Annotated in this window: 108 protein-coding genes (2 of these 108 cut by a window edge); 59 read left to right on the top strand and 49 right to left on the bottom strand. The window is 48.7% G+C overall.

Annotation, left to right across the window (positions count from 1 at the left end):
• From AAZR23_RS18340 to argC, 3 genes are all read right to left on the bottom strand, one after another.
• Positions 1–431 carry the 5' portion of an argininosuccinate synthase gene (locus tag AAZR23_RS18340; RefSeq protein WP_046892921.1) on the bottom strand. 793 nt of this gene lie to the left of the window's left edge, so 431 of the gene's 1,224 nt are visible here — the first part of the coding sequence; it begins with the start codon at positions 429–431; the stop codon falls past the left edge of the window.
• A 69-nt stretch (positions 432–500) separates the two neighbouring features.
• On the bottom strand, positions 501–1,274 hold the full coding sequence (gene argB, locus AAZR23_RS18335; protein ID WP_054424943.1) for an acetylglutamate kinase: 774 nt from the start codon (positions 1,272–1,274) through the stop codon (positions 501–503).
• Positions 1,275–1,316: 42 nt separating this feature from the next.
• A complete protein-coding gene (argC, locus tag AAZR23_RS18330; RefSeq protein ID WP_434694249.1) occupies positions 1,317–2,327 on the bottom strand; it encodes an N-acetyl-gamma-glutamyl-phosphate reductase in 1,011 nt (336 codons plus the stop codon).
• 97 nt (positions 2,328–2,424) lie between these two features.
• Between argC and argE the strand changes: the two genes are divergently transcribed.
• The 3 genes from argE (at position 2,425) to AAZR23_RS18315 (ending at position 6,899) form a co-directional block, all read left to right on the top strand.
• Positions 2,425–3,585 carry an acetylornithine deacetylase gene (gene argE, locus AAZR23_RS18325; RefSeq protein WP_046892918.1) on the top strand — a complete coding sequence of 387 codons (1,161 nt, stop codon included), beginning with the start codon at positions 2,425–2,427 and terminating at the stop codon, positions 3,583–3,585.
• A gap of 273 nt (positions 3,586–3,858) precedes the next feature.
• Positions 3,859–4,758 (top strand): methylenetetrahydrofolate reductase, encoded by a 900-nt coding sequence (gene metF, locus AAZR23_RS18320; protein WP_046892917.1) that lies wholly within the window; start codon positions 3,859–3,861, stop codon positions 4,756–4,758.
• A gap of 275 nt (positions 4,759–5,033) precedes the next feature.
• Positions 5,034–6,899 carry an autotransporter outer membrane beta-barrel domain-containing protein gene (locus tag AAZR23_RS18315; protein ID WP_434694247.1) on the top strand — a complete coding sequence of 622 codons (1,866 nt, stop codon included), beginning with the start codon at positions 5,034–5,036 and terminating at the stop codon, positions 6,897–6,899.
• A gap of 83 nt (positions 6,900–6,982) precedes the next feature.
• Here AAZR23_RS18315 and AAZR23_RS18310 read toward each other — a convergent pair whose 3' ends face one another.
• The 6 genes from AAZR23_RS18310 to metB form a co-directional block, all read right to left on the bottom strand.
• Complete coding sequence (locus AAZR23_RS18310) at positions 6,983–7,618, bottom strand: hypothetical protein (RefSeq protein WP_434694246.1); 636 nt, start codon at positions 7,616–7,618, stop codon at positions 6,983–6,985.
• Positions 7,619–7,812: 194 nt separating this feature from the next.
• Positions 7,813–8,460 (bottom strand): hypothetical protein, encoded by a 648-nt coding sequence (locus AAZR23_RS18305; RefSeq protein WP_434694245.1) that lies wholly within the window; start codon positions 8,458–8,460, stop codon positions 7,813–7,815.
• A 143-nt stretch (positions 8,461–8,603) separates the two neighbouring features.
• Positions 8,604–8,939, bottom strand: coding sequence for a carboxymuconolactone decarboxylase family protein (locus AAZR23_RS18300; RefSeq protein WP_004240785.1), 336 nt, complete (start codon positions 8,937–8,939; stop codon positions 8,604–8,606).
• Positions 8,940–9,087: 148 nt separating this feature from the next.
• Positions 9,088–11,721, bottom strand: coding sequence for a phosphoenolpyruvate carboxylase (ppc, locus tag AAZR23_RS18295; protein ID WP_218427024.1), 2,634 nt, complete (start codon positions 11,719–11,721; stop codon positions 9,088–9,090).
• 711 nt (positions 11,722–12,432) lie between these two features.
• A complete protein-coding gene (locus AAZR23_RS18290; protein WP_046892913.1) occupies positions 12,433–14,871 on the bottom strand; it encodes a bifunctional aspartate kinase/homoserine dehydrogenase II in 2,439 nt (812 codons plus the stop codon).
• A gap of 8 nt (positions 14,872–14,879) precedes the next feature.
• Positions 14,880–16,040, bottom strand: coding sequence for a cystathionine gamma-synthase (gene metB, locus AAZR23_RS18285; protein WP_218427026.1), 1,161 nt, complete (start codon positions 16,038–16,040; stop codon positions 14,880–14,882).
• A gap of 182 nt (positions 16,041–16,222) precedes the next feature.
• On the opposite strand from metB, the gene metJ reads away from it, so the two are divergent.
• Entirely contained in the window at positions 16,223–16,540 is a 318-nt protein-coding gene (metJ, locus tag AAZR23_RS18280; protein WP_004236602.1) for a met regulon transcriptional regulator MetJ, read from the top strand.
• 120 nt (positions 16,541–16,660) lie between these two features.
• Here metJ and rpmE read toward each other — a convergent pair whose 3' ends face one another.
• Positions 16,661–16,876, bottom strand: a complete 216-nt coding sequence (gene rpmE / locus AAZR23_RS18275) for a 50S ribosomal protein L31 (protein WP_107679525.1) — start codon at positions 16,874–16,876, stop codon at positions 16,661–16,663.
• 304 nt (positions 16,877–17,180) lie between these two features.
• Here rpmE and priA point away from each other — a divergent pair, with 304 nt between their 5' ends.
• From priA to rraA, 7 genes are all read left to right on the top strand, one after another.
• The gene (priA, locus tag AAZR23_RS18270) at positions 17,181–19,382 is read left to right on the top strand and encodes a primosomal protein N' (protein ID WP_434694264.1); all 2,202 of its coding nucleotides are present in this window, start codon (positions 17,181–17,183) and stop codon (positions 19,380–19,382) included.
• 264 nt (positions 19,383–19,646) lie between these two features.
• A complete protein-coding gene (cytR, locus tag AAZR23_RS18265; RefSeq protein WP_046892911.1) occupies positions 19,647–20,675 on the top strand; it encodes a DNA-binding transcriptional regulator CytR in 1,029 nt (342 codons plus the stop codon).
• 77 nt (positions 20,676–20,752) lie between these two features.
• The gene (gene ftsN, locus AAZR23_RS18260) at positions 20,753–21,559 is read left to right on the top strand and encodes a cell division protein FtsN (RefSeq protein WP_054425138.1); all 807 of its coding nucleotides are present in this window, start codon (positions 20,753–20,755) and stop codon (positions 21,557–21,559) included.
• A gap of 100 nt (positions 21,560–21,659) precedes the next feature.
• Positions 21,660–22,190: an ATP-dependent protease subunit HslV gene (gene hslV, locus AAZR23_RS18255; protein WP_046892909.1), complete on the top strand. Its 531-nt coding sequence runs from the start codon at positions 21,660–21,662 to the stop codon at positions 22,188–22,190.
• 11 nt (positions 22,191–22,201) lie between these two features.
• Complete coding sequence (gene hslU / locus AAZR23_RS18250; protein WP_046892908.1) at positions 22,202–23,536, top strand: HslU--HslV peptidase ATPase subunit; 1,335 nt, start codon at positions 22,202–22,204, stop codon at positions 23,534–23,536.
• Positions 23,537–23,649: 113 nt separating this feature from the next.
• The gene (locus AAZR23_RS18245) at positions 23,650–24,579 is read left to right on the top strand and encodes a 1,4-dihydroxy-2-naphthoate polyprenyltransferase (protein WP_046892907.1); all 930 of its coding nucleotides are present in this window, start codon (positions 23,650–23,652) and stop codon (positions 24,577–24,579) included.
• Positions 24,580–24,706: 127 nt separating this feature from the next.
• Entirely contained in the window at positions 24,707–25,246 is a 540-nt protein-coding gene (gene rraA / locus AAZR23_RS18240; protein WP_107679528.1) for a ribonuclease E activity regulator RraA, read from the top strand.
• Positions 25,247–25,685: 439 nt separating this feature from the next.
• Here the strand turns inward: rraA and zapB are convergent, their stop codons facing one another.
• A complete protein-coding gene (gene zapB / locus AAZR23_RS18235; RefSeq protein WP_004236611.1) occupies positions 25,686–25,928 on the bottom strand; it encodes a cell division protein ZapB in 243 nt (80 codons plus the stop codon).
• Between the two features lie 315 nt (positions 25,929–26,243).
• Between zapB and AAZR23_RS18230 the strand changes: the two genes are divergently transcribed.
• The 4 genes from AAZR23_RS18230 (at position 26,244) to glpQ (ending at position 31,434) form a co-directional block, all read left to right on the top strand.
• Complete coding sequence (locus tag AAZR23_RS18230) at positions 26,244–27,062, top strand: MIP/aquaporin family protein (protein WP_218453823.1); 819 nt, start codon at positions 26,244–26,246, stop codon at positions 27,060–27,062.
• A 69-nt stretch (positions 27,063–27,131) separates the two neighbouring features.
• The gene (gene glpK, locus AAZR23_RS18225; RefSeq protein WP_166708836.1) at positions 27,132–28,658 is read left to right on the top strand and encodes a glycerol kinase GlpK; all 1,527 of its coding nucleotides are present in this window, start codon (positions 27,132–27,134) and stop codon (positions 28,656–28,658) included.
• A gap of 326 nt (positions 28,659–28,984) precedes the next feature.
• Complete coding sequence (glpT, locus tag AAZR23_RS18220) at positions 28,985–30,337, top strand: glycerol-3-phosphate transporter (protein ID WP_434694240.1); 1,353 nt, start codon at positions 28,985–28,987, stop codon at positions 30,335–30,337.
• Between the two features lie 14 nt (positions 30,338–30,351).
• Entirely contained in the window at positions 30,352–31,434 is a 1,083-nt protein-coding gene (gene glpQ, locus AAZR23_RS18215; RefSeq protein WP_434694239.1) for a glycerophosphodiester phosphodiesterase, read from the top strand.
• A gap of 69 nt (positions 31,435–31,503) precedes the next feature.
• Here glpQ and emrD read toward each other — a convergent pair whose 3' ends face one another.
• Positions 31,504–32,691, bottom strand: coding sequence for a multidrug efflux MFS transporter EmrD (gene emrD / locus AAZR23_RS18210; protein WP_182106245.1), 1,188 nt, complete (start codon positions 32,689–32,691; stop codon positions 31,504–31,506).
• Between the two features lie 325 nt (positions 32,692–33,016).
• On the opposite strand from emrD, the gene fpr reads away from it, so the two are divergent.
• Positions 33,017–33,766, top strand: coding sequence for a ferredoxin--NADP(+) reductase (gene fpr / locus AAZR23_RS18205; protein WP_107679533.1), 750 nt, complete (start codon positions 33,017–33,019; stop codon positions 33,764–33,766).
• 34 nt (positions 33,767–33,800) lie between these two features.
• Here the strand turns inward: fpr and AAZR23_RS18200 are convergent, their stop codons facing one another.
• On the bottom strand, positions 33,801–34,229 hold the full coding sequence (locus AAZR23_RS18200) for a DUF805 domain-containing protein (protein WP_046892899.1): 429 nt from the start codon (positions 34,227–34,229) through the stop codon (positions 33,801–33,803).
• A gap of 57 nt (positions 34,230–34,286) precedes the next feature.
• Here AAZR23_RS18200 and AAZR23_RS18195 point away from each other — a divergent pair, with 57 nt between their 5' ends.
• Together AAZR23_RS18195 and tpiA are read left to right on the top strand one after the other, a co-directional pair.
• Positions 34,287–34,907: a DUF1454 family protein gene (locus AAZR23_RS18195; protein WP_107679534.1), complete on the top strand. Its 621-nt coding sequence runs from the start codon at positions 34,287–34,289 to the stop codon at positions 34,905–34,907.
• 133 nt (positions 34,908–35,040) lie between these two features.
• Positions 35,041–35,811: a triose-phosphate isomerase gene (gene tpiA / locus AAZR23_RS18190; RefSeq protein ID WP_072125143.1), complete on the top strand. Its 771-nt coding sequence runs from the start codon at positions 35,041–35,043 to the stop codon at positions 35,809–35,811.
• 87 nt (positions 35,812–35,898) lie between these two features.
• Here the strand turns inward: tpiA and pfkA are convergent, their stop codons facing one another.
• Positions 35,899–36,876, bottom strand: coding sequence for a 6-phosphofructokinase (gene pfkA, locus AAZR23_RS18185; protein ID WP_032098022.1), 978 nt, complete (start codon positions 36,874–36,876; stop codon positions 35,899–35,901).
• Positions 36,877–37,778: 902 nt separating this feature from the next.
• Between pfkA and AAZR23_RS18180 the strand changes: the two genes are divergently transcribed.
• Positions 37,779–40,316: an autotransporter outer membrane beta-barrel domain-containing protein gene (locus AAZR23_RS18180; RefSeq protein ID WP_434694235.1), complete on the top strand. Its 2,538-nt coding sequence runs from the start codon at positions 37,779–37,781 to the stop codon at positions 40,314–40,316.
• A gap of 738 nt (positions 40,317–41,054) precedes the next feature.
• Positions 41,055–41,618, top strand: a complete 564-nt coding sequence (locus AAZR23_RS18175) for a hypothetical protein (protein WP_434694234.1) — start codon at positions 41,055–41,057, stop codon at positions 41,616–41,618.
• Positions 41,619–41,742: 124 nt separating this feature from the next.
• Here the strand turns inward: AAZR23_RS18175 and AAZR23_RS18170 are convergent, their stop codons facing one another.
• A complete protein-coding gene (locus tag AAZR23_RS18170) occupies positions 41,743–42,240 on the bottom strand; it encodes a Spy/CpxP family protein refolding chaperone (RefSeq protein WP_052956656.1) in 498 nt (165 codons plus the stop codon).
• A 154-nt stretch (positions 42,241–42,394) separates the two neighbouring features.
• Between AAZR23_RS18170 and cpxR the strand changes: the two genes are divergently transcribed.
• The 18 genes from cpxR to AAZR23_RS18080 all read left to right on the top strand — a co-directional run bounded on the left by cpxR (position 42,395) and on the right by AAZR23_RS18080 (position 61,408).
• The gene (gene cpxR, locus AAZR23_RS18165; RefSeq protein WP_046892893.1) at positions 42,395–43,099 is read left to right on the top strand and encodes an envelope stress response regulator transcription factor CpxR; all 705 of its coding nucleotides are present in this window, start codon (positions 42,395–42,397) and stop codon (positions 43,097–43,099) included.
• On the top strand, positions 43,096–44,466 hold the full coding sequence (cpxA, locus tag AAZR23_RS18160) for an envelope stress sensor histidine kinase CpxA (protein WP_107679542.1): 1,371 nt from the start codon (positions 43,096–43,098) through the stop codon (positions 44,464–44,466). The genes cpxR and cpxA overlap by 4 nt, the downstream gene beginning before the upstream one ends.
• A 508-nt stretch (positions 44,467–44,974) precedes the next feature.
• The gene (gene rfbA, locus AAZR23_RS18155; RefSeq protein ID WP_434694231.1) at positions 44,975–45,847 is read left to right on the top strand and encodes a glucose-1-phosphate thymidylyltransferase RfbA; all 873 of its coding nucleotides are present in this window, start codon (positions 44,975–44,977) and stop codon (positions 45,845–45,847) included.
• Positions 45,844–46,263 (top strand): sugar 3,4-ketoisomerase, encoded by a 420-nt coding sequence (locus tag AAZR23_RS18150; protein WP_218453857.1) that lies wholly within the window; start codon positions 45,844–45,846, stop codon positions 46,261–46,263. The genes rfbA and AAZR23_RS18150 overlap by 4 nt, the downstream gene beginning before the upstream one ends.
• Entirely contained in the window at positions 46,241–46,708 is a 468-nt protein-coding gene (locus AAZR23_RS18145) for an acyltransferase (protein ID WP_052925892.1), read from the top strand. Before AAZR23_RS18150 ends, AAZR23_RS18145 begins: the two co-directional genes overlap by 23 nt.
• 1 nt (position 46,709) lies before the next feature.
• The gene (locus AAZR23_RS18140) at positions 46,710–47,834 is read left to right on the top strand and encodes a DegT/DnrJ/EryC1/StrS family aminotransferase (RefSeq protein WP_434694230.1); all 1,125 of its coding nucleotides are present in this window, start codon (positions 46,710–46,712) and stop codon (positions 47,832–47,834) included.
• An 18-nt stretch (positions 47,835–47,852) separates the two neighbouring features.
• Positions 47,853–49,109: an O-antigen translocase gene (locus AAZR23_RS18135; protein ID WP_434694228.1), complete on the top strand. Its 1,257-nt coding sequence runs from the start codon at positions 47,853–47,855 to the stop codon at positions 49,107–49,109.
• Positions 49,106–50,077, top strand: coding sequence for a glycosyltransferase family 2 protein (locus AAZR23_RS18130; RefSeq protein ID WP_434694227.1), 972 nt, complete (start codon positions 49,106–49,108; stop codon positions 50,075–50,077). The genes AAZR23_RS18135 and AAZR23_RS18130 overlap by 4 nt, the downstream gene beginning before the upstream one ends.
• Before the next feature lie 28 nt (positions 50,078–50,105).
• On the top strand, positions 50,106–51,389 hold the full coding sequence (locus tag AAZR23_RS18125) for a hypothetical protein (RefSeq protein WP_052925895.1): 1,284 nt from the start codon (positions 50,106–50,108) through the stop codon (positions 51,387–51,389).
• Positions 51,382–52,287 (top strand): glycosyltransferase, encoded by a 906-nt coding sequence (locus AAZR23_RS18120; protein ID WP_434694225.1) that lies wholly within the window; start codon positions 51,382–51,384, stop codon positions 52,285–52,287. Before AAZR23_RS18125 ends, AAZR23_RS18120 begins: the two co-directional genes overlap by 8 nt.
• Positions 52,288–53,397 (top strand): glycosyltransferase, encoded by a 1,110-nt coding sequence (locus AAZR23_RS18115; protein ID WP_052925897.1) that lies wholly within the window; start codon positions 52,288–52,290, stop codon positions 53,395–53,397.
• Positions 53,387–54,424, top strand: coding sequence for a glycosyltransferase (locus AAZR23_RS18110; RefSeq protein ID WP_052925898.1), 1,038 nt, complete (start codon positions 53,387–53,389; stop codon positions 54,422–54,424). The genes AAZR23_RS18115 and AAZR23_RS18110 overlap by 11 nt, the downstream gene beginning before the upstream one ends.
• 6 nt (positions 54,425–54,430) lie before the next feature.
• Positions 54,431–55,384, top strand: a complete 954-nt coding sequence (locus tag AAZR23_RS18105; protein WP_434694222.1) for an NAD-dependent epimerase/dehydratase family protein — start codon at positions 54,431–54,433, stop codon at positions 55,382–55,384.
• Between the two features lie 41 nt (positions 55,385–55,425).
• The gene (locus AAZR23_RS18100; protein ID WP_434694221.1) at positions 55,426–56,964 is read left to right on the top strand and encodes a phosphoethanolamine transferase; all 1,539 of its coding nucleotides are present in this window, start codon (positions 55,426–55,428) and stop codon (positions 56,962–56,964) included.
• A gap of 141 nt (positions 56,965–57,105) precedes the next feature.
• Positions 57,106–57,777 (top strand): hypothetical protein, encoded by a 672-nt coding sequence (locus AAZR23_RS18095; RefSeq protein ID WP_052926512.1) that lies wholly within the window; start codon positions 57,106–57,108, stop codon positions 57,775–57,777.
• A 103-nt stretch (positions 57,778–57,880) separates the two neighbouring features.
• Positions 57,881–58,384, top strand: a complete 504-nt coding sequence (gene trmL, locus AAZR23_RS18090) for a tRNA (uridine(34)/cytosine(34)/5-carboxymethylaminomethyluridine(34)-2'-O)-methyltransferase TrmL (RefSeq protein WP_434694218.1) — start codon at positions 57,881–57,883, stop codon at positions 58,382–58,384.
• A 50-nt stretch (positions 58,385–58,434) separates the two neighbouring features.
• Entirely contained in the window at positions 58,435–59,451 is a 1,017-nt protein-coding gene (locus tag AAZR23_RS18085) for an acyltransferase family protein (protein ID WP_434694217.1), read from the top strand.
• A gap of 115 nt (positions 59,452–59,566) precedes the next feature.
• Positions 59,567–61,408 (top strand): acyltransferase family protein, encoded by a 1,842-nt coding sequence (locus AAZR23_RS18080; protein WP_275902733.1) that lies wholly within the window; start codon positions 59,567–59,569, stop codon positions 61,406–61,408.
• 79 nt (positions 61,409–61,487) lie between these two features.
• Here the strand turns inward: AAZR23_RS18080 and cysE are convergent, their stop codons facing one another.
• The 4 genes from cysE to AAZR23_RS18060 form a co-directional block, all read right to left on the bottom strand.
• Entirely contained in the window at positions 61,488–62,288 is an 801-nt protein-coding gene (gene cysE, locus AAZR23_RS18075) for a serine O-acetyltransferase (protein WP_046892881.1), read from the bottom strand.
• Positions 62,289–62,321: 33 nt separating this feature from the next.
• Complete coding sequence (gpsA, locus tag AAZR23_RS18070; RefSeq protein WP_004240117.1) at positions 62,322–63,335, bottom strand: NAD(P)H-dependent glycerol-3-phosphate dehydrogenase; 1,014 nt, start codon at positions 63,333–63,335, stop codon at positions 62,322–62,324.
• Complete coding sequence (secB, locus tag AAZR23_RS18065; protein ID WP_046892880.1) at positions 63,335–63,808, bottom strand: protein-export chaperone SecB; 474 nt, start codon at positions 63,806–63,808, stop codon at positions 63,335–63,337. The genes gpsA and secB overlap by 1 nt, the downstream gene beginning before the upstream one ends.
• Before the next feature lie 71 nt (positions 63,809–63,879).
• Positions 63,880–64,317: a rhodanese-like domain-containing protein gene (locus AAZR23_RS18060; protein WP_036413461.1), complete on the bottom strand. Its 438-nt coding sequence runs from the start codon at positions 64,315–64,317 to the stop codon at positions 63,880–63,882.
• Positions 64,318–64,671: 354 nt separating this feature from the next.
• On the opposite strand from AAZR23_RS18060, the gene envC reads away from it, so the two are divergent.
• Together envC and AAZR23_RS18050 are read left to right on the top strand one after the other, a co-directional pair.
• Positions 64,672–65,955 carry a murein hydrolase activator EnvC gene (gene envC, locus AAZR23_RS18055; protein ID WP_218453865.1) on the top strand — a complete coding sequence of 428 codons (1,284 nt, stop codon included), beginning with the start codon at positions 64,672–64,674 and terminating at the stop codon, positions 65,953–65,955.
• Positions 65,956–65,961: 6 nt separating this feature from the next.
• A complete protein-coding gene (locus tag AAZR23_RS18050) occupies positions 65,962–67,032 on the top strand; it encodes a divergent polysaccharide deacetylase family protein (protein WP_434694213.1) in 1,071 nt (356 codons plus the stop codon).
• Here AAZR23_RS18050 and AAZR23_RS18045 read toward each other — a convergent pair.
• Both AAZR23_RS18045 and AAZR23_RS18040 read right to left on the bottom strand, forming a co-directional pair.
• Positions 66,967–67,509, bottom strand: coding sequence for a hypothetical protein (locus tag AAZR23_RS18045; protein ID WP_434694212.1), 543 nt, complete (start codon positions 67,507–67,509; stop codon positions 66,967–66,969). The genes AAZR23_RS18050 and AAZR23_RS18045 overlap by 66 nt on opposite strands.
• A 434-nt stretch (positions 67,510–67,943) precedes the next feature.
• Positions 67,944–68,873 carry a hypothetical protein gene (locus AAZR23_RS18040; RefSeq protein WP_434694210.1) on the bottom strand — a complete coding sequence of 310 codons (930 nt, stop codon included), beginning with the start codon at positions 68,871–68,873 and terminating at the stop codon, positions 67,944–67,946.
• 213 nt (positions 68,874–69,086) lie between these two features.
• Here AAZR23_RS18040 and rfaD point away from each other — a divergent pair, with 213 nt between their 5' ends.
• From rfaD to rfaC, 3 genes are read left to right on the top strand one after another with little or no spacing between them, the layout of a single operon-like run.
• Positions 69,087–70,025 carry an ADP-glyceromanno-heptose 6-epimerase gene (gene rfaD / locus AAZR23_RS18035; protein ID WP_434694208.1) on the top strand — a complete coding sequence of 313 codons (939 nt, stop codon included), beginning with the start codon at positions 69,087–69,089 and terminating at the stop codon, positions 70,023–70,025.
• Positions 70,026–70,035: 10 nt separating this feature from the next.
• Complete coding sequence (gene rfaF, locus AAZR23_RS18030; protein WP_434694207.1) at positions 70,036–71,097, top strand: ADP-heptose--LPS heptosyltransferase RfaF; 1,062 nt, start codon at positions 70,036–70,038, stop codon at positions 71,095–71,097.
• Entirely contained in the window at positions 71,082–72,059 is a 978-nt protein-coding gene (gene rfaC, locus AAZR23_RS18025; RefSeq protein ID WP_434694205.1) for a lipopolysaccharide heptosyltransferase RfaC, read from the top strand. Before rfaF ends, rfaC begins: the two co-directional genes overlap by 16 nt.
• A 2-nt stretch (positions 72,060–72,061) precedes the next feature.
• Here the strand turns inward: rfaC and AAZR23_RS18020 are convergent, their stop codons facing one another.
• The 4 genes from AAZR23_RS18020 to rfaQ are packed head-to-tail and all read right to left on the bottom strand — an operon-like array spanning position 72,062 to position 76,369.
• Complete coding sequence (locus AAZR23_RS18020; protein WP_434694204.1) at positions 72,062–73,039, bottom strand: polysaccharide deacetylase family protein; 978 nt, start codon at positions 73,037–73,039, stop codon at positions 72,062–72,064.
• An 11-nt stretch (positions 73,040–73,050) separates the two neighbouring features.
• A complete protein-coding gene (locus AAZR23_RS18015) occupies positions 73,051–74,172 on the bottom strand; it encodes a glycosyltransferase (protein ID WP_434694202.1) in 1,122 nt (373 codons plus the stop codon).
• Positions 74,172–75,299, bottom strand: coding sequence for a glycosyltransferase family 4 protein (locus AAZR23_RS18010; RefSeq protein WP_182106293.1), 1,128 nt, complete (start codon positions 75,297–75,299; stop codon positions 74,172–74,174). Before AAZR23_RS18010 ends, AAZR23_RS18015 begins: the two co-directional genes overlap by 1 nt.
• Complete coding sequence (rfaQ, locus tag AAZR23_RS18005; RefSeq protein WP_434694199.1) at positions 75,296–76,369, bottom strand: putative lipopolysaccharide heptosyltransferase III; 1,074 nt, start codon at positions 76,367–76,369, stop codon at positions 75,296–75,298. The genes AAZR23_RS18010 and rfaQ overlap by 4 nt, the downstream gene beginning before the upstream one ends.
• A gap of 225 nt (positions 76,370–76,594) precedes the next feature.
• Between rfaQ and waaA the strand changes: the two genes are divergently transcribed.
• From waaA to coaD, 3 genes are read left to right on the top strand one after another with little or no spacing between them, the layout of a single operon-like run.
• Positions 76,595–77,872 (top strand): lipid IV(A) 3-deoxy-D-manno-octulosonic acid transferase, encoded by a 1,278-nt coding sequence (gene waaA, locus AAZR23_RS18000; protein WP_434694198.1) that lies wholly within the window; start codon positions 76,595–76,597, stop codon positions 77,870–77,872.
• On the top strand, positions 77,872–78,651 hold the full coding sequence (locus AAZR23_RS17995) for a glycosyltransferase family 2 protein (protein WP_434694196.1): 780 nt from the start codon (positions 77,872–77,874) through the stop codon (positions 78,649–78,651). The genes waaA and AAZR23_RS17995 overlap by 1 nt, the downstream gene beginning before the upstream one ends.
• Positions 78,648–79,133, top strand: coding sequence for a pantetheine-phosphate adenylyltransferase (gene coaD, locus AAZR23_RS17990; protein WP_046892869.1), 486 nt, complete (start codon positions 78,648–78,650; stop codon positions 79,131–79,133). Before AAZR23_RS17995 ends, coaD begins: the two co-directional genes overlap by 4 nt.
• Here the strand turns inward: coaD and mutM are convergent, their stop codons facing one another.
• From mutM to radC, 6 genes are all read right to left on the bottom strand, one after another.
• Positions 79,134–79,943, bottom strand: a complete 810-nt coding sequence (mutM, locus tag AAZR23_RS17985; protein ID WP_054425739.1) for a bifunctional DNA-formamidopyrimidine glycosylase/DNA-(apurinic or apyrimidinic site) lyase — start codon at positions 79,941–79,943, stop codon at positions 79,134–79,136.
• A 10-nt stretch (positions 79,944–79,953) separates the two neighbouring features.
• On the bottom strand, positions 79,954–80,664 hold the full coding sequence (locus AAZR23_RS17980) for an O-antigen ligase family protein (protein ID WP_247717485.1): 711 nt from the start codon (positions 80,662–80,664) through the stop codon (positions 79,954–79,956).
• Positions 80,665–81,204: 540 nt separating this feature from the next.
• Positions 81,205–82,113, bottom strand: a complete 909-nt coding sequence (locus AAZR23_RS17975; RefSeq protein WP_434694193.1) for a glycosyltransferase family 2 protein — start codon at positions 82,111–82,113, stop codon at positions 81,205–81,207.
• A gap of 453 nt (positions 82,114–82,566) precedes the next feature.
• A complete protein-coding gene (gene rpmG / locus AAZR23_RS17970; protein WP_004236665.1) occupies positions 82,567–82,734 on the bottom strand; it encodes a 50S ribosomal protein L33 in 168 nt (55 codons plus the stop codon).
• Positions 82,735–82,745: 11 nt separating this feature from the next.
• Positions 82,746–82,982, bottom strand: coding sequence for a 50S ribosomal protein L28 (rpmB, locus tag AAZR23_RS17965; RefSeq protein ID WP_015422374.1), 237 nt, complete (start codon positions 82,980–82,982; stop codon positions 82,746–82,748).
• 247 nt (positions 82,983–83,229) lie between these two features.
• Positions 83,230–83,904: a RadC family protein gene (gene radC / locus AAZR23_RS17960; protein WP_434694190.1), complete on the bottom strand. Its 675-nt coding sequence runs from the start codon at positions 83,902–83,904 to the stop codon at positions 83,230–83,232.
• Positions 83,905–84,099: 195 nt separating this feature from the next.
• Between radC and coaBC the strand changes: the two genes are divergently transcribed.
• From coaBC to slmA, 3 genes are all read left to right on the top strand, one after another.
• Complete coding sequence (gene coaBC / locus AAZR23_RS17955) at positions 84,100–85,314, top strand: bifunctional phosphopantothenoylcysteine decarboxylase/phosphopantothenate--cysteine ligase CoaBC (protein WP_434694189.1); 1,215 nt, start codon at positions 84,100–84,102, stop codon at positions 85,312–85,314.
• Positions 85,292–85,750, top strand: a complete 459-nt coding sequence (dut, locus tag AAZR23_RS17950; RefSeq protein ID WP_434694187.1) for a dUTP diphosphatase — start codon at positions 85,292–85,294, stop codon at positions 85,748–85,750. Before coaBC ends, dut begins: the two co-directional genes overlap by 23 nt.
• A gap of 104 nt (positions 85,751–85,854) precedes the next feature.
• Positions 85,855–86,448: a nucleoid occlusion factor SlmA gene (gene slmA / locus AAZR23_RS17945; RefSeq protein WP_046892863.1), complete on the top strand. Its 594-nt coding sequence runs from the start codon at positions 85,855–85,857 to the stop codon at positions 86,446–86,448.
• Positions 86,449–86,520: 72 nt separating this feature from the next.
• On the opposite strand, the gene pyrE is transcribed toward slmA, so the two are convergent.
• Entirely contained in the window at positions 86,521–87,168 is a 648-nt protein-coding gene (gene pyrE, locus AAZR23_RS17940; protein ID WP_230059887.1) for an orotate phosphoribosyltransferase, read from the bottom strand.
• Between the two features lie 80 nt (positions 87,169–87,248).
• Positions 87,249–87,977 carry a ribonuclease PH gene (gene rph, locus AAZR23_RS17935; protein ID WP_195432610.1) on the bottom strand — a complete coding sequence of 243 codons (729 nt, stop codon included), beginning with the start codon at positions 87,975–87,977 and terminating at the stop codon, positions 87,249–87,251.
• Positions 87,978–88,101: 124 nt separating this feature from the next.
• Between rph and AAZR23_RS17930 the strand changes: the two genes are divergently transcribed.
• Positions 88,102–88,965: a YicC/YloC family endoribonuclease gene (locus tag AAZR23_RS17930; protein WP_046892861.1), complete on the top strand. Its 864-nt coding sequence runs from the start codon at positions 88,102–88,104 to the stop codon at positions 88,963–88,965.
• Positions 88,966–89,016: 51 nt separating this feature from the next.
• On the opposite strand, the gene AAZR23_RS17925 is transcribed toward AAZR23_RS17930, so the two are convergent.
• From AAZR23_RS17925 to AAZR23_RS17910, 4 genes are all read right to left on the bottom strand, one after another.
• Positions 89,017–90,417, bottom strand: coding sequence for a nucleobase:cation symporter-2 family protein (locus AAZR23_RS17925; protein WP_046892860.1), 1,401 nt, complete (start codon positions 90,415–90,417; stop codon positions 89,017–89,019).
• Positions 90,418–90,738: 321 nt separating this feature from the next.
• Positions 90,739–91,731, bottom strand: coding sequence for a dicarboxylate transporter/tellurite-resistance protein TehA (tehA, locus tag AAZR23_RS17920; protein ID WP_218453884.1), 993 nt, complete (start codon positions 91,729–91,731; stop codon positions 90,739–90,741).
• 106 nt (positions 91,732–91,837) lie between these two features.
• Positions 91,838–92,296, bottom strand: a complete 459-nt coding sequence (locus AAZR23_RS17915) for a hypothetical protein (RefSeq protein ID WP_218453885.1) — start codon at positions 92,294–92,296, stop codon at positions 91,838–91,840.
• Positions 92,293–93,225 carry a LysR family transcriptional regulator gene (locus tag AAZR23_RS17910; protein WP_166708874.1) on the bottom strand — a complete coding sequence of 311 codons (933 nt, stop codon included), beginning with the start codon at positions 93,223–93,225 and terminating at the stop codon, positions 92,293–92,295. Before AAZR23_RS17910 ends, AAZR23_RS17915 begins: the two co-directional genes overlap by 4 nt.
• A 98-nt stretch (positions 93,226–93,323) precedes the next feature.
• Between AAZR23_RS17910 and AAZR23_RS17905 the strand changes: the two genes are divergently transcribed.
• Together AAZR23_RS17905 and AAZR23_RS17900 are read left to right on the top strand one after the other, a co-directional pair.
• Positions 93,324–94,352, top strand: coding sequence for a zinc-dependent alcohol dehydrogenase family protein (locus AAZR23_RS17905; protein WP_218453886.1), 1,029 nt, complete (start codon positions 93,324–93,326; stop codon positions 94,350–94,352).
• A gap of 137 nt (positions 94,353–94,489) precedes the next feature.
• Positions 94,490–94,933: a DUF411 domain-containing protein gene (locus AAZR23_RS17900; protein ID WP_247717487.1), complete on the top strand. Its 444-nt coding sequence runs from the start codon at positions 94,490–94,492 to the stop codon at positions 94,931–94,933.
• Here AAZR23_RS17900 and AAZR23_RS17895 read toward each other — a convergent pair.
• From AAZR23_RS17895 to AAZR23_RS17885, 3 genes are all read right to left on the bottom strand, one after another.
• The gene (locus AAZR23_RS17895) at positions 94,927–95,835 is read right to left on the bottom strand and encodes a LysR family transcriptional regulator (protein ID WP_046892855.1); all 909 of its coding nucleotides are present in this window, start codon (positions 95,833–95,835) and stop codon (positions 94,927–94,929) included. The two genes, AAZR23_RS17900 and AAZR23_RS17895, sit on opposite strands and share 7 nt — an antisense overlap.
• A 63-nt stretch (positions 95,836–95,898) precedes the next feature.
• Complete coding sequence (gene accA / locus AAZR23_RS17890) at positions 95,899–96,858, bottom strand: acetyl-CoA carboxylase carboxyl transferase subunit alpha (RefSeq protein WP_434694182.1); 960 nt, start codon at positions 96,856–96,858, stop codon at positions 95,899–95,901.
• Positions 96,859–96,960: 102 nt separating this feature from the next.
• Positions 96,961–98,364 (bottom strand): MFS transporter, encoded by a 1,404-nt coding sequence (locus AAZR23_RS17885; protein WP_434694181.1) that lies wholly within the window; start codon positions 98,362–98,364, stop codon positions 96,961–96,963.
• Between the two features lie 89 nt (positions 98,365–98,453).
• Between AAZR23_RS17885 and AAZR23_RS17880 the strand changes: the two genes are divergently transcribed.
• Positions 98,454–99,113: a helix-turn-helix transcriptional regulator gene (locus tag AAZR23_RS17880; protein ID WP_182106326.1), complete on the top strand. Its 660-nt coding sequence runs from the start codon at positions 98,454–98,456 to the stop codon at positions 99,111–99,113.
• 38 nt (positions 99,114–99,151) lie between these two features.
• On the top strand, positions 99,152–99,580 hold the full coding sequence (locus tag AAZR23_RS17875; RefSeq protein ID WP_127378037.1) for a TOBE domain-containing protein: 429 nt from the start codon (positions 99,152–99,154) through the stop codon (positions 99,578–99,580).
• 75 nt (positions 99,581–99,655) lie between these two features.
• Here AAZR23_RS17875 and AAZR23_RS17870 read toward each other — a convergent pair whose 3' ends face one another.
• From AAZR23_RS17870 to fdnG, 7 genes are all read right to left on the bottom strand, one after another.
• Positions 99,656–100,798: a GT-D fold domain-containing glycosyltransferase gene (locus AAZR23_RS17870; RefSeq protein WP_434694178.1), complete on the bottom strand. Its 1,143-nt coding sequence runs from the start codon at positions 100,796–100,798 to the stop codon at positions 99,656–99,658.
• 24 nt (positions 100,799–100,822) lie between these two features.
• On the bottom strand, positions 100,823–102,685 hold the full coding sequence (selB, locus tag AAZR23_RS17865; protein WP_434694176.1) for a selenocysteine-specific translation elongation factor: 1,863 nt from the start codon (positions 102,683–102,685) through the stop codon (positions 100,823–100,825).
• Positions 102,682–104,064, bottom strand: coding sequence for an L-seryl-tRNA(Sec) selenium transferase (gene selA / locus AAZR23_RS17860; RefSeq protein WP_434694174.1), 1,383 nt, complete (start codon positions 104,062–104,064; stop codon positions 102,682–102,684). The genes selB and selA overlap by 4 nt, the downstream gene beginning before the upstream one ends.
• A 19-nt stretch (positions 104,065–104,083) precedes the next feature.
• Positions 104,084–105,010 carry a formate dehydrogenase accessory protein FdhE gene (fdhE, locus tag AAZR23_RS17855; protein ID WP_054425716.1) on the bottom strand — a complete coding sequence of 309 codons (927 nt, stop codon included), beginning with the start codon at positions 105,008–105,010 and terminating at the stop codon, positions 104,084–104,086.
• A 140-nt stretch (positions 105,011–105,150) separates the two neighbouring features.
• A complete protein-coding gene (gene fdoI / locus AAZR23_RS17850) occupies positions 105,151–105,801 on the bottom strand; it encodes a formate dehydrogenase cytochrome b556 subunit (RefSeq protein WP_004240169.1) in 651 nt (216 codons plus the stop codon).
• Positions 105,801–106,742 carry a formate dehydrogenase subunit beta gene (fdxH, locus tag AAZR23_RS17845; RefSeq protein WP_046892846.1) on the bottom strand — a complete coding sequence of 314 codons (942 nt, stop codon included), beginning with the start codon at positions 106,740–106,742 and terminating at the stop codon, positions 105,801–105,803. Before fdxH ends, fdoI begins: the two co-directional genes overlap by 1 nt.
• 11 nt (positions 106,743–106,753) lie before the next feature.
• Positions 106,754–109,801, bottom strand: a complete 3,048-nt coding sequence (gene fdnG, locus AAZR23_RS17840; RefSeq protein ID WP_434694172.1) for a formate dehydrogenase-N subunit alpha — start codon at positions 109,799–109,801, stop codon at positions 106,754–106,756.
• Between the two features lie 166 nt (positions 109,802–109,967).
• Between fdnG and fdhD the strand changes: the two genes are divergently transcribed.
• Positions 109,968–110,798, top strand: a complete 831-nt coding sequence (gene fdhD, locus AAZR23_RS17835; protein ID WP_218453890.1) for a formate dehydrogenase accessory sulfurtransferase FdhD — start codon at positions 109,968–109,970, stop codon at positions 110,796–110,798.
• Here the strand turns inward: fdhD and AAZR23_RS17830 are convergent, their stop codons facing one another.
• A complete protein-coding gene (locus AAZR23_RS17830; protein ID WP_218453891.1) occupies positions 110,799–111,563 on the bottom strand; it encodes a GNAT family N-acetyltransferase in 765 nt (254 codons plus the stop codon). It lies immediately after the preceding gene.
• Between the two features lie 85 nt (positions 111,564–111,648).
• Positions 111,649–112,089, bottom strand: coding sequence for a hypothetical protein (locus AAZR23_RS17825; RefSeq protein ID WP_247717489.1), 441 nt, complete (start codon positions 112,087–112,089; stop codon positions 111,649–111,651).
• Positions 112,090–112,528: 439 nt separating this feature from the next.
• Here AAZR23_RS17825 and AAZR23_RS17820 point away from each other — a divergent pair, with 439 nt between their 5' ends.
• From AAZR23_RS17820 to AAZR23_RS17805, 4 genes are all read left to right on the top strand, one after another.
• Positions 112,529–113,308 carry a Slam-dependent surface lipoprotein gene (locus AAZR23_RS17820; RefSeq protein WP_434694171.1) on the top strand — a complete coding sequence of 260 codons (780 nt, stop codon included), beginning with the start codon at positions 112,529–112,531 and terminating at the stop codon, positions 113,306–113,308.
• A gap of 63 nt (positions 113,309–113,371) precedes the next feature.
• On the top strand, positions 113,372–114,460 hold the full coding sequence (locus AAZR23_RS17815; protein ID WP_434694169.1) for a surface lipoprotein assembly modifier: 1,089 nt from the start codon (positions 113,372–113,374) through the stop codon (positions 114,458–114,460).
• A gap of 20 nt (positions 114,461–114,480) precedes the next feature.
• On the top strand, positions 114,481–114,723 hold the full coding sequence (locus AAZR23_RS17810; RefSeq protein ID WP_434694167.1) for a surface lipoprotein assembly modifier: 243 nt from the start codon (positions 114,481–114,483) through the stop codon (positions 114,721–114,723).
• Between the two features lie 40 nt (positions 114,724–114,763).
• Positions 114,764–115,343 carry the 5' end (the start) of a TonB-dependent receptor domain-containing protein gene (locus AAZR23_RS17805; protein WP_434694165.1) on the top strand. The gene runs 2,354 nt beyond the window's last position, so the window shows 580 of its 2,934 coding nt (coding positions 1–580); the start codon lies at positions 114,764–114,766; its stop codon lies beyond the right edge, outside the window.

Here is a 115,343-nt window from a genome sequence, read left to right as displayed (position 1 = left end):
GCCAGGGCGGTGTAGGTTCCCTCAAAACGTACCTGGTCATTGCCTTTGCCGGTCGCACCGTGTGCCAGGGCATCCGCACCGACTTTCAGTGCCAGCTCAACCTGTGCTTTGGCGATAATCGGCCGCGCCATGGAGGTGCCCAGCAGATATTTACCTTCATACAGTGCGCCGCTTTTCAGCACCGGATAGACAAAGTCTTTGATAAATTCTTCGCGCAGATCGACGACATAGCAGGAAGATGCCCCGGAGTTCAGCGCTTTCTGCTCGACACCGTCGAGATCTTCCGCGCTCTGACCGATATTGGCAACAAATGCCACCACTTCACAGTTATCATAATGCTCTTTCAGCCACGGAATAATGGCCGATGTATCCAGACCGCCGGAGTAAGCCAGTACGATTTTTTTAATGCCTGTCTTTTTTGCCTCTGTCATAACCCTGTCCTTTCAGTAAATGTTATCCGCCGCAGCGGAGTGATTCTGCCAATGTGCTGATAATCCGGATTACGCGGAAATCCGCGTGCCGATGGCTTCGCCATCAAATAATAAATGCAGCTGATCCGCGTGACGCCAGGAGGCGATATCCACCGGACGCCCCAATGTGGCTGCCGCTTCCAGCGCCGCATTCACTTTCACAATCATGCCGTCGGTGATAATGCCGTCGTCGATCAGTTTCTGTGCATGTACGCCATCGAGTGCCTTAATTTTCTGCCCTTTGCCGTCCAGGATACCGCTGACATCCGACAGCAGTACCAGATCCGCGCCCAGCGTTTCCGCAATGGCGGTGGCCGCCTGGTCAGCATTCACGTTCATCAGCAGCCCGTCTTCCGTGATACCGATGGAACTGACGACCGGCAGAAAACCGTTGCTCAGTAACAGGTTCAGCAGTACCGGATTGCCCGGTGCCGCTTTGCCGACATGGCCCAGTTCGTCGTTTAATGGTGTGACTTTCACACTCTGGCCATCGCCGAGACACAAACCGGTGCCGTTAAGCTGATAACGGGTCGCCCACGCCAGCAGTGTTTTGTTGGCACTACCCGCCAGCGCCCCGGTGATAATGTCGATCTGATCCGCCGGGGTGACCCGCAGTCCCTGTTTTTTCACTACCGGTAACTGTAATTTCGCCATCAGTTCATCCACCACGCAGCCGCCGCCGTGAACGATGACAATGCGGCGATCATTCGACGCCCGGTATGCGGCCAGTGCGGTGAACAGACGCCCCAGCGCTTCTTCGCTGTCCAGTAACACACCGCCTAATTTGATGACTAATGGTTCCATTTCCGTTTTCCGTCAGATAAAAGAGTAAGTCGTGCTGTCTGCTTACTGTGGCAGCAGTGACAGCGTTTCATTAAAGCCAAAACGAATATTCATGCACTGAACCGCCTGAGCCGCAGCGCCTTTGAGCAGGTTATCCTCTGCACCAACGACAATCAGATGCTCTCCCTGCACGGCAAAGCCCAGGTCGCAGAACGGCTGGCCGGTGACCGCTTTCAGTGCCGGTACGCCGCTGTCGTAGACTCTTACCAGCGGCTTGTCGTCATAGGCTTTGTGATAAACCGCGCTGACCTGTTCTGCGGTCACACCGCTTTTCAGTTTGCAGGTGATAGTTGCCAGAATTCCGCGCTTAAAATTGCCGAGATGCGGGGTAAAGATCACCGGTGTGCCGAGATGTGCAGAAATTTCCGGCTGGTGCCGGTGAGTAAACAGCCCGTAGGGCTGCAGACTCACCTCACAAAAACTGTTATTCAGTGCGGCTTTACGCCCGGCGCCGCTCACGCCGCTGGTGGCATTGATAACCGGCCATTGGGTCAGATCCAGTAAGTCATTATCCAGCAGCGGTTTCAGTGCCAGCTGGGAGACCGTCGGATAACAGCCCGGCACCGCAATCAGCTGCGCGGTGCGGATTTTGTCATGCTGCCATTCCGCCAGCCCGTACACCGCCTGTGCCAATAAGGCGGTATGTTTGTGTTCAAATCCGTAGTATTGTGGGTAAAAATTATCCTGCTGAACACGGTAAGCACCTGAAAGATCAAATACCGTGCAACCTGCCGCAAGGAAAACCGGCACAAGGTCATGACTGACTTCATGAGCGGTGGCCAGGAATACCACATCCGTATTTTGTGCAACGGCAGCCGGGTCGGTCAGCGGCTCCAGCGGTAAATCCACCAGACCTCTGAACTGCGGATGCAGATCCGAAAAATATTTTCCGGCATCCGCACTGTTGGCGGATACCATCAGGCCGGTCAGCTCCGTCTGCGGGTGGCGTTGGATATAAGCCGCGAGTTCCGCTCCGGTATATCCGCTGGCACCGATAATCAGCGTTTTCAACATAAGTTATCTTCACCTTGTACCTGAAACACAAACAGTGTATTTTTATTCATATAAACTGCATGAATATTGATACTATTATGACTAAAGGCTGTCAACAGTGAATATTAAATTACCTGCATTTATTGAGATTTATCGTCAGCTCATCGCGGCACCCTCCATCAGTTCCACGGAAGCGGAATCGGATCAGAGCAATGAAACTGTGATCAATCTGCTGGCGACCTGGTTTGAAACCCTGGGATTTGATGTCGAAGTACAACCCGTTCCGGAAACACGCGGCAAATTCAATCTGCTTGCCAGTCTCGGCGACGGTGACGGCGGTCTGCTGCTGTGCGGCCACACCGATACCGTACCGTTTGATGAAGGACGCTGGAGCAAAGATCCTTTCACACTGACCGAGCAGAACAACAAGCTGTACGGGCTGGGAACGGCGGATATGAAAGGTTTCTTCGCCTTTATCCTCGATGCGCTGCGCGATATCAGCGTGAAAGATTTGCAGCACCCGCTCTATATCCTCGCCACGGCGGATGAAGAAACCACCATGGCCGGAGCGCGCTATTTTGCCGCCAATGCTGCTATCCGCCCGTCTTTTGCCATTATCGGTGAACCCACGTCGTTACAACCGGTGCGGGCGCACAAAGGTCATCTCTCCAATGCTATCCGTATCACCGGCCAGTCCGGTCACTCCAGTGATCCGGAGCGCGGCGTGAATGCGATTGAGCTGATGAATGAGTCGATCACTCACCTGATGTCACTGCGTAATGAGCTGAAGGAAAAATTCAATAATCCGGCGTTTGTCATTCCGTATCCGACCATGAATTTCGGTCATATTCACGGTGGTGATGCAGCAAACCGTATCTGCGGCTGCTGTGAATTACATATGGATATCCGCCCGCTGCCCGGAATGACCCTCAGTGATATCGATGATATGCTCAATGCAACGCTGGAACCGGTGAAACAACGCTGGCCGGGGCGTCTGGCCATTGAGGCACTGCACGCGCCGATTCCGGGTTACGCCTGCCCGACCGACCACAAAATGGTCGGTGTGATTGAAAATCTGCTCGGTGAAAAAGCACAGACCGTGAATTACTGTACGGAAGCGCCGTTTATTCAGGATCTGTGCCCGACGCTGGTACTCGGCCCCGGTTCAATTGAACAGGCGCATCAGCCGGATGAGTTTCTCGAAACCCGCTTTATTGAGCCGACCCGCGAGCTGCTGACCCAGCTTGTTACCCATTTCTGCTGTAAAGACCCGGCATAACCTTCTCAGCGGACAGCCTGCCTGTCCGCTGCTTTTCCCTCATCATGACGAACTTTCATACAGTGCGTGAGAAAACCTCACCCGCACTGTGACAATTAGTGGTTGACGTTTAACCAACTCATCCCGTAATCTACATCCAGACGTCTAAACGTATAGACACTTAAACAATGACGTGCCGGGATATATACCCAACGTCATTCAGGATGCAGCCAACGAACCTGCAGTTTGAATGAATAAGGGTATTTGCGCCACGGACGACTGCGGGGGGCAGCGATGAGTTTTTTACATATAGACCAGCACGAAGCACTGAATCAGAACCTGGCAGAACTGGCCGGTCGTGTGGCCGTATCCTTTGAATTCTTTCCGCCGGGCACACCGGAAATGGAAAAGACCCTGTGGCAGTCCATCGAACGCCTCAGTGTACTGAAACCAAAATTTGTCTCCGTCACTTACGGGGCGAACTCCGGTGAACGGGATCGCACGCATTCGGTGATTAAAAATATCAAAGAGAAAACCGGACTGATTGCGGTTCCGCATCTCACCTGTATTGATGCCACCCGCGATGAGCTGAAAACCATCGCCAAAGATTACTGGGATAACGGTATCCGCCATATTGTGGCACTGCGCGGTGATCTGCCTGACAGCAGCAGCAAACCGGATATGTATGCCGCTGACCTGGTCGGTTTGTTAAAATCAGTCGCCGATTTTGATATTTCCGTCGCCGCTTATCCGGAAGTGCACCCGGAAGCCCGCAGTGCGCAGGCGGATCTGATTAGTCTGAAAAAGAAAATTGATGCCGGTGCAGATCGCGCTATCACGCAGTTTTTCTTTGATGTCAGCACCTATCTGCGCTTCCGTGACCGCTGTGCAGCAGCAGGGATTGATGTGGAGATTGTACCGGGCATTCTGCCGGTCTCTAACTTTAAACAGTTACAGCGCTTCGCCGGTATGACCAATGTCCGCATCCCGGGCTGGCTCGGTACCATGTTTGAGGGACTGGATGATGACCCGGAGTCCCGCAAACTGGTCGGTGCTTCCGTGGCGATGGAGATGGTGAAACTGCTCAGCCGTGAGGGTGTGAAAGACTTCCATTTTTATACCCTGAACCGCGCGGAACTGACTTACGCTATCTGCCACACCCTGGGTGTCCGCCCGGCGGCCTGTGTGGCATAGAAAAGATAACGATATCATTGAGTAATCAGTGGTATCGTTAAATTATTTTGCATTACTCCTGTTTTTTTCATCCCCGCACCTGAAACAACCGCACAATGCACCTGCCATAACATATATTACTTTTTATCTTTTATTGCTGCTTTTTACGTAAAAATCCGCATTCTCCTGTCTGTCTGAACAGCTGAAAATACCCGGTCAATTCATAAGAAAGTTTTTATATTTCACACTCTCTCAGCGTGACAGAATCGTCACGGGTATCAGCAGGTCAGAACCACATGAAAAAATTAGTATTAGTTTGTTTAATTGAAGCCATAATTGCGGGCTATTCTGCCGGGGCACTGGCGGACGCCAATGAAGACAGGAATAAAATCATCACCCAAGACAGCACCGGTATTGTTGTTCCGGACGGCCTGCATTTCCATTTAAGCCGCAACGTGACCGGAACAGATTTCATCATTGAAAACGGCGGGCAGCTTTCACTGAATGCAACCAGTGTCCTGAACGGCGCAGTGATCAAATCCGGTGGTGATGTCAGTTTCAGCGAAGATACCCGCTCAACAGGCACACTGGTGATTGAAAAAGGTGCGGAAGCTTTTGCCGGCAATACCAATGAATTTGCCATTGATGTCACAACAAACAACCCTGCCGTACCGGGAAATGTGATATTTGAAACCGTTGATAATGCCGGATTACTGGAAATCGGCCCGGCCTGGACCGGCGGTGCGGATGTCGACGATTTTGCCCCGATGCCGGATAAATTAGGTGCGGATTTGGTCACCACCATTAATACCCTGAATATGAAGGGCGGCATGGTTGCCCTGGAAGCTTATTCTCCGGCGGCTCAGCAAAATCACCTGAAGATCGGTACATTAACCGGACAGGGGGATTTTTATATCTCCACCCAGATGGCGGACGGCTGGGGCGATCATATTACTGTCAGCAATAAAGCCACCGGTAATTTCGGTATTGAATTTGCGGACTCCGGCAAAGAGCCGAAAAGCGCCACCCGCCACACGGTTGTGTCCGTTAACAGCGGTGATGCCGCGTTCCGTCAGCTGAATAAAGATGAGACTGCTGAAATCGGTGCTTATCAGTATTCCCTGAAGAAAACCCAATCCGGCGAAAGCACAGAGTGGTACTTACAGGGCAAGCTCAAAGGCGATAAAGATACCGACAACGGTAATAACGGTAATACCGGCGGCAATAACGGCGGCACCAAACCCGTCCTGAGTTACAGCGCCAAAAATGTGATGGCAATGGCGGCAGCGCCGCGTCAGGTATTACAGACTGAATCCGTTTCCCTGCAGCAGCGTCTGGGGAATTACTACAGTAACCCGCAGCACAGCTACGGATTATGGACCCGTTATCTGCATGACAATACCCGCCTGAATGACAAAAACGATACTGCGTTTAAAAATAAACTCGACGGCATGCAGATCGGTGTGGATAAACCACTCCGCCTGAATGATGCCACCGTACTGGTTGGTGTGTTCACCGGCTTCAGCCGCAGTAAAGTCAGCACCTCTGATTACGGCAACGGTACGGTTGAAAGCTGGCACGGTGGTCTTTATGCCACATATCTGCACGACAGCGGTTTCTACGCAGATACTATGCTCAAAGGCAACCGTCTGGATAACAGCAATAACGGCCGGATGAAAAACAGTAGTGCCGCCCGTGGCGATTATCATCAGAATGCCTTTACTGCCACTATCGAAAGCGGATTTAACTATGAAATCCTGCCTGCCCTGACCGTACAGCCATACGGCAGACTGCAATATGCCCGGATCGGCAGCGCGGATTATGAACTGAGTAACGGTATGCGTGCTGATATTCACAGTGCGGACAGTTTTCAGGGTGAAGCCGGGGCTCTGGCTTCCACATCCTTTGATGTCAGCAGTGCGGTACTGAAACCGTATGTCCGCCTGGCAGTGGTTCATGAATTCACCAAAGAGAATGATGTGACCATCAACCGCGCCAATACCTTCAGCAACGATTTCTCCGGCAGCACCGGTAAATACGGTCTGGGACTGGATGCACAGATCACTCCGCAGGCCGCATTCTATACAGAAATTAATTATCTGAACGGTAATAAGAGTGAAACACCGGTGAGTGCTGATCTCGGGTTCCGGGTGCGTTTCTGATAACACCGCACTCAATAAAACGCCCGGGTGATTTCACCGGGCGCTTTAAGACAGTAAAAAAGTATAGGTCAGTGCTTATTTCATCAACTATTTTGCATCGACTCTAACGTGGCAACATCATATGCATCTAATACAGGGTTGTGTTCAATATGATTAATATCATGTGCCACCAATATGTCAGAAATAACGCCTTTTTTTATTTCATCCACATAGCGCTTAACGACCTCTGTTTCCCTGATATATATACTGCCTGAGTAATTTTCTGCCATCCCCAGTACCGCCCGTATTTTTTTCTGCATCTCTGGTGCAGTGTCCGGTTTCTTCAGTTGTTTGCTCAACATATCATACAGTTCCTGTGCGGAGCACTCTGATGCTTTCAGCACAGATAATCTGCTAATAGACGCACTGCCGGGTACACCCGTTTTACTTCTGGCTAAAATCTTATCAGGCAACGTCATACCCAGTTTTTTTACGCAGCTACCGGTGAATCCCTCTGTATAGTATTCCTGTTTCACCAGCGTTTTCGCCAGTAATGCACCACACGCTTTCATAATATTATGATCTTTCTGTGTGCTGCATCCCGTGGAGAATATCTTGCAACTGTTAACAACTGAGACAAACTCATCCTCTGCCTTTTGAAAAGTACCGCGGACTTGCTCTGTAACCTGATTTACAGATTTTTCACCCATTATTTGCTGCACTATTCCTTTTAATTGCATGATTTCTTCCCTATTTAATTAAAAAAAAATAAATAATAAGGAATGAAACTGTTGCCGTATTTTAAAAAAGCGCCATTTTCTCAGAGTGAAAAAATATGAAGCAATGAAGGAAAGACCGAAACTATATATGTTCCGGCCTTTCCGGTACTTAATCAGTAAGTATCAGAATATCAGTATCCTGTTTAATTCTCTTATTACGAAGATAAACTATTGCTCATTTTTTCAAGTTCTTTAACGATGTCATGATCTAATACTTTACCACCGCCAATTTCACTCCTGCGATGTTCCTTCAGTATATCGGTGCTGATAACACTCTTCAGTTTATTCACTCCACGTTCAACCATGTCAGAGTATGCTTTATCTTTGATGTCATCACTGCTGATACCTATATTAACCATATTCAGTGTCGTCTGTATTTTTCCACGCATCTCCTGCGAAGCTCCGGGTTGATCCAAATGTTTGCTGAGCATGTCATGCAATTCCTGTGCGGAATACTCTGTTGTTTTCAGGACAGATAATTTACCGATAGGCGCAGCACCAGAGATATCCGCTTTAATGCCGACAGAAACCTTACTATCCGGCAATGCCATACCGAGTTTTTCTGCACCCCGCGCCATAGCATCTGTTGTATAGCGCTCCGGTTCAACCAGCGTCAGAGCAGCCAGCCTTTCACACGCTTTTTGTATATTATGATCTTGCTGTGTGCTGCATCCCGTGGAGAATGTCTTGCGGCTGTTCACAAGCGCGACAAACTTATCCGCTATCGTCTGAAAAATATTCCGGCTTTCCCCTGTAATCGGTGTCTCACGAACCGGTTGCTGAGCGATTGCACTTACTGACATGATTCCTTTCCTTATTGAATTAAAAACAAACAGATAGTAAGGAATGAACCGGTTACCGTATTTTAAGAAACCCCCATTTTCTCCCGGTAAAAAATACGGGTTACACACTTTCGCCTGTAACCCGTATCAAAAGAACGATATCTTTATGAGAACTCTTTAAATGCCTTCAGCGTATTCGCCGCATACATCACGGATGGCCCGCCGCCCATACCGATAGCAATACCCAGTGCTTCAGATAACTCCTGTTCTGTAACCCCCAGTTCAACCAGTGTTTTAGTGTGAAAACCAATACAACCGTCACACCGGTTGGCAACGGCAATCGCCACGGCAATCAGCTCTTTGGTTTTTTTATCCAGTACGCCGTCAGCCGTGCTGCTTTGCATGATGGTCATAAACGCGCCCATCACATCCGGAATATTTTTGTGTAATTCCTGCATGTTGCCGGCGATATCTTTGATCACATCTTTGTAGTAGGACATTTGTCACCTCAATTATAGGTATCAATAATATATATTATTATATAATATTAAATCAGATAACATACAACCCTTTTCCGGCAGGAAAATGTCAAAAAAATGGCCGCTGATAAAAGCGGCCATCCGGGGTAAAAAAGACGTACTGATAATATCAGCCGGTGTTACGCATACCGGCAGCAATACCTGCGATAGTCACCATCAGTGCCTGTTCCACCTGCGGGTCAGACTGATCACATTCTCGTGAGCGGTGCAGCAGTTCAGCCTGTAAGACGTTGAGCGGATCGGTATACACGTTACGCAAAGCGATAGATTCCGCAATCCACGGCAGGTCAGCCATTAACTGCTCATCTTTGGAAATCATCAGGACACTCTTAATATCCTCTGATAACTGTTCGCGCAGTTTTGCCCCCAGCGGCCACAGACGCGGCTCGACCAGGCGCTGGTCATAGTATTCCGCCAGCCATAAATCAACCTTGGCGAACACCATTTCCAGCATACCGATACGGGTTCTGAAGAATGGCCACTGGTAATACATCACTTCCAGCATGGCCCGGTTGCCTTCATCCACGGCTGTTTTCAGTGCCGCGCCCGCACCCAGCCAGGCCGGCAGCATCAGACGGTTTTGTGACCAGGCAAAAATCCACGGGATCGCACGGAGTGTTTCCACGCCGCCGGTCGGACGGCGTTTTGCCGGACGGGAGCCCAGTGGTAATTTGCCCAGTTCCTGCTCCGGGGTGGCCGCGCGGAAATACGGGACAAAATCCGGCTGTTCACGGACATAGTCACGATACATTTCACAGGACACTTCAGACAGGCGATCCATCACCGCGGCCCATTCCGGTTTCGGCTCCGGCGGCGGCAGCAGATTCGCTTCCAGGCTGGCGCTGGCATACATCGCCAGGCTGCTGATAGTGACCTGCGGCAGACCAAATTTAAAGCGGATCATCTCACCCTGCTCTGTCACACGCAGGCCGCCTTTCAGGCTTCCCGGCGGTTGTGAGAGCAGTGCGGCATGTGCCGGTGCGCCCCCGCGGCCGATGGTGCCGCCGCGGCCGTGGAACAGAGTCAGTGTCACACCTTCGCGGGCACAGACTTTAATCAGTGCATCCTGGGCGCGGTACTGTGCCCAGGACGCCGCCATTACCCCGGCATCTTTGGCGGAGTCGGAGTAACCTATCATCACCATCTGGCGATCACTAATCAGGTTACGGTACCAGTCGATGCTCAGCAGACGGGTGATGACACTCTCTGCATTATTGAGGTCATCCAGAGTTTCAAACAGCGGTGCGACCGGCAGTGTGACCGGGCTGCCGGATTCTTTCAGCAGCAGTTTAACCGCCAGAACATCTGACGGCACTTTCGCCATCGAAATCACATAGGAAGCGACAGAATTTTCCGGTGATTCGGCAATCACCCGGCAGGTATCAAAGACTTCACGTGTTTCATTACTGCACTGCCAGTTCTGCGGTACCAGCGGGCGTTTTGACTGCAATTCACGCAGCAGGAACTCCTGCTTTTCCTCTTCCGGCCAGTCAGCATAATTCCCGAGGCCGAGGTACTGTGTCAGTTCAGACAGTGCTTCTGTGTGACGGGTGCTTTCCTGACGCACATCAATACGCACCAGTTGCAGACCAAAGCAGCGGATACGGCGCAATGTATCCAGCAGCTGGCCGTTGGCAATAATCTTCATGCCGCACTCAACCAGCGAGCGGTAGCAGAGATACAGCGGCTCCCATAACTCTTCGTTATCCGTCAGCAGGTTGTCCGGTTTGATAGCCGGTTCACCGGCCAGACAACGCTCCAGATAGTCCAGTGTGCTTTTCAGACGGGCGCGCAGCTGTTTGGTGATCACACGATACGGCTCGGCTGCATCCTCACCCACGCGCTCACGCAGCTCCGGCGTGCATTCACTCATGGAAAGCTCGGAAACCAGCACCTGAATGTCATTATAGAACAGATCGGCGGCCTTCCAGCGGCTGAGAGTCAGCACGCGCCGGGTGATATCTGCGGTCACATTCGGGTTACCATCGCGGTCACCGCCCATCCAGGAGGTAAAGCGGATCGGCGTGGCTTCCACGGACAGGTTATAGTCCAGTGACGCCTCAAGCTGCTCATTAAATTCGCGCAGAAACGCCGGGACACCTTCCCACAGACTGTTTTCCACCACAGCAAAGCCCCACTTCGCTTCATCAAGCGGTGTCGGACGGTCTTTGCGGATTTCATCGGTATGCCAGGCCTGTGCCACCAGCTGACGCAGACGGCGCATAATGCGATCATGCTCATAGTCAGCCAGATCATCGTGATCCAGCTGTGCAAGGCAGGTATTCACCGCCACCAGTTTATGGATCAGCGTACGGCGGGCAATTTCTGTCGGATGCGCGGTCAGCACCAGCTCAATGGAAAGCTCATCCACGGCCTTGCGCATCTCTTCATTGGTAAAGTTTTTGGCTTTCAGCTGATCAAACAGCGCCGCCAGAGCGACCGGATTGCTGGCCGCCTCACCATGCGGCGAAATGCTGTGATACTGCTCCGCCACGTTGGTTAAATTCAGGAACTGGTTAAATGCACGGGCAACCGGCAGCAGTTCTTCATTGGATAGATTTTGCAGTGTCATCAGCAGCTTCTGCCGCTGGATTTCATTCCCTGCCTGTGATGCTTTGGATAACTTACGGATGGATTCTACTTTTTCGAGAATATGTTCACCCTGGGCCTCTTTGATCGTGTCTCCGAGAAGTTTTCCCAGCATACTGACGTTACTGCGCATTGCGGAATATTGTTGATTCATACGACCCCTGACCCTTATTGACGGCAGAATCCTATGACCGCCGGTGAGGAACTTTCAGCCGGCAGTTCTCTGTCCTGTACATCTTAGTGATTTCATACGACGGATTAATTCTTATTTTGTGACGCCGTTCCCTTGCATTTATCTCTGCCCTATATTCATATCAAAAAAAACGCGCTTTGAAAGGACTTTATCAGATTTAATTGCCGCACAGACATCATGCGGCACACCGGCTGTCACCGCATTATCGGGTAAAAATCCGTCCCGGCAGCATAATGAAATGGAAAAACAAGCGTTACAGACAGATATCGCGAATTAAGGCAAAAATAGTAACGATTCAGCCTGAGCAAAAATCCTCAGTCCGGCGGGAAAAAAATCAGCAGAAACGTTTAATGTCAGCGGGAAAACAGCAGGGAAGTGAAAATAGTAACGGGATGCAATTAAATCCGTTAATTGCATCCCGCCGGGGTTGTTTCTGTCCTCAGACTGACATCCTGTCAGAAGAAGCACATCCGGTGCATATCCTTACCATGACATCCTGTCACAGCCATCATCCATAATGGTTATATGTCCGTTATGAAACATCACCATGCGTTATTTATATCAATCCTGTATCTTTAACGTAATAAGATAATTCCCGTTATAGTCATCTTTTGTTCTGCCTGCAGGATATTTAAGATTATTTAACCCCGTTAGTTATCACAATCCGACGAATTACAGTAACTGTGCCAGACGGTTTAAATCTGACAGGATCGCCCCGGCGGTGACATCCCGTCCGGCACCCGGCCCGCGGATCACCAGCGGATTATCACGGTACCAGCGGCTTTCCACCGCAAAAAGGTTATCACCCGGTTGTAATGACGCCAGCGGATGTTCAGGCCGGACCGCTTCCACGCCGACCCGTGCCTTGCCGTTAGCATCAAAGCGGGCCACGTAGCGCAGCACCATGCCCATTTCGCGGGCGGCTTCCAGCCGGCAGGCCATCTGTTCATTCAGTGCCGTGACATTCTCAAAGAAGTGATCGGTGGTGCCTTCCTGTGCCGCTTCCGGCACCAGGGATTCCACACGGACATCTTCCGGCTCAATTTCATATCCGGCTTCGCGGGCAAGAATAATCAGCTTGCGCATTACGTCCTGGCCGGACAAATCAATACGCGGGTCCGGCTCGGTCAGTCCCTGCTGCCAGGCCTGCTCCACCAGCTCGCTGAACGGTACGGTACCGTCGAATTGCAGGAACAGCCAGGAAAGTGTACCGGAGAAGATCCCGCTGATCGCCAGGATGCTGTCACCGCTTTCATGCAGATCGCGCACACAATGGTTGATCGGCAGTCCGGCACCGACAGTGGCATTGTACAGCCAGTGACGCCCGGTTTTACGGAAAGCATCGCGGATCTGACGGTAATCCCGGGTTTTGGCCGCCCCGGCAATTTTGTTGGCACTGATAACATGGAAACCGTACGCGGCAAAATCGGCGTAGCTTTCCGCCAGTGCTTTGCTGGCGGTCAGGTCGATAATGACCAGGTCATCAAACGGATGGTTACGCATCCACAGATACAGCGTGTCTTCATCTGCCACCGGCTCCGCTTCTTCATTAAAGAAAGCCAGTGCACGGCTCGGATCAAGCCCGTCATAGCTGAGCAGTGCCCGTTCGCTGTCCGCCACACCGGCCAGGATAAATTCAAACCCGCTGCGGGCAGAGAGATTGCTCTGCTCACGCGCGAACAGCTCCAGCCAGCGGCTGCCGATATTCCCTTTGCCGAAGACCATCAGACCGATTTGTTTTTCCGCACGGAACAGGCTCTGGTGCAGACCCTGAATCACATGTCCGGTCTGGCGGGTACGCAGAATCGCCACGAGGCTGATGCCGTCCTCCGCCTGCCAGATAAATTCCACCGGCTGATCTTTGAGCTGCTGATAAAAACGATGATAATGCAGCAAATTTTTACAGACCCCGGCCCCGACCAGCGCCACCAGCGAGAAGCCGTCACGCAGGGTCAGAGTGCCCGGCAGACCGGCGCTTTCCAGCACATGCAGAGCGCTGTCCGCCACTTCAGCGGTATAACTGAGCTGAATGAGATTGTCATCATTATGCAGACCAACGGCCAGCGGGCGGATCTGGCTGCGTTTAAGCAGCAGATCAATACTTTTATAACGTGCTTTGGCGTCATCCCCGGCCGGCAGGCGGATATCAATCAGGCAAACCTCATCATGGTTTGTCACGATTTTCGCCCCGGTACCGGATGCCAGCACACGCTCAATTTTTGTCGAACCCTGTTCAGGCTGATAGCTGCAGCGCAGCTGTAAATCGATATCACTGACGGACACCGGCTGTAATGTGCGGGTATGCAGCACCGGTGCGGCGAGACGTGCCAGTTCACTGGCTTCATCCAGACGCAGCAGCGGCAGCAGACAGGCATCTTTGACTTTGCGCGGGTCGGAGCTGTACACCCCGGCAACATCGCTCCAGATGGTGACTTTTTTCACTCCGGCCAGTGCCCCGACCTGGGTGGCGGAATAGTCACTGCCGTTACGGCCGAGCAGCACGGTTTCCCCGGCAGCGTTACGGGAGATAAACCCGGTCACCACCAGACGTTTACCCGGATGCAGCGCCAGCAGTTCTGCCAGCAGCGGCTGCGACCGCGCGGTATCCACTTCCGGCTGCGCCGCCCGTTCCGCACACAGGAATGTCCGGGCATCCAGCCACTGTGCGGCCATACCCTGCTCCTGAAGTACCTGAGCCATCAGACGGGCAGACCAGATTTCCCCGTGACCGGTCACTTCCGCGTAAATCACATCATTCAGCGGATTTTCCAGCAATTTCGCCAGGCGCTGAATATCATCATTAAACTGAAAGATCAGGACATTAGCCTGAACTTCCGGCAGTAAGTCACTGATAAGGGTTGTCTGATAGCGTTGCAGGGTCTGCCGCGCCTGTTCTGCGGCAGCACGATCACTCTGACTCAGTTTGACCCAGTTAATCAGCTGGTTGGTGGTACTGCCCGCGGCAGATACAACCATCAGGTCATCCGGCTCACTGTAGTTCGCCATAATATTCGCCACCCGCAGATAACATTTTGCATCTGCCAGGCTGCTGCCGCCGAATTTATGTAACTGACGCCCTTTTACTGATTCATCAATCGCCAACGCACTCATGATTACCCTTACCCCTTAGTCACTGACTGAAATGCGCGATCCAGATCAGCAATCAAATCACTGCTGTCCTCAATCCCCGCAGAAATACGTAATAAGCTGTCTGAAATTCCCGCTGCATGCCGTGCCTGCTCCGGCATTCCCGCATGTGTCATCGTCGCGGCATGGGAAATCAGTGTTTCCACCCCGCCCAATGACTCTGCTAGTGTAAAGAGAGACAGGTGAGATAAAAAGCGGGAAATTGCAGCTTCATCACCATTAATTTCAAAACTGAGCATTGCACCGAATCCTTTCTGCTGCTTTGCGGCCAGTTCATGTCCGGGATGCGTCTCCAGTCCCGGATAATACACTTTCTTCACCAGCGGCTGACGCACCAGATAATCCGCCAGGATGCGGGCATTTTTTTCCTGTAAGGTGATTCTCGGGATCAGGGTGCGGATACCGCGCAACAGCAGATAGCTGTCAAACGCCCCCAGCGTCACACCGATATTATTCGCCCACCACGCCAGCGTTTCACAGTGTTCCGCATCTGCGGCGATCACCACACCGGCCACCACATCAGAATGTCCGTTCAGGTATTTGGTGCAGGAATGAATGACAAAATCCGCGCCCAGCGCCAGCGGCTGCTGTAATGCCGGACTGAGAAATGTGTTATCTGCCGCCACCAGTGCCCCGGCCTGATGTGCTTTTTCACTGACCGCCGCGATATCCGTGATCCGCAGCAGCGGATTGCCCGGCGTTTCAATCAGCACCAGTTTCGGCTTTTCTGCCAGTGCGGCACTGAGTGACGCCTCATCGTTCATATCCGCAAAACGGACAATAAAGTGGCCGCGCTGCTGACAGCTGTCGAGCAGCCGGTAAGTACCGCCGTAACAGTCATGCGGCGCCACAATCACATCCCCGGGTGATAAAAATACCGTGAACAGCAGATGCAGTGCTGACATCCCGCTGCTGGTGACCACCGCCCCGGCACCGCCTTCCAGCTCAGCCAGTGTGCGGCCGGTGATATCCCGGCCGGGATTGCCGCGCCGTGAATAGTCATGTTCACGCGGGCTGCCGAAAGCCGGAAAATTGTAAGTCGACGAGAGATACACCGGCGGTATGACACAGCCGAATTGGTTCTCTTCATTAAGTCCGTTATGAATTGCCGCTGTCGCGGGTTTGCGTGCCATACCTCTTTCCCTGTCAGTAACCGAACGAGTTATCAGCATATCCGCGGTTTATTTAGACGTCAATATGTCTGGACATCCATCCTGCTTTACGGTTATATATACAAGTGGGATAATACCGATATCTGTCTGGCACAATTCTGCGCCCGACCCTCCTCAAACTGACTAAGATAACAAGGTAATCCATGGCTGAATGGAACGGCGAATATATCAGCCCTTATGCTGAGCATGGCAAAAAAAGTGAGCAGGTAAAGAAGATTACAGTTTCTATCCCGTTGAAAGTGCTTAAAATTTTAACGGATGAGCGCACACGCCGCCAGGTGAATAACCTGCGTCATGCCACCAATAGCGAACTGTTATGTGAAGCATTTCTGCATGCTTTTACCGGACAGCCACTGCCCGATGATGATGACCTGCGCAAAGAACGCAGCGATGAAATCCCGGAAGTGGCGAAAGAAATTATGCGCCAGCATGGGGTCGACCCGGATACGTGGGAATATTGAGTTTTATCCGCGTGTTATACGACTTATCCCCCCGGAAACAGACATAAAAAAACGCCCTGTGAAATATTTTCATTCAGGGCGTTTTTTATGGAACAGAGCGCGGCATGCCGCGCTGTGCCATTATTTCTTCGCAGAAGGAACGCTGAAGCGTTTGTTGAAGCGATCAACACGGCCGCCGCTTGCAACGTCACGCTGTTTACCGGTGTAGAACGGGTGGCATTCGCCACAGACGTCCAGGTTAAAGTCGTGCCCTGCGGTTGAGTTAATTTTCATTACGTTGCCGCAAGAGCAGGTTGCAGTGACTTCTGCGTAGTTAGGATGAATACCTTTTTTCATGGGGAAAACCTCGGTTAAGGCCGTGTCGCTATCCGGGCCTTTTTGCCGGACACCACACGTCGTGTTGATGATAAGTTATCGCTGGTATTTTAATTACCAAAGGCGGCGGATCATACAGAAAATCCCGGAACCATGCAATGAAATCCGCTGTCTTTTCGTGGTATTCTGAGTTCTGTTTTACGGATAATTTCCCTGTTTTTACCGGGGAAAAGCTGAAATCCGGTGATTATTCAGACACTTTTGTACCTTTTTCGCCGCTGTGTATTTTTTACGCGCCGGCGCTCTGCCGATGATGGACATTATAATGACAGTCGTCCGGGTGATATTACCAGTACCACTGACACAAACATTTGATTATTTACTGCCTGATGATATGCCCCGCCCGGTGCCGGGGGCGCGGGTGATCGTGCCGTTCGGACGGCAGAAACAGGCCGTCGGTATTGTGGCTGAACTGGCCGAAACCAGTACCTTCAGCCCGGAGAAACTCAAGCCGGTCATTGCCTGTCCGGATGACGATACCCTGTTTCCGGGCGATTTATGGCCGCTGCTGAACTGGGCGGCACAGTATTATCACTACCCGTTGGGCGAAGTGCTGTTTCATGCCATGCCGATCCTGCTGCGCCAGGGTAAAGAAGCGGCCTTTGCACCGCTGTGGCGCTGGGAGGTTACCCCGGAAGGACGTGAGATTGATATCCACACACTCAAACGCTCCCCGAAACAGCAGCAGGCACTGGCCTGCCTGCGCCGTCAGCCGGTTTACCGCCATCAGACCGCAGAATTTGAGCTCAGCGACAGCGCATTACAGGGACTGAAAAAGAAAAACCTGATCACCCTGAACGATGTGCAGCCGGACAACAAACCCTGGCAGCCGGGATTTGCGGTCACCGGTGAACGCCTGAAACTCAATACTGAACAGGCCACTGCCGTGGGGGCGATCCGTGCAGAACAGCATCAGTTTTCCCCCTGGCTGCTGGACGGTGTGACCGGTTCAGGGAAAACCGAGGTGTATCTCAGTGTGCTGGAAAATGTGCTGGCCGAAGGCCGTCAGGCACTGGTACTGGTGCCGGAAATCGGCCTGACCCCCCAGACCATCGCCCGCTTCCGCGCACGTTTTCAGGCACCGGTGGATATTCTTCACTCCGGCATGAATGACAGCGAACGGCTGGCGGTCTGGCTGCGGGCGAAACGCGGGGAAACGGCAATTGTTATCGGTACCCGCTCCGCGCTGTTCACGCCGTTTACCTTGCTCGGCATCATTATTATTGATGAGGAGCACGACGGCTCCTATAAACAGCAGGATGGCTGGCGCTACCATGCCCGCGACCTCGCGGTATTCCGCGCCAAGAAAAATGATATTCCGATTGTGATGGGCACCGCGACCCCGTCACTGGAAACCCTGTTTAATGTCCGGCAGAAAAAATACAAAGTGCTGCCGCTGACGCAGCGGGCGGGAAATGCGCAGCTTGCCGATCAGCATCTGCTCGATCTGAAAGGGCTCCCGCTCACTGCCGGGCTGTCGCCGCCGCTGATCAAACGTATCCGCCATCATCTGGCAGCGGATAATCAGGTCATTTTGTTCCTCAACCGGCGCGGTTTTTCCCCGGCGATGCTGTGCCACGAGTGCGGCTGGATAGCAGAGTGCCCGCGCTGCGACCATTTTTACACCCTGCACCAGAACCACCGCATGCTGCGCTGCCATCAGTGCGACAGCCAGCGTCCGGTACCGAAACAGTGTCCGCAGTGCGGATCCACGCAACTGGTGCCGGTCGGACTGGGTACTGAACAGCTTGAAGAGAGCATCGCTCCGCTGTTTCCGGATGTGCCGGTTACACGGCTGGATCGCGATACCACCAGCCGCAAAGGCGAACTGGAGCAGCACCTCGCGGATGTGCATCAGGGCGGTGCCCGTATCCTGATCGGCACCCAGATGCTGGCCAAAGGCCACCACTTCCCGGATGTTACCCTGGTCGCCCTGCTGGATGTGGACGGCGCGCTGTTCTCCGGCGACTTCCGTGCGGCGGAGCGTTTTGCACAACTCTACACTCAGGTCTCCGGCCGGGCGGGACGTGCAGGTAAACGCGGTGAGGTGATTTTGCAGACTCACCATCCGGAGCACCCGCTGCTGACGGTGCTGCTGGAAAAAGGCTACGCCGCCTTTGCCTCACAGGCGCTGAATGAGCGGCAAAGTGTCTGCCTGCCGCCTTACACCAGCCAGGTGATGATCCGTGCTGAAGATCAGAATAACCAGCGGGCAAATGCATTTCTGCAAACCGTGCGGCAGTTGTTCGAATCCCATCCGCTGCGGGATGAGCATTTCTGGCTGATGGGGCCGCTGCCTGCTATTCAGGCCAAACGCGGCGGACGTTTCCGCTGGCAGTTGCTGTTACAGCATCCGTCACGCAGTCAGTTACAGAAAATTGTCGCACAGGCTATCCCTTATATTCAGCAGATGCCGGAGAGCCGGAAAGTCCGCTGGAATGTGGATGTCGATCCGACTGACGGCTGAGTCTGAGGCCTTACCGTGCGTGCGCTATCTCAAAAAATTGAGATATCTCACAGTTTTATGCAAACCAGGTAACAGATTAATTTTACAAAGGGCTTAGAATAGCCGTTAATAGAATGATTAATAAACCGTCTGAATTTCACTTAAGAAGCTCAGGCGGTTTTTCACAGGTATGTGAAAAGCACGTATGTGAAAAATACAGCGGACCATAATGATCACAAAAACCGCGCAATCGATACACTTACAGGGTAACCAAAGGAATTAATGATGGAACCACGCCGCAACGATACCGGCGCGACAATGAAAGATGTTGCCAGAGCCGCGGGCGTCTCAACCGCAACCGTGTCGCGGACACTGATGAATCCGGAAAAAGTATCCGTGCAGACCCGGCAGAAAGTGGAAAATGCCGTCCTGGAAGTGGGATATTACCCGCACAATCTGTCCCGTGGTATGAAGCGTAATGAGTCCCGAACCATTCTGGTGATTGTACCGGACATCGGTGACCCGTTTTTTACCGATATCATCGTCGGTATCGAAGAGATTGCCGCCAAACACGGCTATCTGGTATTGATCGGCGACTGCCGGTATCAGCACAAGCCGGAACATACTTTTCTGAATCTGATTATCACCAAACAAATCGACGGCATGGTGCTGCTCGGTTCCGATGTGCCGTTTGACAGCCGTCATGATGAACAACGTCACTTCCCGCCGATGGTGATGGCCAACGAATTTGCCCCGGAGCTGGAACTGCCGACGGTAAATATTGATAACCTGACCGCCGCCTTTAATGCCACGCATTATTTACAGTCACTGGGACACACCCGGATCGCCTGTATTTCCGGGCCGGAAGAGCTGCCGCTGTGTAAGTACCGCATCGAAGGCTATATTCAGGCGATGCGCCGCATGGGCATGCCGGTACGGGAAGAGTATCTGGTGCGCGGCGATTTCACCCACGAAAGCGGGGCTGAGTGTGCCGCACAGCTGCTGGCTCTGCCGGAACCGCCAACGGCTGTTTTCTGTCATAACGATATCATGGCTATCGGCGCGATCTGGGCGGCCAGAAAACAGGGGCTGACGCTGCCGCAGGATCTCTCGGTTGTCGGTTTTGATGATTTACCGGCTGCACAATACTGTTCACCGACGCTGACGACTATCGCACAACCCCGTTATGAAATCGGCCGCCAGTCTTTTTTACTGCTGCTGGAACAGTTACAGGGACACACCGTGGCAAAAGGTTCACGCCTGCTGGATTCTGATTTAATCATCAGAGAGAGTGCCTGCGCGCCTAAAAGCTAGGCAAAGACCATAAGGTTAAGTAACATGTAACGCTGAATAATATGTCTCCTTAACCGACTCATTAGTGAATTGAAACAGTGGCACAACGAGATTATGTGGGACGCGGCCGCTCTGCGCCGCGTAAAAAAAGTAAATCACGGAAGAAAAGTCAGGCGAAAGGCCTGCCGTTCACCACATTGGTGATCGCCGTGGCACTGGTGGTTCTTTTTGTCGGCGGCCTGTTCTATCTGGTCTATAACAAAAAAAGTCAGACCACCGCTGACAGCATTGTTCCCCCTGCGCATCAGCAGAGTACCGGTAACGGGCTCCCGCCGATCCCGGAGGAACGCTGGCGCTATATCAAAGAACTGGAAAACCGGGAAGCCGGGGTACCGGAGCAGTATTACTCCAACCCGCAGGCACCGGCCAACCGTATTGATCCGGGTGCAAAACTGACGGAGGAACAGCGACAACTGCTGGAACAGATGCAGTCTGATATGCAGCAGGCTCCGGTTCAGTTACAGGAAGTCCCGGCAAACGGTGCGGTTCCGCGCTCTCAGGTGGTGGTCACAGGTCAGGCTCCGCAGCTGCGTATGCAGCCGGAAACCCGTCCGGCACCGCAACCGGCTGAAAAACCGGCGGAGAAACCAAAACCTGTGCAGGAAAAACCGCAGGCTGCACCTGAGCGCTGGTTAATCCAGTGCGGCTCATTCCGTGAAAGCGGCCAGGCAGAAGAAGTCCGTGCCGGTCTTGCCTTCTCCGGTATCGAAAGCCGGGTCTCACAGGGCGGCGGCTGGTATCGTGTGATGCTCGGTCCGTATGAGAAATCCGCTGCACAATCCGTGAAAAGCCGTGCCGCTGATGCCGGCGTAACAAATTGTATTCTTCGCGCTGCCGGGGGTTGAAATCCTTCAGCCCTCCCCCCATATCTGAAGTTAATTCTGTGCTGCCGGGAATATACCCGGCGGCCTTTCTCTATCCTTTAGCATAACCAGGGGCTGATTCATGACAACAATCGTAAGTGTTCGCCGTAATGGCCAGGTCGTAATTGGTGGTGATGGGCAGGCGACAATGGGTAATACCGTCATGAAAGGTAATGTCCGCAAAGTCCGCCGCCTCTATCACGACAAAGTCATTGCCGGTTTCGCCGGTGGTACCGCGGATGCCTTTACCCTCTTTGAACTGTTTGAACGCAAACTTGAACTCCATCAGGGACACCTGACAAAAGCCGCCGTTGAGCTCGCCAAAGACTGGCGTACCGACCGCATGCTGCGCAAACTGGAAGCACTGCTGGCCGTTGCCGATGAAACCGCATCGCTGATTATCACCGGCCAGGGTGATGTCGTTCAGCCTGAAAATGACCTGATTGCCATTGGTTCCGGCGGCCCGTACGCCCAGGCAGCAGCCCGCGCCATGCTGGAAACCACCGATCTGAGTGCCAGGGAAATCGCGGAGCGCGCACTGACTATTGCCGGTGATATCTGTATCTACACCAACCACAATCTGAATTTTGAAGAATTATCTTCAAAAGCATAAGGATCGACGTTATGTCCGAAATGACTCCACGCGAAATTGTCAGCGAACTCGATAACCATATTATCGGCCAGGATAAAGCCAAACGTGCTGTTGCTATCGCACTGCGTAACCGCTGGCGCCGTATGCAGCTCAATGAAGAGCTGCGTCACGAGGTCACCCCGAAAAATATTCTGATGATTGGCCCGACCGGTGTCGGTAAAACCGAAATTGCCCGTCGTCTTGCCAAACTGGCCAATGCGCCATTTATCAAAGTGGAAGCCACCAAATTTACCGAAGTGGGTTATGTCGGTAAAGAAGTGGATTCTATCATCCGCGATCTGACCGATTCCGCTGTCAAAATGGTGCGTCTGCAATCTATCGAAAAAAACCGTTTCCGTGCAGAGGAAATGGCTGAAGAACGCATTCTCGATGTGCTGATCCCGCCGGCAAAAAACAGCTGGGGTCAGGCTGATACTCAGGCTGAGCCGTCTGCGGCCCGTCAGGCATTCCGTAAAAAACTGCGCGAAGGGCAGCTGGATGATAAAGACATTGAAATCGAAGTGTCTGCCGCACCGATGGGTGTGGAAATCATGGCGCCTCCGGGCATGGAAGAGATGACCAGCCAGTTACAGTCGATGTTCCAGAATCTGGCCGGACAGAAACAAAAACCGCGCAAGATGAAGATCAAAGAGGCCTTCAAACTGCTGATTGAGGAAGAAGCCGCCAAACTGGTGAATCCGGAAGAGCTGAAAGAGCAGGCCATCGAAGCCGTTGAACAGCACGGTATCGTGTTTATCGATGAGTTCGATAAAATCTGTAAGCGCGGCGGCCAGTCCTCCGGGCCTGATGTCTCCCGCGAAGGGGTTCAGCGTGACCTGCTGCCGCTGATTGAAGGCTGTACTGTCTCCACCAAGCACGGCATGGTGAAAACCGATCATATCCTGTTTATCGCCTCCGGCGCATTCCAGGTTTCCAGCCCGTCAGATCTGATCCCGGAATTACAGGGCCGTCTGCCTATCCGTGTGGAATTACAGGCACTGACCACTGAAGATTTCGAGCGCATCCTGACTGAACCGAATGCGTCACTGACTGTTCAGTACAAAGCACTGATGGCCACCGAAGGTGTGGATATCACCTTTACACCGGACGGTATCCGTAAAATTGCTGAATCCGCGTGGCAGGTCAACGAAACCACCGAAAATATCGGTGCCCGTCGTTTACATACGGTGCTGGAACGATTAATGGAAGAAATTTCCTACGATGCCAGTGAAAAACAGGGGCAATCCGTTGAGATTAATGCGGAATATGTGAAAGATCATCTGGATCAGCTGGTCGCAGATGAAGATTTAAGTCGCTTTATTCTGTAATTCGATAATAATCAGACATAATATTATTCAGACTGTACGGGTGTATGCTACCCGTCAGTCTGCGTTATTATTTTTGTCATTATTATTACATTCTGAAAAGTAAGCGAGTTTCAATGTCAGTCACCCCTTCACCGGCCATCAGCCGTACCCAAGCCTGGCTGGAAAGCCTGCGGCCCAAAACATTACCTCTCGGGGTGATCGCAATTATTACCGGTTCCGCGCTGGCTTACTGGACCGGCCACTTTAAATTCCCTGTTGCCCTGCTCGCCCTTATCACTACCGGGATTTTGCAGATCCTGTCGAATCTGGCAAATGACTACGGCGATGCGGTAAAAGGCACCGATACCGACGCACGCCTCGGGCCGCTACGTGGTATGCAAAAAGGTGTGATCACCGCAGCCCAGATGAAAAAAGCGCTGATTCTGACCGTTACCCTTGCCTGTCTGTCCGGGCTGGCGCTGATTATTGTCGCCTGCGAGAAGCCGGAAGATATTGTCGGTTTTCTGGGATTAGGTGTGGCGGCCATTATCGCTGCGATCACTTATACCGTCGGCAAAAAACCTTACGGCTACCTCGGGCTGGGGGATATTTCTGTTCTGATCTTTTTCGGCTGGCTGAGTGTGATAGGCACCTATTACCTTCAGGCCGGTTTTTTCAGCCCGCTGACCATTCTGCCGGCGACCGCCTGCGGACTGCTGTCTGTTGCCGTGCTGAATATCAATAATATGCGCGATATCGAAAATGATATCCTCACCGGGAAGAACACCCTGGCTGTCCGCCTCGGCCCGCTGAAATCCCGCTATTATCATGCGGCGGTGATCACCGTTGCCTTCCTGTGCCTGATTCTTTTCACCCTGCTCTATCTGCACGGCTGGTACAGCTGGCTGTTCCTGCTCGCGGCTCCGGTTCTGTTTATGCATATCAGACGTGTGCTGGGCGATATGACAGCAGCGGGTATGCGTCCGCTGCTGGAACAGATGGTGAAAGCCGCACTGCTGGTTAATATCCTGTTTTCTGCGGGGCTCATCTGCCAGCGTCTGTAACCCGGATTATTGCGGAATCTGCCGCTTTCTTGATTCAGATCGGAAAGCGGTCCGCTGTTGATTTTGCAAACAACCGTGCGAAAGGGCTATACTGATTACATCCGGCAGCAACCAGACGTAAAATCCTATGAAAAATGATACCTTCGACACCTCCGAACTTTGTGACATTTACCAGGAAAATGTGAATGTCGTCGAACCCCTGTTTTCCAACTTCGGGGGCTGTTCATCATTTGCGGGGCAAATCACCACCGTAAAATGCTTTGAAGATAACGGCGTACTTTTTGATCTCCTGGAAGAAGAGGGAGAGGGCCGTATTCTCCTCATTGACGGGGGCGGGTCAGTCCGCCGTGCGCTGATTGATGCGGAACTCGCGGCACTGGCTGTGCAGAACGGCTGGGAAGGTATTGTGGTGTACGGCGCGGTGCGTCAGGTGGATGACCTCGCAGAGATGGATATCGGAATCCAGGCGATGGCTGCCATTCCGGCCGGATGCGGTTCAGAAGGCATCGGTGACAGCGATATCCGCGTCAATTTCGGCGGTGTGACATTCTTCTCCGGTGATTATCTGTATGCCGATAATACCGGGATCATTCTGTCAGATATCCCGCTGACACTTCCGGACGAAGACGAAGATGATGACGATGAAGACGCGCTGACTGAAGCGTAATCCTCATCAGACACACAGACAGCAAAAAGGGCGGAATATCCGCCCTTTTGTCGTTATAACGCAATGCAAAAACCGCGCATTACACTAAATCATTCGTTTGCAGCAAGGCGGCGAAGTGAGGACGACCCCGGGAGCATACACCAGTATGTGACCGGGGCGGACGAACAAAGCCAACGCCGCCGTGCAACAACATCTGTATTACGCTAAATCATTCGTTCTGTGGCAAGGCGGTAAAGCGAAGAGCCCCGGGAGCATACACCAGTATGTGACCGGGGAACTGAGCGAAACCAACACAGCCACAGCATCAAAACCGTGATTACGCTAAATCATTCGTTCTGTGGCAAGGCGGTAAAGCGAAGAGCCCCGGGAGCATACATCAGTATGTGACCGGGGAGCTGAGCGAAACCAACACAGCCACAGGGCGAAGGATGACGCGTAATTACTGGACGTCGTCCATTTTTCCGAGCAACGCCCGCAGACGCTCCTGCCAGCCTGCCTGCTCCTGCTTCAGCTGTTCGTTTTCACGCACCAGCGACTCACGTGCACCGGCAGCATTCTGTACTTCACGGTTCAGGTTGTTGTTCGTTTCTTTTAATTCGTCGATTTCCATCTGTAACAGGGTGATGGTGTCGATAGCCTGCTGGACTTTTGCTTCCAGCTTTTCAAATACTTCAAATGACATCTTGCGTCCTCCTTGTAAGCGATGCTCTGATTGTAAGTAGGTGTTATCCATGTGTCCAGTCACATCCCGTGTATTCCCCATAATGCAGCAGAACAGAATCCGGCTGTTATCAGTCTGAATGTTGATTGCTTGTTATAAAATAAGCGAAATCGCTCAATTTGTTGACGGAATGCACAGTTTTTGATTTCGTTATTTCTCGTTTCCGCTCATTAACGATAAATTCACACTAAGACATACGTCTGATACACGAAGAACATCATTTGTTAATAATTTGCACTTATTTCACCCTAATTTTGCACTATCAGGATTGATACTATGAGTCTAATAAAATCTCCGACCCTCTTCGGACAATGTCTCTCCGAATTCCTGGGTACAGCACTGCTGGTCTTCTTTGGTTTAGGTTGTGTGGCCGCGGTCCGTATCGCCGGTGCACAACTGGGATTATGGGAAGTCAGTGTTATCTGGGGTCTGGGTGTGGCACTGGCGGTGTATCTGACAGCCGGGATCTCAGGCGCACACCTTAACCCGGCCGTGACACTCGCACTCTGGCTGTTTGCCTGCTTTGATCGCCGCAAAGTGCTCCCGTATATCGTGGCACAATTCCTCGGCGGTTTTGCCGCTGCTGCTCTCGTTTATGCTATGTATTACAATGTGTTCCTCGATTATGATCAGGTGCATCATATTGTGCGCGGCTCACAGGAAAGCCTCTTTACCGCCGGTGTTTTCTCCACTTATCCGGCAGCACCGGTCAGCGTGGGTCAGGCATTCTTTATCGAAGTGGTGATCGCCGCTATCCTCGTCTGCCTTATCCTGGCGCTGACCGATGACGGCAACGGTGTGCCGCGTGGTCCGCTGGCACCACTGCTGATTGGTCTGCTGATTGCGGTCATCGGCGGCTCCTTTGGTCCGCTGACCGGCTTCGCCCTTAACCCTGCCCGTGACTTCGGCCCGAAAGTCGTTGCATACCTTGCAGGCTGGGGAGATATTGCCTTCACCGGCGGGCGTGATATCCCGTATTTCCTGGTGCCGATGTTTGCGCCGATCGTCGGCGGATTACTCGGTGCATTTGGTTACCGCAAACTGATCGGCCGTCATCTGCCGTGTGAAGTGTGTGATGTCAGGGAAGAAAAATAACACCGCAGCGAATCGCGTACTCTTACGTTATCGCGTGTTTGTTCACTCAGAAATAAAACAGGTTTAATTATGACAACAGAAACAATCACTCGTGAGAAAAAGTATATCGTCGCACTGGATCAGGGAACCACCAGTTCACGGGCGGTACTTTTTGATCGTAATGCTGATATTGTCGATATCGCGCAGCGCGAATTCACCCAGATCTACCCGAAACCGGGCTGGGTGGAGCATGACCCGATGGAAATCTGGGCAACACAAAGCTCCGTCTTAACAGAAGTGCTCGCCAAAACAGACGTGCACCCGGACGAAGTTTCCGCTATCGGTATCACTAACCAGCGCGAAACCACCATCGTCTGGGAAAAAGAGAGCGGCAAACCGGTTTACAATGCGATTGTCTGGCAGTGCCGCCGGACATCAGATTACTGCACCGGCCTCAAACAAGATGAAGAGATGGTCCGCTATATCCGGGAAAACACCGGTCTGGTGGTTGACCCGTATTTCTCCGGCACCAAAGTGAAGTGGATCCTCGATAATGTCGAGGGTGCCCGGGAGAAAGCAGAGAAAGGCGAATTACTGTTCGGTACCGTCGATACCTGGCTGGTCTGGCGCATGACTCAGGGACGTGTGCACGTCACCGATCACACCAATGCGTCGCGCACCATGCTGTATAACATCCGTAAGCTGGAATGGGATCAGAAAATCCTCGACCTGTTCGGTATCCCGCGTGCCATGCTGCCGGAAGTGAAAGCTTCATCGGAGATCTACGGCAAAACCAACATCGGCGGAAAAGGCGGCACCCGTATTCCTATCGCCGGTATTGCCGGTGACCAGCAGGCAGCGTTGTTCGGTCAGATGTGTGTTCAGCCGGGTATGGCGAAAAACACCTACGGTACCGGCTGCTTCCTGCTGATGAACACCGGCAAAGAAGCGGTGCTGTCTGAACACGGCCTGCTGACGACCATTGCCTGCGGCCCGCGCGGTGAAGTGAATTATGCTCTTGAGGGCGCGGTATTTGTCGCCGGAGCGTCCATTCAGTGGCTGCGCGATGAGATGAAAATCATTGCCGATGCCACGGATTCCGAATACTTCGCCACCAAAGTCAAAGACAGTAACGGTGTGTATGTGGTTCCTGCATTTACCGGTCTGGGCGCCCCATACTGGGACCCGTATGCACGCGGTGCGATTTTCGGCCTGACACGGGGTGTGAACAGCAATCACCTGATCCGCGCCACCCTGGAGTCTATCGCTTATCAGACCCGCGACGTGCTGGAAGCCATGCAGGCCGATGCCGGTACCCGCCTGAAAGCACTGCGTGTGGACGGCGGCGCGGTGGCCAACAATTTCCTGATGCAATTCCAGTCCGATATTCTGGGCACGCCCGTAGAGCGCCCGCTGATCCGCGAAAGTACTGCACTGGGTGCGGCACTGCTGGCCGGGTTATCCACCGGATTCTGGCAGGACCCGGAAGAAATCAAAGCCAAATCCACCATCGAGAAAACGTTCCGTCCGGGCATTGAAACAACAGAACGGAATGTCCGTTACAGCGGCTGGAAGAAAGCCGTTACCCGCGCACAGGACTGGGAAGATCATAACTGATTCCCTTTCCCCTTTCGTTTTAACACTCTGCCGCCGATTAATACCGGCGGTTTTTTATGCGCGAAAATAACAATCAGCATCAGAACAAAGAACCACCCGACCCGGTAAATATACCTATCCGCAGACTAAATTCCCGGAAAGCAGTTGGTGATCACAAAAAACCACTAACTGTAATCAAAATGTAACTGCCTGTGCTGAAATTCACAGTAATAACGAATCAAAACGAATATTCTGTGAGCGCAAAGGAAAACACATGAAGGTAACCGCTGCCATTCCGGTAAACTTCGCCATCAAATACTGACAAATACTTAGCGAGGGAGATGTCTATGCTAAGCCTGTTTAAACCCGCACCACATATTCAGCGGCTCAGTGCTGACCAAATTGATCCGGTATACCGCCGTCTGCGCTGGCAAATCTTTATGGGTATCTTTTTCGGTTATGCCGCTTATTACCTGGTCCGGAAAAATTTTGCCCTAGCCTTCCCCAACCTGATGGAGCAGGGATTCTCCAGAGGCGAGCTGGGTACGGCATTATCTGCGATCTCCATTGCTTACGGTCTTTCCAAATTTATCATGGGATCGTTTTCTGACCGGGCTAACCCGCGCTATTTTCTCCCGACCGGACTTATCCTTGCCTCCGCTGTCATGCTAATCATGGGCTTTTGCGACTGGGCAACCTCTTCCGTCTGGATGATGGCTATCCTCCTGTTTATCTGCGGATGGTTCCAGGGGATGGGCTGGCCGCCGTGCGGACGCACCATGGTTCACTGGTGGTCACAGAAAGAACGCGGCGGGATTGTATCAATCTGGAACTGCGCCCATAACGTCGGCGGCGGCTTACCGCCGATGCTGATGCTGCTGGGGATGTATTGGTTCGGTGACTGGAAAGCGGCGTTTTATATGCCGGCATTTGCAGCCATCCTGGTGGCAATCATCGCATTTGCCCTGATGCGGGACACTCCGCAATCCTGTGGCCTGCCGCCAATTGAAGAGTACAAAAACGACTATCCTGATGATTATACAGAGAACAGTGAAGTTGAACTGACGGCAAAACAGATCTTTATGCAGTACATTCTGCCGAATAAATTACTGTGGTACATCGCTTTTGCTAACGTCTTTGTTTATCTGCTGCGTTACGGCGTGCTGGACTGGTCACCGACCTATCTCCAGGAGGTCAAACATTTCGATATCAAAGGCTATTCTTTTGCCTATTTCCTGTATGAATGGGCCGGGATACCGGGCACGCTGCTGTGCGGCTGGATGTCAGATAAAGTCTTTAAAGGAAACCGGGGCGCAACCGGGGTGTTCTTTATGACACTGGTGACTATCGCCACTGTGGTCTTCTGGCTCAACCCGCCGGGAAATCCGGCTATTGATATGGCGTGTATGATCACCATCGGCTTTCTGATTTACGGCTCGGTCATGCTGATCGGCCTGCACGCCCTGGAGCTTGCACCGAAGAAAGCAGCCGGTACAGCCGCGGGATTCACCGGGTTATTCGGCTACCTCGGCGGCTCAGTGGCAGCAAGTGCCATCGTCGGCTTTACTGTGGATTATTTCGGCTGGGATGGCGGTTTCGGTGTCATGATTGGCGGCAGTGTGCTCGCTGTGATCCTGTTAGTTGTGGTGATGCGTGGTGAGAAAAAACATCACGATGAAATCGCCAGCAATAAAGCCTAAGCGGAGACAGACAGATGAATATATCCCGTCAGTTTTATCTTGTCAGTGCCCTCGCGGGTGCCATGCTCTGCGGCTCTGCCGCTTTTGCGGCAGACAATAAGATTGTGATTGCACACCGCGGTGCCAGCGGCTATCTGCCGGAGCATACCCTGCCGGCCAAAGCGATGGCATATGCGCAGGGTGCTGATTATCTGGAGCAGGATCTGGTGATGACCAAAGATGATGAACTCATCGTCCTGCATGATCATTATCTCGACCGTGTTACCGATGTGGCAAAACGCTTTCCGGATCGCGCGCGTAAAGATGGCCGTTACTATGCCATCGATTTTACCCTCGCGGAAATTAAATCCCTGAAATTTACTGAGGGGTTTGAAATCGAAAACGGTAAAGCGGTACAAAAATATCCGGGTCGTTTTCCGATGGGAAAATCAGATTTCCGTATTCATACCTTTCAGGAAGAACTTGAGTTCATTCAGGGTCTGAATCATTCCACCGGAAAAAACACCGGGATTTACCCGGAAATCAAAGCGCCGTGGTTCCACCGTCAGGAAGGTAAAGATATCACCCGTAAAACCCTGGAAGTGCTGAAAGCCTACGGCTACCAGACTAAAGATTCCGGGGTATTTCTTCAGTGTTTCGATCCGAATGAATTAAAGCGCATCAAAAATGAACTGATGCCGGAAATGAAGATGGATCTGATGCTGATACAGCTGATCGCTTACACCGACTGGCAGGAAACCTTTGAACAGAATGCGGAAGGCAAATGGGTCAACTATAACTATGACTGGATGATGGCTCCCGGTGCGATGAGTAAAATCGCAGCATATGCTGATGGTATCGGGCCTGATTATCATATGCTCATCAGCAAAGAGTCCACACCGGGCCACATCACTCTGACGCCGATGGCAAAAGAGGCACACGCTTCGCAACTGATGATCCATCCGTTTACTGTCCGCGCGGATGCCTTGCCGCCGTATGCGGAGAACACTGAACAGTTATTCGATGCTATTTATATTCAGGCCGGAGCAGAAGGGTTATTTACTGATTTTCCGGACAAAGGCGTACAGTTTCTGCAAAAACATAAACTGCATCAGTGATCACTACTCTGTTGCGAAACAGAACAACGGGCACCGCGGTGCCCGTTTTCTTATTATCAGAAGTCTGACTCAGGATGCCATCGGCTGCTGATTCTGCAACCGGTGAGCCAGCGGCAGCCAGCACAACATCATAATTACAGACACCGCCAGCATCAGCAGGCCGACACTGCCCTGCCCGCCCTGCGGCATCATCGCCGAAATCCAGGTGGCGACACCGGAACCCACATTCTGTAATCCGCCCACCAGCGCACCGGCTGCCCCCGCCAGATACGGGAACGGCTCCATGGCCGCCGTGGTTGCCAGCGGGAACAGCATCCCCGCCCCGAAGAAGAACAGTGCCGCAGGGATCAGTAATGTCCAGACATTCATCACCCCCATCAGCCCGGGTATCCACATCAGTGCCCCGGCTGCCAGGCAGCAAATCACGGCACACCACACCAGAAAGCTGAACGATTTACTGTCCCGTCCGGCAAACCAGGCACCGAAAAATGCCGCAGGAATCGGCAGAATAAACAGAATACTCACCGCCATACTGCTCAGGCCCAGGCCGTCACGCATCAGCACGCCGCTGGATGCCTCAAACACCGCCACCCCGGCCAGACCGCAAATCAGCATCGCCAGATACGGCACAAATGTCCGGTTGGTCAGCAGCAGACGGAAAGAGGCCCACATTTTGGGTTTCTCTTTCATCGGCGGACGGGTTTCCGGCAGTTTATGCCACATGTTGTAGCCCACTGCCAGGCCGAGCAGCAGCAGAAACGCATAACAGGCGCGCCAGCCGAAGAAAAACGCAAGCGCACCGCCGAGCATCGGAGCGATCAGCGGGCTGACCAGAATCCCCATATTCAGCAGGCTGTTGGCATAACGCAGGGAAATCCCGGTATATAAATCACGCGGCATGGTCCGCGCCATCACCCCGGCCACACCGGTGCCCAGCCCCTGTAATCCGCTGGCAATGATCAGCATGGTCAGGTTCGGCGAAAACAGCGCGACGGTCGTGGAGAGTACATAAATAAATAATCCGGTGAGGATCACCGGACGACGGCCGATTTTATCTGAGATCGGCCCGTAAATAAGCTGGGATGCGCCATAGGTAAATAAATACGCTGCCATCACGCTCTGAACGGCACCCGCAGGTTCACCGAAATCCAGCGCAATATCGGTTATTACCGGCACATACACCGTTTGCGTCATTTGCCCGACAGCAATCAGCGCAATCAGCATTACCAGCAGATGAAAGTTTTCCAGTTTTTTCATTTTTATTGTCAGTCTTTACATTGTTACCGGGAGGGCACAGCACAATTCCGGCAGTGATAATTACGGCCGGAATCAGTCATTCTTGCGATACTGTATAAAATAGCAAATTAAAAAAATTTTGGGAGATAGTTCACACATTTATTTTTGTTACCAAACGACCGTTTTTATGCTGTTTCCGGCAACTAAACTGTACACTTCATCCTGATTTATCGTATTCATGCGACAGGATCCTCTGACGCATTTAATCGATACATTTTTCCCCGCCGGCTCATTACACTGGTTTACATATTAATAACGATGACTCTGCGACTGACGGAGGTTATGCATGTCAAACTGGATCACAGGACGTGTCACACGTGTCACACATTGGACTGACACTTTATTCAGCCTGCATGTTCAGGCACCTGTCCGCCCGTTTACCGCGGGACAATTTGCCAAACTCGGCCTGGAAATCAGCGGTGAACGCATACAGCGCGCTTATTCTTATGTTAATGCACCGGATAATGATGATCTTGAATTTTACCTGGTCACCGTCGGCGACGGTAAACTCAGCCCGCGTCTGGCAGCACTGACCCCGGGAGATGAACTGCTCATCACCGATGAAGCATCCGGATTTTTTGTGCTTGATGAGGTACCGGACTGCGATACCCTCTGGATGCTCTCCACCGGCACCGCCATCGGCCCGTTTTTATCCATTCTGCAATACGGCAGGGATCTGGAGCGGTTCCGTCATATTGTGCTGGTACATGCCGTGCGTTATGCCGCCGACCTGAGCTATCTGCCGCTGATGCAGGAATTACAGAAAAAAATCGGGAGTGACAAACTGCGGATTGTGACGGTCGTCAGCCGGGAGCATGCGGAAAGCTCACTGCATGGCCGGGTACCGGCGCTGATACGCACCGGTGAACTGGAAGCGGCAGCCGGATTACCGCTGACCGCCGGCAACAGCCATGTGATGCTGTGCGGTAACCCGGAAATGGTAAAAGATACACAGAATCTGCTGAAAACAGAGCGGGAGATGCGCAAACACCTGCGCCGCAAGCCCGGTCATATCACCAGCGAGCAATACTGGTGAGCCTGTGACAGCGGGTTCTCCCGCTGTCTCTGCTTCAGAGGCTGTCGATTTTATCCACCGGCTGCGTGCTCTCCCCGAAGCGGTTGCCCTCATCAAGGCTTTTAAACACACCGCAGTCGAGCACCATTATCATCACGATAAAGATCGGCAGAAAACGCCCCAGTCCCCACTGCCAGAAATCACCGGCGGGGCTCCAGTCCGGTGTGGTAAGTGCCCACGCCATCACCAGCATTAATGCCCAGCCGCCGCGCTTGTTGCGGTCATGCAGGCGTTTGGTAAAAATCGCGGCGGCGGGATACATCACCACCAGCACCGGCACCATAATCACTTCAACAGGTAACTGAAACAGCCCCTGCAATGACATCAGGAGAAACAGCACTGCGCCGCACACGCCGATCCCCGCCCAAAATGCTTTGCGGCCGATCCGCCCGTGAAACGAAAACGCCCATTGTTGTAGTGTCATTTCTCTTTCCTAATCGTGTACACTGGTTATATTGCAGACGGACCACAGGGAGTCGCTATGAACGCAGTCAAAAAAACCGTACTGACCGCCCTGACAGCAGGATGTACACTGCTGCCCGCCATACCGGCTGCGGCAGGTGACGCGGTACTTATCCCCATCCCCTGCTCACCGGAAACACTCTGGCTTCAGGCGGATGCACCGGCCTTCGGCATCACCATCCCCGTTATGCGCGAACAGTTTAACCGCAACAACCCGTCGCTGCCATTACGGGAATACAAAGTCGTGGCCTCAAACGACATTACCGCCAGCTATCTGCGGGCGGCAACCCGCATCAGCCCTTATATTTACTCCTCTGCCGTTCTCGAACGCGACAGTGAAAAAATCAAAAGCCTCCAGCTGACCCTGTTGCCGGGCGCTGACAGTACAGCGGAAAAAGCCAACCGTGCTCTGATGCTGGCCTATATTAAGGCGCTGATTATTCAGTTTGAACCGACACTTAATCAAAGCAATATTGATGCCGCCCTGAGCAGAGCGCTGGCAACGGATTTCAAAACCGGGACTTATGCCTCTCAATTCGGTGCATTACGCTATCTTCTGGTAGTTGATGAGATAAATGGGGTAACTTTCGCTATTGAACCGATTAAGCTTTCGCTATCTAATAGTGATACGACACAGTAAACAGTGGCCGAAAAGCAAAGCTATTTCGCGCCGGTTTCACTATACTGTCTCTCTGTTTGCCTGTTCGCCGCTCTGCGCGGACAATGGTAATAAAGCTTAAGTCATTTAACTTATTCCGGCAGGAGGAAATACAATGCGACATCCCTTAGTCATGGGTAACTGGAAGCTGAACGGCAGCAGTAAAATGGTTCACGAGCTGATCACCGCTCTGCGTCATGAAATCGGTAATGTCACCGGGTGTGATGTTGCGATCGCACCACCGGCAATTTATCTCTCTCAGGCCAAACAGGTTCTGGCGGGCTCTTCCATTGTACTGGGTGCCCAGGATACCGGTCTGAATCTCTCCGGCGCGTTCACCGGCGAAACATCTCCTGAGATGCTGAAAGACATCGGCGCACACTACATCATTATCGGCCACTCCGAACGCCGTACTTACCACGGTGAAAGTGATGAATTAGTGGCAGAGAAATTTGCTGTCCTGAAAAAACTGGGTCTGACCCCGGTACTGTGCATCGGTGAATCCGAAGCGGAAAATGAAGCGGGTAAAACCGAAGAAGTCTGTGCACGCCAAATTGATGCCGTTCTGAACACTCAGGGTGCAGACGCCTTCCTCGGCGCGGTCATTGCCTATGAGCCTATCTGGGCTATCGGCACCGGCAAATCCGCCACCCCTGCACAGGCACAGGCAGTCCACAAATTTATCCGCAGCCATATCGCGAAGAAAGATGCGAAAGTGGCAGAGCAGGTTATTATCCAGTACGGCGGTTCTGTGAATGATAAGAATGCCGCAGAGCTGTTCACTCAGCCGGATATCGACGGTGCATTAGTCGGCGGCGCATCACTGAAAGCTGATGCTTTCGGCGTGATCGTCAAAGCCGCAGCGGCAGCGAAAGCTGCAAAATAATTCCCGGCCTCCGGACAGCAAAAAGCGGCGAAATCGCCGCTTTTTTTGTGTCTGCTGCTGTATCAGCTGAAGGATAACGAGGATTTTTTAGTAGAGTTTCTTCGCAGTCTCATACCAGTCTTTCTTAAACACCCGCTTCATATTCATCACCGCATCAATAATATCGTGATGAACCAGTTTTTCATTCTGGATACCGACACAGCGGCCGCCGTAACCTTCCAGCAGTAACTGAATAGAATACGCGCCCATACGGGATGCAAGGATGCGGTCATACGCTACCGGCGAACCGCCGCGCTGAATATGCCCCAGTACTGTTGCACGGGTTTCGTGATGTGTTGTTGCCTCAATCTGCCGTGCCAGCTCATACACATCGGTGACATGTTCGGTGATCGCCACAATCGCATGACGTTTGCCTTTATCAATCCCGGCTTTGATTTCTGCAATCAGTTCATCACTGCTGTATTCCACTTCATTCGGCGGCAGAACGATAAATTCACAGCCCCCGGCGATAGCAGCGGACAGTGTCAGGTCACCGCAATAGCGCCCCATCACTTCGACAATAGAAATACGTTTATGGGATGTGGAGGTATCACGCAGGCGGTCGATAGCTTCAACCACGGTTTCCAGCGCAGTAAAATAGCCGATGGTGTAATCGGTTCCCGCCACGTCGTTATCGATCGTGCCCGGCAGGCCGATGCACGGGAAACCTGCTTCTGTCAGTTTTTTGGCACCGAGATAGGAACCGTCCCCGCCGATAACCACCAGCGCGTCGATACCATTTTTGCGCATATTTTCAATCGCGGTTTCCCGCACTTTGTCATCACGGAATTCAGGGAAACGCGCCGACCCGAGGAACGTACCGCCGCGGTTGATCACATCAGAGACACTGAAGCGGTCGAGCTGTTTCATCCGGTTTTCATACAGCCCGAGATAGCCGTCATAAATCCCGATAACCTCCAGCCCTTCTGACAGCGCCGCGCGGACAACACCGCGGATTGCGGCATTCATGCCCGGCGCATCACCGCCGCTTGTCAGCACACCGATTCGTTTGATCTTCTTGCTCATGATGACCTCTGATTTGCAGATGTAATATATGTAAACCTGAGCGGCATGTTATCACGCTTCCACGATCAGGCTTCGGGAATTCACTGCTGTAACCTATAGCTGAATTGATTCACCTAATCCTATAGTAAGATAAGGTTCCGCCGGATGCACCTACCTTTTGCGGATTTTTTTGTCATTTTGAGACTCCGGGAACACAGAATCTCTGCGACCGGAATATTACCCGGCATCCCCGTTAAGGATACCCGAAAAACAAAAAATAATTAGCGTATCTGAAACATTTTTTTCACAAATAATGCGTAACAGGAACATCAGGTATCAAAGGCGGGATCTGAAATTAAAATCATATCCGGGTGAAAATATATATCCGGATTTCCCGTACATTATGTAATTAATAAAAACAAATAGTAACTATTTATTTCTGAAATCATATTGTGACATAAATAATACAATAGAAATTTATATAATATATTTTTGAAATTATTTAATTTAACTTATGGGGAATTTCAAACGAAGAGTATCAGTAACATTCTGACATATCTGACCAATATTTATTACATCGCCATTATTACTCGTGACACGGGTATCTCCATTGGCCTGCTCAAATCAAATATGGAGCTTAGATAATTGATTTACCAATATAATATGTAAATTAAGAGTTTTATCCTGACTAAATAAATAAATAAACCATCAGATTATCTTTATTTACAGCATGAACAACTATTCCTCACCATCTGAGAATATTAAAAAACTCACTTAAATATGCATTTTGCCCCCCATTGCTTAAACAAATCCTAAATAAGATACTTCTCTCATAAATAAAAATTACCACTTAAGAATTTGTCATTTCAAACTGACGAAATGGCTGTCTTTATATTTACCGACACCAGGGAATAACTAATCTAATGAAAACAAAAAAGAAGATTCTGCATCTTTCTGTTCTTGCAGTCCTATGTTCATCAGTGCCGTCATTCGTCACGGCAGCCACATTTTGTGATGGTCAGCTTCATGTCGGTCTGGCGGGTACTCCGCCGCTGACCGGTGAAATGACAGCTGATGAATGTTACGAAATAGGCGCCATAGTAGAAGGGCTGCCATCGGATTTTGTCGGCATTGCGGAAAATCTCACAATGCTGAGCGGCAGCAAACTTAGCGTTATCGGTCTTTTTGAGAATTCACAGGTTCAGAGTGGTGCAGAAGTCTGGATCAGTAAAACCACACAAATTGCAGTAAACGGTTACCATCCGGGAGCACCTGCAACCGGCAGTAATATTGATATTCAGAGTGGTGCCTTAGTTCGTGTTCTGGACGGCGGAACATTAAAAGATTCCGAACTCAACGGCGGAACCGTCTATGTCAGTAATACCGGAAAAGCCGATGATACGGGTAAATCTGAAAATAATACCGTCAACAGCGGCGGAAAATTATTTATTTACCTGGGCGGAGAATCGACCGGTACTCTGGTTAATGAAGGCGGTTATGAATATGTTCAGCAGGACGGTAAATCCCTGAATACGGTTGTGAATAACGGCGGCTTCCAGATGCTGAGATCCGGCGGATTTGCTGACAGCACCATTATTAATGACGGCGGATTACAACAACTGCATAACAGTGGTTTCGCAGATAATACCCTGGTGAATGCCGGGGCACGGCAATATGTTGTTGATGACTCCAAAGCAACCAATACAACGGTTGACGGCGGACAGCAATATATTTTCAGTCAGGATGCCGCAGCCACTGCCGGTATTGCGGAATTCAACCAGATAAAAAATGGCGGCGCCCAGATCATCAGAGGTGGCGGACAAGCCATTGATAACGAATTATATGATACCTCAGTGCAAAGTATCTACAGCGGCTCCTCCGCCACTGACACCACACTGAATGACAGTGCCAAAAGCTGGCTGGCAGCAGGGGCTCAGCTCCTCGGCGTCACCACGGTTAATCAGCAGTCTCAGGTGCAACTCACCGCCGGTGCGGAAGACAGACTGGCTGCGGATGCCGGGGCTTATGCAGAAAACGTTATCTTATCCGGCCCGGACAGCTCCCTGCTGGTGATCACCGGTGATACCGGGAATGCCGCATTTGCCGGTTCTCTCAGCGGACAGGGGCATGTGCGGTTTGTCGCACCGGTCAACGCCGGATACAGCCATCTGACCATTGATAATCTCTCCGGCAGCCAGACATTTCATATGAACACGGCGATTGCGGAACAACAGGGTGATTACCTCACCATCCGTAACGGCAGTGGTGATCATGCACTGAATATTCAGGATTCCGGGGCTGAAATTACCCGTCCGGATGAATCACGTCTTGACCTGATCACAGACGAGAGCAGCAATGCACAGTTCAGTCTGAGTGCCCTCGACGGCACCAATATCAATGCGGTAGACGGCGGTACCTATATGTACTCACTGTACGAGCGTGATGAACAGGACGGTAAAATCTGGTATCTGGCCGCACCGAAAGATGACAGCACCGGTGAACCGGGCGAACCAGAAAAACCGGTTCCGCCGGTCGTACCGGACGACAAAACCACGCCATCCACCGATGCCATGTTATCCATGGCGGCCGCGCCACAGCTGATTTTTAATCATGAACTCGACAACCTGCGGTTCCGCCGTGGTGAATTACGGGATAATCAGGGCGATGCGGGTGTCTGGGTACGACTGACCGGTGACAGAACCCGTGCAGGTACCGGACACACGCACTTTAAACTGAACCAGGCTGGTTTTGAGCTGGGTGCGGATAAATCCGTTCCGCTGGAAAACGGCAAACTGTGGCTCGGCGTCTTTACCGGCTATAACGATGTCAAACTGAAACATCAGCGCGGCGGCGAAAGCAGCATCGACAGTATCACTGCCGGCGGTTACGCCACCTGGCTTTCGGACAACGGCTGGTATATCGATGGTGTACTGAAATATAACCATTTCAACAATGAGTTACGTGCAGTTTCCACCAACCGCAGCAGCATCCGCGGGGATTATTCTCAAAATGCGTACGGGGCATCCGCTGAAGCCGGTTACTCATTTGACCTGCCGGAAGCCTTCTGGGCAGAACCGTATGCCCGCCTGAGCTATATGCGTGCAGACAGTAAATCAGTTCACCTGAATAATAATATGCAGGCAAAATTTGATGCACAGCAATCCCTGCAATCAGAGCTCGGCCTGCATGCGGGTAAAGATTTCACCCTGAACAATCAGGTGATTATCACCCCTTATGCAACACTGGCCTGGCAGCATGAGTTTATCAGCAATAATGATGTGACTATTAACCAGCGCAATACCTTTGATACGGATTTCTCCGGTGACAGCCTGAAAGCCGGCGGCGGGTTAACTGTCCGTTTCACCCCGCAGATTCAGGCATATGCGGAAATTGATTACCGTAACGGCGACAAAACAGAATCGCCTGTACACGGCAATATCGGCGTTCGCTATAACTTTTAATCTCTCGTTGTGATTCATTTACAGCGGCCGCAAGGCCGCTTTTTTTTCATCTTTTTTCACATCGGGGATTCAGAAGACAAAAAAGCCCCCCGGGAGGGACTGTAAGACAAGGAAAAACTTCCCGGGTGCTGCTTAACGACTCTGCTGACTTCACTACTCTGACAAATTATTTCTGACAAATTTTCAATCGCGATTTCCCGCACGTTGTTATCACGCTTCCGCAATCAGGCTTCCGTTAAGGATACCCGAAAAATAATTAGCGTATCCGAAACACTTTTTTCACAAATAATGCAGCAATACAGACCCGTAAATTGTTTTCTGCAATTATTTTCCTGCCCTCCCGGTAAAATACCTGTTTTCACTTCCGGAAAATACACTATGATCCCAGAGATTAAAAACCTTCCCCGTACATCAGAAACAACTCCGAAACCGGAACCTAATAAGTGCAGTATCTTCAAGTCGCTCCTGCGTTTTTTGCAGTGCGCCGTAAACAGTTCCGAACCCGTGCCTCATAAGCCGGAAACACACCACGGACTCACGACTCTCTCTCACTACTTCAGGATACCTGACAATATTCATCCGGCCGTAATATACGGTGACTCTGAAGCACGGACACAATACACATGGTCAGAAAACACAGAACGTTATATTCCGTCCGGCAGTGATACAGAGCTGACCGGAACACCATTTTATATTCCGCCCGGTCACCATCCTTCATCAGATGGTACGGATTGCAGCATGACTGAACAGAAAAAGACTATCGGCCTTTGTTACACGTTTTGTGCTGACTCCGGTTATCCGCAACCGCCTTCCGGCGATCAAGAATACGGACGTATGACATATCATTACATCTCCGGCAACGGAGAAAGCACCCCGCTGAACAGCAACGAAAAAATCAGTCGTTTTTTTTCGGAGATTGGCTTTACTGACGCCACTGAAATCTCAAAAATTGCGCATCAGGGACATGCCAGCATGGCGAATATCCGTTTCACTGAGCTGCTGAAATCCCAAAATGATACCGATGACATCTTGTTTATCGCGCCGGGTGGCAGTAAAGGAAAAATGACTATTCAGCAACTGTCACCGGGTGATTACCAGATAACATCGGAAGCTGACTTTATTTTACGCAGTACAAATCAGGAAGCCGCGTGTTATCAGAACGACATTACGATGAAAGGAATACGTGTAACCCATTTCAGCACCACTGAAACCTTATCAGAAAAAGACGCCTTAACACTCACCCTGGCTGTTTCCTCAGAATCCCGGCTGGCGGCAGACCTCATTGCCCTGAAATTCAGCTAAAAAAAAAGCCCCTCGAGAGGGGCTGTAAAAGACAGGGATGGTGTCTATGGCAAGGAAAAACTTCTTGGGTGCTACTTAACGACTCTACTGACTTCACTACTCTGACAAATGACTTCTGACAAATTCATTCCGGCGTATTTTGCGCGGATGAGGCGGATGAAGTATGGATACTCTCCGGTTCAAAATTGGCATCCAGCTGCATTTTCTGCTCCGGGTTGAGTAACTGATACATCTGATGGTGAACCCGTATCATCTCAACCTGGTAATCCAGCCGCTTGCGCATGTCCTTCTCCAGCTGGTTACGTACCGCCGTTTCATCAAACTTTTCGGCCTTTACCAGCTCATACAGCGCGATATCATCTTCTGCGAGATTACGGACATTCCGTAACTGATCACGATAATTGTGCATCAGATCCCGCAACTGCATCCGTTGTTCTTCCGTTAACCGGATACCGGTCAACATAGAGGTATAACCATCTCCCCCTGATGTCGTTATACCTTTATACTGACTGTGACTCTGCACCGGGGCAACGCAGCTATCACTTTCCGAGTCCTGCGCCAGTCCGGGCGCACTTTGCATCACAAACATTGACGCTAAAGTGATTGTTGCTATCTTACCCATAGTAACTCCTTAAACTTCTGAGTCTGCGTCACCTGACCCGTTGGAATTAACTATACGCACCCGGCTGCAAACATGCGTCAGAGCATGTAAAAGAACGTAAAGTCATGGAATAGAAACGTTTGTTGTCGTATTTTGCACGTGGAGGACGTGAATAATGAATAAAATACTGCTTGTTGATGATGACCGCGAATTAACCTCGCTGTTAAAAGAATTACTCGATATGGAAGGGTTCAACGTTGTCATTGCACATGACGGCGAGCAGGCACTGACCCTCCTTGACGATTCCATAGACTTGTTATTGCTCGACATTATGATGCCGCGCAAAAACGGGATTGAAACCCTGAAAGAACTGCGCCAGAACTACCAGACCCCGGTGATTATGCTGACCGCGCGCGGCAGCGACCTTGACCGCGTTCTGGGACTCGAACTCGGCGCAGATGACTATCTGCCTAAACCGTTTAACGATCGCGAGCTGGTGGCGCGTATACGCGCGATTCTGCGCCGCTCCAACTGGAGTGAGCAACAGCAGCAGAGCGACAGCGGCAGCAACTCGTCCGTGGTGATGGTGGATAAACTCCAGCTTAACCCGGGCCGCCAGGAAGCCAGCTTCGGTGACGAAGTACTGGATCTGACCGGAACCGAGTTCACCCTGCTTTACCTGCTGGCACAGCATCTCGGCCAGGTGGTCAGCCGTGAACACTTAAGCCAGGAAGTGCTGGGCAAACGCCTGACCCCGTTTGACCGCGCCATTGATATGCACATTTCCAACCTGCGCCGTAAATTACCGGAGCGCACAGACGGCCTGCCGTGGTTTAAAACCTTACGCGGCCGTGGTTACTTAATGGTATCTGCAACATGATAAGCAGCCTGACGGCGCGTATCTTCGCCATCTTCTGGTTTACCCTGGCACTGGTGCTGTTACTGGTGCTTATGGTACCGAAACTCGACTCCCGGCAGCTGATGCCGCTCCAGGAGAGCGAGTACCGGCAGGGGATGATGCTGCAGCAACATATTGAATCTGATCTCGCACAAGACCCGGCCAATGACCTGCTCTGGTGGCGGCGGCTGACCCGCGCCCTGGTAAAATGGACACCGCCGGACAAGCGCCTGATTATTGTTACCACGGAAGGCCGGATCATCGGGCCTATCCGCAATGATTCCCAGGTCATCCGCAACTTTATGGGCCAGTCAGATAACACTGACAACCCGAAAAAGAAGCGTTATGGCCGCATTGAGCTGCTCGGCCCGTTTGAGGTTCGTGACGGCGAAGACCGCTATCAGCTTTACCTTATCCGTCCGGCAAACACCGCGCAGTCAGACTTTATCAACTTCCTGATCGACCGCCCGTTCCTGTTACTGGCCGCCACGATGCTGATCAGCACCCCGCTGCTGCTCTGGCTGGCGTGGAGCCTGGCAAAACCGGCACGAAAACTGAAAAACGCGGCGGATGATGTTGCCAAAGGTAATTTGCGCCAGCATCCGGAACTGGAAGCCGGCCCGCAGGAGTTCCTTGCGGCGGGTAACAGCTTTAACCAGATGATCAGCGCGCTTGAACGTATGGTCAATGCACAGCAGCGGCTGATATCCGACATCTCCCATGAACTGCGCACCCCGCTCACCCGGCTCCAGCTGGCCACGGCACTGCTGCGCCGCCGTCATGGTGAGAGTAAAGAACTGGAACGTATCGAAACCGAAACCCACCGCCTGGACGGTATGATCAACGATCTGCTCGTGCTCTCCCGCAGTCAGCACAAAAATGAGCTGCTGCGTCAGAACATCAAGGCCAATGAGCTGTGGGATGACATTCTCGACAATGCGAAGTTTGAGGCGGAACAGCGCCATAAAACGCTGGAGATCACCTCCCCGCCGGGCCCGTGGACGATTTACTGCAACCCGTCCGCACTCGGCAGCGCATTTGAGAACATTGTCCGTAACGCGCTGCGTTACTCAAACCAGCACATCCAGGTGGCATTCAGTGCCGACACCAAAGGCATCAGCATTGTGGTAGATGATGACGGCCCGGGCGTCAGCCCGGAAGATCGCGAACATATCTTCCGGCCGTTCTACCGCACTGACGAAGCCCGCGACCGGGAATCCGGCGGCACCGGGCTGGGGCTTGCGATTGTCAGCACGGCGATCAGCCAGCACAACGGCAAAGTTACTGCCAATGACAGCCCGCTCGGCGGACTGAGGCTGGAAATCTGGCTGCCTCTGCACCCGCGCTGAAACGCTCTGTAGTTACCGGGGAACCCGCCCCGGTAACTATTCTTTCTTAAGCAGAAATAACAAGTAACATCAATATGATGTAATAAAATATTTCTGCTGTGATTATGCATATATCGATTAGAAAAAGTAATAAACCATAGCTATGGCTTAAAGTAACACTTTTTCTGCTGCTAACACAAAAACAGCAGATTTAAAGAAAAAAAATCCCTGATTAAACCGGATAAAGTTCGTTTAATGAAAGACGCGCGAGTGTTATCATGCTTGACCTGTCCGGGTAATCGGACTAGCCTTTGGCAGCAAATATAAACGGCGCTGATTGATTGGGTATAAATCACCTCCCAACATATTGAAAAATCAGCCCTCTGCAACACACCACAACTCTTACTGACTCGATTCCTCAATAGAATCAGTAAGATAAACTCGCAATAGCGCACTCTGGGAGCGGTAACCCAGTGCGGTAGCTATGGCCGAAAGAATACAATCATTATATTAATCAACAAGGTTTACTGTGAAAGGTATTATTTTAGCAGGCGGTTCTGGTACACGTTTATTTCCTATTACATTAGGAATTTCAAAACAACTATTACCTATTTATGATAAACCGATGATTTATTACCCGCTTTCTGTATTAATGCTGGCAGGAATCCGGGAAGTATTAATTATTACAACACCGGAAGATCAATCGGGCTTTCAGCGTTTATTAGGTGATGGCAGCGATTTTGGCATTTCTCTGGAATATGCCGTACAACCTGAACCGGAAGGTCTTGCACAAGCCTTTATCATTGGTGAGACATTTATTGGTGATGACTCGGTGTGCCTGGTACTCGGAGATAACATTTTCTGGGGACAGGGTTTCTCACCTAAACTGCTTAAAGCCGCCTCTTTAGAAGAAGGTGCAGTTGTCTTCGGTTATGAAGTACAGGACCCGGAACGATTTGGCGTAGTCGAGTTCGACGAGCACTATAATGCTGTATCAATTGAAGAAAAACCGATTAAACCGAAATCAAAATATGCTGTAACCGGTTTATACTTTTACGATAACGATGTTATTGAAATCGCTAAAAATATAAAACCGTCCGAGCGTGGTGAACTGGAAATCACAACAGTTAACCAAATTTACCTGAAAAATAATAAATTAAAAGTCGAATTGCTTGGACGCGGATTTGCCTGGTTAGATACCGGCACACACGACAGCCTGCTTGATGCAGCCAGTTTTGTTGAAACCATTGAAAAACGGCAGGGTTTTAAGGTTGCTTGTCTGGAAGAAATTGCTTACCGGCAGGGGTGGCTGACTGAAAAGCAAGTATTAGATGCCGCTGAAAAATCAAAAAAGAATGGATACGGCCAGTATCTTTTTAAATTAATCGAGAATAAAGAATGAGCCTGATAAATTTAATTGAATTTAAGACGCTTGGAGATGACCGTGGCTCTCTGATTTCATTAGAACAGAATAAAAACATTCCTTTTGAAATAAAACGTATCTATTATATTTTTGGCACAAAAGAAAATGTTTCCCGTGGATTTCATGCACATAAAAATCTGCAACAAGTAGCTGTATGTCTCAGTGGTAGTTGCCGCTTTGTTTTAGACAATGGTGAAAAAAGAGAAGATATTATTCTGAACTCACCAGATAAAGGGTTATATATTAGTAACTATATGTGGAGAGAAATGCATGATTTTTCTCCTGATTGTGTTTTGATTGTATTGGCAAGTGATTTTTATTTAGAATCAGATTATATTCGAAATTATGATGACTTTATGATGGCATGCCAAAATGTATATTCATCCATTAAGTGATACTCAATCAGAAAATATTGGTAAAAATACTAAAATATGGCAATTTAGCGTTATTTTAGCCAATGCGACGATAGGTGAAAATTGCAATATTTGTGCTCATACATTTATCGAAAATGATGTAATCATAGGAAACAACGTAACTATAAAATCCGGTGTCTACCTATGGGACGGAATTAGAATCGAAGATAATGTCTTCATTGGCCCAGCAGTTACCTTTGCCAATGACAAATATCCACGCTCGAAAATATATCCATCTGAATTCCCTAAGATATATATCCGTGAAGGTGCATCTCTTGGTGCAAACTCTACTATTTTACCCGGCGTTACATTAGGGAAAAAATGTATGGTAGGTGCTGGTAGTGTTGTCACAAAAGATGTACCCGATTACGCTATTGTATTTGGTAACCCAGCAAAAATCATTCGTTTCTTAGAAGAAGATAAATAAAATGATAAAGTTCCTTGACTTACAGTCTATTAATAAACAATACGAAACAGAATTAAAAAATGTTTGTTCCCGTGTAATTGATTCTGGCTGGTATATCATGGGAAATGAATTAAAAAACTTCGAGAATAACTTTTCTAAATATATTGACACTAAGTATTGCATTGGTGTTGCTAATGGTTTAGATGCATTAACCTTAGTACTGAGAGCCTGGAAAGAACTGAATAAACTTAAACCAGGTGATGAGGTTCTCGTACAAGCTAATACATATATTGCTTCAGTATTAGCAATTACTGAAAATGATTTAGTACCTGTTTTTATTGAACCAAACCCAAATACATACAATTTATCTGTGGAAAATATCAGAAAAGCAATTACAAATAAAACCAAAGCCATATTACCAGTGCATTTATACGGTCAAATTTCACCCATGCCAGAAATAATGGCAATAGCTGATGAATTTAACCTACTTGTACTTGAAGACTGTGCACAATCCCACGGCGCATCTATTGGTGGAAAAAAAGCCGGAAACTGGGGACACGCTGCCGGCTTTAGCTTTTATCCCGGAAAGAACCTAGGAGCACTAGGGGATGCCGGAGTAATTACAACTAGTGACGATGAATTAGCTAATGTAATTTTTGCATTACAAAATTATGGTTCTCACCAAAAATATCTAAATTTATATCAGGGTGTCAATAGTCGTTTAGACGAAATTCAGGCGGCTATGTTAGATGTTAAGCTAAAGTATCTTCCACGTGAAACACAGACCCGACAATCCATAGCTCAGTTGTATCTTGATAATATTAGTAATCCATTAATTAAATTGCCTGTAAACCCGGAAACATATAGACAAAAAATACAAACGCATGTTTGGCATTTATTTGTCATATCTTGTCAATACCGTGAAGAATTAAAGCAACACCTTTCTGATTGTGGTGTGCAAACTTTAATTCATTATCCAACACCACCTCACAAGCAACAAGCTTACCCACAGTATAATTCATTATCATTACCTGTAACAGAAAAAATCCATACTGAAGTGTTAAGTATCCCTATTAGCCCAATAATGACAGAAAAAGATATTCAAGCTGTCATTAAAGCTTGTAATACATTTTCCATTCAGTGCTGATATAAATATGGTGGTGATTTGAATTTCTTTAAAGTAACCTTTCTTAGTGGCCTCTTAACTTTACTTAGATTAATTTGTGGTTTCATAATTTCTAAAATTGTTGCTATGTATACAGGCCCATCTGGTGTAGCTGCGTTAGGGCAATTACAAAGTTTTGTAGCCCTTATTAATGGGTTTGTATCTTCACAAGTCTCACAAGGAGTTACAAGGTATACTGCTGAGAATAACACTAACTATTTTAGCGCCGCTAAATACTGGAGAGCTGCATTACGATTATCCTGTATTGCAGGATGTCTAATTATAACTATTGGTATATTATTTTCATCACGAATATCAACATTTTTATTTCTTAACCATGATTATTACTGGATAATAATACTGGCTCTCTCAGTAGTGCCATTAAATATATGTAACAGTATTATCCTAGCAGTTCTAAATGGAACTTCTAACTATAAAAAATATTTCCTGGCAAACGCGATATCAGTATTTTTATTTTTAATCAGCATGCTCTTGTTTGTATTAGTACTAGGGAAAACTGGAGCACTCATTTCCGCAGCACTAAACAACGCTATCGCAGGATTATATTCCCTATTTATTATCAAAAATGAGCCATGGTTAAAAATAGAATATTGGCTAGGCCCTATCGATAAAGATGCTTATAGAAATATAAGAAACTATTTTTACATGGGTATTATTGGCGCTTTAACAGGGCCGATATCTATTATAATGGTAAGGAACATTATTTCCTCTTATCTCTCTGTAGATGACGCGGGCTACTGGCAAGCAACTTTAAGAATATCTGAAGCTTATTTAGCAGTATTGACCACTGCAATGACTGTTTATTATTTTCCCAAAACAGCGATCGCCAAGACTAAGATAGAACACCTAATAATATTAAAAAAGGGGATTACCTTGATAGTCCCAATGGCGATTACATTGTCAGCCAGTATATATTTTCTTAGAGAATTCATTTTATCCATATTATTTACCAATGAATTTAAAGTAGCGCAATCATTATTTTTATATCAAAACATCGGTGACTTTCTTAGAATAGTAAGTTGGCTCTTTGCTACTATTTTATTAGCCAAGGGTTATTTTAAGTTAAATGCAATATTAGAAATTACGTTTAGTTTATTATTTCCGACTCTTACATACATATTTATTAATAAATATGGCTTTATAACACCATCATTAGCCTACCTAGTAAACTACATAATATATCTTACCTTAGTTGCTTTTATCTATATATGGCACATAAGAAGGCTTCCTCAATGAACCTACCATGCTCTATAATAATACCTGTATATAATGAGAGTAATAACCTAAAAACATGTTTTGATAGCATCAAAAAACAAAAGTATAATAATATAGAAGTGATATTTATTGACGATGGTTCCACAGATAACTCAGCACTACTAATTAACAATTTTATAACTGAAAATAATAACCTGAATATTAAATATATATATCAAAAAAATAGTGGTGCCGCTAACGCCCGATTTAATGGAATCAACCTTACAAATAGTAACTATATTGTTTTTTTAGACTGTGATGACTGGTTAAATGAAGATTCAATACTTTTAGCAATGCGTAAATTCAAAGATGACAGCATTGATTTATCATTATTTGATCTTTATTTTGTAGAGAAAAAAAACCAAGAAGTAAAAAAAATATCTCGATTTATATATTACACCAATGAAAAGAAAATCACAGGTCACGACGGTTTCTTTAATTCTATAAATTCATGGGGGCTACATGGCTGCGGAATTATAAAAAAAAGCATCCTGTTAGGTGCATATAAAAAATATACCTCTATAAATAATAATAACGTAAATTATATAAATAATGATGAAATAATAACACGGCTATGTTTTTTACACTCTCGATACATTTCGTTATCTAGCGGAAAATACTATTATTATAGAAATACAAACTCAACAACAAAAAAAATAAATAATAACTATCACTATATTATATTTAATTCAATAATACTCAATCAATTAATAAAAAATAGTGACATCAACATTGATAGATATATAATAAAAAGCATTGACTTATTAAATAGAACGACATGGGGTGTTTTTTTACGCTATGTAAAATGGAGATCATCTATTGATAAAAAATCTTGGAAAGAATCTATTAGATCTGCATTAAATTACTACAAATGTAATAGTTATAATAAAAAACCAAAACAACTATTAAAGATAATTATAATGAAACTATATCTAAGATTAATTAACTAACTTCAAAACAATAACCAAAAGTATAGACATGATAGCAATTAACTATATATTATTTATTATTTCTATTTTTACGATAATTTTTTTATTAAAAAAAACAAATAGTAATATTTTTAATCCTGGGCCGCTATGGAAATTGATATTACTAGAATCCTTTTTAGTAATATTTGCTCCTATTATAATTATTACCTACCCTGAAGCTATCAATGTATATCAAATGAAAGGAACGAGTTACTTAGGTGTAATTAGTAATAGTATAATATTTTATATTCAATTTATATTACTATTAGTTGGTTTTTGCTTTGGCATCAGTAAATCTTACTTTACAATAAATAGCCCCGCTTCATTTAAAAATGATAAATCATCTCAATATGCTCTTGTACTAACAATGCTCATATTACTTTCGATTATATTAATAAAAGTTTCAACCATTCCATTGTTTTCAGCTATTCATGGTGGAAACCTTGCAATTGAAAGAGCACAAGTTGGGAAACAATTAACTGGTATATATTCAATATTACACACACTAACTCTCATACTATCCTGGCTGTTGATATATACCTCTGCAGCATTAAAAAATGAAAAAAAACATTATATATTTTATTTATTATTAGGTATTTTTGGTTTATCTTGGTTTGGGCATAAATCAAGCATAATACTATCTCTTTTGGGATTCTATTTTTATTCAATTAAAGATAAAAAAACCAATCTTATTTTTATATACAAAAATATTGCAATAATCCTAATCCTCTCGATCTTACTATTTTATATATATAAAAACTCTATCCCATCTAACAGTAATATTACGTTTGAATTTTTAAATAGACTATTCCTTGGTCAATTGCACGGGTTTTATCAAGAGTTTGAATACTTCACAAGCGATGTTGAATATTGGAAATCATGGATTCCTCTTTCAAGTTTTATTTTTGATGGCAATATTAATTATGCACGAGACCTAATGAATTACACTGAGGGAATAACGGCTACCAATCAAATGAAAAATACATTTATCGGAGCAGAAACGCATAGAGTTCTCGGTTTAATTCCCTCTATTATAGTAATGCCATTTTTAGGATATTTTATTATAAAGCTCTCATTCTTTGTTATCAAGATAGCATCAAAATTCCTAGGAAAACCGTTCTATCAGCCAATACTGTGGACACTCCTGTCATCATTAACCTTAACTAACGGAATATATACATATTCCTCTTTTAGATTCATCTACATTTTTATAGCATCAATAACCCCTGTTATCCTAATAAAAATGCTAATAAAAACATGCATTACTAAAATTAAAGTACCCAATCATGACTAAACTCGTAACCATAATAATCCCAAGCTATAATCATTCGAGATATATCGGAAAAACTATAAAAAGTGTCTTATTACAAACCTATACCGAAATAGAGTTAATTATTATAGATGATGGCTCAATCGATAACTCAATTGCAGTTATTAATAGTTATGAGTCAGAATGCCAATCAAAACTTAAGAAGTATACTTTCATCCATCGAAACAACAAGGGATTATGTGCAACATTAAATGAAGCAATCAAAATATCATCAGGTGAATATATTTCGATAATTGCATCTGATGATGTAATGAAAAAAGACAAGACATTAGCACAGGTAAATTATTTAAATAGCAACATAGAATGTGTTGGCGTATTTTCAGGCGCAGATGTAATTAAAGAAAATGGAGAACTTTTAGTAATCAGAAATGGAAGCAATAAAAAATATTACTTTAAAGATATTATAACAAATAACTATCAGTTATTCTCACCAAGCGCCATGTATCGATCTTTAAAAATAAAAGAAGCTGGGTTATACAGGACCGATATCTTACTGGAAGATTGGTATATGAATTTAAAATTAACAGAAAAAACTGGTTACTTAATAGCTTTGCCTGATGTATTAATCTGCTATCGCCGCCATTCAAGTAATACATCGCTTCTTTCACCTCGCCTACATCAAGATAGAAAAAAAATATTGGATCTATTTGCAAATTCTATTTATTATGATCACGCAAAATTAGAGCTAAAATATACCATCGCTTATGAATCTGTTACTTTCAATAAAATTAAAACATTAAAATATTTACTATACTGTATTTTTAAAAACAAAAAATTTGCCCTTCGTCGCCAGACATTAGTCACTATAGCTAAGTTATTTTTTCCTAAAAAATATCTAAACAAAAGATTGACTGGAAAATAAATGAACATACTAATAATTACTACTGGCCTTGGGATGGGGGGAGCAGAAAATCAAATTTGTTCCTTGGCTGACAAATTAGCCAATAATCATAAGGTTGTTATTATTAACTTATCCAGCCAATCCTCGATTCAAATTACCCCTAAAAATAAAAATATTACAATTCATTCTTATGAAATTAAAAAAAACTTTTTGTCTCTCATACTTACACCAATAAAGATTATAAAGTATATAAATGAGTACAGCCCCAACATAATTCATAGCCATATGTTTCATGCAAATATACTATCTCGAATATTAAAATTATTTATACGAAAAACTATATTAGTATGTACTGCACATAGCAAAAATGAAGGAGGGAAGCTTAGGATGTTTCTCTACAGAATAACTGACTCATTAGCAACAATTTCAACAAATGTAAGCCAAGAAGCTGTAGACTCGTTCATCACTAAAAACGCCACCAAGAAAGGAAGAATGATCCCATTTTATAATGGAATCGATATGTCTACTTTTTGTTATAACCCAATTGCCAGAAATATTAAACGAAAAGAAATAAATATCAGCGAAAAAACATCTATCATATTGGCTGTCGGTAGATTAACACCAGCAAAAGATTACTCTAATTTGCTATATGCATTCTCAAGAATAAATACTCCTACCCAACCAAAACTTGTTATTATTGGTGATGGTGAAGAAAAAAATTCTTTATTACAGCTTGCAGATAATCTTAATATATCATCTAACATCATATGGCTAGGTCAACGTTATGATGTTTCAGAATGGATGTCAGCTTGTGATATTTTTGTTCTCTCATCTGCTTGGGAAGGTTTTGGCTTAGTTGTAGCTGAAGCAATGGCTTGTGAACGTCCAGTTATAGGTACTAATTCTGGTGGTGTTAGCGAGGTTATCAATAAGCATGGCTTTATCATTCCCCCCGAGAACCCAGTAGCACTAACAGCGGCTATAGAAAGGTGCTTATCATTAACTAATGAAGAAAGATATACTATTGGACTAAATGCACGAAATTATATTTTTGATAATTTCTCATTAGAAAAAATAAGTCAACAATGGATAGACCTATATACATATCTTATAAAAAAAAATGAAAAATAATATTGCCATTATAATTACTAAGTCTGAAATTGGTGGAGCCCAAACATGGGTTATGGAACTGTATAGAATATTAGATTCATATTTCAATATCATACTTATTACATCAGATAAGGGATGGCTAACGGATCATTTCCCTGACGAAAAAATTTATATTGTACCAAGCTTAGCCAGTATAAAAAATCCATCTTGTATTTTTAAAATATCATCTATATTAAAGAAAAATGATATAGATATTGTTATTTCTAACTCTGCCAATGCTGGTTTATACTCTCGTCTATCAAAGATTATTAAGCCGCATAAAAATATATACGTCTCTCATGGATGGTCTTGTATTTACAATGGCGGTAAATTTAAAAAATTATTTTGCTTAATTGAAAAAATACTGTCCTTTTTATCTGACGAAATATTATGTATATCTGAGAATGATAGAAAGAATGCAATTGAATTTATAGGAATAAAAAATGATAAAATTACTGTAATAAAAAATAAAATTTCGCCATTACCTAAGAAAGTTACTATAAATAAACGGCTAAAAGCCCTTTTTGTTGGTCGAATGACTCATCCTAAAAGAGCAGATTTATTTATTGAGGCAGCAAAAAAAATACCTCACATGGATTTTTACTTAGTTGGTAGTGGGCCATTAATTCGAGAGTTAAGAACATCCTGCCTAGGTTATGACGATAATATATTCTTTCTGGGTGAGGTTGAGAATTTTAATTCCTATTGTGACTTTGATATTTTTGTACTTTGTTCTGACAGCGAAGGATTACCAATGTCAGCGATTGAGGCCGGTTCTGCTGGCTTACCCCTGCTGTTGAGTAATGTGGGCGGATGTTCTGAGTTAATATATTCATTTGATAACCAACAGAATGGCTTGCTTGTAACTAATAATATCGAGAATATCGTAAGTTCACTAACAATGATATCTAGTCATTATTCCAATTATTATGATGCTGCACAAAAATTAAGATATCAATTCGATATCAAATCTACAGCTGATGATTATATTAAATTAATCCAAGGATAAATATTTATGCTCGCAATTATTGGTGGTTCTGGTTTTATCGGCACTCGCTTATCAAATCAATTAAAAGAAAGTAATATTCCGTTTAAAATTATAGATATTGAAAAAAGTTCTGCTTTCCCTGACCACTGGTTTTATGGTGATGTTACTGACCCAGAATCTTTAATCAAGCCCCTGGAAGATTCAGATATTATAATCAATCTTGCTGCCAAACATAAAGATAACGTATATCCAACTAGTCTTTACTATGATGTAAATGTTGAAGGTGCAAGACATATTTGTGATGCAGCCACTAAAGCAGGTGTTAAGTATATTGTATTTACATCCTCTGTTGCTGTTTATGGATTTGTTGAAAAAGAGACAGGTGAAGATGGACAATATAAACCTTTTAATGATTATGGAAAATCTAAATTAGAAGCAGAGTATATTTATGATGCATGGCAACTAAATGGCTCAGATCGCACACTAGTTACCATCCGCCCGACTGTTGTTTTTGGTGAAAATAATCGAGGTAATGTCTTTAATTTATTTCGCCAAATTGCTTCAGGTCGTTTTTTAATGATTGGTAATGGGAAAAATCAAAAATCTATGGCTTATGTTGAAAATATTGCATCATTTATCAATTTTTCAACAACCCTTAGCTCTGGCCGTCATGTTTTTAACTATGTTGATAAGCCAGATTATAATATGGATAATCTAACTGATATTATCTGTAATGCTATGAATAAAAAGAAATCTAACATTCACATTCCTTATGCTTTAGGTTTGCTGGGTGGATATTTTTTTGATTTTTTAGCAAAAATATCGGGTAAAGAGTTTCCTATTAGTAGTATACGTATAAAGAAATTTTGTGCACGAACCCAATTTAAGTCTGATAATATAAATAAAACAGATTTTAAGCCTCCTGTTTCATTAGAAAAAGGTATTGCAAATACTGTTTTATATGAGTTCATGAAAAAATAAAATATTAATTTGTAATTTCATCTGATATGTACAGAATAAAAATGAAGAAATATAAAAAAGATTACCTAAAGTTATTATTAGCGGGCATTTCATTAATAATAATATATTTTGTATCAAAATTAATGCTATTTGGTACCGGATATGGCAGCTCTATTGCAAACAGTATATTATTAAGCATTTTTATTATACTATTTAGCTCTTCTAAAAAAGCATTTTGGTTTATAATATTCCCTATCGGAATTATTTACTCCCTTTATATTCCTATAGGTCTGATTTTTGGAAAACCGACCTACCATTATATGGCATCTGTATTAGCCACTGATTTTCTTGAAAGTAAGGAATTTATAGGGCAAATACCTTTAACCAATTACCTTTATAGTTTATTAATAATCCTAGGCCTAATATCATTTAGATTCATAACTTCTAAATATAACATTCATCTCTATAGAAATAAAACCATTCTTTGTCTGATGATATTTTTTGCAATGTTTAATCAGTCTCCATTCTATTTTCTGAAAGATGTAACTAAATCAACTATAGCAGTAAAAAATGAAATCATTGCACTGAATAAGTTGCTAAAAGAAGATGAATGGGGAAGTGCATCATTAAATGAGAATTCAACCTATGATAATTATATTCTCATTATTGGTGAAAGTGGCAGAAAAGACTATCATCACTCTTATGGCTATCCAATCAATAACACTCCTTTTATGAGTTCATCTAATGGTTTACTTGTTGATGGCCTAACATCTGGGGGAACAAATACAATTTCATCATTAAGATTAATGTTGACTTTGCCTGATAAAGACACATGGGAACCTGATTATTCATTAAATTTTATTGACCTGGCAAATTCTGCCGACATTGAAACTCATTGGATTTCTAATCAAGGTTATTTTAGTGAGTTTGATACTCCTATTTCTGCTATCGCAAAAAGAAGCCATTATAAGTCTTTCTTAAAATATGGAGATTTTGCATCAAAAAATACAAGCGATTTCTTATTATTAGATATACTAAAAAATACGATAAACAATCACGGAAATAAAAAAAATCTAATAGTTTTACATCTATACGGTTCTCATCCTAACGCTTGTGACCGAATTGAAGACTATAATAAAACCATAGAAGCTAGTAAGCCACTATATAACTATATTTCTTGTTATATATCATCAATAAATAAAACTGATGATTTCATTCGGGGTGTTTACTCAATAATGAATGATAATTATCTAACGAATAAAAAATCATTTTCAATTCTATATTTTTCTGATCATGGTTTGATCCATAATAAAATTGGCGATACCATATATTTAAATAATAGTAGTGCAAGCAAATTACATTTTGATATTCCTTTATTTTTGATAGCATCAGACAGCTATAGTAAAAGAACTTGCAGTTCTTTTAAATCTGGTCTTAATTTTACAAATGGTATTGCTAATTGGATCGGGATAAGCAATGCAAAATTAAACCCTACATATAGCTTATTTGACTGCCATGATGACCCGGATGATTATGGCTTAAAGGATAGAATTAACAACATTTCAACCGTGTTAGATCCAGCCATAGACATTTCCAAATAATTAATTTACATTCCCTGACTAAAGTATTTTATGAAAAAAAGTATACGTCTCTACATAATCGCACTATCGATAGTATTAATAATTATTACCTTATATAGTATATTTCGACCTGCTCCAAGCACTCCCCTCCCTATCAAGGAAATGAATGCTTATCATGCTATCGCTGACTATAATAAGCGGAATACTTTTGCATCTCACCGGGTAAACTCGAAAGATAGATTAAGGGAACTTAAATATTCTAATATAAAAAACATCGAGATTGACATCTTCATTAATCATAAAAATGAGTTAATTGTCGGGCATGATGAATTAAATTCATCAGGCCTTAATTTACGTGAATATTTTGATTTTATTAATAAAGAGATACCGGATTTTTCATTTATATGGCTAGATCTAAAAGATCTTAATCCCCAAAATTCAAAATTTATTTATGATGAACTAAAATTTCTTGACGATAAATATAAAATCAAGGGTCGCGTATTAATAGAAAGTAGATATCCAAGTGCATTACAATTGTTTTCAAAAAATGGTTGGAGAACAGGGTACTACTTAAGATACGATCTTAAAAACCAGCCAAATGAGTATTATAATGAAGTTATTAATGACATAAATAAATACAACATATCCGGTGTTACATTTGATTGTGGACATACTGAACTTATACTTTCAAAATTTATAAACACCTATATAAATAATAAAAGAATAGAGTTAAACTGCTGGGATATGACCCAAATTTATCTTGATGAGAAATACAATAAGGATTTTCATGATCTTGATATTATTTTATTAAATGTAATAACAAATAGCAATTAATAGCAATTAATAGCAATTAATAGCAATTAAAAGCAATTAAAAGCAATTAAAAGCAACACTATTTCATTGAACTCTTTACAGATATTAATTTAAGATATTTAACATGCTTAATATAGTTTTATACGAACCTGAAATACCACCTAATACCGGTAATATCATCCGACTATGTGCCAATACTGGTTTTCGGTTGCATCTGATTCATCCGCTGGGATTTACCTGGGATGATAAACGGCTGCGCCGAGCTGGGCTGGATTACAGTGAGTTTGTGGATATCAAGCATCACCATGATTATTATGCCTTTCTCGAAAGTGAAAGGCTAAATCCGGATAATGTACAATCTCCTACCGGCAATCGTGTATTTGCGATGACAACAAAAGGTACACTGCGTCACAGTAATGTCAGCTATCAAGCTGGGGATTATCTGCTATTCGGGCCGGAGACCCGCGGGCTACCACCTCATGTACTGGATAATATACCTGTGAATCAGAAAATCCGAGTGCCGATGCTACCAGGTAGTCGCAGCATGAACTTATCTAATTCTGTCGCAGTTGTTATTTTTGAAGCCTGGCGCCAATTGAACTATGTGGGTGCTTTCATTCAAGATTAATTTAGGCTACTGGTCGACTGACAATAACTCAGAATCTATAGAAATTTCGTATGACTCCTGCCAATACAACACTACATGGACTAACTATCTTTAGATTTGTCGCAGCATTCTATGTATTTATTTTCCACTGTCATCTACGCTTTCCTTTTGAAGGACCTTTATGGCTAACTAGATTCATAGGAAATGGTGCTATTGGAATGACATTCTTTTTTGTCCTTTCCGGATTTGTTATGGCTTGGTCTGCACAACGAGGCCTGCGTTCTAATTATTATAAAGCCAGATTCGCAAGAATATATCCAGCCTATCTATTTATGGGGCTGCTGACACTCCCATTTCTCTATGACCTAAATATTCAAAAATCCTTTGCTTCAATAGTTATTTTTTTATTAAATATTCAGTCCTGGATACCACAAACTTTTTCTACATGGAATTTTGGTGGTTCATGGTCAGTTTCAACAGAATTATCTTTTTATATTTTATTTCCTTTTTTCTTACCTATAATATTATCCAATCCTTATAAATCATTATTTCTATCGATTACCATTTCTGGCGCATTAATTCCTTTAGTCTATGTATACAGTAAAGATTATATATTTCCTACGTATTATGTTGGCCCTATATATAGATTACCTGAATTTATTTCAGGAGTAGCACTTGGTGTGCTAGTAACTAATAAAAATTTACAAATAAAAAACAAAGTACGGTACTTTTCTTTTTTTATCTCTATTTTTTCATTAGTTTTAATATGCCCTATTCGAAATAGTATTTATATGTACAATAACCTTCTAACAGTTGGTTCGACCCTCTCAGTTGTTTATTTTTTATCCACCATTAATATTGATAATAAAAAATACCTACATCCATTCATTTATCTTGGAAAAATCAGTTATTCATTCTACTTAATGCAATTACCAGTATTAATGGTCATTGATAAATATCATCATTTCCTCTCTCATTATAATAAAGGTTTTGTTTTTTTATCTGCCGGGGTGATTAATTTAGCATTGGCCATTTTTTCTTATCATTATATAGAGGAAAAATTCAAATTATCATATAAAAATAGATAATTTATTGCACTAAATGGCATACAAAAACCATAGCTCGCACATATAATTAAAGTTGAAAAATCGGCCCCTCACTTATCCTGATCTAATTTTCTTTCAATTTAAAAGATTACAATTAATGCAGAAAACCTATTTTAGAAAAGACATTAATGGACTAAGAGCACTTGCTGTCTTATCTGTTGTTATTTTCCATTTCAACAGGGATTATCTCCCAGGTGGATTCATTGGTGTTGATATATTTTTTGTTATCTCTGGGTTTCTTATGACATCAATTATATTCAGGGGATTACTAAATAATAATTTTAGCTACACACAATTTCTATACTCCAGAGTGAAAAGAATAATCCCAGCATTGATGTGTATAATTAGCATATTAATTTTATTTGGGTTTCTTTTTTTGGAACCAATGAGTTATCTTTCTCTTGGTAAACATTCATTTTACAGTTTATTATTTTCATCAAATATAGTATATTGGCTGGAATCCGGTTATTTTGATGTTAATTCAAATAATAAATTTCTTTTGCACACTTGGTCATTATCTGTAGAATGGCAATTCTACATGATTTACCCACTTGTATTGTTAGTTTTAAATCGACTCTTCTCGCTTCATGTAGTAAAGTTTTTTTGTATAGTTATATTCTTAATATCTTTTATTTTATCTCTGTATTTTTCTTTCCATACTCCATCATTTTCTTATTTTATTTTGACATCACGGGTTTGGGAATTGGTTATTGGTGGTTTAGCCTTCATTTACCCTATAAAATATGGAAATAAATTAAGATACACGCTGACCATCTTAGGTCTATCACTAATACTTATTTCATTTTTTACTATAAATTATGAAACTTCTTGGCCTGGATATATGGCACTACTTCCTGTTATCGGTACTTATTTATGTATCCTATCAGGTAAAGACTCTCTCTTTTCGTTACCGCCCTTACAAATTTTGGGAAAGTACTCTTATTCTATCTATTTAGTACATTGGCCATTTCTTGTTATATTAAATATCTTTAATACACGTATTGGCTTTTTTTATTATTTTATAATCACATTCATACTCTCTGCTATTCTATTTAATTCAATTGAATCTAAACGTACCTTTGGAAAAAAATACACACTATATTACAGTGTCCTTTTAATTATTTCCTACCTTGTCTCACTTAATGGTGCTGGATTCCGTGTTCCATCTCAATTTCAATATAGCCCATCTGATTACCATAATAAATTTTATGGAGGAACTGGCTATATTGGTGATGGGTTACCCTATAATTACAATGAAACAAATAAGAATAAATTTATAATTTCTGGTGATAGCTTTTCAAGACAATACTCAAATTATCTTTCTCATAAGAATATTTCACTTACTACTATATTTACAGATGGGTGCTTCTCCTCTGACGGCTACTTAAGTAGCCAGGGAGATGCTCACCATAAAACTGTATGCCAGGATAGATATAACAATTTTATTATAGAAATGGATAAAAACCCTACTGCTAATGTAATCTACTCGCAGAATTGGGATGCATATGTATTAAAAAATAAATCTAACGGAAATATTATGAATTCTTCAGAACTATCTGGAGAAATTATTTCGGAAATTGTTAGCAAAGGAGGAAAAGAAAGAAAATATATAATTATTGGATTGCCACCTAAGGCTGAAAGTTATTCTTATTACCAATGTATGGCAAGAAAATCATTACCTATAAATAGGTTAGTTACAAATACAGAGTGTCCTACTTCATTTACAGCTAATAGTAATGAGATTAACTTAGCATTAAAGAATAAATTGGAGGCTAATCCTAATGTTATATTCATTGACCCCTATGACGCTCTATGTCAAAACAACAAATGTCGCTTGATTGATGATGATGGATATCCAATTTATTCTGATGATGCCCATCTTTCTATTTATGGTGCAGAATTGGTTGGGAATAAGCTGCTGAATAAATTTTTACAGTAGTCTACCTGACAGCCTAAATAACCCTGTAACAAAGAGTTAGGCTGTCAGAGATATTTTAAATATATTACATTACAGGAAACTAAATCCCCTCACACCCGTTAAAGTGCTGATCCATATCCAGAGAGGGTTTTTCGCACCCCGGTTTACCGACTATCTTTGCCGGTACGCCTGCAACGGTGGTGTGTGCCGGAACCGGGTGCAGAACCACGGAGCCTGCGCCGATTTTGGCACCGCGTCCGATTTCGATATTACCGAGGATCTTCGCACCTGCGCCAATCATCACGCCTTCGCGGACTTTCGGGTGGCGGTCGCCGCCGGTTTTGCCGGTACCGCCGAGGGTAACGGATTGCAGGATGGAGACATCGTTTTCCACTACGGCCGTTTCGCCGATGACAATACCGGTTGCGTGGTCAAACATAATGCCGTGGCCGATTTTTGCGGCCGGATGGATATCCACACCAAATGTCACTGAAACCTGGTTCTGGAGATACGTTGCCAGCGCACGGCGGTTCTGATTCCACAGCCAGTTAGCGATGCGGTAAGCCTGTAAGGCATGAAAACCTTTCAGGTACAGTAATGGTGTGGAGTATTTATCCACTGCCGGGTCGCGCAGGCGAACAGCTTTGATATCCATTGCAGCAGATTTAATCATCTGCGGATCGTTGTGATAGGCATCTTCCACCACTTCACGGACAGAAATCGCCGGCATGGTCGGGGTTGCCAGTTTATTGGCCAGCATGAAACTGAGCGCGCTGCCCAGGTTTTCATGCTTGAGTAATGTCGCATGGAAAAAACTGGCCAGCATCGGCTCGCAATCAGCAAAGTCCCGTGCTTCCTGCTTTATATAGCTCCAGACTTCTTCCAGTTCTTCGTAGGACATAATTACCTCACAGACTTCGGATAAAAAACGGGATTAAAAGTGCTCACCTTCTTCTTTGGTGGCACGCCCCAACAGGGCACGGGCAGCTTCGAGCACATCTTTATTGCAGTAGAGTATTTGATAGATTTGCTCGGTGATAGGCATTTCCACACCTGCACGCTCTGCCAGCGCACGGACTTCTTTGGTATTACGGTATCCTTCCACAACCTGGCCAATGCGTTCCTGTGCTTCATCAACACTCACGCCCTGCCCCATCATCATGCCGAAACGGCGGTTACGGGACTGGTTGTCGGTACAGGTCAGCACCAGGTCACCCAGACCGGCCATTCCCATAAAGGTAGACGGATCTGCGCCTAATGCCACGCCCAGGCGGGTCATTTCTGCCAGACCACGGGTGATAAGCGCGGTTCGCGCATTGGCACCAAACCCCATTCCGTCAGAGATCCCCGCCCCAATCGCAATGACGTTTTTCACGGCACCGCCGAGCTGGATCCCGATAAAATCCGGGTTTTTATAGACACGGAAGCTTTTGCCGCAGTGGAAAAGCTGCTGAACCTCATCCGCAAAGGCAGGTTCTGTCGCCGCGACAGCAATCGCCGTCGGCAGGCCGGCAGCCAGCTCTTTGGCAAAAGAGGGACCGGAAATCATGGCCAACGGGATTTTATCCCCGAGGACTTCACGCACCACTTCGCCCAGCAGACGCCCGGTTTCCGCTTCCAGACCTTTGGTCGCCCAGATAATCCGGGCATCCGGCCGCAGTAGTGGTTTGACGCGCTTGAGCACGTCCCCGAACACATGGCTCGGTACCACCAGCAGGATATTACGGCTGGCCGCGAGGGCTTTTTCAAGGGAAGCTTCAGGGATCAGGGTATCCGGGAACGGCACATCCGGCAGAAATGCCTGGTTGGCGCGATCCGCTTCAAGCTGACGGATATGTTCCGGGTCATGTCCCCACAGCACCACACGGTGCCCGTTACGGGCCAGTGTGATCGCTAAAGCGGTGCCGTATGAACCGGCACCGAGTACAGTCATAGAAGCGTCTGTCATTATGCTTCCTGTGTATCTTCCTGCGCAGCCTGCTGTTGTTCCTGCTGCTGCAGATAGTTCATGAACAATGCATCGAAGTTAACCGGTGCCAGGTTCAGCTGCGGGAATGTACCACGGCCGACCAGACCGGCGATGCACTCACGGGCATACGGGAACAGGATATTCGGGCAGTATGCACCCAGGCAGTGTGCCAGCTGGGTTCCTTCCAGACCACCGATGGTGAAAATACCGGCCTGCTGAACTTCACACAGAAATGCGGTTTCTTCGCCCATGGTCGCGGTCACAGTGACGCGCAGAACGATTTCATAAACGTCATCTGCCAGTTTGGTTGAACCGGTGTCCAGATCCATCTTCACTTCCGGCTGCCACTCCTGCTGGAAAACGGCAGGTGCATTCGGCGCTTCAAAAGAAATATCTTTGGTGTAAACGCGCTGAATGTTGAAAGACATTTCTGTGTTTTGTTGTTCTGACATAGTGTTACCTTTTGATATCCATATAAAGAGTGTGAGTTACAAAGGGGATGTTCCAATCATCCTTTGCCGGATTACTTTTTGCTGCGGGAAAGCGGCAGGTTATCACCGGTCCAGCCGGAGAGGCCGTCTTTCAGCACAAATACACGTTCAAAACCCGCTTTGAGCAGGCTTTCAGCCGGTTTAACCAGTTCCATACCGTTGGCGGAAACCAGGATAACAGGACGGTTTTTGTGCTTTTCCACTTCACCGAGATTGTTGTCTTTAATTTCTGACGGTGTCAGATTGACCGCGTCAATGATATGACCACGGCGGAAATCGTCCCGGGTACGGGTATCCACAACAATCGCTTCTTCTTTATTCATCAGTGCGATAGCCGTGGAACGCGGAATCGTTTTCACTTTTGAAAACAGTCCTTTAACAGTCAGTACGATGACTGAAATCAGTAACGCAACCCAGACAAGGCTGATAATAGGGTGCTTACTGACAAATGGCATAATTTCTTGCAGCATGGGGGACAATAACTCCCGTTGGTTAATAACAAAGATCAAAGGGCAGAAGTATACCTGTGTGCCGGTTCAAATACAGCCGGTCTTGCCCGGGTTACGGCTGTTTTCATCATAATTTTGCGGCGTATGCCGCGAAAATTCATTTTTCCGTCAGACAGAGGGGTTAATTTACCATTGATTCACGGTTAAGGTAAAAAACAAACGCAACAAATTCACCGTGAATCTCCGCCGCCGGATTGTCCCGAAGTGTAAATCCCGGATAACAGGGCTGGTAACGCTTTAAATGGCATGGAATAATTGTAGTTTAGAATAGTTAAATACGATCGTTTCTTTGGCGCAACGGCAGGGTCAGATAAATTGGCGCATAAGCACGTTTTCCGCACACATTCACGCCGGGTATCTCCCGGTGTCCGCACATTGCTGGCAGCACTGCTGTTACCGGTCTCTTTTGCTGTTTCTGCCGCCAATACAACCACTGCGGATGCCAGCAAAAATGAACTGAAGAATCTCCAGCTGAATATTGCGGAGAAGGAAAAAAGCGTCAAAGAGCAGCAGGGAAAACGCGCCAGTCTGTTAACCCAGCTGAAAAATCAGGAAAAAGATATCGCCGCTGCCGGCCGTGAACTCTATTCCACTCAGAAAACCCTGAAACAGCTCGAGAATGAAATCGCGACGCTGAGCACGGAAATCAAACAGCTGGATTCGAAGCAGAAAGCCCAGCGTGAACTCCTGTCAAAACAACTCGATGCCGCATTCCGTCAGGGACGCCATCAGGGCGTTGAACTGATTTTCAAAGGTGAGGAAGGTCAGCGCGATGAGCGTATCCTCGCCTATTACACCTATATCGGTGCCGCGCGGGAAAAAACCATCGCGGAGCTGGAAGAGACCACTCAGCAGCTGCACGCCCGCCGCCAGACTGAGCAGCAGAAACGTTCAGAGCAGAAAAATCTGCTCGGTAAGCAGCAGACAGAAAAGAAAAAACTGGACAGTGCCCGGGTTGCGCGGAAATCCACGCTGACCGAGCTGGAGCGCTCACTGAAAGCCGATCAGAAAGATTTGCTGGTGATGCGGGAAAACGAAAGCCAGCTGCGTAATAAGATAGCCAAAGCGGAGCGCGAGGCCAAAGCCCGTGCGGAACGCGAAGCCCGTGAAGCCGCCCGTATCCGCGAAAAGCAGGCGCAGGCGAAGAAAAAAGGCTCCACCTATACGCCGACACAGGACGAGCGCTCGCTGATGTCCCGTACCGGGGGACTGGGCCGCCCTGCCGGTCAGGCTGTCTGGCCGGTCCGCGGTCCGCTGCTGCACCGGTTCGGTGACAGCATCTCCGGTGAGCTGCGCTGGAAAGGTATGGTGATCGGCGCACCGGAAGGCACACAGGTAAAAGCCGTGGCCGATGGCCGTGTCCTGCTCGCTGACTGGCTGCAGGGGTATGGTCTGGTTGTGGTGGTTGAGCATGGTAAAGGGGATATGAGCCTTTACGGATATAACCAGAGCGCACTGGTGAATGTGGGTGATCAGGTGAAAGCCGGTCAGCCGGTTGCACTGGTGGGCAACAGCGGAGGTCAGGAAAGACCGGGCCTCTATTTTGAAATCCGGCGCCAGGGACGGACGGTTAACCCGCAGCCCTGGCTGGGGAGATAGCACACAGTGACTTACCGGCAGAAAACCAAAAATATCTTACTGACTTCGTTAATTTTTATCACTTCGTCACTGATAACGTTTTCTGCCGCGGCTGCACAGCTCGCTATTGTGATCGATGATTTCGGTTACCGCAAACAGGATGATAACCGTATCCTGGAACTGCCGCCGCAGGTCTCGATCGCTATCCTGCCGAACTCCCCGTTCGGCAAAGAGATGGCGGAGAAAGCACACCGCCAGGGCCGTGAAATTCTGATCCATATGCCGATGGCACCGATCAGCAAGCAACCGCTGGAACGCGATACCCTGCGCCCGTCCATGAGTGCCGCAGAAATTGATACCCTGATTAAAGCCGCGATTGCCAGGGTGCCGTATGCCACCGGGATGAATAACCATATGGGCAGTGCGATGACCTCTGATCTGACCGCCATGCAGCATGTGATGACGTCGCTTTCCGGCTCCGGTTTTTACTTTCTCGACAGTGTGACCATCGGCAGCACCAAAGTCACACAGGCCGCACAGGGAACACCGGTCCGCGTGCTGCGCCGCCAGGTTTTTCTGGATAACGTGCAGACAGAGGAAGAAACCAGCAAACAACTGAACCGCGCCGTTGCGCTTGCCCGCAAGCAGGGATCGGTGATCGCCATCGGGCACCCGCATCCGTCGACGGTCCGCGCCCTGCATAAGCTTATCCCGCAACTGCCGCCGGATATTCAGCTGGTGTCTCCGGGGTATATGCTGACACATGCCGGTAAGCCGTCCTCCGTGAAACCACAGCCGGAGAAACCGGTCGTGCCGGTTAAACCCGCAGAGCAGGAAAAACCATGGCTGACACCAATGACAGAGCAGTGCGCGGGTCAAGCGGAAATCGGCGGAGAGTTTTACGTCCGCTATATCAATCTGCTGGCCGAAGCCGTTATGAAAGATCAGCTGAACGGTAACGTGGCAGAAGTCCTGTCTTCCATCCGTATGGCGCTGCCGCAGCCGGATGTAACACCGCCTGCGGTAAAAGAATCAGTCAGCACGAACCTGAAAGCTGCGGAAAAAGTACCGGCTGAACCGGCGGCAGAGACTCAGTGACAGCAGAACCGAGATAACCAGCCCAACCGTCAGTATGATCTGCGTATCGCCGGATGTCATGGATGATTCCAGCACCGGGATAAGCCAGAAGACCATCAGTATCAACGTACTGCTGAACATAATAATGCTGTTCAGCAGAATCAGGACAAGCAACCGGCCTGTATGCAGTTTTTCCCCGTAAAAAGTAAATACCGGCCTGAATGTGAAAATGGCAATAACCGCGATAATGATAAACCCCGGGATCACATTACCGGCGTTATCGCTCACCGGTATCGCCCATTCCCGGCTGATGACGGTTAACTGCATAAACAGCGGCATCATCTGTAATAAGAATGTCATTCCGGCGGCTGTCAGTACGGTATAAACCCGGCGGGTGTTGAGTGCTGTCATCACAAAACGGGGAGCGTCTCCGGTTAAAAACCGGCGCAAAGAATAAATCAGCAGCGATAATCCGCCAAGCAGTAAAATACAAGACAAGTATCTTCCCGGCCAGAGCACCCAAAATATCTGATCGTTATTGGTGAGGGTTCCCGCCTTTTTAAGATCATATATGAAAGATATTACGGAGATATCTGCCGCTGTTTTTCCTGCGGTATCCTGCGGTATAAAGAAGCGCTGCGATTATCACAAAAATAACAGTTTTTCCGGACACCCGGTTCAGACACTGCCGGTAAAAAATAAGAGAAATCACCGGGAACAGTAAGACCAGATGGGTCACCACTCTGTTCAGCGTCCATAAAATTCTGTCTCTGAACAGTGGTGCCGCTGTTTTGACCATAAACTCCGGAATAAAAAATAACGTCATTTCTGCTGCGAAAAACACAACGACAAATAACATCGGCAGCCGGAAAAATGATGTGTTATCTGCGGATGATGCTTCCTGCATGACTGGCTCCTTTTATGTCAGATTATCACCGGCGGAACATCGCGCCGGTGACCGCACGGCTTATCCACAGTGTCAGCACGACACAGACCGCCGTTATGATCCATATCCATGCTTCTCCGAAGTAGCGGAAATTATCAGTGACTAATACCATATAAATAGTACCGGCCGTGACAGCCACCATCACCAGAAAACTGAGCACCGTGCTGAGCAGAATGGAAATGACCAGCGGTCTGATTTTCAGTGTGCCTCCCGCAACCGGGAAACGGGAACGGACAACGAAAAAAATAACAGCGCACGAAATAATCAGACTCACCGCAGTGGTATAAGCATGTTCAGATACCGGATCCGGCAGTCCTCCGGGGAAATAGACCGGTATCAGTGCCGCCAGGAATAATGTGATCATCCACATCAGGTATACCATCCCGGTACTGAACAATAATGCATAAATATCCGGTAAATTTCCGTCCGGAATAACCGCCGGCTGGCTGACTTTAATATAATAATGTGCCACCAGGCGGGTTGCTATGCCCAGTAAGATAAATGAAGCCAGATACAGAAAAATATCTGTGGTTTTCATCATCAGGGCAATATCAGAAAAATCCAGATCATTATTTTGCATTTTCCCCAGCAGATAGCCGAGCCACTCCATTTTCAGTCCGCCGAGAATACTGTTCACCGCATACAGAAAAATAGTGAGACCAATAACACCCAACACGGTTTTCCGGTTCAGCTGTGTTATCCGGTAATGATAAAAAAATAAGGATGTCAGCGTGAAAAGCCCGGTCAGCTGAATCAGCTGAGATGCAAATATTTTCGACAAATAGGCTGCCAGTGATAATTCAGGGGAATAGGCACTGATATTCGGATAAGAGACCAGGATCAGCGAACCACTCAGGATAAGAGCATAGGCCAGTACAAATAATAACGGTAACCGGAAAACTGTGGTTGTATTCATGCATATTCCTTTAAAGTCCGGAGACACTGTCCGGCCGGATAACATAATAAATAATATCCACGGTATAACAGATCACCGGCGGAAAACAACCTGGTGGCACATGGGATCTTCCTGCCGCCGCAATTTTTTCATCCACGTCAGACACCCATCAATGCTATGATGAAAACAGTGATTTTTTCATTTTCTTAAATGAACCGAACAGAGGAATGCGTGATGATTATTGTCACCGGCGGCGCCGGATTTATCGGCAGCAATATTGTAAAAGCACTGAATGATGACGGCTACACTGATATTTTAGTCGTGGATAACCTGAAAGACGGTACCAAGTTTGTCAATCTGGTGGATCTGAATATCGCCGATTACATAGATAAAGAAGATTTTATCGCCGGTATTGTGGCCGGGGATGATTTCGGAGATGTCGAGGCGGTTTTCCATGAAGGTGCCTGTTCTTCCACGACCGAGTGGGACGGCAAGTACATGATGGATAATAACTATCAGTACTCCAAAGAACTGCTGCATTATTGTCTGGATCGCCGGATCCCGTTCCTGTATGCCTCTTCTGCCGCCACCTACGGCGGGCGCAGTGATAACTTTATTGAAGATCGGCAGTATGAAAAACCATTAAATGTGTATGGTTATTCGAAATTCCTGTTTGATCAGTATGTCCGCGAAATCCTGCCGGAAGCAGAATCTCAGATCTGCGGTTTCCGTTATTTCAATGTGTACGGCCCGCGTGAAGGCCATAAAGGCAGCATGGCCAGTGTCGCTTTCCATCTGAATAACCAGATTTTAAACGGCGAAAACCCGAAATTATTCTCCGGCAGCGAAAACTTCCTGCGCGATTTCATCTATGTGGGTGATGTGGCTGATGTGAACCTGTGGTTCTGGAAAAATGCCAAATCCGGTATTTTCAACTGCGGCACCGGCCGTGCGGAATCTTTCCGGGCGGTCGCCGATGCCGTGACCGGTTTCCACAGCGAGCGTCAGTGCGCGCTCGATTACATCCCGTTCCCGGAAAAACTGAAAGGCCGCTATCAGGCTTATACCCAGGCTGACCTGACCAATCTGCGTGCAGCGGGTTATCCGGGCGAATTCAAAACGGTCGCCGAAGGTGTTCGTGAATATATGGCTTGGTTAAATCAGGGAAATTAATTAAACACACATGAAAATTCTGGTGATCGGGCCGTCGTGGGTCGGTGACATGATGATGTCACAAAGCCTTTACCGTACCCTGAAAACACGTTATCCGCAGGCAACGATTGATGTGATGGCCCCCGCGTGGTGCCGTCCGCTGCTGGCAAAAATGCCGGAAGTGGATGACGCCATCGCCATGCCGCTCGGCCACGGCGCGCTGGCGCTCGGTGAGCGCCGCCGTCTGGGGCATTCCCTGCGTGATAATAAGTATGATCGTGCTTATGTGCTGCCGAACTCGTTAAAATCGGCGCTGGTGCCGTTTTTTGCGAAGATCCCGGTGCGTACCGGCTGGCTGGGCGAGATGCGTTATGGTCTGCTCAACGATCACCGGAAACTCGACAAAGCCGCTTTTCCGCTGATGGTGCAGCGCTATGTTGCCCTCGCGTATGATAAAGCGGATGTCCCTGCCGCCACCGCCCTGCCGCAACCTCTGTTGTGGCCGAAGCTGGTGGTGCGGGATGAGGATATCGCCGAAAGTATGGCGGCGTTTAATATCAGCGATCACCGTCCGGTCATCGGTTTTTGTCCGGGGGCTGAGTTTGGCCCGGCCAAACGCTGGCCGCATTATCACTACGGTGAATTAGCGAAGAAACTGATTGATGAGCGTGATTTTCAGATAATCCTGTTCGGCTCGGAAAAAGATCACGCCGCCGGAGAGGATATTCTCACCATGCTCAGTGATGAGCAGCGTGAAAACTGCCTGAATCTGGCCGGAAAAACCTCACTGGAACAGGCGGTAAACCTGATTGCCGGTTGTCATGCCATTATCACCAACGATTCCGGTCTGATGCATGTGGCCGCCGCACTGGATCGTCCGCTGGTCGCCTTATACGGCCCGAGCAGCCCGGATTTCACACCACCGCTGTCAGATAAGGCCCGCGTTATCCGCCTGATCACCGGTTATCACAAAGTCCGCAAAGGGGATGCGCATGAGGGCTATCACCAGAGCCTGATTGATATTCAGCCGGAACGTGTTCTGTCTGAACTGGATGATTTGCTGAAGAGTTCCCCGCCATGCGCCGTGTGTTAATCGTCAAAACCTCGTCGATGGGCGATGTGCTGCATACGCTGCCCGCACTGACTGACGCCGTGCAGGTATTCCCGGATATCACCTTTGACTGGGTGGTTGAAGAGGGCTTCGCCCAGATCCCGGGCTGGCACTCTGCGGTTGATCGCGTCATCCCGGTCGCTATCCGCCGCTGGCGGAAAAACTGGTTCCGCCGTGATATCCGCAGTGAGCGCAGTCAGTTCCGCGAAACCGTACAATCACAGACTTATGATGCAGTAATTGATGCACAGGGGCTGATTAAAAGCGCACTGCTGGTCACCCGGCTGGCTCACGGCCGCAAACACGGCTATGACCGGCACAGTATCCGCGAACCGCTGGCAAGTTTTTTCTATGATGAAAAACACGCTGTCAGTAAGACACAGCATGCCGTTGAGCGCATCCGTCAGCTTTTTTCCCTGAGTCTCGGCTATGAAAAACCGCAGATACCGGGCGATTATGCGATTGCCGCCCATTTTCTGAATAACCGCACCACACCGGCAGAGACCACGCCGTATCTGGTCTGCCTGCACGCCACCACCCGCGATGCCAAACACTGGCCGGAGTCACACTGGCGGGCGCTGTTTGCACAGCTGTCTGACAGTGGTCTGCATATCCGTCTGCCGTGGGGTGCACCGCATGAACAGGAGCGGGCGCAGCGTCTGGCTGCCGGATTTACACATGTGCATGTGTTACCGAAATTATCACTGGCCGGTGTGGCGGCAGAAATTGCCGGTGCGGAGGGCGTGATTTCAGTGGATACCGGACTGAGCCACCTGACGGCGGCACTGGATAAACCCAATATCACCCTGTACGGCCCGACTGATCCGGGACTTATCGGCGGTTACGGTAAAGGACAGTTTGCCCTGACAGCAAAAGACGGGGATTTGTCATCGGTCAGTGCGGATGATGTGCTCGCCGCAATGGCAGAGCACATGCCGCGTTAAGATTACGATGCGTTACGCTGTGCGAGTTTCCGCTGATAAAACTCCGCCAGCGTCATCCCTTCCGCACGCTGAGCGATATACGCAAACAGCTGTTCCAGATCATCATACAGTGCATCAATCGCCGCCTCATCCCTGAATGTCGGGCTTCCGCCCGGCATAAACTCAGATGAATGCAGCATAAATTCAATGTGATCGTTTCCCTGAGCCAGACAGGCATCAACCACCTGCTGCATCTGCGCCAGATTCCCGCCTTTCGGCCGCAGCCAGTTTACGGACGGCGAACGCTTTTTGCCGCGTAACGTGTCGTAAAACTGTTTCAGACCGTTCATCAGCGGGGAATGGCGGAACTGAACACTCATCGGCACCTGTAACAGAGAAGAATCCCCGGCACGGCGGATATCATTCAGATCCATAAAATAGGCGTCAGACGGAAAGTTCAGGTAATTGGTGCCGCCGTTACCGATGGGTGCCGGTGCTCCGGGGGTATATGCCCAGTTCACCCGTGGTGTCACGGAACAATCGGTCTGATAACCAAACTCCGCCAGTAAGCGGGCGTATTTTTCATTGAATGCCCAGCGGCCTGCACGGTGACTGACCATTTTGGTCTGTAATTTATCTTCCAGCAGCGATGTCATGACATTAATTTTTTCTTTCATCACATCGTCAGGGTACTCAATCAGATAGGGCTGGAAGCGATCATCATCCGCTGTCAGTGCTTTCAGCGGCGGACTGTTCCAGGCATGCAGATGCATGCCGATCTCTCCGGTCTGCCGGGCAATCACATCCTGCGCAAATTCAATATAGGCATCATCGGTTGCCATTTCATAATTGGTCAGCCAGACCGGCTTAAAGCTGAACTTCTCACACAGTGTCTGAAAACGCGGTAAAAACCGGGTGTTCTGCGTGGTGATCGCCGGACCGGATTCCCAGAGGTTATCCCCTTCCGTATCAAGGGTGATGATAAAAGCGGGTTTCGCCATGGTTGTGCTCCTCACGCGTGTGTTGACGGGACTGGCTGAATCAGGTCGCAGTACTGACTGACTATCGTCTGCTGCTCAAACTTATGATACATCTCCGGGGTGATCACCGGCGGATGTTCATAAACCAGGCGGATTTTCTCCGCCAGGCTGACAGGGGTCAGGTCGGATAAATAGGCGGTAAGTTCACCGGTCATAATTTCACTGATCCCGCCCGGACAGCGGGTACTGACAACCGGTGTACCGCAGATCAGCGATTCGATCAGAACAGAAGAAAGTCCCTCGCTGTCAGAACTCAGAACCACCGCTTTCGCACCACGGATGATCGGCATCGGTTTTGACTGAAAGCCGATAAATTCCACTCTGTCTTCCAGCCCCAGTTCGGCCACCTGGCTTTTCAGTGTCTGTGTAAACGACTCACTGCCCTGCCCCGCCAGCAGCAGTTTGCACGGCAGATTAGCCAGCGCAAATGCGGTCAGTAATCTATCCTGCCGTTTTACCTCATGAAAACGCCCGAGATGCACCATATAATCCTGCCCCTGATACGGATTACCTTTCAGCGACTGGCGCTGAATATCCGCAACATCAAACGGGTTATAAATAGTCACACACTGCTGCGGAGTCACCCCGACGTTTTCACATAAATCCCGGCACACCGCACCGGAAACCCCGATAATATTCCGTCCGTTATACACACTGCGGATTTTCGCCTGTTTCACGCGGCGGCGCAGACCGGTTTTATTCCCCAGATAACTGGCCGAAAACATACCGTGAAGACAGAACCAGATATTCAGTCCGGCCAGCGCCTGTGATGCGGCGACAATACGGTCGGTTTTGTGCAGATTGGACACCACCAGTACCGGTTTACCTTTGCGGGCGAACAGGCCGGATAAAAAAGTGTCCATCTTTCCGGCACGACGCCGGATTTCAGTCTGACGACGGAACAATCCCCGGTATGTGTCTGCGGATACCTGATAATCCACACCTTCCGGAATGTCATAATCACGGGTATTACTGAGTGATAACAGCGTCACATCATAACCGGCCAGAACCAGTCCGTGGCTCAGGCTCAGAACCACCCGTTCAGCGCCGCCGCCCGGTAAACCGTCAATAATAAATAAGATATGCTGTTTCATTATGCCAGGACCCGCCCGTAAAGATCGATAAGCTGCTGTGATAACGCCGCCGGTGTATAAGGTAAAACCCGCTGCCGGGCACATTCCGACATCCGGCTGCTGAGGTGATCACAAGGGAGTTGTGATACCGCCTCTGCCAGCCCGTCAATATCGAGCGCATCACAGACAAACCCCTCTTCACCCTGCGTGATAAACTCCGCTCCGCCGCAGGTGGTGCTGGTGATCACCGGCAGTGCGCAGGCCATCGCCTCCGGTACCACATTCGGGAACGGATCATACAGCGTCGGCAGCAGCAGCCCGTCACTCATCTGATAAAACGGCAGTGTCTGTTTCTGCATGCCCGCAAAGCGGATACGATCAGCACACCCCAGAGACACGGCTAACTGACGATATTTTTTTTCTGCCTTATCCTGACCGATTACCAGCAGATACGCGTCATTGCGGCTGACAGCAGCAATCGCGGCCGCAAGCCCTTTGCGTTCAAATCCGGAACCGACATACACCAGACATTTTGCCGCTGCCGGGATTTGATAAGTCTGCCGCAGCGCAAGGCGCTCAGCTTCCGGTAACGGATGAAATTTCTCAGAATCAATCCCGTTATAGATGACGGTTATCTGTGACTCTGACAAACCAAAGTCTTCCATCACCTCTTTTTTTACCATCACTGAATTACAAATCACCTGCTTAAAGTGCGGATCATGGTACATCTCCTGCTCCGCCTTCATCACATAACGGTGGTACGGTGAGGCAAATAACAGTTTTGCCCGCCAGGCAGGCAGTACCCGCGCCCGCTGCAACAGCCAGCGGCGGTGCACACCATCACCGGCCCGGTAAATATCACAGCCGGCAATACGCTCATGGCTCTGCACAATATCAAATTTTTCTTTTTGCCAGCAGGTACGGGCTGCATTCGCGAATCCCCGTTCACGGCTGATCCGGCCCCATTTCGGCGGATTCACCACATGAATATGCCAGCCGGGTGCAGCTGCGCCCTGCCAGGAGCGGGTGATGACATTCAGCTCCAGATTTTGATTATCCAGAGCCTCCAGTGCCCGGGATACAAAACGCTCCGCGCCGCCGTCCGGACGGTATTTCTGACGGACAATCGCCAGACGCATCTCTTTCATAAATATCTCCGTGCCGCTGCAATCACTGCTTCTGCCGGGATCGGACTCAGGTAACGTTCATCCGTCCCGGTATCCACATCATCCGGGTCCGGCTGTTCGCCGTAGTCTGATGCTTTAATGATCTCACCGGTTGCCTGCCACGGCGACCAGAACACCAGTTTTGTCGGGCCGAACAGGGCTATCATGGGGGTTTTCAGAGCGGCGGCCATATGCATCGGAACAGAATCCACACCAATATACAGTTTTGCGCGATCAATCAGAGCCGCAAGCTGAGGCAGGGTCAGTTCCCCGGCAACGGAGACAATCCGGCCGTCTGCCACCGCCTGCTGACACCGCGCCAGGATGGATGCCACCATCTCTTTTTCACGCGCATCCGGCCCGCTGCTGAGGATAATCTGATGCCCTTCATCCGCCAGGGTGCGGATAACATCACTCATTTTGTCGTCATCCCAGCATTTGTAGAACCAGCGGGACGTCGGCTGCACCACAATATACTCACCGGTCACCTGTTTATGCTGCAAAAGCTGCTCTGTCTTCTGCCGGTCTTCCTCTGAATACGCCATCGTGACATGACTGACAGTCACCGGCAGATTCAGCGGCGCTAACCCGTTAAGATTTTGCTCCACCGTATGTGTGGTCAGTTCCTGTGAGGTATCCGCCAGCAGGGTGTAACATTTTTTCCAGAAAATACTCTGCCGTTTCCACAGATCGAGCCCGACACGGATGCGGGCACCGGTAAAACGGGTCACGATCGCGCTGTACCACTGATCGGCCAGATTCACCACCAGATCATAACGGCGCTGACGCAGGGATTTCAGTAAACGCCACTCATGCCCGATACGTTTACAGGTTCCTTCTTTACGCCAGGCTCTGTCCATGGCAAAAATATGGCTGATACCGGGATGACGGCTGAGCATTGGTGCCGTTTCCTGATACAGGAGAACATCCACCTCAGCATCCGGGTAATTCGCTTTCAGTGTATTAATCACTGGTGTTATCAGCAGCATATCGCCGTGATGACGGAGTTTTATTACCAGAATACGCTGTACCGGCGCGGATGCTGTTTGCATAAGAGTTCCATTTAAGATCAGACAAAAATCAAAGAATACCAGGTATCAATATCTGAGGCACAGATTACCATAAATCGTTCCCGGCAGTATTAACAGATAGCGCAGTGTGTTGTGCCGGACAACCGTAATTCCGCCCCCGGCACCACCGGGTTTATGCTTTTTAATGCGCTATTCGTGTTAGTTTTATGCTACTATTGCCGCAATCTTATCTGCGAAACTGATAAAATGTTACTGCGTGTATACCAGGCTCTGCTTTACCTGATCCAACCTCTTATCTGGTTACGTCTGTTATGGCGCAGCCGCCGCTCCCCGGCCTACCGCAGACGCTGGGGTGAACGTTATGGTTTCTGTAAAGGGAAAACCGGCACCGGCGGCATCATTCTGCACTCAGTTTCTGTCGGCGAAACACTCGCCGCAGTACCGCTGGTTCGTGCGTTACGCCACCATTATCCGACGTTACCTATCACTGTCACCACGATGACCCCCACCGGTTCAGAGCGTGTTTTATCCGCATTAGGGGATGATGTTTACCACGTCTATCTGCCTTATGACTTACCGGGTTCGATGAAACGGTTTTTCAATACGGTTCAGCCGAAACTGGTGATCGTAATGGAAACGGAACTGTGGCCGAACATGATAACCGAACTTCACCGCCGGAAAATTCCGCTGGTGATTGCCAATGCCCGCCTCTCCGCGCGCTCGGCTGCCGGTTATAAAAAAGCGGGCAGTTTCGTGAAAACCATCCTGAACCGGATCACACTGGTCGCCGCGCAGAATCAGGAAGACGGGGAACGCTTTATTGAACTCGGGCTGCGCCGCCAGCAACTGCATGTGACCGGCAGCCTGAAATTCGATATTTCTGTCACGCCGGAACTGGCCGCCAAAGCCGTTACCCTGCGCCGTCAGTGGGCCGCCCGCCGCCCGGTCTGGATCGCAACCAGCACCCATGAAGGCGAGGAAGAAATTATCCTCAGTGCCCATAAAACCCTGCTGAACCGCTTTCCGAATCTTCTGCTGATCCTGGTACCGCGCCATCCGGAACGGTTTGCCAAAGCACGGGAACTGACCGAAAAAGCCGGTCTGACCTATGTGATGCGCAGCAGTAATACCATTCCGTCACCGGAAACACAGGTCGTGGTCGGGGATACTATGGGCGAACTGATGCTGCTGTACGGACTGGCGGATATCGCGTTTGTCGGCGGCAGCCTGGTTGAGCGCGGCGGGCATAATCCGCTGGAAGCCGCTGCACACGCACTGCCGGTACTGATGGGACCGCACACGTTCAATTTCAAAAACATCTGCGGTAAATTACAGCAGGCCGATGCCCTGCTGACCGTTACGGATGAACAAAGTCTGAGTGATGCAGTCAGTAATCTGCTTAATGATGAGGATTACCGGCTGTACTGCGGACGGCATGCCGCTGAGGTACTTCATGAAAATCAGGGCGCACTGCACCGTCTGATGCAATTGCTCGGGCCATATCTGCCGCCGCGGAGCCACTGATGACAGAGAAAAAACGCCTTTCTGTTGTGATGATCAGCAAAAACAATGCCGATGTTATCGGTGATTGCCTGAACTCCGTTCAGGGCCTGGCAGATGAGATCATTGTGCTCGATTCCGGCAGTCAGGACGACACGCTGACCATTGCCCGCGATGCCGGCGCACAGGTGTATGAAAATCGCGACTGGCCGGGCTTCGGCCGCCAGCGGCAGATTGCCCAGCAATATGCCACCGGGGATTATATCCTGATGCTGGATACCGATGAACGGGTTACCCCGGAGCTGAAACACGCCGTTGAGCAGGTACTTGCCGCACCACAGAAAAATACCGTGTATCGTTTCGCCCGCCGTAATCTGTTTCTCGGGCGTTTTATGAAACACAGCGGCTGGTACCCTAATCATGTTCTGCGGTTATATCCGCGGGAGCAATATCAGTACAACAGTAATGCGGTTCATGAATCACTGGAAACACAGGGTGCCAATGTCATCACACTGAAAGGTGATGTTTTGCACCTGACCTGCCGCGACTTACCGGAGTTTCAGCAAAAACAGCTGCGTTATGCCGCTGACTGGGCAAAAGCCCGCCATCTGGCCGGTAAACGCTGCTCTTTTCTCTCCGTCCTGACTCACACTGCCGGTGCATTCTGCAAAACCTGGCTGCTGAGAGCCGGATTCCTTGACGGTAAACAGGGGCTTATCCTTGCATTTGTGAATGCACAATATACCTTTAATAAATATGCCACCCTGTGGTCCCTGAGCAACAACGATGAGTCAGCATCATGAAAACACGCGCAATCTATCCCGGCACTTTTGATCCCATTACCTGCGGACATATCGATATTCTTGAGCGCGCCTCAAAAATGTTTGATCACATCCTGCTGGCGATCGCCAACAGCAGCCGTAAAAATCCGATGTTTACTCTCGATGAGCGGGTGGCGCTGGCCAAAGATGTGTGTGCGCACATCCCGAATGTGGAAGTGCTGGGGTTTTCTGAGCTGATGGCGAATTTTGCCAAAAAGCAGAACGCCAATGTGCTGATCCGGGGTGTCAGGTCTGTTGCTGATTTTGAATATGAATGGCAGCTGGCGAATATGAACCGCCATTTTGCGCAGGATCTGGAAAGTGTTTTCCTTCTGCCGTCGCAGAACCTCTCTTTTGTTTCCTCATCCCTGATCAAAGATGTGGCTCTGCACGACGGCGACGTCTCGGCATTTCTGCCGGAGTCCGTCGCACAGGCGATGATGCAAAAACTCGGTAAGTCGTAATCAGTGCTGACAGGCGGGGCAGAAAAACGTGCTCCGCTGACCGACTTTCACCACTTCTATCTTCTGTCCGCAGTTCGGGCAGTTCTCTCCCTGTTTTCCGTACACAAACAGTTCCTGGGCAAAATAACCGGGTTTACCATCTGACTGTAAAAAATCCTTCAGCGTGGTACCGCCCTGTTTAATGGATTCCGTCAGTACCTGTTTAATGGTGGCAACCAGGCGGATAACTTCATCCTCAGTCAGATCTTTGGCGGGGCGCAGCGGATGAATACGGGATAAATAGAGGGATTCATTGGCGTAGATATTCCCGACACCCACCACTATCTTATTATCCATCAGCCAGCTTTTGACCGGTGTATTCCGTTTGCGGGATTTGGCGAACAGATAAGCGGCGTCAAAATCATCACTCAGCGGTTCCGGCCCCAGATTGGCCAGCACCGGACAGGTTGCCAAATCATCTGCCCATAGCCAGGCACCAAAACGGCGCGGGTCGGTATAACGCAGGATTTTGCCGTCACCCAGTACCATATCCACATGATCGTGTTTCTCTTCCGGTGTTTCCTCCAAAAGAATACGCAAGCTGCCGGACATTCCCAGGTGAATGATAATCCACCCTTCCGGCAGTTCAACCAGCAGATATTTGGCGCGGCGCTGCACACTGAGCACAGGCCGGTCACTCAGACGCTCAATTTGCTCTGACACCGGCCAGCGCAGCCGCCGGTTGCGGACCTCAACATAACGTATAGTATTGCCAACAAGATGCGGCTCAATGCCGCGCCGGCTGGTTTCAACCTCGGGTAATTCAGGCACAGATAACTCCTCAGCGATTCATCGGCTGTGGCTGCCCTGCGGTATCTTCTTTACCGCCGGTCACCAGCGCCACGGCAATACACAGGAGATAAACTGTAATACTCTCACGGCTGAAGAACAAGACATCAGTCAGGCCATAACCACCCAGGCACAATGTAATCATAATCAGTAAGAGGTTCTTATTCCGGATACCGGCGTACAACAGCGAGAGATAAATCAGCACCAGCAGCACACCACCGATGATCCCCTGTAATGACAGAACCTCAATCAGCTCACTGTGCAGGTGTACGGTGAGATAAATAACTATTGAATCACTGATATTACCGGCCGCTATTTTTTCTGAAATAAAGTCATTACGAGCCTGAAAAGATTGTCCGAACGGTGCGTGCTTAAACGCAGACAGCCCGGCGTACCACATGGTATAGCGGTCGCCCAGTGACCCTCCCGGTTTTGTCACATCATAACCCTGAGTTTCCGTAATCGCCTCATTAATACGGGACTTATATAAGAACTCATATGATGTTCCTGCAAAAATCAGCAGAAGCACAACCACAATACTGACCTTTTTAATACTCAGGCTCTTGCGGAAAACAATGGCGGTATAAAAAACAGAAAGCAGAAGGTAGACAGCGATTGCCGCACGGGTCTGTGTCAGTATGATGATCGCATTTGAAACTATCAGATTAGTGAAAAACAATGAAATATTTAATTTATTTTTCACCTGAGCACAAAAATTAAGACTGACAAAAAAAATTGCGCTGACCAAATATGCAGTAACTGTTGCCCGGTTTGTATCTAATTCCACCCTGTCTTTATTTAAAACAAAAATATCATAAAGTGCATACAATAAAATATAAAGCGGCAGTACCTTGATGACGCCTGATACATATATATTACTGAAAAATTTTCTCAGTTCATTCTTTAATAAAATACAAACACAAAAGATAAAGGCGCCGAGTATAATTCTTGATGCTGTCGGAGAATAACTTTTATAAATACCCGGCCCGTCATCATTCATCAAAAATGACCACGCAACCCGGGAGATACCAAACAACAGAAATGAGGCAGCAACAAGCAGGGCTGCACGGTCACGGAAAAGTGATATCTTTCTGAAAAAAACCAGCCAGATTGTCACGATGACAGACAAATAACTCAATATAAAATAAGAATCCCGTGACCACGTATCTGCAAAAGAAGCAATAACCATCGAGAATGCCATTAACATACCAATAATAATTGGTAATGTTCTGTTCATTACCATTTAAAATGCTCCCGATGACTTTATTTTTAAAAACATTATTTTTCTGCTTAATCTTACTTTTGAACTGAACAAAAACCGAAATACTTTGATATCATTGAACCGTTCCATAACAAAACGCGGAAGCTTACGTTTATTATTTCGTGATAAATAATCAGAACAGACTTTAACAAACAGCCCTTCAAACATCACTTTTTCATTTGAATTTTTAACGAAAAAACTTTCCATCGATAAAACAATCTGCAGGAAAAGGACGGTTTTATTCATACTTTTCTCTGTGGATAAACTGCCGCGATGCTTATAGTAACAATAGATCTGAGTGTCAGTGATCAGGATATTCTGAGCCGCACAAATAACATTTGCGGTAATCACCACATCTTCATAGCAAAAAATCTCAGGAAACATATCATCCGTCAGGATATCCCGGCGGATAAATCTGCCGAGTAAATGGCCTTTTACCGTCTTATGTTCCAGATATAATTCTTTCAGTCTGTCCTGAGTGATTGATATAACCGGTTTATCCTCAATCACTAATACCGGATTGCGGTCATGATGTTCATCCAGGCGGGTTATCAGTAAATCAAACGGATGCTCCCGTATAATATCCATAACCAGGGTCAGTGCACCGTTTTTCAGTACATCATCACTGTCTAATGCTGTGATATATTCGCCACGGGACAATGAATACGCATAATGCCGGACTTTACCGACATTAGAAAAATTAACAGTTTCAACAACTTTAATAAAATTCCGCGGCTGATAATGACTGATAATATCTAATGATTTGTCTGTTGAGCCATCATTAATAATGATCGCTTCAACCCTCTCCGGAGAACCATTCTCATTCAGGGCATTATCCAGACTCTCTAATGCGGCCAGAATTGATGACTCCGCATTATGTACTGCAATCATGACCGAAATAACCGGGTTACCCATATCATATTCCAACATTCGTTTTGGTCTGCGAAGTAAACTGATTCAGATTCTGGCGGCTACTGACACGCCAACTCCGTAATCATATAAAAATTATATAAAAATAATAAATAAATCAGCTTTTGTCGTTGTATGTTCTGATAAAGCAATACTACCCGTAAATGATACAGTAATCATAATATTTTAATACTCTTACAATCAGTATTTAAGATAAGTATACGATTTATCTATGATTTTATCTTCAATTAACATTAAAAATGATACCATTTTATATAAAAACACTAATAATTTGTAAAATACCAGCAAATTGCACTACCTGACTCAAAGAATGAGTACAGATGAAAAGATAACCCTTTGTCAGCTCTCCTCCGCCGGATAACAGGCAATAAAAAACCCGGCCGAAGCCGGGTTTTTTCAATCAGAAAGCAGAAATTACTTAATTTTTGCTTCTTTGTACATTACATGCTTGCGAACAACCGGATCGAATTTTTTCATTTCCAGTTTTTCAGGCATAGTACGTTTGTTCTTCGTAGTGGTATAGAAGTGACCTGTACCTTCAGAAGAAACCAGTTTGATCTTTTCGCGAATACCTTTAGCCATTTTTCAGCTCCTTAGTACTTCTCACCGCGGGTACGTAAATCAGCTAAAACAGCCTCGATACCCTTTTTATCAATGATACGCATACCTTTAGCAGATACACGCAGAGTCACGAAACGTTTTTCAGACTCAACCCAGAAACGGTGAGAGTGCAGGTTCGGCAGAAAACGACGTTTGGTCGCATTTAATGCGTGAGAACGGTTGTTACCGCTCATCGGACGCTTGCCAGTAACTTGGCAGACTCGGGACATGTCTATTCTCCAAAAATCTAATCAGCTCGAGCTTTGTATTGGGTGAGGCTGCCTCGTCAGGCTTAGGAGCCCATCTCAGCTTACTTTTGACTCGCCGGGAAATTGCTCTGTCAACCAGCAAAAATATGCTGAGATAGGCTCTTCTCGCCAAACCCAAGATCCTCAAAGGTGGCGTAGTATACGCTTTCCGGCGCAAACGCTCAAGACCCGAACAGTAAAGATCGTGTGTTTCTGCGAAAAAAACTGCTCAGATCAGCTCGTGTTCTGCAAACGAAAACGTATTGAATTTCCCGACAATCAGGTGATCCAATACGTTAATCCCCACCAGCTCACATGCCTGAACAATTTTTTTTGTCAGCAGACGGTCAGCCCGGCTGGGGTTTTCGTTACCGGAGGGGTGATTATGCGCCAGAATCACAGAAACTGCATTCACTTTGAGCGCCAGGCGCAAAATCTCTCTGGGATGCACTTCCACACAGTTTACCGTACCGGAAAACATCTCTTCATAACGGATAAGCTGGTTCTGATTGTTGAGAAAAAGCACAACAAACACTTCCCGCTCCTGCCCGGCCAGCCGCTGATTAAGATATGCCTTTACGGTACAGGCGCTGCTGAGAAATTGTGTTTCCTGAAACTGGCTGCTGAAATAGCGCCGGGACAATTCCACAATCGCCTGCATCTGACAAAATTTACTGTCCCCGATACCGTTCAGGGGTTTGAATTCCTCATAACCGGCTGTCAGCAACCGGTGAAGTGATCCGAAAACCTCCAGCAGATACTCAGCAAACTGCCTGACCGGCCGATCCCGGGTGCCGGTACGTAAAAAAATCGCCAGCAACTCTGAATCACTCAGTACCGATGCCCCGTATGCGATCAGTTTCTCTCTCGGCATCAATGCCGTATTTCCGGTTATGTTGTCCATTTTTTCTCCGTTTCTTTCCTGTTTTACCGGAAAAAGTATGTCAGCTCCGGCTGTTTTTCCGCATAAAACCCCCTATTTTTGCGAGGCACGCCGAAGAAAAAACATTATTTAGCTGGATAAATACACAGCACCCTACCCATACGGCAGTGTTGTGGTAAAATCGCCTGTCTCCGAAAAATAACTGGATAAAACACAATGTCCGAACTGACAGGAAAACAGATAGTTCTGGGTATCAGTGGTGGTATCGCAGCCTATAAAACCCCTGAGATTGTCCGCCGTCTGCGTGACCGGGGGGCAATTGTCCGTGTCGCCATGACACCTGCTGCAACCGCATTTATCACCCCGCTCACACTTCAGGCCGTTTCCGGCTTCCCGGTTGCGGAAAGTGTGCTTGACCCGGCAGCTGAGGCGGCAATGGGCCATATTGAACTGGGGAAATGGGCTGATCTCATTATTCTCGCGCCCGCCACCGCTGATCTGATTGCCCGCCTGAGTGCCGGTATGGCCAATGACCTGGTCACCACTATTTGCCTGGCATCAGATGCCGCCATTGCCGTTTCACCGGCCATGAACCAGCAGATGTACAGAGCGCAGACCACTCAGGAGAACCTCGCGCATCTGGAACAGCTCGGTTTTGCCGTCTGGGGACCGGACAGCGGCAGTCAGGCATGTGGTGACACCGGCCCGGGACGCATGCTGGACCCGTCAGAGATAGTCTCACGGGCAGAACAGCACTTCCGCAAAAAACAGGACATGACCGGCATCCGTCTGGCCATCACCGCAGGGCCGACACGCGAAGCACTCGACCCGGTACGTTTCATCAGCAATCACAGCTCCGGTAAAATGGGCTTTGCCATTGCTGCCACTGCCGCAGCACGTGGTGCGGATGTCACTCTGATAGCCGGGCCTGTCACATTACCGACACCACCGGGTGTTAAACGTATTGATGTCAGCAGTGCCTGTGAAATGAATGATGCCGCACAGCTGACAGCCCCGCAGCAGGACATTTTTATCGGCTGTGCTGCTGTGGCCGATTACCGCGCCAAAGCGGTTGCACCTGAGAAAATTAAAAAACAGGGTGACGAAATCACTTTCACAATGGTGAAAAACCCGGATGTGATCGCCGGTGTCGGCGCTCTGGAAAAAAACCGTCCGTTTGTGATTGGATTTGCAGCTGAAACCCAAAATGTGGAAGAATACGCGCGCGGCAAGTTGGTGAAAAAGCAGCTCGATATGATTTGCGCCAATGACGTTTCTGTTGAAAACCAAGGGTTTAACAGTGACAACAACGCCCTGCATCTGTACTGGCATACCGGCGATATCAGCTTACCGAACATGAGCAAATCAGAGCTCAGCCACCATTTACTGGACGAAATACTGAAACACTATGACCAAAAAAATCGACATTAAGATTCTTGATCCGCGTATCGGCGGGGAATTTCCGTTACCGGCCTACGCCACACCGGGCTCTGCGGGTCTCGACTTACGTGCCTGTCTGGATGAAACCACCGAACTGAAACCGGGGCAAACGCTGTTACTGCCGACCGGTCTTGCCGTCCATATTGCAGACCCGTCTCTGGCGGCAATGGTGCTGCCGCGCTCCGGGCTCGGCCACAAACATGGCGTGGTTCTCGGCAATCTGGTGGGCTTAATCGACTCTGACTACCAGGGACAGCTGATGGTATCTGTCTGGAACCGGGGCGACACCACTTTCACGATTGAACCGGGCGAACGTATTGCACAGATGATTATCGTTCCTGTTGTTCAGGCTGAATTCAATATTGTTGAAGAATTTACCGAAAGTGAACGCGGAGCCGGCGGATTTGGCCATTCAGGCCGTCAATAATACTAATAACGCCGTTATCTCCGTCACTTTTCTGACAGTGGTACTGTTGTACTGCTGTCAGCAGGCAGATGTGTGTTTGCTTTAACGCAGGGGTTTTATCTGACATGGCAGAAAGTACAAAAAAGAAGAACAGGCGCGAGGAGATCCTGCAGGCGCTTGCGCAGATGCTTGAGTCCAGCGACGGCAGTCAGCGTATAACAACCGCTAAGCTTGCCGCCAGCGTAGGGGTTTCAGAAGCAGCGCTCTATCGTCATTTTTCCAGTAAAACAAAAATGTTCGACAGCCTGATTGTATTTATTGAGGACTCACTGATTTCGCGGATAAACCTTATCCTTCAGGATGAGAAAGAAACCATTTCGCGGATAAAACTGATTCTGATGCTCCTCCTGGGGTTCTCGGAAAAAAATCCGGGCCTGACCCGTATCATGACCGGTCATGCGCTGATGTTTGAACAGGATAAATTACAGAGCAGAATTAATCAGTTGTATGAACGAATCGAAGCTCAGTTGCGCCAGGTCTTAAAAGAAAAGCGAATCCGTGACGGCAGCGGTTTTACTTATGACGAAAGCCTGTTAGCATCTCAGCTACTCGCCTTTTGCGAAGGCATGCTGTCCCGTTTTGTTCGCTCAGAATTTAAATACCGGCCGACACAGGAATTTGAAGCCCGCTGGCCGCTGATCCTTGCACAACTTCAGTAACACCGTTTTTAGTTAAACTACTCACCCCGCCCGTTTTATTGGGCGAGGGCTTTTTTTTACCTGCTGTTACGCTCAGATTTCAATACCGTACTGCTCACGGTAAGCCCGTACAGCCTGTAAATGGGTATCCATCTGCGGATCTTCCGCCAGATAACTGATTAAATCATTCAGTGTGATGATGGAGAATACCTGACAACCGTAATCACGTTCCACTTCCTGAACCGCTGATAACTCGCCTTTGCCTTTTTCCTGACGATCAAGACTCAGCATTACACCGGCAAGTGTTGCATTATTTTGTCTGATGATTTCCATCGATTCACGAATTGCCGTCCCGGCGGTGATCACGTCATCTACCACCACAATCCGGCCATTCAGCGGGCTGCCGACCAGTGTTCCGCCTTCCCCGTGGTCTTTGGCTTCTTTACGGTTAAAACAGTATGGCATATCAAGATCATGATGCTCCGCCAGTGCAACCGCGGTCGTCGTTGCAATCGGAATGCCTTTATAGGCCGGTCCGAACAGGACATCATATTGCACACCACTGTCACACAATGCCGCAGCATAAAAGCGTCCGAGCAGCGCCAAATCCCGTCCGGTATTAAATAACCCGGCATTAAAGAAATACGGGCTTTTCCGGCCGGACTTCAGCGTAAATTCACCAAATTTAAGTACCTGTTTTTTCATCGCAAGTTCAATAAATTCGCGCTGATAAGCTTTCATCGGGATCTCCTGATTCTGATTTACGGATAACGCGCCTGAATCACAGGCATAAAAAAGGCGACTATCACGTCGCCTTCTGATTAATTTTCTAATACCGCCTTCTGGGCGGAAAAAATGGTTTCCAGCCCGCCCCTTGCAAGGGCCAGTAACGACAGCAACTCATCATGACTGAACGGCGCACCTTCTGCCGTGCCCTGGACTTCAATCATCCGTCCGTCATCAATCATGACCACATTCATATCGGTTTCTGCCGCAGAATCCTCGACATATTCCAGATCACAGCGCGGCTCGCCGTCCACGATACCGACAGAAACGGCGGCAACCATGGATTTCAGCGGGCTGGCTTTCAGCTGGCCTTTTGCGACCATCTGATTCAGTGCATCAGCCAGCGCCACACAGGCACCACTGATAGCAGCAGTACGGGTACCGCCGTCAGCCTGGATAACATCACAGTCGAGAGTGATGGTGAATTCGCCCAGTTTGGTCAGATCAACCGCAGCGCGCAGCGAACGCGCGATCAGGCGCTGGATTTCCATTGTGCGGCCGGTCTGTTTACCACGGGCAGCTTCACGGGCATTACGGGAATTGGTTGCGCGCGGCAGCATGCCGTATTCGGCAGTGATCCAGCCCTGTCCCTGACCTTTCAGGAAACGCGGCACACCTTCTTCAACGGAGGCATTACATAACACTTTAGTGTCACCGAACTCCACCAGCACAGAGCCTTCGGCATGTTTGGTATAATGACGGGTGATAGTAATAGGACGCACCTGGTCTGTTCCCCGGCCAGCGGGACGTGATGACTGACTCATAGCGATTCTCCGGTTCAGTTAACTGTTGGGGGCGCATTATACGGCTTAAACCGGTGAATGCCTATGCCTTAACACCATAACAGCGCTATAATCAGAGCAATAAATCCATCACAGGACAGATATTATGATCCGTAGTATGACCGCGTTTGCCCGTCAGGAAGTCAAACGCCCGTGGGGCACCGCCTCATGGGAACTCCGCTCTGTTAACCAGCGCTACCTTGAAACCTACATCCGCCTGCCGGAACAGCTCCGCAGCCTGGAGCCGGTGATCCGTGAGCGTCTGCGTCAGCGTCTGACCCGCGGCAAAGTGGAGTGTAACCTCCGTTTTGACCTGAGCAGCAACGCGCAAAGCGGGCTGAATATGAATGAAGAGCTGGCAAAACAGCTGGTCGCGGCAGCAAACTGGGTTAAAAACTACAGTCACGAAGGGGAAATCAACCCGCTGGAAATTCTGCGCTGGCCGGGCGTGATGTCTGCACAGGAGCAGGATCTGGATACCATCAGTGAAGAACTGCTGGCAGCACTCGATGATACCATCACGGCCTTTATTGATGCCCGCGAGCGTGAAGGGGCGGCACTGAAAACCTTAATCGAGCAGCGCCTTGACGGTGTGACAGAAGAAGTCCGCAAAGTCCGCGCACAGATGCCGGATATCCTGTTATGGCAGCGTGAGCGCCTGCAAAGCAAACTGGATGACGCACAGATTCAGGTGGATCCGAACCGTCTGGAACAGGAACTGATCCTGCTGGCACAGCGTATTGACGTGGCGGAAGAGTTAGATCGTCTCGATGCGCATGTAAAAGAAACCCATAATATCCTGAAGAAAAAAGAGGCTGTCGGCCGCCGTCTGGACTTTATGATGCAGGAATTCAACCGCGAATCGAACACCCTCGCTTCAAAATCCATCAATGCCGGTATCACCAGTTCCGCCATTGAACTGAAAGTGCTGATTGAGCAGATGCGTGAGCAGATCCAGAATATTGAGTAATACATAATACTCACAGCCCGCTGAAATACGCGGGCTGTCAGATGACTTTAATTAAACTTCCTCTTCCCTCACAGATTCTTCAATATCATCCGGTTCTTTTTCTTTACTGATCGGAATAATTAAATTCAGAATAATAGCTGTCACACCACCCATACAGATCGGGTTTTCTGCCAATGCGTAAAGGGATGTCGGCAGGACGTGGAAAACCGCCGGGTCATAAGAAACACCCAGTCCAAGCCCCAGCGAGGTCGCCACAATCAGGGTTTCGCGGCGGCGCAGACCATTCGACAGAATGATGCGTATCCCCGCAATGGCAATCATAGAGAACATCAGTGTCATAGCGCCACCCAGCACCGGTGCCGGAATCGTTGTAAAAAACCAGCCGATCCCCGGAAACAGTCCCAGAATCACCAAGATAACCGCAATGATTTTCCCGACATGGCGGGAAGCCACTCCGGTCATCTGAATGACCCCGTTATTCTGGGCAAATGTAGTCAGCGGCAGTGAACTCATCGCGGATGCCGCCACAGACACCAGACCGTCCGCCATCACACCGCCTTTCAGACGGGACTGAAATTCCGGCCCCTGAATTTTCTGCCCGGACACCAGTGCGGTTGCCGTCAGGTCACCGACCGCCTCCAGCACACTGAGCAGATAAATAATGGCGACGACCAGGAAATGGGCGAAGTTAAACGAGAAACCATATTTGAACGGCACCGGGATCGTGATAAACGCGGCTTTGCTCATCTGACTGAAATCGACCATCCCCAGAAACAGGGCGCAGACATAGCCGACAATCAGCCCGATCGCGATCCCGCCCATGCGCAGCAGCGGGCTTTTGCAGCAGTTAAACCCGATAACCACCAGTAGAACCAGCAACCCGACACCGATATTCTGATAATCTCCGAAAGTGCCGGACGACTTGGCGGAGAAGCCGCCGCCGAAATCAATAATCCCGACTTTTATCAGGCTCAGCCCGATCATCAGAACCACAATACCGCTGACTGTCGGCGTAATCACCCGGCGCAGATAGGGCAGGATAAAAGACGATCCCACAACTAAGAACGCACCGGCAAACGAGATACCGAAGATAGTGGACAGTAACAGTTCCTCATCAACACCATCAGCCCGCATGCTGGTTCCGATGGCAATCATCACTGTCACAAATGAAAAGTTAACGGACTGAATCGATAATAACCCCGAGCCGACCATGCCGTAGCGGTTTACCTGCAGCCAGGTGCCGACACCGGAGGCAATCATGGCCATGGAAACAAGATACGCATTGGTCTCAGGCGATAACTGTAAGGCCGTACCGACAATCAGCGCCGGTGTGACCATCGGGACAAAAATCGCCAGCAGATGGGTCACGGCACCAATAATCGCCTGTAAAAACGGGGGTTTATCCTCGAGCTGGTAAATAAGATCAGATGCTGTGTTTTGTTGATCAGACATCTCTTCTCTCCTGTACGTGAATTTGACTATCTGACTCTGTTAATAACTATCTGTTTTTATTTAAGATTCTTGTGGAGAACAGACGGCTGTCATGCAATCTGTATCAACAGATAAAGCAATAACCACACCAGGAGAGGGTATAAACGGAGAAAAGGGTTATAAAATGTGATTAATAACGGAGTTTTTGATCACTTTGTGAAATTGTTCACTATTTGTACTGATGACATCAGGATGCCGGTGATTTTCAGTGCAGATATCATTATGAGAATGATGATTAATAAACAATCAAATTGATAACCGCCGGTAACCGGCGGCTGAATATCAGTTTTCCCCGCGGATACGGGCGCGGGTGATTTGTTTTCTGACCAGCAGACGTAATGAATTCACCACCAGCAGCAGAATAAAGGCGTTGGAAAAGATAAACAGAGTGAATGCCAGAAGGTGGATAAATTCACTATCTGAAGACATGCTGATATTCAGAGAGGATTTTGCCAGTGCTGATACGCCGAATGAAAAACTCCAGAATGATAAGGTAAATGCCTGCCGGGTAAACCAGGGGATCAGCCTGATCATAAATACCAGTTGCAGTAACCCGTAGCCGAGCAGCATCTTGGCAAAGAAATCAATATGATTCTGATTCACTGCCAGATAGGCGCTGCATGCCACCAGTGCCGGTGCCAGCTGAATACCGAAAGAGAGACGTGATTTTTCATCCATCAGCCCGTCACTGCGGATACGTTTCAGGATCGCCGGTTCCAGGCTCAGCCAGGAGAAAACCCCGGCGCCGAAAAAGAGAATACCAAGGTCAGTAAACCCGAGCGCACCACATGCCATGGCACAGATAAAATTATTAGCGACGGTCGGCAGATAAAGTACCGGGGTGGTTGCTGCTTTCGGGTACTCCCCTTTCCACTGGGAGCCGACCAGCCACGCGGCATAAGAGAGCTGCGCTACTGCACCAAGGGCAAACAATCCGGTGGAAAACAGCGGAAAATAAGGCGTCAGCCCCATCGCCACCAGTACGGTGGTTGCCGGTAACAGGCTGGAAAACCCACTGGCTACCGGATGACGGAACTCATCGGTCATTTTTTCCGGGAAACAGAAACTGCGGATAATAAACAGGGATATCAGCACCAGCCAGACCGCGCAACCGGCACCGATAATCACCTCACCGATGAATGCCGGATATCCCTGCTCAGCCGCGGCATAGCGCCACGCCATCCCGGTGCCGATAAGCCCGAGAACCATGCCGAAATACCCGGCTGAAAACCGGGAAGAAACGGATTTAATCTTATTTATCAGTGCAATGCTCATATCTGTTCAGCTCTGTCGTCCTATCATTCCCGGTACAGGTGTACGGGAACTAAATAATAGTACAAATTTTATAATTTATTTTGATAAGAGTCATTTTGTATACATGTTACATCACATCATTTTTTCCGGTCATTTCCGGAATCAGCCCTGCCAGCCCCCAGTGATGGGTAATTTCACGGATAATCAGTAAAAAAGCCGTAAATTGTTTGTCTGAGGGGAGCGATGTTGATGAGACCGGGCTGCCGCTGATAACATTCACGATCTCATTAAACCCGCGTTCTATTTCCTCTGTAGATAAGAAATCCGTTTTATCACCGGCAAGTAAATAGTTTAGCCGCAGGTCCGGACAATGCAAAATAAGCTCTCCTGCCGGTAATAAGGCCCGCGCCGGGATAATCCGGTTTTCAATATGTTCAATCGCCACTTCCGCTTCATACGCGGTCACCGGCGAATGCTGAAAAACAAATCCGTCAATCACACTGTCACCGAGCGGAAGCCGCACATCAGCCTCCGCAGAAAAAATCCGCGTTTCTGTTGCTGTTATCTGTAATGTCAGGTGAGTCATACTGTTACCTCCGGGTCAGGATTGTGTGCCGCAAGCAAAGCGTCCACCACTACGCGGATACGCGGGGAGAGATCACGTGAGCGCGGCCATACCGCAAAAACCGGTGCAGGCGCATCATCTTCCGGGGTGGCAACCGGCAGTACCTGCAGCCGCCCCTGTTCAATATCCCGTGCTGCCAGCCAGGTGGTCAGATACGCGATCCCCATTCCGTCCGCTGCCGCGTCACGCAAAGCTTCGCCGTTACTGATAATATGTTTCGGGCGGATAGTCAGCCGGTTAACGGTGCCGTCTTTGTTCATCACCGGCCACGGCAGAATCTGCCCCCGGGATATAAATCCCAGGCAATCATGCTCTGCCAGGGCTTCCGCCGTCTGTGGTATACCACGACGGGCAAGATAATCCGGTGATGCGCAAATCACGGCATGCTGTGTTCCCAGACGGCGGGCAACCAGTGTTGTGCTGTCCTGCGGATACCCGAGGCGGACCGCAATATCCGTATTTTCTTCTATCAGATCCACCCGGCGGTCAGTAAAACTGACTATCAGTTTTAATTCCGGATGTAATTTTGTCAGTTGTGTCAGTACCGGCATCACATACAGCCGTCCGTAGGAAACCGGCAGACTGATCCGCAATGTGCCGGAAACTGTCTGACGGCGGGAAGATAGCAGTGATTCCGCCTGATGCAGCTCATCCAGCACAGATAAACAGCTCTGATAATAAATCTGTCCTTCTTCCGTCAGACTGACACTCCGCGTTGTCCGGTGCAGCAACCGTACTCCCAGGCGTTCCTCCAGTTTTGCCACACTTTTGCCGGTCGCGGATTTGGATACTCCCATCCGCACCGCTGCCGCCGTAAAGCTGCCGGTTTCTACGGTATGCACGAATGCCGCCATATTTTGCAATTGTGAATACAGATTCAGATTCGCCATGATTGTCTACTTTCAGGAGTCATTGATACACCAAAACATCAGCATACACGCAAAAAAGTTACCAATAAAATAGCAGAACAGATTAAAAGGAGCTTTTTATGCAAAAAATGATGAAACGCTGGCAACTGACCGGCACCGGACTGAATAACCTGACCTTTGCAGATGTCCCGGTACCTGTACCGGGAGATCATGAGGTACTGATCCGCGTATCCGCAGTCTCCCTGAACTACCGCGATCTGCTGGTTATTGACGGAAAATTATTACCGGAGCTGCCGGAAATGCCGTTTACACCGGCCTCGGATATGGCCGGAGAGATTGTCGCTGCCGGGGAAAAGGTCACCCGGTTTCATACCGGTGAACGGGTGATCGGCAATTTCTGGACACAGTGGACAGATAACGCCCCGCCGGCAGAAATGGCACATCACGGGATGTCACTCGGCGGCCCGCTGCCCGGTGTACTGGCAGAGTATATTGTACTGAATGAGGAAACGCTGGTTGCGGTTCCGCCGTCATTGACTGACGAAGAAGCCTCCACACTGCCGGTCACCGGGCTGACCGCCTGGTTTGCCCTGAAAGAAAGCGGGGATCTGCAACCCGGACAGACTGTATTACTCCAGGGTACCGGTGGTGTATCACTGGCAGGGTTACAGATAGCACTGGCAATGGGGGCTGAACCCGTTGTGCTGACCCGTTCCGCAGAAAAAATCGCCCGTCTGAATGCACTGGGTGTAACCCGTATTATTGACACCGGGGCAACACCGGTATGGGCTGATGCCGTAATGTCACTGACCGGCGGTCACGGCGCAGATCATATTCTGGAAGTTATCGGCGGGGAAAATCTGCGTCAGTCCGTGGCAGCACTGGCACCGGGCGGACACATTGCACAGATTGGTTTTATGCAGAGCGAAGAACTGGTGATGCCTGCCGTTCCGCTGATGCTGAAACAGGCAACTCTTCAGGGGATCACTGTCGGTCACCGCCGGGCACTGGAACGGCTTTGTGCCGCCACTGAGCAGTATCAAATCAAACCGGTTATCGATACTGTCTATCCTTTCAGTGATGTTCCGGCGGCTTTTGCGCATCTTCAGCACGGTCCGTTCGGTAAAATAGTTATCCGTATAAAATAGTATTCCCCGGTTCCGGCAATTTCCCGCGCCGGAACCTTTACACTTCTCTGTATAACTATACGTTCCCTGTATTGACCTTCCCCTAAGGTAAACCATTAATCTCATCATTATTATCCGACTCATTACAGGGAATACCGATGAAAAAATCCGTCTGGGCGTTATCTTTATTACTAACCACATTATCTGCCGGTGCTATGGCGGCGAAAGGGATAGTCACCGTATACAAATCCCCGACCTGCGGCTGTTGCGGCCAGTGGGCGGAGGGTGTGGAAAAAGCCGGTTATGATGTGGAAACCAATATTATTCCGCAGGCACAGCTGGAGAAAATGATGCTCGATTCCGGTGCCTCCGCGAATCTGATGAGCTGTCACCTCGCCACACTGAACGGTAAATATGTGATTGGCCACGTCCCGGCTGACAGCCTGGATGCGATTAATACGCTGCCGGAAAGTGCCAAAGGGATTTCTGTTCCGGGAATGCCGGTCGGCAGCCTCGGCATGGAATATAAGGATATGAAAGAGCCGTATGATGTGATCGCGTATGATGCGGACGGAAAACAGACGGTATTCCGCAGCTACTGATTTTCGGTCTGATTCCGCAGCGAACTTTCGAGAAAATGCAGGAATTTGTCGACAACCGGTGATAATTCACGGCGGCTGGCATAGACGGCTCTCAGTTCAATGGGAGCCGGTTCTTCATTCAGCCGGACAGCCTGCAATGTGCCGTCACGGAAAGCCTGCTGACACAAATGCCCGGTCAGAATCGCAAAACCTAGCCCTTCAATGGCGGCGGCGGCGGCCAGTGCCGCGCCGTTAACCTGATAGCGGCTGCTGATGCGCACTGTCAGCCATCCGCCGTCCGGTTTGCGGAAAACCCACGGCTGGCCGTTCAGGGCACTCAGACTGGAAATACAGGGCAGCCGGGTCAGCTCAGCGGCAGAAACCGGGACGCCGGTCCGGGCCAGTAATGACGGCGCGGCCACCACCACACACGACCATGACTGAATCAGACGGCTGTGATAACTGCTGTCTGCCATCTCCCCGCGCTGATAGGTCAGCAGCAGATCGATATCATCACTGATAATATCCGCCGGGGTCAGCCGGGTATCACACCGGATCTGCAAATCCGGATGCAGTGCGGCAAAACGGGCCAGCACCGGCGCCAGCATTTCCCCGACGCCTTCACCGGGTACCGTCAGCCGGAAACAGCCGGTCAGCACATCATCATTACGGATCTGTGAAAAGGTTTCCCGCAGCATGGCGTCCGTTTTTCCGGCGCACTGATACAACTGCTGTCCCTGTGCCGTCAGGCGCATACGCCGGGTTGTCCGCTCGATAAGACGGCAGCCGGTCTGGGTTTCCAGCTGTCTGATGGCCCGGCTGACATTAGACGACGGCATCCCCAGCCGGGTGGCCGCACCGGTAAAACTGCCCTGTTCCGCCACAGCCAGAAAAACCGGCAGCAAATTAAGATCGACCGCCATGACAGCGTCCCCGTTGTGAGAGATATCCGGCTCTATTGTTATCACAAACAGGTTAATCTGTCTTCAGCAATGGCCAAAAGACATTAATTTCTGATAGCGCTGCGCCAGAAGTTCGTCTTCCGGCAACGCTGATAATACTGCCAGATCCTGCAACAGCTGTTCACGCAGATTATCCGCCGCCTGCTGATAGTTGCGGTGAGCACCGCCCGCCGGCTCGGGAATAATGGTATCGATAATACCCAGTGCTTTCAGGCGCGGCGCGGTCATCCCCATGGCTTCGGCAGCCAGCGGTGCTTTATCCGCACTTTTCCACAGGATAGAGGCACACCCCTCCGGCGAGATTGCCGCATAGGTACTGTATTGCAGCATATTGATACGATCACCGACACCAATCCCCAGCGCACCGCCGGAACAGCCCTCGCCGGTGATAGTGCAGATCACCGGGGTTTTCAGCCGCGACAGCTCAAGCAGGTTACGGGCAATCGCCTCCGCCTGTCCGCGCTCTTCCGCGCCCACGCCGGGATAGGCACCGGCGGAATCAATAAACATCAGCACCGGCATATGAAAACGTTCGGCCATTTTCATCAGTCTCAGCGCCTTGCGGTACCCCTCCGGTGAGGGCATACCAAAATTGCGCAGTAACTTTTCTTTGGTATCACGCCCTTTCTGGTGACCGATAACCATCACCGGGCGCCCCTCAAAGCGTGCCAGCCCGCCGACAATGGCTTTATCATCCGCAAAGGCACGATCACCGGCCAGCGCCTGAAAATCGGTAAAAATAAGACTGATATAATCCAGGGTATAGGGCCGCAGCGGGTGGCGGGCCAGCCGGACAATTTCCCATGCGCCGAGATCAGCATAAATCGACTGCGTCAGCTTTTCGCATTTTTTCCGCAGACAGGCGATTTCATCATCCGGATCAAACCCCAAATCACTGCTGCGCTCTTTAAATGACTGTAATGCAGCAATTTTTTCTTCCAGCTCAATGATTGGCCTTTCAAATTCGAGATGATACTGAGACATAACGGACATTACCCTGACAGAAAACATCCGGTCAGTGTAAAAAAAGGCCGGAACGGGATACAGTCCTCATTCCGGCATACACTATTATCAGAAACGGGATAATCAGCCGTAAGAAATGGCCGCACAGCGGCGGGCGGTGAAAATCGCAATCAGCGGGGCAATCGCCAGTAACATCATCAGCCAGTAGGCTGAAGACATCACGCCCGTCAGTGTTCCGTCATTGAAACCATTGACGTTCACAATCATACCGGCCAGAGCGGCACCCAGCGCCGTGGCAAAGAGCTGTACTGTGGTGATGGAAGCGGCGGCAATCTCTTTATCCGCAGGTGCCGCGACCTGTAAAATCCGGGTCAGCAGATGCGGCCAGCCGAATCCGATCCCGAACCCGACCAGCGATAATCCCAGCAGGATCGGCGACATAATGGCCCATGTTCCGGCAGACGGTACAGAGAGTGTCAGTGCCAGCAATACCAGCCCCGCCAGCACAAAGACCGGCCCGAGCAGAATACTGGCCCGCATTTTCGCTCCTTTCCATCCCGCACTGATGATCTCACTGACTGTCCAGCCCAGCGCCATCAGTGCACTCATATAACCGGATGCCAGCGGTGACTGGCCGTGCAGACGTTGCAGGAAATACGGCACGAACACTTCACAGGTCATTCCTATAGCCAGCAGAGAGATAGTGACATACAGCGCGGCATGATGACTGCCGCGCCGGAAAGTATTCTCCGGTAATAACCGGGTACTGCTGCGCTGCTCAATCACCGCAAGTACAATCAGCAGCAGAAGGGAAACCACCACGCCGCCCACATTCAGGAATACATCAGGGCTGAGACTGCCGGCGGAAACCACCAGTACCGCAGCGGTCAGTAATGTCAGCTGGATCAGGGGAAGATGTGGCCGGTTACCGTCATTATTCTGCTTTTTAGGCATAATCGTAAGCAAAAAGAGCCCATAAACGACCATCAGCGGCAACATCACACCAAAAGCATAACGCCAGGCATTTAACTGGGCAAAAATACCTCCGACAGCCGGACCGACTAATGTGGCAACTCCCCACATCCCGGAAATCAGTGCCATGGCTCTCGGCCACAATGCCGGAACATACACTAAATTGATCATGGCATAAGACAATGCGAACATAACACCGCCGCCGAAGCCCTGAATGGCGCGCCCCAGCAACATAATTTCCATCCGGGGAGCCAGGGCGCAGGCCAGGCTGCCGGCAAAAAAGGCAACGACAGAAAGAAGATAGGCGATGCGGGCACCATATACGGCCAGCATGCGGGCAGAAAGTACTGAGCCGATAATGGATGCTGCCACAAACAGTGTGGTGTTCCAGGCGTACAGATTCAGGCCGCCGATATCGGCAACCACAGATGGCAAAATGGTGGTTGCCATTAAAATATTAACGGCGTGGATAACAACACCGAACGAGAGAGCGACTGAAATCGCAGCGTTTTTCCCTGAGAAGAGATCACGCCAGCGGCTGTCATCAGGCAACATAGAACCATCCTTTAGTCTTGTGATACTTTGCTGAATACGATAAATTAAACAAGAATTAACTTGGATAAATAGATACCGGGCACGAGAATATGTCAAGAACTAACCTGGAAAGCAACCTCAGTTCCGCACAATCGGTCGGAGAAAAATTGCTTATTCTCCTGAAAAAGCATGGCCCGATGCAGGCATCCGAGGCCGGGGAACACCTGGGCACCACCGGGGAAGCTGCCCGTCAGCAGTTTACCAAGCTGGCCCGGGACGGCATGGTTGAGGCACATTCCGAATGCCGGGGTGTCGGCCGTCCGGTGCAGCGCTGGCATCTGACCGCGCTGGGCAACAAACGCTTTCCGGATTGTCACGCTGAGCTGACGGTCAAAATCCTGACCACCATCCGCCGCGAACTCGGTGAGGATGCTATCGGCAAAATTATTACCGCCCGTGAGAACGAAGCCCGCCGCGACTATTTTGATAAACTTCAGGGTGCGGAAACCCTGGAAGAACGCATTATCCGCCTCGTTGCTATCCGCACAGAGGAAGGCTATATGGCACAGTGGGAAAAAGAACCGGAAGGGAGCTGGCTGATTATTGAAAATCACTGCCCTATCTGCTCCGCCGCCCGTATGTGTCAGGGATTCTGCCGTGCTGAACTCGAACTGTTTCAGACCGTTTTGGATGCAAATGTGGAACGGGTCGAATATTTACTGACGGGTTCTCGCCGCTGCGTATATCGTGTGATACAACAGGAAGATTAACCATTCCGGCTAATCACTGAAAGGAAAGAGGTCACACAATGAAAATTTCCGCCCGTAACCAGCTCACCGGTAAAGTTTCCCGTATTGTTACCGGTGCTGTTAATAATGAAGTGGAATTAACACTTGAGCATGGTGAAATTCTGACAACCGTCATCACCAAAGAGAGTTGTGACGTATTAGGGATCCGCGAAGGAAAAGAAGCTGTTGCGATTATTAAAGCGCCGTGGGTGGTCCTGGCAAATCCGGATTGCGGTCTGCGTTTTTCCGCCCGTAACCAGTTCCGCGGTAAAATCAGCAAAATGGTGAACGGTGCGGTCAACAGCACGATTCATCTGAGAACCGAGAAAGGGCTGCCGCTGACAGCAGTTATTACCAATGAAAGCCGCGATGAAATGGAATTACATGAAGGTAATGAAATTGTCGCACTGATAAAAGCCTCCAGCGTCATTTTAGCCACTAAAGCCTGATGACAGAAAGCCGTATAACAAGCTGGCCAGTTTCTTAACTGACCAGCATTATCTTGTGAACAAACTGTTTTATAATCAGAAAGGCAGTTGCTCCGGTGCGGCTGCCCCTGAAAAGACTGTATCGTAGCTGTTAGTCAGATGACCGATATCGTATGCAATCTTTTCTTTATCAGTCAGTCTCGCAGACAGTACGGTACCGGTTGGGCCTAATGCGATTAAGAACAGATCAATGTTCTCTTTCATCAGGCACTGTTCAGTTAACTGGTCTATATCGTCATAAGCATCCGTGTTTTTTGCCCAGATAACATGTTTATTCTTTATATTAGACAGCAAGTAGTGTTCGGTATTCAGACGTGAATCTTTGCCCGTCACAATACACACATTTTTTCCTTCCCATAATTCCATCCAGGCATCAGCCAGTTCTTCACCACACTGATAAAATCCCTCCGGACGACTGATAGCCGTGTCACCATATACAGGCTGATCAATAAAAAATTTACAGATAAACCAGTAGTTCACCCAGAAATCCTGCCAGAAGCTGACTTCTGATCCATAATCAGGCATACAAATAAGTGTATTACGCTTTCCGGAACAAATACTCCGCAATTCATACATCAGTTTTTTATCCGGACTCTGATAATAAATACCGTGTTCCAGCATCAGCATCAGCTCACCATCACCAAACCGGCTGACCCCGCATTTATTTTCTTTCATCCATCTCACCGTTTCCAGAACGGATAACCGTTTTCCTTTGAAGAAATGGTACGTATCATCCAGTACTTTCGCTACCCGACTCTGGTATAAATGCGATTCAATCTTTTTGCTTAGTTCATGCTGTTTTTCAGCATAGAAATCAACTGCAATGTCATTATAAAAACCGATAATTTCATTGGCTATCCCGCGGACAATTGAGATAGTATCCGTTTCATCCAGCGGGACCCGGCTGAATTCATATTTTTTATTCTTGCCATCATAAATTAATGTTTTTAAATCAAAATCACGTTTGAGATACTTCCTGAAAAGACCTAAAGATTCATAATTCCTGAATGCCAGCCAGATATTACCCCTTAAATCGACATCGAGTGCGACTTTAAATGCCCCGGTTTCAATTTCCACAAAGGCGATTTCCCAGCTATATATTTTTGCACTTTTAACATAATAGCTCGGGAATTTATCTCTATTAAATTCACTGACAAAGCTGTCCAAATCAATCTTCATACCTGAAATCCTTTTTGAAGAAAATTAAAATAATCCCTCATCCCGCAAAATATGTTTGTCCCCTCTGCGGCGGGTAAAACCGGTCCTGTCAAAAAACTCCAGAATCTGTACAGCCAGCTTACGCCCCATGCCATATTTATCCCTGAATTGTGCCGCGCCGATACCTTCTTCATGTGACCGGTTATATTCACGGATCACCTGCGCAAATTCCGTGAGTTGTGACCGGTGATAATAGCGGTCCGGCACAATCGCCATAATATGACCAAGCTGCGCGGCTTTTTTCAGAAACTGACGGGCGGTTGTTTCATCGGTACCGAGTTTTACAGCCAGATCCCGCACCCACCACGGTTCCTGCTGAAACAGCGGTTCTGCACTCAGCCAGAGCGCGCTCTGAGCCGGATCAAACGCCAGCCCGTGGTCCGGCAGATGCAGCCAGCCGCGGGTTCTGACAATCTGCTTTTCATCCAGTAATTGTGCAATAACCGGAAACACAATGGCATCAGAAAGCACCGGTAATGCCATCCGTTTCAGTCTGTCACGCCCGACGCCCATCTGATCGCTGTGTGACTGGTGGTAATCCGCCAGCGTGGCCAGCAGAACAGCTTTTGCCGTTTCAACCCGTTGTGCAGAAAGAGCGTAACCATCGTTGATCAGCAGACTCAGACCGTCAGTGCATTCCGTCAGTTTTTCCGCTGTCAGTTGCCGCGCCCAGGCAAATACCGGCAGGGATACCTCTCCGCGCGGTAATTCACAACATAAAACCGCCCGGTCATCCTGTGCCGCAGCCCGTTCTGATAACCACGCCAGAAACTCCGGACGGCGTTTTCCGCGGCGCGGGGAGGATAAATTCAGTACCCGTGCCCCCGCTACTGTGCGCTGCGCACTGATATCGCGCAGGATCAGCCGGTCTTCTTCCGCCAGCCAGAGCGGGGTATCGAGGGTAATTTCCGCCAGCAGCGGATAGCTGTTATCGTCATTCAGGAGAGATACGCGGCCGGTAATATGGCTGGCACCGTGGTGAATATGCACCGGCTGCCAGCTTTTCAGACCTTCGTCCGTTTCAAGTTCAGCCAGAATGCGGTGTGCAGACTGCACCGGTTTTTCACTCAGCAGCCAGTCACCACGGGAAACAGTCTCTTTACTGACATCCCCGCTCAGGTTGATCGCCACGCGGTCACCGGCCTGAGCCTGTTCCTGCTGGCGGTTCTGGGCATGAATACCGCGCACACGGACAGATTTGTCACTGCCGGTCACCCATAATGTGTCACCGGTGCTGACCCGTCCGGCCAGCGCGGTACCGGTTACCACCAGCCCTGCCCCTTTGACACTGAAAACACGGTCAATCGCCATCCGGAACCGTTTTTCTGTCCGGCTGTCTGACGATTGCTGCTGATGATGCAGACGCAGATGTGCCCGCAATGCATCCAGCCCTTCACCGCTGTGGGATGACGTGATAAATACCGGGCTTTCCGGCCAGCCGTCAGATAACAGCAGTTCTGTGATTTGCTGCCGGACTTCTTCAGTCCGTTCCGCCGGAACACGATCCGCTTTGGTCAGCACCACCGAGATTTGCGGACGCCCCGCCAGGCGCAGAATTGCCAGATGCTCGCGGGTTTGTGCCATCACCCCGTCATCACAGGCTATAATCAGCAGCACATGGCGGATACCGCCGATACCCGCCAGCATATTGCCGAGAAACTTTTCGTGGCCCGGCACATCCACAAAACCGATAACGGTATCATCATCCTGCGGCCAGTAGGCATAGCCCAGGTCGATGGTCATTCCGCGTTTTTTTTCTTCCGGCAGATGGGTGGTATCCACACCGGTGACGGCCCGGATAAGTGCTGTTTTTCCGTGGTCAACATGGCCGGCGGTAGCAAAAATCATGGTAACAGTGCCTGTAAAAGTCGGTTTTCATCTTCAAGGCAACGCAGATCCCACCACAGACGCCCGTCACTTACCCGTCCGATCACCGGAATGGTCAGCTGACGGTGAGAGTGCGTCAGGGTGGCTAAGGCGCTGCCTTTTCCGTTTTGCGGGGTAAACGTCACTGCCCAGCCGGGCAGACGTTCCACCGGCAGTGATCCGCTGCCAATCTGCGAGGAGCAGGGCTCTGCGCGGATCACCCATTCATCACCGTAATATGCCTGAATTTTCGGCACAAGCCGTTGTGCCATATCATAAATATCGTCAGCAGACCGGGTCAGCAAACGCAGTGACGGCAGTGTCTGCGCCAGTTTTTCCGGACGACGGTACAGATGCAGCGTGGCATCCAGTGCCGCCAGGGTCATTTTATCTGCCCGCAGGGCACGTTTGAGCGGATGACGCTGTATTGCCTCAATCCACGCTTTTTTACCGAGAATAATCCCCGCCTGCGGTCCGCCGAGCAGTTTATCGCCGGAAAAAGTGACAATATCAATACCCTGAGCCAGATAACGCTGCGGCATCGGCTCTTCCGGCAGTCCCCACAGAGTCATATCAATCAGTGCACCGCTGCCCAGATCAATCACTGACGGGATATTCTGTTCCCGGCCAAGTTCCGCCAGTTCCTGTCCGGAAACTTCAGCCGTAAAACCTTCAATATGATAATTACTGGTGTGGACTTTCATCAGCAGCGCAGTCTGCTCGCTGATCGCATTTTTATAGTCATGCAGATGAGTACGGTTTGTGGTACCGACTTCTCTCAGCCGGCATCCCGCCTGACTCATCACTTCCGGCACACGGAAAGCGCCGCCGATTTCCACCAGCTCACCACGGGAAACAATCACTTCCCGCCCGGCGGCCATCGTTGCCAGTACCAGTAATACCGCCGCCGCATTATTATTAACAACACAGGCAGCTTCTGCGCCGGTCAGCTGACAGAGACGCTCCGCGACAATGCTGTCGCGGTGGCCGCGTCCGGCATCATCGAGAGAATATTCGAGCGTAACCGGCCAGCGCATGGCATTGGTCACCGCCTCAATAGCCGCTTCCGCCTGCAATGCCCGGCCGAGATTGGTATGCAGCACGGTACCGGTCAGGTTGATGACCGGACGCAGTGCCTCCCGCTCGCTGCCCAGGCGGCGGGACAGTTCATCCGCCCAGCAGCCGTGCCAGTCCGGCAGTTGCTGCCGCTCACGGATCACGTCACGTGCATCATCCTGCATTTCCCGCAGCACACTGACGATACAGGTCTGGCCGTACTGTTCTGTCAGCGCGGTGACCGGTGTTTCATGTAATAACCCGTCAATGGCAGGTATCTGACTGTATAATGCACGTTCGTTCATAGCGGGCTCACTTCCGGGCTTATTCGTTCGGGAACAGGAACGGGTTAATACTGCTGCGGGCAAAACCTTCTTCTTCCATACGGGCATCCAGGATCAGGGTTGCCAGGTCGTCTGCCACAGTATCCACTTTCGCGTCTTTTTCCTGTGACATAATTTTCAGATAACTGCCGCAGTCACCGCAGCTTTCGGCTTTCACTGCCGCCTGCTCACTTTCCAGTGACCAGTAATTCAGATCGCGCGTCTGTTCGCAGTTCGTACACTTAATCCGGACCACATGCCATTCGGTTTCACATAATCCGCAATGCAGATAACGCAATCCCTGTGTGGTACCAATCTGGATCACGCCGGAAACCGGCATCGCCGCACAGACCGGACAGAACTGACGATGTTCGCCGTGCTCTTCACGGCCTTTACCCGGAATCATCGACGCCATCTGCGCCCAATATAAAGATAATGCAGCCCAGATAAACACGGACTTATCCGGTGAAACAGCAGAAAATTCCTGATTAAACAACGCTGTTGCCATATCTTCCAGCTCATTCTCAGACGCTTTATCCAGGTTTTCCAGGGTCGGACGGGCATGATCCGGAGCGACCGGCAGCAGCTCGGCAATAATGCTTTTCAGCAGTTTACGCCAGTGTTCAGTGCGCTGAAAGGTACGGCAATCGAGCAGTGCTTTGCCCGGCATATTCGCAGCCATCAGGGCATCCATATCCATTTCAAGCGGATTGTCATACAGGGCTTTCTGCTGAGCACGGGTGATTTCAGCGGCAAATTCCAGGTAATCCGCAAACGGGTTATCTTTGGCCAGCTCATCAAAGCGTTCGGCACGACGCTGATACAGATTCTTCAGATTAGGGAACAGCACCGCAGGGATAAAACCAATCCCTTTTTCATTTTTCTGAGCCTGTCCCAGCTCTTCTTTGGATACAATTCGGATACTCATGATCTTGCTCTTCTTCTGATATGGAGAGGATAAGCCGGTCCGGCAAATAAAACCCTATTATGAACCGGCTGCCTTAAAATGTCGAAAAGGCAGGGGAAACCCCTGCCTTCTGAATAATCACACGAGAAGATTAAAAACGGTCACTGACCTTTTTTATCTTCTTCGCGCTCTTTTGCCACAATCTGACGGTACCAGCGCGGGTGATGTTTCTTCGCCCAGCCACGGGTTACCCAGCCTTCTGTCATCGCTCGCACAGATCCTTTCACCCAGATTGCCGCATAAGCGTGAACAATAATGGTGATAATCAGCCCGATAGCAGAAATTGAGTGTACCAGCAGCGCGATGCGGATCACCGGAATGGAGAAATACTCCGCAAAATAAGGACGCCAGATAACAATACCGCTCAGCAGCAGCAGGAACAGGCAGATACTGGCCGCCCAGTACACCCCTTTCTGACCGAGGTTATACTGACCGACATCTCCGGCTTCCTCATTTTTCATGATTTTGCCGATCTGCTTCGCCCACTCGATATCATCACGGTTGATAAAGTTGTGTTTAAAATAACGGAAAAACATAAACACAAACAGTAAGAACATCACCACACCGGTAAACGGATGCAGCAGACGTGATAACTGCGGGGTACCCAGAATGTTCATAAACCAGTTAAGCGACGGGAAGAAAAACCCGAGCCCGCTGATGGCCGTGAACAGAAAACAAATGACCACAGCCCAGTGATTCACACGCTCAATGGGTTTGTGGCGGATAATTTTTTCGCGATCATCCTGTTGCATTATTTCTGCTCCTCCTGACCTGCTGATTGCTCAGTCTTTGCCGGAACATCCTGAATATCTTTCAGGGCCTCTTCTTCCTCGCGTTTTGATACCCGGTTCGGGCCGATACCCACGTAATGGAAGATTGCCGCCGCAAAGGTCGCCGCGAAACCGACTGCTGCCAGTGGTTTCCATGCGCCTTTCCAGAATTTCACCGCCGCACTGATTTCCGGATTCTCCGGCAGACCGTGATATAACTGCGGTTTATCAGCATGGTGCAGCACATACATCACGTGCGTACCGCCGACGCCCTGCGGATCATACAGACCGGCTTTGGCGTAACCACGGCTTTGCAGCTCAGTGACCCGCTCACCCGCCAGCGCCTGCATATCCTCTTTCGAGCCGAAATGAATCGCCCCGGTCGGACAGGTTTTCACACACGCCGGCTCCTGACCCACATCCACGCGGTCAACACACAGTGTGCATTTATAAGCGCGGTTATCTTCTTCGTTGATACGCGGCACGTTAAACGGACAGCCCGCGATACAGTAACCGCAGCCGATGCAGTGCTCTGACTGGAAATCGACAATCCCGTTGGCATACTGAATGATAGCGCCTTCCGCCGGACAGGCTTTCAGACAGCCCGGGTCCGCGCAGTGCATACAGCCGTCTTTACGGATCAGCCACTCAAAGTTGCCGTTTTCTTCCACTTCGGAAAAACGCATCACGGTCCATGACTTGGCGGTCAGATCCTGCGGGTTGTCGTACACCCCCACGTTGGTACCGATCTTGTCACGAATGTCGTTCCACTCCGAACAGGCCACCTGGCAGGCTTTACAGCCGATACAGGTAGTCACGTCAATCAGCTTCGCCACTTCTTCCTTAAAATCCCGCACCTGAGGTGCGGGGGTCAGGGAATTGGTGGCAGAGCGACGAATAATGTCCTGTGATTGCATTGACATAATTTATCTCCTTACACCTTTTCCACATTAACCAGGAAGGCTTTAAATTCAGGCGTCTGGGTGTTCGCATCGCCGACAAACGGCGTCAGCGTGTTGGTGATAAAGCCTTTCACCGCCACACCCTCAAAGCCCCAGTGAATCGGAATACCGATGGTATCCACTTTCTGACCATTCACATCCAGCGTCCGGATGCGTTTGGTGACCACTGCTTTGGCCTTGATATAGCCACGTTTGGAGCTGACTTTCACCGTATCACCCTGAGAGATACCTTTCTCATTCGCGAGACGCTCACCGATTTCGATAAACTGCTGCGGCTGAATAATGGCATTTAACCGCGCATGTTTTGTCCAGTAGTGGAAATGCTCCGTCAGGCGGTATGTTGTACCGACATACGGGAATTCCTCTGCTTTACCCATCTGCGCCCAGTCATCTTTAAAGATACGGGCGGCCGGGTTGGAAACCACATCCGGATGAAGCGGGTTGGTACCGAGCGGGGTTTCAATCGGCTCGTAGTGCTCAGGGAACGGCCCTTCCGCCATCTTATCGATAGCAAACAGGCGGCCCATCCCTTCCGGCTGCATGATAAACGGCCCGACATCCGAATCCGGCGCGGCGTTGCTGTAGTCCGGCACATCCATACCGATCCACTTGCTGCCGTTCCATTCCAGAATCTGGCGTTTCGGATCCCACGGTTTACCCGCCGGGTCCGCAGAGGCACGGTTATAAATGACGCGGCGGTTCAGCGGCCATGCCCACGCCCAGCCGAGGGTATTACCCAGCCCGGTCGGGTCAGCGTTATCGCGGCGGGCCATCTGGTTGCCCTGCGGCGTCCAGCTGCCGGCAAAAATCCAGCATCCGCTTGCCGTGGTACCATCATCACGCAACTGTGCGAAGGAGGTGAGCTGCTCGCCTTTCTTCACAATCACGTTGCCGTCAGCATCTTTCAAATCAACCAGCGCCAGACCGTTACTCTCCTGCGCGACCTCTTCCGGAGTCGGATTATCGCGGTCGAAGTAGTTCCAGGTCATGTTCAGTACCTGCTCAGGCACTTTACCGCCTTCCGACTCATACAGTTTGCGGACACGATGGAAAATACCGGAGAGGATTTCGCCGTCGCTGATCGCTTCGCCCGGGGCATCCGCACCTTTCCAGTGCCACTGTAACCAGCGGGCGGAGTTAACGATAGAACCGTTCTCTTCCGCAAAGCAGCAGGATGGCAGGCGGAACACCGTAGTCTGAATCTGTGCCGGATCAACATCGTTCATCTCGCCGTGGTTCTGCCAGAAGTTCGATGTTTCGGTATTCAGCGGGTCAACCGTGATCAGGAACTTCAGTTTTGAAAGCGCCTTAACCACTTTGTTTTTGTTCGGGAATGAGGCTAACGGGTTAAAGCCCTGGCAGATGTAGCCGTTGACTTCCCCTTTATCCATCATGTCGAAATAACGCAGGACGTCGTAACCTTTGTCCCACTTCGGCAGCCAGTCAAAGCCCCAGTTATTCTCTTTCTGTGCTTTGTCACCGTAGAAGGTTTTCATCAGACTGACAAAGAACTTCGGATAGTTACCCCAGTAGTTGACCTGCCCCGGCACCGTTGGTTTCGGTGTGTTGGCAGCCAGATAACTGTCCAGCGACGTCTGTTTGTCAGACGGCAGTGTCAGGTAACCCGGCAGGCTCTGCGACAGCAGACCCAGGTCAGTTAAGCCCTGGATATTGGAGTGACCGCGCAGTGCGTTCACACCGCCGCCCAGCATTCCCATATTCCCCAGCAACAGCTGGATCATCGCCATGGTACGGATGTTCTGCGCACCGACGGTATGCTGGGTCCAGCCCAGTGCATACAGGAACGAGGCGGTTTTATCTTTCGCGCAGGTTTCGCCGATATATTCACAGACTTTCAGGAAGTCATCTTTCGGCGTTCCGCAGATATTGGTCACCACATCCGGGGTATAACGGCTGACGTGCTCTTTCAGTAAATTCCAGACACAACGCGGATGCTGCAATGTGGTGTCGCGTCTGGCGAAACCATTTTCATCCAGCTCGTAATTCCAGGTTGTTTTATCGTACTGACGTTTTTCCGCATCATAGCCGCTGAACAAACCGTTATCGAACGCGTAATCTTCACGCACGATCAGGCTGGCGTTGGTGTACGCCTCAACATACTCACGGTTGATTTTTTCATTTTCCATCAGATATTTAATAACACCTGACAGGAACGCAATATCGGTACCGGAACGGATAGGCGTATAGAAATCCGCCACCGCCGCAGTACGGGTAAAGCGCGGGTCAATGACGATCAGTTTGGCATTGTTATGAATTTTGGCTTCCATCGCCCAGCGGAACCCGACAGGGTGAGCTTCCGCGGCGTTTCCGCCCATCACGACAACAAGGTTGGCATTTTTAATATCAACCCAGTGGTTGGTCATGGCACCGCGACCAAATGTCGGAGCAAGACTTGCTACCGTAGGTCCGTGTCAGACACGCGCCTGGTTATCCACGGCAAGCATGCCGAGGGCGCGGGAAAATTTCTGGGTGACAAATCCGGTTTCGTTACTGGCGGCTGATGCGCATAACATCCCGGTGGTTAACCAGCGGTTGACGGTGACGCCATCGCTGTTCTTTTCAATAAAGTTACTGTCGCGGTCATCTTTGATCAGGCGGGCGATACGATCAAACGCCTCATTCCACGAGATACGTTTCCACTCGTTGGAGCCCGGCTCGCGGACTTCTGGATATTTAAGACGGCTTTCGCTGTGGATAAAATCAATCAGACCTGCGCCTTTCGGGCACAGTGCGCCACGGTTTACCGGATGATCCGGGTCCCCTTCAATGTGAAAAACAGATTCTTTGGCGTTTTTTGCCCCGTCACCCAGACTGTACATTAACAGCCCGCAGCCGACGGAACAGTACGTGCAGGTATTACGGGTTTCACGTGCGCGCAAAAGCTTATACTGACGTGAACCGGCAATAGCGACCGCCGGGGCAAAACCCAGAGCCGCTGCCGTTGTACCCGCCATACCGCCAGCGCAGATCTTAAAGAACTGCCTTCTGCTGACTTGCATGGAGATCTCCTTATTACATTGCTCTTATGCCGCTGCAAAATAAGCCACAGCGAACTTTCTTTTTATCCGCACAGTGGTGCGTGCGATCAGGTTCATTGCCTGGTGGAATGGTGTAAACTTTTACCCATACTATTATTATGTATTATTAAGCGCAGGAATTCATCTGATGGATGACATTTATTCCATAGAATCGTTACATAATTGTCTAATTCGCGGTGCGCATCTCACAAGCGTGCAACAAAAAAGTAAACCCGGGCATAATGAAAATGACTGGGTCGCGGAAGAGACGCCGGTTGCTCTGGTGTACAACGGCATTTCACATGTGGTGATGATGGCCAGCCCGAAAAACCTCGATGATTTTGCTGTCGGTTTTTCACTTTCCGAAGGCATTATTGAATCCGCCGCCGACATCCGCGGGATTGATATCACGGATGCCTGCCACGGCGGATTTGAAGTCCATGTGGAATTATCCGCCCGCCGTTTTGCCGGACTGAAAGAACGCCGCCGTAATATGGCCGGGCGTACCGGCTGCGGTATCTGCGGTACCGAGCAAATCAGCGAAATTTTCCGCCCGATCCCGCCGCTGGATTTCACGCAGACTTTTTCCCTCAGTCACCTTGATGAGGCACTCAGCCTGCTTCCGCAGGTGCAGGAAATAGGAAAACTGACCGGTTGTACCCACGCCGCCGGCTGGATCTCTCCGCAGGGCGAATTACTGGGGGGATGTGAGGATGTGGGACGCCATGTGGCGCTTGATAAACTGCTGGGTATGCGGGCAAAAGCACAATGGACAGACGGTGTGATACTGGTATCCAGCCGCGCCAGCTATGAAATGGTACAAAAAAGCGCGCAGTGCGGCGCGGAAATTCTGTTTGCGGTTTCCGCCCCGACCACGCTGGCGATTGAAACCGCCAAACGCTGCCGCCTGACGCTGGTTGGATTCTGTAAAAAAGGGCGGGCCACCATCTATACCCACCCGGAACGCCTGACTCCCTGACTATTCAGCCAGCGGATGATATATCCACAGATTCGGTTCATGATAAATGACCCGGTCCGTTTCAGGATCGGCCTGAACCGGTACCAGAGCACCCGGCACAATGTACTGACCGGCGTGCGGAAAGGCCATACCGGTCCATTCCGACCAGTTATCAATAGAGGATGTGATATCCATCGAACGCATCGCCGGTTTGATAATCTGTCCGCCCAGCCGGACATGCGTGCGGATCCACGGGTCAAACGGCTCGCCCTGCGGGGTCTGCCACTGACAATATTCCGCGAAATCCTGTAACGGATACTGTGCCTTGAGCGTCGGACGCACTGGTACCACCACGCCCTTCAGCCCGGCCTGCGCAACAGCCGCTTTCAGCGCTGTAATAAGTTGTGCAGGGATACCTCTCCCGCGAAAATCCGGGTCAACGGTCACCGACAGTGCGGATACAAATGTCGGTTTCCGGGTATCGGTTGCCCCCAGGGTCAGCACAGCATCCCAGCCCCCATCCGGCAACTCAGTCAGTGGTGCATCTTCCGGAAAATAAAACGGAATCGCACTCAGAAGCCCGACGACCTGATCTTCTCCGGCAATAGTCGCAACCGCAACCTGCTGAAAAGGCAGATTTTCCTCAAGATACAGTGTATCCCAGTACTGGTCAGAGACCGGACTGGCTAACATAAACAACGGCCATTGTTCCGCGACCAGCGCTTCCGCACTGTCCAGCAGTGACTCATGGCACTGTGCGACACTGAGGATCCGGACTGACGACATATGATTCTCCGCTTACATACTCTGTTGCGTATATATTAATGGTTTTCAGCTAAAAATAATTAACGTTAGCTTTATAATTCTGCACTTAGTCCCGCCTGAAAAACCGGAATCCCTTCCCTGTCCGCTTTCCGTTTTTATCCAGAATTTCGTAATACTCTTCCGTCACCACCGACTGCCCTTTATCCCACTGCCCGCTATCTGACAGATTATCAGTCCGGTAAACATCCCCGACTACCCGGTACTGCCGCCCGTTGTAATGAATACGCTTAGTCGCGCCGGAGGAAAACTGGCGGGTGACCTCTGTGTACTCCCCGTTACCGTCACGCCGTAACCCGATCAGACGCAGCCCCTGTGTTGCAGAGTCATTATTGACTGAGCCGGGCACCGGCATATCAGGTGTCAGAGTAATAACGTCATAACGCTCAGAAATATCGCTTCTTCCGGTTTGCGGCCATGCGGCCGTGGCCGGGTTGCCGGTCAGCATCAGCACCGTTAACAGCAAAAATGTCAGAGTGTGTTTCATCATCAGATTATCTGTTCAGCCTTCATATACCGGACAGTATGAAACATAAATACAAAATCAAATGCGATAACAGCCGTTAATTAAATGCATTATTATTGCTTTTGAAATTCAATCATTAATAAAATGAAAAAATAACATCAGAATTTAAATTTCCTTCATGAATTAATAACCGGATTTACCGTACAAAAAAACTCTGAATGTGCATCACATATTTTCATTCTTATATTTGAAATAAAACTGTCACAAAAAATAAAAAAGAGTGATTTTTTAGTTCGTTACTTAATTAGCATTCTAATCAAATTATTCCCATTGCAACGGATGATAATAATTCTCATTTACAGAAAATTTATTCTCCTTTATCGTTTATTTGTTTTCCGGAAACACATCGGAAAATACCTTTTTATTCACCCGACCATTCATGAAATTATAAGGAGTTTAATTTATGAAGATGTTTAACCTGAAAACCCCGCTGGCGACACTGGTTACCCTGTGTGCCGCATTCTCCGCGGTACGGGCTCAGGCAGATGCAGGCTATGGCAGTTCCACTGCACCAACAACCGGCAATAAAATCATTATTGGCGTAACCGCTGCATCAGAGCGTCAGGGGCATCCGTCACCGGGCGGAGAACCGGGAATCGGTTATTCCGGCATGCGTGGCGGAATGAAAGTCAGCTTTGCCGGGCTGCAGGGACCCAACCGTGCGGTACCAAATAATAACGGTGTTTCTGTTATCACCTCTGTTCCGCAGTCACACGGCAATATGGGTTCTTTTAACTTTGCCAAAATAGCCGATGCCGATATTTATTACGGTGAGTGGGTTTCCGGTACTGATTTCAGCGATGATTCTCATATGGCGTATTACGCAGGGAAAGATATCACCGCTGCTATGCCATCCGAAGGCACTGCACAATACAGCATTAAAGGACTCAGCGGCTACAGCAGCGGTGAACAGATCAGCGGTACATTCAGCACCGATTTTGATGCTAATACCTTTACCGGCTCTCTCAGCTCAACCGGCCTCAGCTACAGCCTGAGCGGCACTGTCAGTGGTTCAGCCTTTGATGGTACTGCATCTGTCAGCACCACCGGTACCGATACCACAACCGTCAGCGGTACAACCAACGGGCATTTCTTTGGTGACAATGCACAACAGGTTGCCGGTTATGCTGAGTTCAGCAGCGATAAAGCGAAGAATATCGCGTTCGGCGGAACCAAATCTTAATTCATTATTGAAACATTTCACCGGGAACAGATTCTCTGTTCCCGGTGTTTACCGGATATAAATATGTCGTCGCAGATAAAGTTAATGTACGGATTTATTCTTTTTTTATTATTACTTGTTTTTTCATTACCGGCATCTGCAACTATACAAAAAAACAATCATTCAGAAGATAATAATACTGCACGTAATTTATACCTTTCACTAAAGAAAAATAACCTCAAAGCGATTTATCATTACTTATCCATTTATCAGCAGGAACACCAGACTGATCCATTACTGATTATCTTCAGCCAGGCAAAGCTGGCCTATTTAAATCAGCGCCCGGGAGTTGCTATCGGGTTATATAACACCATCCTGCAACAAAAACCCCATTTCTTTGCCGCACAACTGGAACTGGCCCGCAGCTACCGGGCCGATCGCCAGATCGGGAACGCCTTGCTTTTGTTCCGGGAACTGAGTCAGCGCCTGCCGGTGACCTCTCCCCACTATCCGGAAATTACCCGTACCATTACCGAACTCACCCAGGCACTCAGCTGGTCATTAATGATTAGTGCCGGCAGCCATTACACGGATAATTATTATCAGACCCCGCTGCCGGCAGCACACTGCCTGCACTACAGCCCTGATGGTTCCTGTTATGCCAGCCTTATCCCGCAGATCCCCCACGCTGTCTTACAATGGCGCAGCGACTGGGATTTACGCAGGCTGACACCGCTGTCCGGCTCTCATTTTCTGACGCAGCACTACCGGATATCCACGCGGTATGATGCCGCGAATCAGATAGCCAATACCGTAACGCTGACCGCTAAAACGGGTTATCACTATCAGGATCGCCATACTTTATGGCAACTGACCCCGCTGCTGGAGCAGCATTTTTCCGCCGGACGCCGTTTTTCCTCTTCTTACGGTTTACAAACGTATCTGAATCAGCAACTCAGCCCGGAGTGGTCTCTGAGCGGACTGGCTGCACTGCGGCAGCACCGTTATCAGCCTTATCTGCATTCACATAACGGCACTGAATATCAGCTGATGCCGCAGATAACCTGGCATCCGCATCCGGCAGCCTCGCTGTACTTACAGGCAGAAACCACCGTTCATAAAAAAATGATCCCTATAAACATTACCGGACGGCTGCCCTGCATACCGGCCTGACCTACCTGTGGCACCCGTTTGTGTCCCAGTCTGTTCATGCTGTTTACACCCGTAAACGTTATCACCACACACATCCGTTACACCGCCAGGCCAGGGAGGATTTCACCCGACAGTACAGCACAACACTCGCGCTCTACCCGCCGTCATTCGCGCAGATTTCACCTCAGCTTTCACTGATCCACACCCGTAACCGCAGTTCTGTACCGTGGCTTTATAGCTACCGGCAGACTGAAATCATGCTTCGTTTTGAACGGCTGTTTTAACCCTTTCTGATTATTTATTTTTTATCATCCGGGAATCGTTATGTCTTCGCATTCACCATTATCTGGTCATCCATATAAAACCATCACACTGCTTCTGCCCGTGTTATTTATCCCGCTGCCGGGGCTGGCAACAGAGGAAAAAAATCAGCAACTGGGCGACATTACGCTCCGTAATGAACAGGCTGCGGCTGACAGCGCCAAAGATAAAATCTATGACAAAAATGTCTCCACCCTGATCCTCACCAAAGAAGAAATAGAGCGCTATAAAGGCGCCTCTGCCGCCGATATTCTTAAAGGCGCCAACGGGGTATTCAGCGGTGATGCCCGCAACGGTAATGCGCTGGATGTCAATATCCGCGGAATACAGGGGCCGGGTCGTGTACCGGTCACCATCGATGGCACCGAACAGGCCGTGACGGTGTACCGGGGTTATAACGGTGCCAATAACCGTAATTACCTCGACCCGATGCTGATCAGTGAAATTGAGATTGAAAAAGGCCCGTCCCTTAATCTGCTCCTGAAAACGTCGGTAGGCGGCGGTGTTGCCATGAAAACACTCACCATCAATGACGTGGTGAAAAACGGTAACCAGTTTGGTGCCGCACTGATGCTGGAAAACA

It is taken from the genome of Morganella sp. Je.2.23 (assembly GCF_051129855.1).
Taxonomy (GTDB): Bacteria; Pseudomonadota; Gammaproteobacteria; order Enterobacterales; family Enterobacteriaceae; genus Morganella; species Morganella sibonii.
The sequence above is the reverse complement of the archived record's forward strand: the minus strand, read 5'-3'. Positions and strand labels throughout refer to the sequence as shown.

Coding starts and splice junctions, on each gene's coding strand:
- argB (WP_054424943.1), bottom strand. CDS start 1,274: ATGGAACCATTAGTCATCAAATTAGGCGGTGTGTTACTGGACAGCGAA.
- argC (WP_434694249.1), bottom strand. CDS start 2,327: ATGTTGAAAACGCTGATTATCGGTGCCAGCGGATATACCGGAGCGGAA.
- metF (WP_046892917.1), top strand. CDS start 3,859: ATGAGTTTTTTACATATAGACCAGCACGAAGCACTGAATCAGAACCTG.
- AAZR23_RS18315 (WP_434694247.1), top strand. CDS start 5,034: ATGAAAAAATTAGTATTAGTTTGTTTAATTGAAGCCATAATTGCGGGC.
- AAZR23_RS18310 (WP_434694246.1), bottom strand. CDS start 7,618: ATGCAATTAAAAGGAATAGTGCAGCAAATAATGGGTGAAAAATCTGTA.
- AAZR23_RS18305 (WP_434694245.1), bottom strand. CDS start 8,460: ATGTCAGTAAGTGCAATCGCTCAGCAACCGGTTCGTGAGACACCGATT.
- AAZR23_RS18300 (WP_004240785.1), bottom strand. CDS start 8,939: ATGTCCTACTACAAAGATGTGATCAAAGATATCGCCGGCAACATGCAG.
- ppc (WP_218427024.1), bottom strand. CDS start 11,721: ATGAATCAACAATATTCCGCAATGCGCAGTAACGTCAGTATGCTGGGA.
- AAZR23_RS18290 (WP_046892913.1), bottom strand. CDS start 14,871: ATGAGTGCGTTGGCGATTGATGAATCAGTAAAAGGGCGTCAGTTACAT.
- metB (WP_218427026.1), bottom strand. CDS start 16,040: ATGGCACGCAAACCCGCGACAGCGGCAATTCATAACGGACTTAATGAA.
- metJ (WP_004236602.1), top strand. CDS start 16,223: ATGGCTGAATGGAACGGCGAATATATCAGCCCTTATGCTGAGCATGGC.
- rpmE (WP_107679525.1), bottom strand. CDS start 16,876: ATGAAAAAAGGTATTCATCCTAACTACGCAGAAGTCACTGCAACCTGC.
- priA (WP_434694264.1), top strand. CDS start 17,181: ATGACAGTCGTCCGGGTGATATTACCAGTACCACTGACACAAACATTT.
- cytR (WP_046892911.1), top strand. CDS start 19,647: ATGGAACCACGCCGCAACGATACCGGCGCGACAATGAAAGATGTTGCC.
- hslV (WP_046892909.1), top strand. CDS start 21,660: ATGACAACAATCGTAAGTGTTCGCCGTAATGGCCAGGTCGTAATTGGT.
- hslU (WP_046892908.1), top strand. CDS start 22,202: ATGTCCGAAATGACTCCACGCGAAATTGTCAGCGAACTCGATAACCAT.
- AAZR23_RS18245 (WP_046892907.1), top strand. CDS start 23,650: ATGTCAGTCACCCCTTCACCGGCCATCAGCCGTACCCAAGCCTGGCTG.
- rraA (WP_107679528.1), top strand. CDS start 24,707: ATGAAAAATGATACCTTCGACACCTCCGAACTTTGTGACATTTACCAG.
- zapB (WP_004236611.1), bottom strand. CDS start 25,928: ATGTCATTTGAAGTATTTGAAAAGCTGGAAGCAAAAGTCCAGCAGGCT.
- AAZR23_RS18230 (WP_218453823.1), top strand. CDS start 26,244: ATGAGTCTAATAAAATCTCCGACCCTCTTCGGACAATGTCTCTCCGAA.
- glpK (WP_166708836.1), top strand. CDS start 27,132: ATGACAACAGAAACAATCACTCGTGAGAAAAAGTATATCGTCGCACTG.
- glpT (WP_434694240.1), top strand. CDS start 28,985: ATGCTAAGCCTGTTTAAACCCGCACCACATATTCAGCGGCTCAGTGCT.
- glpQ (WP_434694239.1), top strand. CDS start 30,352: ATGAATATATCCCGTCAGTTTTATCTTGTCAGTGCCCTCGCGGGTGCC.
- emrD (WP_182106245.1), bottom strand. CDS start 32,691: ATGAAAAAACTGGAAAACTTTCATCTGCTGGTAATGCTGATTGCGCTG.
- fpr (WP_107679533.1), top strand. CDS start 33,017: ATGTCAAACTGGATCACAGGACGTGTCACACGTGTCACACATTGGACT.
- AAZR23_RS18200 (WP_046892899.1), bottom strand. CDS start 34,229: ATGACACTACAACAATGGGCGTTTTCGTTTCACGGGCGGATCGGCCGC.
- AAZR23_RS18195 (WP_107679534.1), top strand. CDS start 34,287: ATGAACGCAGTCAAAAAAACCGTACTGACCGCCCTGACAGCAGGATGT.
- tpiA (WP_072125143.1), top strand. CDS start 35,041: ATGCGACATCCCTTAGTCATGGGTAACTGGAAGCTGAACGGCAGCAGT.
- pfkA (WP_032098022.1), bottom strand. CDS start 36,876: ATGAGCAAGAAGATCAAACGAATCGGTGTGCTGACAAGCGGCGGTGAT.
- AAZR23_RS18180 (WP_434694235.1), top strand. CDS start 37,779: ATGAAAACAAAAAAGAAGATTCTGCATCTTTCTGTTCTTGCAGTCCTA.
- AAZR23_RS18175 (WP_434694234.1), top strand. CDS start 41,055: ATGACTGAACAGAAAAAGACTATCGGCCTTTGTTACACGTTTTGTGCT.
- AAZR23_RS18170 (WP_052956656.1), bottom strand. CDS start 42,240: ATGGGTAAGATAGCAACAATCACTTTAGCGTCAATGTTTGTGATGCAA.
- cpxR (WP_046892893.1), top strand. CDS start 42,395: ATGAATAAAATACTGCTTGTTGATGATGACCGCGAATTAACCTCGCTG.
- cpxA (WP_107679542.1), top strand. CDS start 43,096: ATGATAAGCAGCCTGACGGCGCGTATCTTCGCCATCTTCTGGTTTACC.
- AAZR23_RS18150 (WP_218453857.1), top strand. CDS start 45,844: ATGAGCCTGATAAATTTAATTGAATTTAAGACGCTTGGAGATGACCGT.
- AAZR23_RS18145 (WP_052925892.1), top strand. CDS start 46,241: ATGTATATTCATCCATTAAGTGATACTCAATCAGAAAATATTGGTAAA.
- AAZR23_RS18140 (WP_434694230.1), top strand. CDS start 46,710: ATGATAAAGTTCCTTGACTTACAGTCTATTAATAAACAATACGAAACA.
- AAZR23_RS18130 (WP_434694227.1), top strand. CDS start 49,106: ATGAACCTACCATGCTCTATAATAATACCTGTATATAATGAGAGTAAT.
- AAZR23_RS18125 (WP_052925895.1), top strand. CDS start 50,106: ATGATAGCAATTAACTATATATTATTTATTATTTCTATTTTTACGATA.
- AAZR23_RS18120 (WP_434694225.1), top strand. CDS start 51,382: ATGACTAAACTCGTAACCATAATAATCCCAAGCTATAATCATTCGAGA.
- AAZR23_RS18115 (WP_052925897.1), top strand. CDS start 52,288: ATGAACATACTAATAATTACTACTGGCCTTGGGATGGGGGGAGCAGAA.
- AAZR23_RS18110 (WP_052925898.1), top strand. CDS start 53,387: ATGAAAAATAATATTGCCATTATAATTACTAAGTCTGAAATTGGTGGA.
- AAZR23_RS18105 (WP_434694222.1), top strand. CDS start 54,431: ATGCTCGCAATTATTGGTGGTTCTGGTTTTATCGGCACTCGCTTATCA.
- AAZR23_RS18100 (WP_434694221.1), top strand. CDS start 55,426: ATGAAGAAATATAAAAAAGATTACCTAAAGTTATTATTAGCGGGCATT.
- AAZR23_RS18095 (WP_052926512.1), top strand. CDS start 57,106: ATGAATGCTTATCATGCTATCGCTGACTATAATAAGCGGAATACTTTT.
- trmL (WP_434694218.1), top strand. CDS start 57,881: ATGCTTAATATAGTTTTATACGAACCTGAAATACCACCTAATACCGGT.
- AAZR23_RS18085 (WP_434694217.1), top strand. CDS start 58,435: ATGACTCCTGCCAATACAACACTACATGGACTAACTATCTTTAGATTT.
- AAZR23_RS18080 (WP_275902733.1), top strand. CDS start 59,567: ATGCAGAAAACCTATTTTAGAAAAGACATTAATGGACTAAGAGCACTT.
- cysE (WP_046892881.1), bottom strand. CDS start 62,288: ATGTCCTACGAAGAACTGGAAGAAGTCTGGAGCTATATAAAGCAGGAA.
- gpsA (WP_004240117.1), bottom strand. CDS start 63,335: ATGACAGACGCTTCTATGACTGTACTCGGTGCCGGTTCATACGGCACC.
- secB (WP_046892880.1), bottom strand. CDS start 63,808: ATGTCAGAACAACAAAACACAGAAATGTCTTTCAACATTCAGCGCGTT.
- AAZR23_RS18060 (WP_036413461.1), bottom strand. CDS start 64,317: ATGCTGCAAGAAATTATGCCATTTGTCAGTAAGCACCCTATTATCAGC.
- AAZR23_RS18040 (WP_434694210.1), bottom strand. CDS start 68,873: ATGAATACAACCACAGTTTTCCGGTTACCGTTATTATTTGTACTGGCC.
- rfaD (WP_434694208.1), top strand. CDS start 69,087: ATGATTATTGTCACCGGCGGCGCCGGATTTATCGGCAGCAATATTGTA.
- rfaF (WP_434694207.1), top strand. CDS start 70,036: ATGAAAATTCTGGTGATCGGGCCGTCGTGGGTCGGTGACATGATGATG.
- rfaC (WP_434694205.1), top strand. CDS start 71,082: ATGCGCCGTGTGTTAATCGTCAAAACCTCGTCGATGGGCGATGTGCTG.
- AAZR23_RS18020 (WP_434694204.1), bottom strand. CDS start 73,039: ATGGCGAAACCCGCTTTTATCATCACCCTTGATACGGAAGGGGATAAC.
- AAZR23_RS18015 (WP_434694202.1), bottom strand. CDS start 74,172: ATGAAACAGCATATCTTATTTATTATTGACGGTTTACCGGGCGGCGGC.
- AAZR23_RS18010 (WP_182106293.1), bottom strand. CDS start 75,299: ATGAAAGAGATGCGTCTGGCGATTGTCCGTCAGAAATACCGTCCGGAC.
- rfaQ (WP_434694199.1), bottom strand. CDS start 76,369: ATGCAAACAGCATCCGCGCCGGTACAGCGTATTCTGGTAATAAAACTC.
- waaA (WP_434694198.1), top strand. CDS start 76,595: ATGTTACTGCGTGTATACCAGGCTCTGCTTTACCTGATCCAACCTCTT.
- AAZR23_RS17995 (WP_434694196.1), top strand. CDS start 77,872: ATGACAGAGAAAAAACGCCTTTCTGTTGTGATGATCAGCAAAAACAAT.
- coaD (WP_046892869.1), top strand. CDS start 78,648: ATGAAAACACGCGCAATCTATCCCGGCACTTTTGATCCCATTACCTGC.
- AAZR23_RS17975 (WP_434694193.1), bottom strand. CDS start 82,113: ATGATTGCAGTACATAATGCGGAGTCATCAATTCTGGCCGCATTAGAG.
- rpmG (WP_004236665.1), bottom strand. CDS start 82,734: ATGGCTAAAGGTATTCGCGAAAAGATCAAACTGGTTTCTTCTGAAGGT.
- rpmB (WP_015422374.1), bottom strand. CDS start 82,982: ATGTCCCGAGTCTGCCAAGTTACTGGCAAGCGTCCGATGAGCGGTAAC.
- radC (WP_434694190.1), bottom strand. CDS start 83,904: ATGGACAACATAACCGGAAATACGGCATTGATGCCGAGAGAGAAACTG.
- coaBC (WP_434694189.1), top strand. CDS start 84,100: ATGTCCGAACTGACAGGAAAACAGATAGTTCTGGGTATCAGTGGTGGT.
- dut (WP_434694187.1), top strand. CDS start 85,292: ATGACCAAAAAAATCGACATTAAGATTCTTGATCCGCGTATCGGCGGG.
- slmA (WP_046892863.1), top strand. CDS start 85,855: ATGGCAGAAAGTACAAAAAAGAAGAACAGGCGCGAGGAGATCCTGCAG.
- pyrE (WP_230059887.1), bottom strand. CDS start 87,168: ATGAAAGCTTATCAGCGCGAATTTATTGAACTTGCGATGAAAAAACAG.
- rph (WP_195432610.1), bottom strand. CDS start 87,977: ATGAGTCAGTCATCACGTCCCGCTGGCCGGGGAACAGACCAGGTGCGT.
- AAZR23_RS17930 (WP_046892861.1), top strand. CDS start 88,102: ATGATCCGTAGTATGACCGCGTTTGCCCGTCAGGAAGTCAAACGCCCG.
- AAZR23_RS17925 (WP_046892860.1), bottom strand. CDS start 90,417: ATGTCTGATCAACAAAACACAGCATCTGATCTTATTTACCAGCTCGAG.
- tehA (WP_218453884.1), bottom strand. CDS start 91,731: ATGAGCATTGCACTGATAAATAAGATTAAATCCGTTTCTTCCCGGTTT.
- AAZR23_RS17915 (WP_218453885.1), bottom strand. CDS start 92,296: ATGACTCACCTGACATTACAGATAACAGCAACAGAAACGCGGATTTTT.
- AAZR23_RS17910 (WP_166708874.1), bottom strand. CDS start 93,225: ATGGCGAATCTGAATCTGTATTCACAATTGCAAAATATGGCGGCATTC.
- AAZR23_RS17905 (WP_218453886.1), top strand. CDS start 93,324: ATGCAAAAAATGATGAAACGCTGGCAACTGACCGGCACCGGACTGAAT.
- AAZR23_RS17900 (WP_247717487.1), top strand. CDS start 94,490: ATGAAAAAATCCGTCTGGGCGTTATCTTTATTACTAACCACATTATCT.
- AAZR23_RS17895 (WP_046892855.1), bottom strand. CDS start 95,835: ATGGCGGTCGATCTTAATTTGCTGCCGGTTTTTCTGGCTGTGGCGGAA.
- accA (WP_434694182.1), bottom strand. CDS start 96,858: ATGTCTCAGTATCATCTCGAATTTGAAAGGCCAATCATTGAGCTGGAA.
- AAZR23_RS17885 (WP_434694181.1), bottom strand. CDS start 98,364: ATGTTGCCTGATGACAGCCGCTGGCGTGATCTCTTCTCAGGGAAAAAC.
- AAZR23_RS17880 (WP_182106326.1), top strand. CDS start 98,454: ATGTCAAGAACTAACCTGGAAAGCAACCTCAGTTCCGCACAATCGGTC.
- AAZR23_RS17875 (WP_127378037.1), top strand. CDS start 99,152: ATGAAAATTTCCGCCCGTAACCAGCTCACCGGTAAAGTTTCCCGTATT.
- AAZR23_RS17870 (WP_434694178.1), bottom strand. CDS start 100,798: ATGAAGATTGATTTGGACAGCTTTGTCAGTGAATTTAATAGAGATAAA.
- selB (WP_434694176.1), bottom strand. CDS start 102,685: ATGATTTTTGCTACCGCCGGCCATGTTGACCACGGAAAAACAGCACTT.
- selA (WP_434694174.1), bottom strand. CDS start 104,064: ATGAACGAACGTGCATTATACAGTCAGATACCTGCCATTGACGGGTTA.
- fdhE (WP_054425716.1), bottom strand. CDS start 105,010: ATGAGTATCCGAATTGTATCCAAAGAAGAGCTGGGACAGGCTCAGAAA.
- fdoI (WP_004240169.1), bottom strand. CDS start 105,801: ATGCAACAGGATGATCGCGAAAAAATTATCCGCCACAAACCCATTGAG.
- fdxH (WP_046892846.1), bottom strand. CDS start 106,742: ATGTCAATGCAATCACAGGACATTATTCGTCGCTCTGCCACCAATTCC.
- fdhD (WP_218453890.1), top strand. CDS start 109,968: ATGGATGACATTTATTCCATAGAATCGTTACATAATTGTCTAATTCGC.
- AAZR23_RS17830 (WP_218453891.1), bottom strand. CDS start 111,563: ATGTCGTCAGTCCGGATCCTCAGTGTCGCACAGTGCCATGAGTCACTG.
- AAZR23_RS17825 (WP_247717489.1), bottom strand. CDS start 112,089: ATGATGAAACACACTCTGACATTTTTGCTGTTAACGGTGCTGATGCTG.
- AAZR23_RS17820 (WP_434694171.1), top strand. CDS start 112,529: ATGAAGATGTTTAACCTGAAAACCCCGCTGGCGACACTGGTTACCCTG.
- AAZR23_RS17815 (WP_434694169.1), top strand. CDS start 113,372: ATGTCGTCGCAGATAAAGTTAATGTACGGATTTATTCTTTTTTTATTA.